Here is a 115,343-nt window from a genome sequence, read left to right as displayed (position 1 = left end):
CTAGATGGAGAAACTTGGATACCGTCTTCGGTTCAGAGGCCTTCGGATCCGCTACAACATCCTGTAGCCTCTAACGCAAGTAATGTATCCGACCAAGATGACTTCACGGTTAGGTTAAAACAACTGACTCCTCACCAACTCAAAGTGTTGCAAATGGTATCAGACGGTTTGCTCAACAAGCAGATTGCTTACGAACTTGCCATTTCTGAGTCCACCGTCAAACAGCATGTGTCTGCAGTGTTGAGAAAGCTTGGTGTTATCAACAGGACCAAGGCGGGCATAGCATTTAAAAATGCAATACATTTGAGCTAGTAAAAGCTTAACAACTTAAATTATTAAACTGCGTTACTAATATTGTAAGAATAGGCACGACTTCTCGTCAGATATGTTGAGCTAGAAGCCAACCAATTATTGACGTTTACCTTTATTTACGCAGCAATTTACCCCCTAGCATCGAACTGTATCTAAAGTTGTGCTAGCGTAAATAATTAGGAGCATAATACTAAAACAAAAGGAATATTGATGAAGCGTTTGTCACTTTTTACTTTTCTTCTACTTTCTTCTTGCCACGTTTTTGGAGCAGTCACGCAGTGGGTTGATTTCACGTTAGATAACGGTCATGTATTTCTTCCCGTTACCATTGACGGCATTGAATCGCGGGTAATGCTAGACTCAGGCGCACAAATTAATAGCATCAATCGCGCCTTTGTAAGAAAGCATGATTTAGAGTTCGATAAAGGCAGACCTGTAAACGTGAAGGGGGTTTATGGTGTTGAAAAAAGAAAAGCCTATAACAATGTTAACGTTGAAATTTTTGGAACCACATTTAATTTAGATTCGCTTGTTGAAACCAACCTTGGTCATCATTCTAACGGCATGTTACTAGGAGCCGGTTTTTTCAACAGTTTTGTTGTTCAATTAGACTACCCGCACAGAAAAATTCGCCTTGTTACCCGAGATTCGGTCAATATGAAGGGGGTGGCTAACGTGCCAGCTACCACTCAACAAGGCACGGGTATGCCCATTGCACAGGTTGAAATTAACGGCGTACCGCTGTGGCTTCGTATAGATACTGGTAATGCTGGCACAATATTAATTAACCGCCGAGCCGCATCTAAAGCAAACTTACTCGAAAAAGTAGAGGGTACAAGTACCTCATTTGGGGCCAATAGTTCAGGTGTAAACGAATTCGCCACTTCAGACATGGTAAAATTTGGACCGTTTGAAATTAGCAACGTTAAAGTAAGCTTTCCAGCAGAAGGGCAAACCACTAACTTAGAAAGTCAGTATAAAAGAACAGGAAGTCGTATCGGTGGAAAAAAAGTGGTAGGTCTTATTGGTTACGACTTGCTTAAAGATTTTGTTGTTACGTTGGATTATCGCTACGGTCGGCTCCATATCAATGTACCTCAATAGCGAGATTTAGCCTATGGCTACGCAATAGAAGCAAAACTAACAAGTAATTTTTTAACTTTTTTGAAGTAGTCATTTTAGTAGCCAAAACTAACCTAAGCGTTCCGCGTTATAATTACTCAGTCTACGGTTTTTTTTGAGTCAGCGAGAGCGACTGTTTAAGCAGTCGTTTTAGCGCCGCTGGCTTTAAGGGTTTAGGTAGGTAACTAAATTCTAACGCAGCCGCTTCTTCTCTTATCTCGTTGCTTCTATTTGCGGTGACTAATACCTTTAATGCAAAACTCACGTCTTCTTCAGATAATATCGTCGCTACGTCGAAACCTGTTTCTCCATAGTTTAGATGGTAGTCAGCAATAAGTACGTCAAAACGCTGGTTTGAAACACTGGGAGCTTCGGCGCCACTGGCTATCAAGGTTGTAGTTGCTCCCCAATCGCCAAGTAGTGCACACATTGCATTAGCCACTTGCTCATCATTTTCGACCAGTAAGAAACGTGTGTTTTCCAAAAACAGTTCTTTGTTATAACTCTCCGTTTCCGGCAGTTGTTTTGAATTAACACTAGCATGTACTATGCGTGGGGCTGTAATACTAAAACAGCTACCTTTGCCCGGTAATGAGGTTAGCCCTACTCGATGGCCGAGCAATCGACAAATCTTCTCTACAATAGTTAAGCCTAATCCAATCCCTTCACCTTTGTTTTCGTCTAATTGGTGGAATTCACTAAAAATTTCATGCTGCTGGTGGGCTGCAATGCCTAAACCGGTATCGTAAACGCAAAGCTTTATTGTTTTCTCGATATTAGCAGTTTGTATGCGCCTGACGCCCACTAAAATACTGCCTTGTGGAGTGTAACGAACCGCATTAGACAATAAGTTTTGCAGCACACGGCGCAGCAAGTTCTTATCTGAATACACCATGACACTCGTTTTTACATATCTTAGGGTAATCCCTTTTTGCTTTGCGATAACACCGAACTCTTGTACCAGCGACGACAAAACTTCATCAATTGGAAATATAGTGTTTTGAGGTGTAAGCACCCCAGCATCTAATTTTGTCATATCAAGGAGCATGGAAAGTAAGCTTTGAGCGTTATCTAGTGAGTTAACCACGCCTTCAGAGAGCGGGGCGAGTTCGCTACCCTGCGTTTTTTTACTTAGCATGCTGGCAAATAATGCAGCGGCGTTAAAAGGCTGCATGAGGTCGTGTCCCGCTGCTGCTAAGAACTTGGTTTTACTTTCGTTGGCTTTATCCGCTTGGTGTTTTGCTTCTTCTAACTCTGCAGTACGCTTAGCAACCCTTTCCTCCAAATCTTCTTTTGCACTTTCTAGTTCTTTTTGAATGGCTATGTATTCGGTGATGTCACTATAAGTGGTTACATAGCCGCCGCCTGGCAGCGGCGCCCCGTTTAACTCTATGACTTTTCCATCAGGTTGCTTGCGAATATACTTGTGGCGAGTACCTTTGAGCATGTAGCTCACTCTTTTATCAATCGTTGAGGGGTTAAACAAGCCCCGTTTTGCGTTGTAACTCAGTATGTCGGTAATTGGCATACCCGCTTTTAAAAAGCCCTTAGGGTAAGCAAAAAGCTCTACGTACCTGTCATTCCACGCCAGCAACTGCAGCTTGTCATCAAGTACACTAATTCCCTGTTCGATATTTTGTACCGATGACTGAAGTACCTCGTGATTGAACTGAAAAGACTGAGATGCTTCTTCTACCCAGTCAACTAATTCCGGTAGGGTATCATTACCCGTATCTGCTATAGCGCCTAACAATATTCGAGCACTGGGGCCTCCCACCTGAGCTGAAAGCAATTTATTGGCTCTATCGATAAGTGCTTGACTTGCGTAACCGCTGCTTGATGCACTCTCAACATCAATCGTAAGCTGTTTCACAAGCTGAGAATGGGTGGCGCTTTCTAGTACACGTTCAGTAAGCGCCATTAAGTCACGCACTTTAACGAGTAAATTTGGGGCCGCGTTACTTTGCACAATAGCGTCGGTTTTGTTTGCTTCGGGTCGCGAAGAAATGAGCGCGACAATAACAAATGTAATGCAATTAGCCAGTAACGAGAAAGCAAATCCCACCCCGAGAGCTTGGTCGGTTGGAGCAGGATTAAAATAGTAGCTAGAGAGCAGGCTGGGGTAGAGTAAAAATATCGCCCAGCACGTTGAACCCACTAATAAAGCGGATATAGCAGCTGCCTTGCTGCTGCGCCGCCAATAGATTCCGAACATTAACGCGGGCATGCATTGGGCCAGCAGGGCGATAGCAATTACACCACTTTTAACCAACGGCGCTGCCTGACTTATATTAAGGTGGTACCAGAGCGCAATACTAAGAACGACTACTACGGTAATACGGCGTATAGATAGGATTTTACCTGGTTGCATTGACTGGTTTGGAGAAGTTTTTAGGCGGGCTTTTAGCCACAGTGGTGTTACTACATTGTTTGATATCATTATGCCCAAGGCTAGCGTTGCGACAATTACCATACTTGTGGTGGCAGAAAGACCACCGATAAAAGCAAAGGACGACAGGGCAATATTTTCAGCATGTAAAGGTAGTGCAAGTACATAGGCATCTGAACTTGTGGTTGCTGGAAGCAGCATTTTACCCGCAAGTGCGATTGGTATAAGAAAAAGGGTCATACCAAATAGATAGAGTGGAAATAGCCACCTCGCGGTTCTAAGTTCACCCTCACCGTTTTGTTCGACAAAGTTCATATGAAACTGTCTTGGTAAAACAAACATAGAGCAAACGCCCAGAGCAACATGTGACACATAAACCCAAGGTGCGCTATCAGCATAAATGATTTCTCGGGCACTGGCATTAGATACGGCGTTTGATATTAAATCAATCACGCCATTAAACAAAAAAAAGCAAACAAAAATGCCCACAGCCCAAAGCGCGACCAGCTTAATAATTGACTCAAATGCTATGGTAAGCAGCAAGCCGGGGTGCTTATCAGTTAAGTTTAACGTGCGCGTACCGAAGGTTATAGCAAATATGGCGAGCAAGCCGGCTACGTAAATGCTTAACCAAGGCGTAGTGGTTTGGGCCTCGCCGGTGAGTAAATTAATAGACTTTGTAATAGCATCTAATTGAAGGGCAATGTAGGGCACAACGCCGAAAAAACACAGTAAAGTGATAAGTGCAGCAATCAAATGAGAGTGTTGGTATTTGAGCGAGATGAGGTCGGCTAAGGAACTGATATTATGCTGCTGGCATAACCTGCTAATACGAAGCACCATAGGAAACGCAAAAGCCATAGTCAGCATGATTCCAAGATATGTAGGGATGACTGCCCAACCGTATTGTGCTGCCTGAGAGGTGGTACCGAAAAATGCCCAAGATGTGCAGTGCACGCCTAATCCAAGACTGTACAGTACAGGGTGCTGTCTGTTATCGCGTAGACGCTTGTCGCCCCAAAATGCTAAAGCGAAAAGTGCGATAAGATAAAAGCCAACAATAGTCCCTACCGTCCATATACTTAGCATTGAAAGTCCGTGTAATAGCTCGTCCGTGTAGTTGCACGCATTTTTAAAACTCGCGACTGTGCAGTTTATGTAATCCTACAATAACATGATCTTTACATATGGCGCATCTCCCACGATTTTTTAAAAATCACCCACAAAAATATTGTGGATACCCTTGAACACCCTAAATCTAGCCCCATAACTAAGCGCAACAGACTCATTCCCACTAATTTAATTTGGCTGGGTAATGCCTAATTTAGAAAAACGTTTGGAGGTAGGCATGAGCGATAATCGCGACGTGCAGGCAGAACAAGAAAATTCAGTTGATGAAACTGTACAAGGCGCAGAAGAAGCGCAGGTAGAAACGTCAGAAGCAGAAGGCGTAGAACTAGATGAAAATGCACAGCGCATTTATGAGCTAGAAACCGCGCTTTCTGAAGCCCAAGCAACGATTAAAGAACAGCAAGATGGCGTGCTTCGTGCCCGTGCAGACGCTGACAACGCACGTCGTCGTGCGGAAGGTGAAGTAGAAAAGGCACGTAAATTTGCCCTTGAGCGCTTTGCGGGCGAATTGCTTCCGGTTATCGACAACCTAGAACGCGCAATCGAAATGACTGATGGCGACAATGAAGCCGTGAAGCCGCTTCTAGAAGGTGTGGAAATGACCCACAAAACTTTCTTAAGCACTATTGAGAAATTCGGATTAAGCCTTATTGATCCGCAGGGTGAAACCTTCAACCCAGATTTGCATCAGGCTATGTCTATGCAAGAAAGTGCAGACCACGAGCCAAACACAGTAATGGCTGTGATGCAGAAAGGTTATCAAATTAATGGCCGTTTGTTACGCCCTGCCATGGTTATGGTATCGCGTGCGCCAAGCGGCGGTGTGGATACGCAGGCTTAAAACGCTCTTTGCGACGAACACACAAAAATGCCAGTTTTTTTACTGGCATCTATTGAAAAGACGGGGAATAACCCCACTAAAAGTACAGTATTAAGAAAATCATTCGGAGACACGAAATGGGTAGAATCATTGGTATCGATTTAGGTACAACGAATTCATGTGTCGCAGTTCTAGACGGCGACAAACCTCGCGTAATTGAAAACGCGGAAGGCGATCGTACAACCCCTTCAATCATCGCTTATACAAACGATGGTGAAACGCTTGTAGGTCAATCAGCGAAGCGTCAGGCGGTAACGAACCCTGAGAACACGCTATTCGCTATCAAGCGTCTAATTGGTCGACGCTTCCAAGATAAAGAAGTACAACGCGACATCGACATCATGCCTTTCAAAATTGTAGGTGCTGATAACGGTGATGCATGGGTAGAAGCGAAGGGCGAGAAAATGGCGCCTCCTCAGATTTCTGCCGAAGTGCTTAAGAAAATGAAGAAGACCGCTGAAGACTATCTTGGCGAAGAAGTAACTGGTGCAGTAATTACTGTTCCTGCTTATTTTAACGATTCACAGCGTCAAGCAACTAAAGACGCGGGTCGTATTGCAGGTCTTGAAGTTAAGCGTATCATCAACGAGCCTACTGCTGCTGCTCTTGCTTACGGCATGGACAAGAAGCAAGGCGATAACGTTGTTGCGGTATACGACTTAGGTGGTGGTACCTTCGATATCTCTATCATCGAAATCGATGAAGTAGACGGCGAGCACACGTTTGAAGTACTAGCGACTAACGGTGACACACACCTTGGTGGTGAAGACTTCGATAACCGTGTTATCAACTACTTAGTTGAAGAGTTCAAGAAAGATCAAGGCATCGACCTTCGTAAAGACCCACTTGCTATGCAGCGTCTTAAAGAAGCCGGCGAAAAAGCGAAAATTGAGCTTTCTTCTTCACAACAGACAGAAGTTAACCTGCCTTACATCACAGCTGATGCAACAGGTCCTAAGCACTTAGCCATTAAGCTTACTCGTGCAAAACTTGAGTCTTTGGTTGAAGACCTAGTGAAAAACTCGCTTAACCCACTTAAGCAAGCACTAGCTGATTCAGACCTATCTGTAGGCGATATCAACGACATCATCCTTGTTGGTGGTCAAACGCGTATGCCGCTTGTGCAGAAGTATGTAACTGAGTTCTTCGGCAAAGAGCCACGTAAAGACGTTAACCCTGATGAAGCAGTAGCGGTAGGTGCGGCAATTCAAGGTGGTGTACTTTCTGGTGATGTTAAAGACGTACTACTTCTAGACGTTACGCCTCTGTCTCTAGGTATCGAGACAATGGGTGGCGTAATGACTGCGCTAATCGAGAAAAACACGACTATTCCTACTAAGAAGTCGCAAACCTTCTCGACAGCGGAAGACAACCAGTCTGCGGTTACCGTACACGTACTACAGGGTGAGCGTAAGCAATCAAGCGGCAACAAGTCTCTTGGTCAGTTCAACCTTGAAGGTATTCGCCCAGCAGCGCGTGGTGTGCCGCAAATCGAAGTAACCTTCGACCTAGATGCTGACGGTATCCTACACGTGTCTGCGAAAGATAAAGACACAGGTAAAGAGCAGAAGATCACTATCAAAGCTTCTTCAGGCCTAAGTGATGAAGAAGTAGAAAAAATGGTAGCAGACGCAGAAGCGAACAAAGAAGCTGATGCGAAGTTTGAAGAGCTAATTCAAGCGCGCAACCAAGCTGATGGTATGATCCACGCTACACGTAAGCAGCTTGAAGAAGTTGGCGACGCACTAAGTGCAGAAGACAAAGCGCCAATTGAAGAAGCCCTTACTGCGCTAGAAACAGCGTCTAAAGGCGAAGACAAAGCAGAAATCGAAGCGAAAACGCAAGAACTTATTCAAGCGTCTAGCAAGCTGATGGAAGCGGCGCAAGCTCAACAAGCAGCAGCTGGCGGCGCGGAAGGCGCTGAGCAGCAAGCTTCTTCTGGTCAAGCAAACGACGACGTTGTTGACGCAGAATTTGAAGAAGTGAAAGACGACGACAAGAAGTAAACTGTTGTGTCAGGCCCGTTAATTCAAAGTAGCGGGCCGTTTAAGCAGTTCAGGCGCATCAGGAATTTCTTGTTGCGCCTTTGTTGTGTAAATAACTTGGTGTAAATAATTTGGCGTTAATAAATGTCTAATCAGGTTATTTTCACAACAGTCAGATGTAGATTCGGCGAGCATTATATGCTGGTCGACAAAAAGTAGGATATGTAAACGATATGTCGAAACGAGACTACTACGAAGTACTCGGGGTAGATAGAAGCGCAGGCGACCGCGAAATTAAAAAAGCGTACAAAAAGCTTGCGATGAAGTATCACCCTGACCGTACGCAAGGCGATAAAGGCCTGGAAGATAAGTTTAAAGAAATCCAGGAAGCCTACGAAATTCTGTCAGATTCGCAGAAGCGTGCAGCATACGACCAATACGGCCACGCGGGTGTTGATCCAAACCGTGGTGGCGGCGGCTTCGGTGGTGGTGCCGACTTCGGCGATATCTTTGGCGACGTTTTTGGTGATATCTTTGGCGGCGGTGGCCGAGGTGGACGTCAGTCGCGTGCTCGTCAAGGGTCAGACCTACGTTACAACCTAGAGCTTAGTTTAGAAGAAGCGGTGCGCGGTAAGAGCGTTGATATTCGTGTACCTACGCTGGTTGAATGCGATGTGTGTGATGGGTCAGGTGCGAAAAAAGGTTCTTCACCTAAAACCTGTCCAACCTGTCACGGTAACGGCCAGGTTCAAATGCGCCAAGGTTTCTTTGCTGTGCAGCAAACCTGTCCGACATGTTCAGGCAAGGGTAAAATTATTGAAGATCCTTGTAACAGCTGTCACGGCCATGGTCGTAAAGAAAAGACCAAGACTCTTAACGTTAAGATTCCAGCGGGCGTAGATACAGGTGACCGTATTCGTCTTTCTGGCGAAGGCGAAGCGGGCGAGAACGGTGCGCCAGCAGGTGACTTGTACGTGCAAGTACACGTTCGCGAACACGACATCTTTAAACGTGACGGTAACAACCTTTACTGTGAAGTACCGCTAAGCTTTACTACAGCAGCACTTGGTGGCGAACTTGAAGTCCCTACTTTGGACGGCAAAGTTAAGCTAAAAATTAGTGCCGAGACACAGACTGGACGTATGTTCCGCTTACGCGGCAAAGGCGTTAAGTCAGTGCGAAGTGGTGCTATGGGCGACTTGATGTGTAAGGTTGTGGTTGAAACACCGGTAAACTTGTCATCGCGCCAAAAAGAGCTACTGCAAGAGCTAGAAGAGTCTATGGGTAAGGCGTCAAGCAAGCACAGCCCGAAAGCGCAAGGTTTCTTCGATGGCGTGAAGAAATTCTTTGACGACTTAACCAACTAGTTTTGCACTTATTTAAGTTTCAAAGCCCTCCCTGAGAGGGCTTTTTCGTATCTGAGTATATATTTGCTAAAACTGCAATTTGTTAAGACGGGTTTACTCTGTAAACAAGATAATATTGAGTGTCTGTCCGAATCTGTACTTTATGGAAGTAGGGCGGGTGTCGTTCGAACCTGTACTTTATGGAAGTAAGGCGAGTGTCTGTCCGAATCTCTACTTTGTGAGAGTAGGGCGTGTGTCTGTCCAAAACTGTACTTTGTAAAGGTATAGTAAGTGCGTGTCCCTTTTTCATTCGTTATGGAAGTAAGGCGAGTGTCTGTCCGAATCTCTACTTTGTGAGAGTAGGGCGTGTGTCTGTCCAAAACTGTACTTTGTAAAGGTATAGTAAGTGCGTGTCCCTTTTTCATTTGAATATGTATTGAAAGCAGGGTTACGCGCGGCTAATCCCTTGAAAGCGTTTGTTCACCGTTAAATTTCTTGCGCTAAAACGAACTATTCGTCACGATAGGCTTATAAGTAAAAGGTAAAATATCTACAAACTTAAAAGTAGATAACCAGTATTCAAAAAAAAGGGAACAGGCATGAGACTATTCAATAAAGCGATGATCGTAGCAGCAACCGTTGGTGCAGTAATTTCAGGCTCAGCGTTAGCTGAAGTCACTGAAGCTTCTTCTGAAAAGCACGCTAAAGCAGCAACTCAGTACCGTCAGGCTGTCTTTCAGTTAGTTCGTAGCAACATGGGTCCATTGGGCGGTATGGCAAAAGGCGCACTTCCATTTGATGAAAGCGTGATGCAAACCAATGCTGTACGTCTTGAACAACTTGCCGACATGATGGGCGACTATTTAGCTGTCGATACACGTAAATTCGACGTAGACACAGGTGCGAAAGATGAGATTTGGGAAAACTTCTCAGATGTAGAAAAAAAAGTGATGGCACTTAAAACGGCAGCACAAGGTCTACAAGCTGCAGTGGAAGCAGGTGACAAGAGCGCGTATCGCGGTGCTATCGGCAAGATAGGTGCAAGCTGTAAATCTTGTCACGATGACTACAAAAAAGACTAAATTTTAGGTGCTGTTGACGTCAGTGCTTTATCACTGTTCAACAGCACTTATCCCTTCAGTACCCATCCTTCCAGCCCCCGTTCTTTCAGTAAACTTGCTAAGGTTTAATAATATTTGAATTATCGTTTTATACAATTACGCCAGATAGCAAACGCTAATTTTCAGTCTTCTTAGTTCAGCCTCTTCGGTTTAGGCAGATTTGTGTACACATTGTGCACGGCGTGCTGGAAATTTGAACAGTTTTTGTCTATGTTTGTAGATGAAATACTGACGTATTAATAACCCATATTCACGATAACTATCTTACCTACAAATGCACCTAAAAAGCATTTTTATAAGGTAACGTGTCACTGTTGGAAAATAACGAAGCGTTAAAGCGTCGACAATGCTCCACCTGCTCAGCTATATCTATGGGGGAGGCGCTTTTGTATGCGAGTTTTATTGGTTTTGAGGACCTTATTAGATGGATTTACGCAGTGAGCGTATGCTTTCCACAATGCGGACAACGCAGAATACTATTTCTGTGTTATTGACTGAAAGTAGGAATAAAACAGAGTCGCTTTGTATATTGTTGGTTTCAGTAAACCCGAATAGTGGTCGCGCCACCATTATTGCAAGCGATAATGAACACTCGGAACTCGAGTCACACCGTATCGTTTTCCCGCCTCATATGCTACTTATGCTGCCTTTGACACCTATGAGCGCGCCTTTACCGGTAAGAGATTTTACTTTACCTCAATCGCTCGAACATTTTCGTGAACACTATGTTGTTGTTGCAACTGTGAGAGATATGCAAAATGAGATGTTGGGAGTTGTGCTCACGTTTGTGAAAAGCAGCAACTTAAATGCGCATCAGCATACCTACATGGATATTCTGCGCCAGAAGGTCGAATTAAACTACCTTTCTGAGCTTGCTAGGCATCCTTATTCAGATAAGTTATCAGAGCAGTTGTCGCTTCTTGAAGAAGTAAGCGCTATTTCAAAAGTAGGCGCGTGGCAAATAGACAGATTTACAGGCGCGTTTTCCTCTACTCAAATCATGAGAAGCTTGCTGGGACTGCTGCATTCAAAAAGCATTAGCCTACAAGATGTACTCGAAGTCATTTCTTTTGAAGATAGAGTTGCCCTTAAACAACGAATTTTTAAAGCAATAAAGAAACATAGTCATTTTGCCAAGCACATCACTATTACCGATAAACAAGGACGAACTAAAAATATAAAATTAACCGTATTTTTGCAGGTCGAGTGTCAACCTAGTCTTGGTTTAAAACTAACTCGATTATACGGTGTCGTCCAGGATGAAACGGAAACTCAGCGACTTTCTGATTCTCAACAAAATTACACAGACTATCTAACAAGTATTTTGAATGGTGTTGATAGCATTGTGCTTAGTATTGACAAAAGTGGCACCATACTATCAGCAAACGAACCTGTTGCTTCTGTATTGGGTTTTCAGCCAGAAGAATTGATAGGTCAAGACATTAAGCTACTAGCGACAAAAGTTCAAAATAGGGGTGAGACTTCCTACCTGTTAAATTTAGGCGAAGGAGTGGAGCGTTGCTCCGAGATTAAGACCATAAACGAATGCTTACGTCACAAAAACGGTAAGAGAATAGCGTGCGACGTAAGCTTAAGAGCATGTAAGGTACATAATCAAGAGTTAGTGATTGCTAGTATTCGCAGCGTTTCAAATTTGCATTTTGAAGTAGATCGCTTTAGACAGTTAGCGTTAACAGACCCTTTAACCGGCCTTTCAAACCTTTATCATTTTGAGCAATACCTTTTAGAGAAAGCTGCATTAGCATCGTCTGAGAAGGCGCTTTCTGTTTTTATGCAGGTTAGCATTGTCAATGTTAAAGAGTATGAAGACGCATTTGGAGAACCAACAGTTGACTATATCTTACGTATATTAGCCAGCCGCTTTGTTCGCGCTTTTGACGTCAGTAAGCAGCTGAACGTGAGGGTTTTTATATACGACCGTGGTAATTTTATTCTTCACTTGGAAAATTACTTTAAGGATGACCATACGGCGAAAAATGCTGCCCAGCAGTGTGCTCATTATCTCCGAGATAACGTTTTGGTTCCTATCACTTTACACAATAGTTCATTGGCTATTGAAACTAAGACGGTTAGCTGTGCCATTCCACCAAAGTACTTTTCGTTCAAAAAAATAAAAGAGCTAATGTCTAGAAAGGTCATCAATGAAGGTATTGCTTATTTGGACGAGGAGAGAGAGCACGCCTATTCGCATATCAATGGCAGCGATATTGACCGCTATAACTATATAAAACATTCTTTAAATAGAGCCATTGCCAACAATGAGTTATTTATAGAGCTTCAGCCTCAGTATTGTGGTAATGGAAATCTTATAAGCTCTGAAGTGTTACTCAGATGGCATCATCCTCACCTTGGCGTCGTTATGCCCGCAGAATTTATTCCAATTGCCGAGCAGAACGACTTTATTGCTGACATTGGGTTATGGGTTTGTAATGAAGCCTGTAAATTATTAAGCGAATGCCACACAAAAAGTATAGACACTAAGTTATCAATAAATATAAGTGCGAAGCACCTAGCACGGGCTGACTTTGTCAGCAAATTTGTTGCAATAGTGAATAGGTGGAGGGTGGCGCACAAGTGTCTGAAATTGGAACTGACAGAAGGCGCAGTGATAAAAGGTGTCAATATAATACAGCGCAGAGTACGGGACTTAGCGCAGCAAGGTTTCAGTTTATCTATTGATGACTTTGGTATTGGTGATTCAAATCTTAGTTCTCTTCAAACGCTTCCAATTAATGAACTGAAAGTTGATAAAGTTTTTATTGAAGCAATAGAAAACTCGAAAGAGAAAAACGTGCTCGTCACAAATATTTGCAATATGGCGAAGGCGCTGAAGCTTGTTACTGTAGCAGAAGGTATAGAAACCACAGGGCAATTAAACGAAGCGAAGGCGTGCGGGTGTAGCGCTTTTCAAGGCTATTACTTAGACAAGCCGATGAGCGTAGACGCGTGGCGTGAAAAGGTTGTCCAGGCGCAAAACCAGTTATGAAGAGAAGGTTAGTTAACCGTAACCTAGTTTAAATTGGTGACGGCGTTGCTTATCCACGGCGTATTATTATTCGCTTGTAAATGTTTATTTAAATTTAATATTATGTAAATCAAATTGTTATTTAACTTACGCCATAAGTCTTATAAGTATGTCTGATTAAACTGAAGTAGGGTGAATATAAACCCTACTCAGGACATGGATATGACATATAAAAATGAATACATTGCCTCTACCCAGCATCCAGATAACTTTTGGTTAGATCAAGCACGCGAAATAGCGTGGTTTCAACCTCCAGAGAAGGGATGCCAAAAAACGGAAAACGGCTATTATGACTGGTTTAGAGGAGGGCAGCTCAATACCAGTTACCTCGCGCTGGATCACCACGTCAACAATGGTCGTGGCGATAAAACCGCACTTATTTACGACTCACCAGTAACGCAAACTACCCAGCATTTTACTTACAATGAACTACTTACCGATGTTGCACAATTTGCTGGAGGTTTGTGTCGCCTAGGGGTCAATAAAGGCGATCGCGTTATTATCTATATGCCAATGATCCCTCAGGCGGCTATCGCAATGCTTGCATGTGCTCGATTAGGGGCGGTTCATTCAGTGGTATTTGGCGGTTTTGCAGCGAATGAGCTTGCTGTACGCATAGATGATGCGAAGCCAGTGGCTATTGTTACAGCGTCCTGCGGCATAGAAGGCAGTAAAGTTCTACCCTATAAGCCTCTTGTAGATGAAGCGATAAATATATCAGAGCACAAGCCTACGGCATGCATATTGTTTCAACGAGAGCAATTGACTGCTGAGTTAAATAAAGATACTGATTACGACTGGCACACTTTAGCTAACAATAGCGAGCCTGCCTCTCCCGTCGCCGTCGATGCAACTGACCCTCTTTATATTCTTTATACTTCAGGTACAACTGGAAAGCCCAAAGGCGTGGTTCGAGATAACGGCGGTCATGCAGTCGCATTACACTACTCAATGGGCGCCGTATACGATACCAGTGAAGACGACGTATTCTGGGCTGCATCGGATGTCGGCTGGGTCGTCGGCCACTCTTATATTGTCTATGCACCGCTAATAAAAGGTGCAACCACTGTATTATACGAAGGTAAGCCCGTTGGTACGCCAGATGCCGGCGCGTTTTGGCGCATGATAGAAACTCATAAGGTGAATGTACTTTTTGCTGCACCCACCGCGTTTCGAGCAATTAGAAAAGCCGACCCCGAAGGGACGTTTTTATCAAATTACGACACATCGAGTTTACGTACTTTGTTTATGGCGGGTGAACGGCTCGACCCGCCCACGTACTATTGGACAAGTGAAAAGGTGGGTGTACCCGTTATCGATCATTGGTGGCAAACCGAGACTGGCTGGCCCATTTGCTCGAATCCAATGGGGCTTGAACCAATGAAGACAAAACCGGGGTCGTCCAGTGTGCCAACACCAGGCTTTAACGTTAAGGTGTTAAAAGGGCCCGATGCACCTCAAGCAATAGGCGATAAGGGCGCTATTGCCATTCAATTACCACTTCCCCCAGGCTGCTTAACTACGATATGGCAAGATCATCAACGGTTTGTCGATGGCTACTTACGCGAATTTGAGGGGTACTATAGTACTGGAGACAACGGATATGTGGATGAAGAAGGTTACGTATTTATTATGGGGCGTACCGATGATGTTATTAATGTCGCTGGTCACCGCTTGTCGACCGGTGAAATGGAAGAAGTGCTTGCGGCGCATCCAGATATTGCCGAGTGCAGTGTGATAGGGGTTAATGATGCACTGAAAGGGCAGCTACCGGTAGGACTTGTTCTTCTAAAAGATGGTGTGAATGTGGATGAAAAAACGCTAGAGCAGGATTTAATTCAGCGAGTTCGCGATAAAATTGGCCCAGTAGCATGTTTTAAGCGAGCGATTGTAGTGAGCCGTTTACCGAAAACCCGGTCAGGTAAAATTCTTCGAAAGCTACTGCGCCAAATTGCCGCCAACGAAACTGTCGCCGTACCTTCAACTATCGATGATCCGTCAAGTGTAGAAGAGATAGAATCGATAATGCGAGACAAAGGATTAGTGCATGAACCGGCTTCCATATGACGTCACAGCAAGCCTCAAAAAGATGTAAGGGCTTAAAGAGAGAAGGTTAAGGTAAAGAATGCTAAATGCAGTTTCCAACTACATTTTCTTTAATCAATAAAGGGGCTTACGCCCCTTTATTTTTGAAATGGTGCGTCTGTTATGACGCAATCAATTGCTTAGCTTTAAGCAAGTGATAAAACCTTGTCGTGCAGCTCAATAGTAATATTCGTTTACTTGTGGAGCGGGTGGGTATACTTCAATCGCCACATAAACGACAGTCGCCGCAACAAGCGCCACAATAAGTGCGCGTAACAGTCGAGAGTCAGCGATACCTGCCGTCTTCGATTTATTTATCGAGTCTTTACTACCGTGCACCATGGCGGGGACCAATTTTTGCTTTTTATATATGCTGTAAAAAATAACTGCGCCTATATGCAATGCGATGACGTAAAGTAACACGTCAAACGCAAGGTGATGTAGGGTATTCATTAAACCCAATGTTTCTTCACTGGCTAATTGCCGATAGGGACCATCTAAGAAAATATCGTCCGTCATAAATAGCCCAGATACGGCTTGTATGGTTAACAGTACAAGCATGACAATAACAAACCAGCCGCCAAGCGGGTTATGCCCAATAGCAGGCTCCGACCGCCTGTTAAACAGCGTCTTGACATAGCTAAAAACCCTTTTAGGGCCGGTAACAAAGCTACTGAACCTGGCGTGCCGCGTGCCAACAACACCCCATATTAGACGGAAAACAATGAGAAATAAGGTAAAATACCCTATGTAGAAGTGCCACTGGACTTTGTTTTCGAGCCACTCAACCGTGGCATATTGGGCCAATAGGCTCGCGACAATCAGCCAATGAAAAAGGCGGGTGGGTAGGTCCCAAACAAGGGTTTTCTGCATCGTCATTTTATTTCACGCTTTGTGGAGGTCTGTTTAGCTTAAGTACACGTCAAAAAGTGTTTAGAAAGTTGAATAGACCTAGGTCATTAAATCTAAGTCATAGCGTCGCCTAATTTGCCGGTTAACACAAGAAAGCCCAACCACATAATATTATGTTTTATCTTAAGCCCGACCAAGTACTAGCCCGCAATAAGTTAGCTTATTACTGACTAGATGAGGTTTGAACCAATATTTTAGTACATTGTATTTCGAGTAAATTAGTTAAGCGAAAGGGGAGCGGGGGCGATTGGTTTCTAATTATGCGTATTTAATATGAATCTCACATTGCAATAGTACCTGCATTTGGCAAAATGCCTGATAGTTGAAGGTTAATAAAAGTGTAAAGCTATAAAATGAAAGTAGGATTATTTGGCGCCAACGGGCGTATGGGGCGCGTATTAGTCGAAGCGTTGGATTTAAGTGAAAACGCTGAGCTTAGCGTTGCTACAGTACGCGATGATTCACCTTGGGTTGGCCTAAACGTAGGTGAACTGGCCGGTATTGGTAAAAAAGACATCGAGTGCACTGCGCTTTCGAATTTAAGCGGCAACGACGCAGATGTGATGATTGACTTTACTTTGCCGTCGGTTATCGAAAGTAATCTCGCGTGGTGTGTAAAAAACAATATGCCTGTCGTAATCGGTACTACCGGTTTGAACGATGCCCAGTTAGCGGCATTAGATGAAGCCGCAAAGCATATTCCTATTGTATTCGCTGCTAATTACAGTGTAGGCGTAAATTTAATGCTTTCACTAGTTCGCCAAGCTGCGAGCGTGTTAGGTGAAACGGCAGATATCGAAATTACCGAAGCACACCACAGGTTTAAACAAGATGCACCTTCAGGCACAGCAATGGCTATTGGTGAAGCTATTGCCGACGAATTAGGTCGCGACCTCAAAACTTGTGCTGTATACGGCAGAGAAGGAAAAGAGCCTGAACGGGATCAAGGTACCATTGGATTTGCAACAGTGCGTGCCGGAGACATCGTCGGCGAGCACACTGCATTATTCGCGGATATTGGTGAGCGTTTAGAAATTACGCATAAAGCCTCAAGTCGCCTTACTTTTGCTAAAGGTGCTGTGCATGCTGCAAATTGGTTGTATGGAAAACAACCTGGTCTATACTCCATGGTTGACGTTCTGGATTTAAAGCTATAAGCGTTAATTAAGGTTGGTGTGAAACCGTTTGGGTTTACGTAAACTTTAAGACGTGACTAAAGTGTTAAACTAAAGTTGCACTTTTAATGAGCAATAAGCTGCACTTTCGGTGGTTCTGGCCAAAAAAGGTGGTAAAAGCGTTATTTTAGTAAATTATTACAAATAAATTTGCCATTTTCAGTCAGTGATGTATACTCGCCGGAATTTGCCAGAATTTCGTATTCTGAAGCTGCCAAAACGGCTGAAGAGTGCGGTTTTATTAGCTGCAAAGATCGTAAAACGGGATGTATTGTTATCAATAACTCCCGTTTTTTGTGGGGTTTGTGCAAAAAACTGCACAAACACATAGTTATCCTTAATCTGGAGGTTGACTTGGCTAATTCTGCCCTTTTGGTGTTAGAGGATGGTTCTGTTTTTAAAGGTACGGCGATAGGCGCTACAGGCTCCGCCGTTGGGGAAGTTGTTTTTAATACTTCCATGACCGGCTATCAAGAAATTCTCACCGACCCATCCTACGCTGAACAACTCATCACACTTACTTATCCACACATTGGCAACACCGGCACTAACGAAGAAGACGTCGAAGCAGATAAAATCTGGTCGAAAGGTCTAATCATCCGTGACCTACCTCTTGTTGCTAGTAACTTTCGTCAACAGCAAACTTTGTCTGAATACCTTAAAGCGAAAGGCGTTGTGGGTATTGCTGATATAGATACTCGCCGTTTAACGCGTATCTTGCGAGACAAAGGTGCACAAAATGGCTGCATTATTTGCTCCGATGAATTAGACGAGTCTAGCGCACTAGCGCAAGCAAAAGACTTCCCTGGCCTTAAAGGCATGGATTTGGCAAAAGTAGTGAGTATTACTGAGCCAAAAACATGGACCGAAGGCAGCTGGGTACTTGGCAAAGGCTACGTAACACCAAGTGAGTTCAAATATCATGTTGTTGCTTACGACTACGGCGTTAAAAACAACATTCTTCGCATGCTAGCTGACCGCGGTTGTAAAGTAACCCTGGTACCGGCGCAAACGCCCGCAGAAGATGTGCTGGCTATGAATCCTGACGGTGTATTTTTGTCAAATGGCCCGGGTGACCCAGAGCCATGCGATTATGCAGTAACCGCAATTAAAACTATTGTCGAAACCGGTACGCCAGTATTTGGTATTTGTCTTGGTCACCAGCTGCTTGCTATCGCAAGTGGTGCAAAGACAGTGAAGATGAAGTTTGGTCACCACGGTGCAAACCATCCGGTTAAAGACCTTAAGCGCAATGTAGTTATGATCACTAGCCAAAACCACGGTTTTGCTGTTGATGAGTCTAGCTTGCCAGATAACCTAGAAGTAACTCACATTTCGTTGTTCGACAAGTCGTTGCAGGGTATCCACCGCACCGACAAGCCTGCGTTTAGCTTCCAGGGTCACCCTGAAGCAAGTCCAGGTCCTCATGAAGCGGCACCGTTATTCGATCACTTCATCGAACTTATTGAACAACACAAGCAGTAGGAATTAGCCAACTATGCCAAAACGTACCGACATAAAAAGTATTCTTATCATTGGTGCTGGCCCTATTGTTATTGGCCAGGCTTGTGAATTCGACTATTCAGGCGCGCAAGCGTGTAAAGCTCTTCGCGAAGAAGGCTACCGTGTTATTTTGGTTAACTCTAACCCAGCAACCATCATGACCGACCCAGAAATGGCAGATGCGACTTACATCGAGCCTATCCACTGGGAAGTGGTTCGCAAGATCATCGAAAAAGAACGTCCAGATGCCATATTGCCTACAATGGGTGGACAAACTGCACTTAACTGTGCGCTTGAGCTAGATAAGCACGGCGTACTTGAAGAGTTCGGTTGTGAGCTTATCGGTGCAACGGCAGATGCTATCGATAAAGCAGAAAACCGCGAGCGCTTTGATAAAGCAATGAAAAACATCGGCCTTGAGTGTCCACGTGCGGAAATCGCGCACACCATGGACGAAGCGCACGATGTATTAAGCCGCATCGGCTTCCCTTGTATCATTCGCCCCTCTTTCACCATGGGTGGAACTGGCGGTGGTATCGCGTACAACATTGACGAGTTCAATGAAATTTGTCACCGCGGTCTTGACCTTTCTCCTACCAACGAGCTTCTTATCGACGAATCGTTGCTAGGCTGGAAAGAGTACGAAATGGAAGTGGTACGTGATAAAGCAGATAACTGCATCATCGTATGTACTATCGAAAACTTCGACCCAATGGGCGTGCATACCGGCGACTCAATCACAGTAGCCCCCGCACAAACCCTGACCGACAAAGAATTCCAGCTAATGCGTAATGCCGCTATGGCTGTACTGCGTGAGATTGGTGTTGAAACCGGTGGTTCAAACGTACAATTCGGTGTTGACCCGAAAACAGGTCGTGTAGTCATCATCGAAATGAACCCACGTGTGTCTCGTTCATCTGCGCTTGCTTCAAAAGCAACCGGTTTCCCAATTGCGAAAGTAGCCGCAAAACTTGCGGTAGGTTACACGTTAGATGAATTGGCGAACGACATTACAGGTGGCTTAACGCCAGCGTCGTTTGAACCTTCTATTGACTACGTAGTGACTAAGATCCCACGCTTCAACTTTGAAAAGTTTGCCGGTGCTAACGATCGCCTAACTACCCAAATGAAGTCGGTAGGTGAAGTGATGGCCATTGGCCGTAACCAGCAAGAGTCGCTTCAAAAAGCGCTACGTGGTCTAGAGGTAGGCGCGACAGGTCTAAATCCAATGGTTGACCTTGAAGACCCAGAATCACGTAATAAAGTGGTTTACGAGCTTCGCCAACCGGGTGCAGAGCGAATTTGGTACATTGGTGACGCATTCCGTATGGGCATGACGGTTGAAGAGGTATTCAACCTTACAAACATCGACCGCTGGTACCTCGTACAGCTTGAAGATCTTATTCTTCTTGAAGCAAAAGTAGCAGAGCTTGGTTTACCAGGTATTGATGCTGACTTAATGCGTGCGCTTAAGCGCAAAGGTTTTTCTGATGCGCGCCTTGCCGAGCTTACCAAAGTGGCAGAAAGCGACATTCGCGAAACCCGCCGCGGTTTCGGTATCTCTCCAGTCTACAAGCGTGTAGATACCTGTGCGGCAGAATTCTCTACCAGCACAGCCTACATGTACTCAACGTATGACGAAGAGTGTGAGGCAGCGCCCACTGACAAAGACAAGATCATGGTATTGGGCGGCGGTCCAAACCGTATTGGTCAAGGTATCGAATTCGATTACTGCTGCGTTCACGCAGCGCTTTCAATGCGTGAAGACGGTTACGAAACCATAATGGTTAACTGTAACCCTGAAACAGTTTCAACCGACTATGACACGTCAGATCGCTTGTACTTCGAGCCAGTAACACTGGAAGATGTACTTGAAATCGTCGCTAAAGAGCAGCCAAAAGGTGTTATCGTGCAGTACGGTGGCCAAACGCCACTTAAGCTGGCCCGCGCTCTAGAAGCAGCTGGCGTACCGGTAATCGGTACCTCACCAGAAGCTATTGACCGTGCTGAAGACCGTGAGCGCTTCCAGCAAATGGTGAACAAGCTTAACCTTAAGCAGCCTGCAAATGCTACGGTCACTAATGTCGAGCAAGCGCTAAACATGGCTGAAGAGATTGGCTTCCCGCTAGTGGTTCGTCCAAGCTACGTGCTTGGTGGTCGAGCGATGGAAATCGTGTATGACATCAAAGACCTTAAGCGTTACCTAAACGAAGCGGTTAAGGTGTCTAACGACGCGCCAGTACTGCTAGACCGCTTCCTAGACGACGCTATTGAAGTTGATATCGATGCTATCTGCGATGGCAAAGAGGTTGTAATTGGCGGCATCATGGAACACATCGAGCAGGCCGGGGTTCACTCAGGTGACTCAGCGTGTTCACTGCCTCCCCACTCGCTACCAAAAGACATTCAAGATGTTATGCGCGAGCAAGTTAAAGCCATGGCGCTTGAACTTGGTGTAGTTGGCCTAATGAATACGCAATTTGCGATTAAAGACGGTGAAGTGTACTTAATCGAGGTTAACCCTCGTGCAGCGCGTACCGTACCTTTTGTATCTAAAGCAACGGGCGTTCCACTTGCTAAAGTTGCTGCACGTGCGATGGCTGGTGTGAGCCTAGCCGAGCAGGGCGTAACAGAAGAAGTTATCCCACCTTTCTACTCAGTGAAAGAAGTCGTACTTCCTTTTGCTAAGTTTCAAGGTGTTGACCCACTACTAGGCCCAGAGATGCGTTCTACAGGGGAAGTAATGGGCGTTGGTGATACTTTTGAAGAGGCGTATGCAAAAGCTAACTTGGGTGCAGGAGCACCACTGCCTAAGCAAGGAAAAGCGCTTATTTCAGTACGTGATACCGACAAGCCTCGTATGATTGCGCTGGCAAAAGCGTTAGTAGAAGCTGGCTTTAGCATTGAAGCTACCCGCGGTACCGCTACTGAGCTTTACGATGCGGGCATTATGAGCACTGTAGTAAACAAGATGTCGGAAGGTCGTCCTAACATTGTTGATGCTATTAAGAACGGCGAATACGCTTATTTGATTAACACAACAGAAGGTCGTCAAGCCATCACAGATTCAGTATACATTCGTCGTGAAGCCTTGGTGAATAAGGTGACTTACACCACGACAATGAACGCTGCGTTTGCAACTATCCGTGCTAAGTCTGCCGATGACCGCAATAAAGTGGCATCAGTTCAAGAACTACACGCTAGACTCAAACACTAATGACATACGCTAGGATACGAGGTATCCTAGTAATATTACATTTGTGTGAATCAATAAAAAGTGCGCCTTCGCGGCGCACTTTTCTGTTTAAATTACTAGCTAAGTGAGACGGTATTCATGAGTCAGTATCCAATGACAGCGCGCGGCGCTCAAATGCTGCGTGACGAATTAAATGAGCTTAAAACAAAAACACGCCCACGTATTATCGAGTCTATTGCCGAAGCACGTGAGCACGGTGATTTGAAAGAAAACGCTGAATATCACGCTGCCCGTGAACAGCAAAGCTTCTGTGAAGGCCGCATTCAGGATATTGAAGGCAAGCTTTCAAATGCACAGATTATCGACGTAACTAAAATGGAAAATACCGGCAAGGTTATTTTCGGCACAACGGTTACCATTTTAAACGTTGATACCGATGAAGAAACAACTTACCGCATTGTTGGCGATGATGAAGCTGATATTAAGAACAACTTAATTTCAGTTAATTCGCCTATTGCTCGCGGTCTTATCGGTAAAGAGCTTGATGATACGGTAACTATTCAAACGCCAGCTGGCGCGGTTGAAGTTGAAATCATCGAAGTTGAGTATATTTAATTACTATCGGTCAGTGGCGCAATGCTACTGACCTTATTTAAACGCATATTTTAAACACTCAAAATCTTTTTCTTTCTCTTTTAATTTGTAAATTCTCAACAAGTCATTGCCCAATCTACTTACTCTAAGTATGCTTTTTCCTTTTATTTTCGAAAGGATGCATCATGGCTTATGATTTTGGTTCTCAGACGCTAGGCATAAAGAACCCATTTAAGACAGAAGGAACGCTTAGAACGCTTGGTGGTGTTTTAACGCTGCTATTGGCGGTTTACGTTGTGTTTTCGGTGCCAGCAATATTTGAAGCTAACAAGGTAAAAGGCTATACCTTGTTAGCGGTAGGCTTTATTTTAGTGGTATCGGGAATACGACACACGGCAGTTGGTATCCTTCAACTAATGCGTTTTTTCGTGGGAAGAACGGTTCCCACGTCTTTGGCGTATAACTTTTCAAAATCTGAACAAGATGCCGCCCAGGCAGAAAAAAAAGCGCTGCTTTACTCGAAAGAGTCATTGCACTCTATGCTTATGGGTAGAAGGAACACGACATTTGAGGAGCCAAAAGGTTGGCTCGCTCGGTTAGTCCACAGTATTTTCCCTAAGCTAGTTTTCTTACCTTACCCACTACGTCATTTAGCTCAAGAAATTCTCGCTATGGGAGCAACGCTTATCGTGGGTTTGGTCACCTACGCTATCGTTTATTTCCTCGTAAGTAATGGCTTTGCTGGCGAAGTAGCAAAAATCGTCGTTATGCCTATTCTTTCTTTAATCCTGCTTATTTATTTTGTTGCTAACTGGACATCCACCGCAAAAGGGATCCACAACGAAGGGAACTCTCAACTAGCTAAAGCGGGTGGTTTGTCTATTGGTGTAATCATCGGCTTAGCGTTAGTCGTTCCGCTTGGCGCAGGTGTTTTTCTTGACGGTATTGTCGGCAACAATATTAATAAGCTTCAAACCTGGTCGGAAGAGCACGCTTTTTTTAGCGCATGGCTCAATTTTGTTTATCTATTTATTAGTATTGGTGTGGTAATAGGTCTTGTATTTCCTCTGCTTAAAAAGCGCATGGATTTAGTCACCCCTCAAACCGAAGTGAGTGAATTTAGAGCAAACATGCAGGAATCTGTTCACCCCAACGAAATCTTCATCAATATTGAAAATATTGTTTTGGCCAACCGTCGCTACAAAGAAGTTCCAAACAGAATATATGCCGACTTTGTGCCTAAGCTTAAAGAGCAAGCGGAAGGGAAAGGAAGTTTCGAAGGGGAGTTATTGATTGAAACTCAGCCAACCCTAAGTGAAGGTTTGGCATTGCCGAAAAGTGCGAAAGTCGCGTTAAGTGCTATGGCGCAAGTCGCAGTTGTTGTTGCTGCAGTATTGTTTTACTCATCGGGTGTACAGCTTGCCGAGTTGCTCCATCTGATTATCAATATTGGTGTAGACAACAGCGCGTTACTTAATAATGCATTTTCGATGGTTAACAATTTGCTCATGCTTGTATTTGCATGGCTTACTTTCAGAGCAGCAGGCAGTATTTTAAATAACGCCTCTCACATGTTTTGGGGTGAGTTAAATTTTAATTCTTTACTCATGTACATGAAAACGGAAGGTACATATACCGAGTCGAGAGTATCAACAGGGATGGCCATTCACGATTCTACGCGTTCTGAAAACGTTGTAGTAAGAAGTAGTATTACGCCTTGGATTATTACTAGCCGAATTAATACATCAATATTTGCCACTAGTGGTATGAACAATCTGGAAGCTCCGCGTTTTGTTATGGGAATGAATAAAAACGACGGCGAATTGAATGAAATTGTTGATGAAATAAAAGCATTTTTACGCGGTAGAGAAACCATTGCGTCTATCACAAATGAATCAGATTTAGCGAACGCGAGCACCATTCACCAAGTCAATCAGCAGACCCGTGCATTTAATCAAAACTCAGACGAGCGTTTAACGCTTAAAGACACGGAAGAAAGCGCAGGCTTCCTTAGAAACGAGAAAGACAGCGAGTGAGGGGGAATTGTGTCAGATATTAAAACGCTAGATACAAAAGTAGTCTATGAAAACAAATGGCTTCGGGTAAGAGAAGACAAAATACGTCGTAATAGCGGAAATGAAGGTATATATGGTGTGGTGGAAAAACCAGATTTTGCCATTATTTTACCGATTGAGGGCGACACAGTGTATATGGTCGAGCAATACCGCTATACCATTAAAGAGCGACAGCTAGAACTTCCACAAGGAGCATGGGAGAGCAATCCCGACGCTGACCCTGTGGAGCTTGCCAAGGGTGAGCTTAAAGAAGAGACGGGCTTGACTGCTGAGTCAATGGAGTATGTTGGCTTTCAATATCTTGCCTATGGTTTTTGTAATCAGGGGTACCACATTTACGTAGCGAAAGGGTTGACCCAAGGCGAACAAAAACTAGATGTTGAAGAAGAAGACTTGCAGGTTGTTCCGCTTTCCTTAACTGCTTTAAAGGAAAAAATCATTAACGGAGAGATAAAGGACGCTAGTACCTGTAACGCTGTAGGCTTAGCCATGCTCAAAGGGTTTATTTAAACGCGCTGTTACAATTCTTAGGTTGTCTTTTTTCTGCATAAGAGGTTAGGGTAGGTAAATCTACTATAACGTTAATATAAAAGAGATATTCATGACAATTGAAGGAAGCTTCTCCATTACGCAATGGGACGAGGACACGCTAAGTGAAAGAGCAGAAGGAATTAAGGTATCTCAAGCTAGTATCAAACAGGTCTATTCAGGTGATATGAGTGGCGAGTCTAACGTTGAGTTTTTAATGTCTTATCAATCGCAAATGTCAGCTCAATTTACGGGATTTGAAACTTTTGTCGGTGTGATAAATGGGTTGCGTGGTACCGTTACTTTTCAACACAAAGGTAAGTTTGAAAGCGGTGTTGCTAGAAGTGATTTCGAGTCTATAAAAGATTCTGCGACGGGCGAACTCGTGGGCAAGACTTTGAGAGGCAGCTTTACGTCGGGAGAGTCAGGTAAAGCTGATTACACTCTTGAAGTAGATGATGCCTAAGCGGTGGATGATGTAGCTAACACTAAATGAGCAGGCAATAGCACTATCTACGACTTATAAAAACAAAAAAACGGCGCCGTAAGGCGCCGCTAAAAGTTGGGAAACAAACCAAGAAACTATTTATTAATTCTCAAGTAAACGAGAACCAATTTCTATTTGGCGAGGCTTCTTGGCTTCAGGTATGACTCGCTCCATATCGATGTGTAATAGGCCATTTTCCATATCTGCAGCTAACACTTTTACATGATCGCCAAGCTGGAATTTACGCTCAAAGTTACGCTCTGAGATGCCTTTATGTAAGAACTTACGTTCTTTACTTTCCTTGCTTTCCGCTTCCGTTTTCTTCGTTCCGGTAATGGTTAATGTATTCTCTTCTACCTGAATAGATACATCGTCTTTACTGAAACCAGCAATCGCCATGGTTACCCGGTACTTGTCATCGCCAAGCAACTCGATGTTATAAGGCGGATAAGTGCTCTGTTTCTCTGCACGAGAAGCTGCATCGATAAGTGACGCTAGGTGATCAGAGCCAATGAATGAACGGTAAAGTGGAGATAGATCGATAGTACGCATAGTCATATCCTCAAAATTAAGCAATATGTTTAAAATTAAAATGCCCCGACTCTGCGGCGGCGGTTTTGTCGACCTGACTGTTCAGCGCCGACAAATCATATATAGGAATGGCCGAAATATTTTTCAAGAAAGAAAGTTGATTTTTTTGCAAAATAATTCCAATAAATTCCTAAGTTGTTGAAATATATGGATTGTTAAAGTGGCAAGGTTTTCTAAACAATTGTAGGTTAGCCGTTGCTAAGCGAAAGTTTTCCATAAAACCCTATATAAAATAGGTGTATGCGATAATTTTTATAAAACATTTAGCAATTGTTTAACCCCTCTAATTGTTTAGAAATGCTACAATTGGTTAAACAGAATGTCTTACCACTTTAATTGAAATTACAAAAATGAAAAAAGAAGTTATTGTTTTAAACTGTGGCAGCTCTTCAGTAAAGTTTGCCATTATCGACGCCGATACTGGCGAAGCAGGGCTCTCTGGCATTGCAGAAGCGTTGGGAAATAGTGATGCGAGTTTATCTTTTAAGCTAAACGGTAGAAAAGAGAAGCAGGCATTGCCAGCAAAAGCAGGGCATACCGAGGCGCTTAACGCTATATCTGAAATTATTGCAAGCACAGGCGTACAGCCTATTGCCATTGGTCACCGTGTTGTACACGGGGGCGAAAAGTTTAAAGGCGCAGCTCTTGTAGATGATAGCGTGCTCGAAGCAATCGAAGATTATGCGAGCATGGCACCGCTGCACAATATGGCTAATCTAAAAGGCATTGTGACCGCTCAAGCTGCGTATCCAGATTTGCCTCATGTCGTAGTATTCGATACTTCCTTTTTCCAAACACTTCCTCAAAAAGCCTTTATCTATGCTCTACCGATGTCGCTTTATCGTGAACATGGCATTAGACGTTATGGCTTCCACGGAACTAGCCACAAGTTCATACTTGATAGCATGGCGAAAATTCTTGAAAAGCCAGTTTCAGACACCAGCATAATCAGTGCGCACTTAGGCAACGGCTGTAGCGTGTCAGCAATTGAAAAAGGTCAGGCAGTAGACACCAGCCTTGGCTTCATTCCTTTAGAAGGGCTAGTAATGGGCACGCGCTGTGGTGATTTAGATCCTAGCTTGCCCGGTACGCTTCAGAAAAAGCTTGGCAAAACCGCAGACGAAATTAGCGACCTGTTAAACAAACAGTCAGGTCTACTAGGTATTTCAGAACTAAGTAACGACTGCAGAACCCTTGAGGATGCCGCGCTAGAAGGTCATGAAGGCGCACTGTTGGCAATCGAAATTTTCTGCTACCGCTTGGCTAAATACATAGCAGGCTACATGGTAGCTGTGCCAACGTTAGATGCTATTGTCTTTACAGGCGGTATCGGAGAAAACTCATCTCTCATTCGAGAGACCACAATGGGATATTTCACTCACTTTGGTATTAGCCTTGATGAGCAGAGAAATACTGATGCGCGATTTGGGCAAGGCGGAAAAATTTCTACTGATACAGCATCAACCTCTGTTTATGTCGTACCTACTAATGAAGAGTGGGTAATTGCAGCTGAAGCTGCAACCTTCGCGTAAATTCAACTAGCAAAGCCAGCGGTCAGACGTTGGCAATAGCAGGAGTAACTATGTCTCGCAGAATTATGTTGATCCCCGTGGGCACCAGTGTGGGCCTAACTACGGTCAGCATGGGTCTTGTTCGCGCAATAGAAGAACAAGGTATAAAGCTTAATTTTTTCAAGCCAGTGGCCCAGCCAAGAAAGGGCGACAATGGGGAAGAGCGCTCTACAGCGATTATTGCCCATCATGCCAGTGTCTCGCCAATTGAACCGTTCGAACTTGAGTACGTTGAGCGTATGATCAGTACCGACAATACTGATGAGCTGTTAGAAGAAATTATAGAGCGGTTTGAAGAAAAGAGTGTTCAAGAAGCGGTAACCGTCATTGAAGGGCTAGTGACCACGCGTCATCATCCCTACGCGGAGCGTTTAAACCTTGAAATTAGCCGCGCTCTTGATGCCGATATTGTTTTTGTGGCTGTGCCTGGCAACGAGTCGACAACAGATATTAATCACCGTCTTGAAATCGTTGTAGACACCTATGGCGGTCATAAAGGTCAAAAAGTGGTTGGCTGTATCTTTAACAAGGTTAATGCGCCTTTTGATGAACATGGTCGACTTCGTGCCGATATCGGTGCAATAGAAGCGCCTGAGCATGATGAGGAGCGCACGCAGGCACTACGAGACCTGCCTATTTTCAAAAAAGGCTTGAGCCTTCTTGGTACGGTTGATTGGAGCGCAGACTTAGTGTCTCCTCGGGCTACAGATGTAGCAAAGCACCTCAACGCAACCCTGCTTAACGAAGGCGAGCTGGCAGAACGCAGATTAAGCAGCGTTACTTTCTGCGCGCGCGAAATTCACAACATGACGCATACCCTTAAACCGGGTGCGTTACTTGTGATGTCAGGCGATCGCGGCGATGTATTTGTGTCTTGCTGTTTGGCTGCGCTAAACGGGACTAAGCTGGGCGCGCTATTACTTACAGGTGGCTACCAGCCCGATGAAAATATCATGGCATTATGTAGTCAAGCCATGGAAACGGGCCTGCCGGTCATGCTTGTAAATTCGAATACATGGCAAACAGCCCAAGCACTTCACGCATTCAACCAAGAAGTACCGGTTGATGACAGCCAGCGTATTGAGAAAGTAATGGTGCATACAGCGGAAAGCTTAGATGCAAGCTGGGTGAATTCACTAACGCAAAAAGTTTCTCGCCAGAAGAAGCTGTCTCCATCGGCGTTCCGTTTCTACCTTACTAACCGTGCAAGACAGGTTAATAAGCGTGTTGTGCTCCCAGAAGGTAATGAGCCGAGAACCGTTGTAGCTGCATCAATCTGTGCCAAACGTGGTTTAGCACGACCTGTGCTTATTGGTGATGAAACAGAAATTCGTCGAGTAGCAGAGCAACAGGGTGTAGTACTAAGCGATGGCGTAGAAATTGTTTCTCCGAGTGAGATTAAGGATGACTACGTTGAAGGTTTAGTGGCTCTTCGCGGTTACAAAGGCGTTACTGAAGTGGTTGCAAAAGAGTTACTGGAAGATAACGTGACTTTAGGCACAATGATGCTTCAGCAAGACGATGTGGATGGACTAGTTTCCGGCGCGGTAAATACCACGGCTAATACAATTCGCCCAGCGTTACAGCTAATTAAAACGGCTGAAAACGCCTCATTAGTATCGTCAGTATTTTTCATGCTTCTGCCTGACCAAGTTTTGGTTTACGGTGACTGTGCCATTAACCCTGACCCCAATGCTCAGCAGCTAGCCGACATAGCAATTCAGTCTGCTGAGTCTGCGCAGATGTTTGGTATTGAACCAAGGGTAGCTATGATAAGCTACAGTACTGGCTCTTCAGGTGCAGGAAGCGATGTAGAAAAAGTGCGTGAGGCTACTAAGATTGCGCAAAAACTACGCCCTGATTTACTTATCGACGGCCCTCTTCAGTATGACGCTGCGGCCATTGAAAGTGTAGGTAAGAGCAAAGCGCCTAATAGCCCGGTAGCGGGTAAAGCAAACGTATTTGTTTTCCCAGACCTAAACACAGGTAACACCACTTATAAAGCGGTGCAGCGCAGCTTCGACTTAGTGTGTATTGGCCCAATGCTGCAAGGCATGAGAAAGCCAGTTAACGATTTAAGTCGCGGTGCGCTGGTGGATGATATTGTATTTACCATTGCACTTACTGCTATTCAGGCAGCGGGTAACGTTTAGTTAAAAACAGTGAACTACCTGTGACTTGAATGCTAGTCAAGGTTTAGCAAAAACGGCGCAGCTTCGAGCAAAGCTAGCGTCGTTTTTATTTTAAGGGGCTTTTTGACCTATACCTATAGCTAAAACAAAGCCACAGGGATTATTTCTTCTGGCGACGCTTTATCATTACCGCGGCTATTAACAGGACAAGGGTAATCAGCCAAACACCTAACTCTTGCAGGTGGTAATACGGTGTAAAGCCGCGAGTTGCAACAACTGGCGCCGATATATTACCAGCCATGAATTGAGGTAGGCGAGCTGTCACTTCGCCTTTATGGTCTATAAAAGCTGTAATGCCGTTATTTGTAGCTCTAACAACAGGGCGCCCCAACTCAAGAGCACGCATTTGCGCAATCTGCAGATGCTGCGCAGGGCCGTGAGAATGTCCAAACCACGCATCGTTACTTACTGTAATGATCATGTCGGTATCTTCATATACGTTTGCCATCACTTGGTGAGGAAACGCAATTTCAAAACAGATAGCGGGCGCTAGGTGAATGCCATTAGCTTCAAGATTCGCCTGCTGATAGTCACCGCGAGAAAATGATGACATAGGCAAATCGAATAGAGGGGCTAGGGGGCGAAGCCAGTCTTCAAAAGGTACGAATTCGCCTACAGGCAAAAGATGGTGCTTTGAAAAGCGATTATTGTGGAAATATTGGTAATCAGGGTACCTAGCATCTGGTGTACGTTTACCTAGCACAATTAGGTTGTTCCAGGCTTCATCAGTTTCCCAGTTATAATTAACTATACCTGTAATAAGTGCCGTGTTCTCTTGAAAGGCTCTTTCGTTAACTTTGGCGAGATAAGGTTGGGCTAAAGGCTCAAGCTTGGGAACGGCCGCTTCTGGCCAAATAACCAAGTCGTTATCCCATAGGCTTTCGGTTAGCTTCCAGTAGGTGTCCATAGTAGGGCCATCTTGCTCCGGCACCCATCGCAAACTTTGCTCAATATTTCCCTGCGCCATGCCAACAGAATACGTTTTGTTTGGGGTAACCCAAGTATGTTGTTTAAGCAGGTAGCCACTAGTAAATAAGCACAGTGCAACCAGTACTGCGTTGGCGAAAGTTCGCTTATTGTGAATGAGCGCAAATAGGGTAGCGCTAATAACGATCAGCGCGCTTATACCCGTTTCTCCAATAACAGGTGCAAAGCCAGACAGTGGACTATCTAGCTGGCTATAGCCTAAAGATAACCACGGGAAGCCACTTAGCATCCAGCTTCTAAGCCACTCGGCTAAAACCCAGAAAAAAGGCAGTGCCATAGGCCACAATTGGGGAGAAAAGTACTTGGCGGTGAATTTAGTGGCAAGAGCGGGGTATAACGCCAAGTAACCACAAAGTAGTGCCATTATGGCAATGGAACCGATAAGAGGTAGCCCACCAAAATCGGCAATGCTCACATGCACCCAGCTTATGCCAGCGCCAAACCAGCCTGCACCAAATAACCATCCAGCTAAAAACGGTCGATGTTTCAGCTTTATGACTTGACGTATAGCGAGTGCGAGGGCAGGTATAGTTAAAAGCCACATATTAAATGGGGCGAAAGCCAGCGTTAAACTTGCACCGCTTAACATAAGAAGAAAGTGAGGGATGAACCGTTTCAGCATATAAGTCATCTGATGGTGGTTGATAGGTTTTGTTTTACACGGGGTAAGCGCTTAAAAATTTGCGCTACCCTATGCTGAAATAAACGTTATTGTGACGACGTCTCTATTCCAATGAAGGCACTGAAACCTTAAGTTGAATAAGTCGGCGCTTATCTGAGTTAGTCACTTTAAACTGAACATCGCCAATGGTGATTTCATCATTGGTTTCAGGCATATGACCGAACGCTTTAAGCACAATACCACCAATGGTATCGGCTTCTTCTTCGCTAAACTTGGTTTCAAAAAACTCGTTAAAATCGTCCACAGGGGTTAATGCTTTAACCGAGTATGTCGATTTATTTAATGGGCGAATATCATCGGTACCGTCTTCTTCGGTATCGTACTCATCTTCAATTTCACCCACGATAATCTCGAGAATATCTTCGATAGTCACCAAGCCAGATACACCGCCGTATTCGTCTACAACAATAGCCATGTGATAGCGTTGTTGTCTGAACTCCTTTAGCAGAACGTCAACACGTTTGCTCTCTGGAACAATAACCGCAGGGCGCAAAATATCTTTTAAATTGAATTCTTTTTCTGCATTAAAAGCAAATGCAAGTAGGTCTTTAGCGAGTAAAATACCTTCAATATGGTCTTTATCTTCACTAATGACGGGAAAGCGGGAGTGAGCGGATTCGAGCATTAAAGGTAGAAATTCTTCTACCTTCTTTTCTACGTCTATCGTGGTCATTTGAGCGCGAGGGATCATGATATCCCTCACTCGCATTTCATTTACCCCAATTACCCCTTCAATCATTTCTCGGGTTTGTGGGTCTATGATATCGTTTTGTTCAGCATCGGTAATAACCGATACTAACTCTTCTTTACTTTTCGGCTCGCCAGAAATCGAATTCTTTAGTTTATCTAACCAACTCTTGCCTGATGAGCCGTTGGTAGAGTGAGGATTATCGTCGCTCATAATGTCCGTTTAATTGTTAGGTCAACGCCAACGTTAAAATGGTTCGTGTTGGTCGTCAATGTTTTATTGTCATTAAGTATTAAAGTACTTATATAACATGTGGTTATGATTGTTTATCAATCGTTGACTTCATAAGGGTTATCTATGCCAAGGCAAGCAAGAATATCAATTTCTTTGCTTTCCATTTCCTCGGCATCTGCATCGACAATATGGTCATAACCCATTAAATGCAATAGCCCATGAACCGTCATGTGCGTGTAGTGATCACTCACTCTCTTTTGCTGCTCTTCAGCTTCACGACTAATAACAGGGGCACAAATAACCAAGTCGCCCAACAAGTTGATTTCAATGCCAGGAGGCGCTTCGAAAGGAAACGATAGCACGTTTGTCGGTTTATCTTTGCCCCTGTACTCACGGTTGAGGTTTTGGCTTTCTGCTTCGTCGGTAAAGCGAATCGTAATTTCTTGCTCGCTCAACCCTTCATACTTAAGCACAGCATTAGCCCAAAGTTCGAGCTCTGAAGGTGAGGGGATGGCAGATAAGATAGCCTCGTCACCTTCAAATGCTTGTTGTACATCAATAATGGCTGTCACTATGCGTTGTCGTCTTTTGTTTGAGCTGAAGTGTTGTTTGACTGCTCATGGTTGTTGCCATCAGCTCGCTCAGGGCTGTTGTCGTTACTTCGCTCAGGGCTGTTGTCGTTACTTCGCTCAGGGCTGTTGTCGTTACTTCGCTCAGGGCTGTTGTCGTTACTTCGCTCAGGGCTGTGGGCTGACTGTTCACGCTGAAGTCGCAATGCTTCTTCTTTGCGCGCTTTACGTAGGCGCTCTTGTTCAGCGTCATGCACTTCGTAAGCTCTTACAATACGGGCAACGACAGGGTGACGAACCACGTCTTCAGCATGGAAAAAGTTGAAAGAAATGTCATTTACTTCGCTCAATACTTCAATGGCATGACGAAGGCCTGATTTTGCACCGCGCGGTAAGTCTACCTGCGTGATATCACCAGTTATCACCGCTTTTGAATTAAAGCCAATACGGGTTAAGAACATTTTCATTTGCTCAACCGTCGTGTTTTGGCTTTCATCCAAAATGATAAATGCGTCGTTTAGCGTACGCCCACGCATGTAGGCTAATGGCGCTACTTCAATAACATTGCGCTCCATAAGCTTTTCTACTTTTTCGAAGCCCAGCATTTCAAATAGGGCGTCGTAAAGTGGTCGCAAGTAAGGGTCTACTTTTTGCGATAGATCGCCAGGCAAGAAACCAAGCTTTTCACCGGCTTCAACCGCAGGACGGGTAAGCAAGATTCGGCGAATTTCTTGGCGCTCAAGTGCATCGACAGCCGCGGCTACCGCTAGGTAAGTTTTACCTGTACCGGCAGGCCCAATACCAAAGGCAATATCGTGGTTAACAATGTTTGCCACGTACTGCGCTTGGTTTGGGTTACGCGGTTTTATAACACCGCGCTTAGTTTTAATATTGATCTCTTTGCCATAACCACCCGTTGCGTCTTTTTCAATAACGCGGGCTTCTTGAATGGCAAGGTGAACTTGCTCTGCTTCTAGCTCAGGAATACGACCCTTAATAGGTTGTGTTTCTATATAAAGAAGCTTAAGTAATTCGCTAGCACTTTTTATTTGCTGCGGTTCACCCAACACCTTGAACGCGTTATTTCGGTAGGTAATTTCTACACCCAGCCTGCGCTCAATTTGTTTAATGTTGTCATCAAAGGGGCCACATAAACTCGACAAACGTTTGCTATCTGCCGGTTCTAAATCAAATTCGTTACTAACCAATGTACTCAAGCTACTCTTTTCCTCGCTATAAAATTGTTTTTAGGCTGGGTTAAATTGACCCACGCCAAGCTCATTAGGCAAATCTGCCTGATGCTTTGCCATGATAGATTGGGGCGAAACTGCAACACGCAAGCCCATTTCACTTTCTCTGCGCACAACTTCACCACGTAGTGAGTTGGTAAATACGTCTGTGATGTTTACATCAACGAATTCGCCAATCATATCTGGTGTGCCTTCAAAGTTTACTACGCGGTTGTTTTCAGTACGTCCAGAAAGCTCCATTGGGTTTTTCTTAGACGGGCCTTCAACCAAAATCCGTTGCTCTGTGCCAACCATGTGACGAGCAATACGAAGGGCTTGCTGCGTAATACGCTGCTGAAGCAGGTGAAGACGTTGCTTCTTCGTTTCTTCACTTACATCATCAACAGCGTCAGCAGCAGGTGTACCTGGGCGGGCACTGTAAATAAAGCTGAAGCTAAGGTCATAATCCACTGCCTGAATTAAATCCATGGTAGCTTCAAAGTCGGCATCGGTCTCTCCAGGGAAGCCAATGATGAAATCGCTCGACAAGCTAATGTTCGGGCGAATTTTCTTCAGCTTACGCATTTTCGACTTGTATTCAATTGCCGTATGCCCACGTTTCATTAGGTTCAAAATACGGTCAGAGCCGCTTTGAACAGGCAAGTGCAGGTGGTCAACTAACTCAGGAATAGACGCGTATGCTTCAATGATATCGTCAGTAAACTCAACCGGATGAGATGTGGTGTAACGAATACGGTCGATCCCATCGATAGCAGCTACTAGCTCTAGCAACTCAGAGAAACGACAAATTGTGCCGTCGTAATTGTCACCGCGATACGCGTTAACGTTTTGACCTAGAAGATTTACTTCACGTACGCCTTGACCTGCAAGCTGTGCAATTTCAAGCAGCACGTCGTCAACAGGGCGGCTTACTTCTTCACCACGGGTGTAAGGTACTACGCAGAACGTACAATATTTTGAACAGCCTTCCATAATTGAAACGAACGCCGTGGGGCCTTCAGCACGTGGCTCAGGCAGGCGATCAAACTTTTCAATTTCAGGGAAGCTCACGTCAATCACTGACTTTGCGCCGCCTTGAAGTTCGTTGATCATTTCAGGCAAACGGTGCAGCGTTTGAGGGCCAAATACCAAGTCTACGAACGGCGCACGCTGGCGTATGGTGTTACCTTCTTGAGAAGCCACACAGCCGCCTACACCAATAATAAGTTCAGGCTTGTCTTGCTTTAACGTCTTCCAGCGACCAAGTTGATGGAAAACCTTCTCTTGCGCCTTTTCGCGAATAGAGCAGGTGTTAAGCAAAATAACGTCGGCTTCTTCAGCACTTTGTGCAGCGCTATAGCCATGCGTTGAGTCTAGTAAGTCTGCCATTTTTTCCGAGTCGTACTCATTCATTTGGCAGCCCCAGGTTTTGATATACAGCTTTTTAGTCATAACAACTATTCGATAACCTGTTAGTGTTCCTGTAAGTGAATGCAGTATCACCTTTGTTCAGTTAAGGTGTCTGCCAGAATGTTATCCTACATAGGGCGTTGAAAGCGCCCATGCAAAATGCATCGGAAATGTCAGTTACAGGAAGATGTTCAAAATAGCCGCATATTTTACCTGTTATGCAGGCATATTCCCAGTGTCTTACGACGATTCGTGAAGAATTGATCTAAGCCAAGCCTGTTGTACGTTTTACTTCACAGCGCTTTGTGTTTTAAGACATAATGCAAGTGCGTGTTTTAAGGAGAGTAAATGGTCGATTTTTGTATAAATGGCGGTGGTATGGTAGGTGCAGCACTCGCCCTAGGTCTGGCCCAACAGCAGTTTAAAGTAGCGGTAATCGAGCCTTATTTACCTGAAACATATAAAGCTGAAGATGGCCCAGACTTACGGGTCTCAGCTATAAGCGAGGCGTCGGTTACCCTATTAAAAGCATTGGGAGCGTGGGACCATATTGCTGCCATGCGCGTGAAACCCTACACAGGTTTAAGTGTATGGGACCATCCGTCTCATCGAACAGATTTTACCGCACAAAGTATCGACATGCCTCAGCTGGGTTTCTTTGTAGAAAACCGATTGTTGCAACTAGGTTGCCACGAAGCACTAAAGCAGTATGACAATGTAGAGCTTATTAGTGGCCACACAGTGCAAGACATTCAGTTAGCTAATACTGCTACCGTTAAACTATCTAGCGGCAAAACGATAGAGGCTAAGTGGCTTATTGGTGCCGATGGTGCAAACTCTCAGGTAAGAAAGGCGGCCGGTATTGGCACCACAGGTTGGCAGTATGCCCAACAGGCAATGGGTATAACAATCAAAATGAAACAGCCTGTAGAGCCTGTGACTTGGCAGCAATTTACTTCAAGCGGCCCAAAAGCGTTTTTGCCTATGTTCGACAATTATGCCTCGCTTGTGTGGTACGACTCGCCCGACGAACTAAAACGTATAAAAAGTTTAAAAGCGAGCCAACTTGAAAGCGAAATCCTTGAAACGTTTCCTGATGAACTCACTAAAAATGACAACAGCTTTTCTGTTGTAGATAAAGCGGTTTTTCCGCTTACCCGTTCTCATGCGAATCACTATGTTAAAGGCTGCTGTGTGTTAATTGGCGATGCAGCGCACACCATTAATCCATTGGCGGGGCAGGGTGTGAACTTAGGCTTTAAAGATATAGAGGCGTTTTTATCGGTTACCGCTAAGATTAATTTCAGCCACAGTACTGGTGAACTGTCGCTTACGGATAAACGATTTTTGCAAATGCTCGCGAACGACTATGAAAGGCCACGAAAGCGAGATAACTTGGTAATGATGAGCGCAATGGATGGTTTCTATACCTTGTTTAGTAACGATATTGCCCCCATTAAATGGGTAAGAAACCAGCTGCTTTCTGTGGCGCAGCGCATGGAGCCTGCTAAACAACAAGTGCTTAAATATGCGATAGGGTTACGATAATGGAAGTATTAATTTTACTGGCTGTATTGTTTGGTGCATTGGCATTGATTATACCGCTAATAGAGCGCTCTAAAATGCGCATTAGTAATGAAGACGCGGCTAAATGGGCGAAGTGGATTTGGCCTTTAATGGGAATATTGCTTGTTGCGCAATTACTGCGTTTGCTCTTCTCCTAAAAGCTTTTGCTTAGGTTTTGAAAAGTCGCAAAATCTTGCCATTTGTTTAAGCTAACTCTATTCATAATTAAAAAGGTTCAAAGGAATGACCGTACAGTTCTCGCAAGGATTTTCTAATCAATGTCCGTTAGTTAGTTTAAAAGGCTATAGCCTTTACTATATTTGGCAAGGGCACCCATCAGTAGAAGGCGAGCAACACTTTTATCAGTTAAAAAGTAAACCTGACCCCGAAAAGGTTGAGGTGATGTCTGCCTGTTGGGATGGCTATGCAGGCTGTTATCAGCTAAGTGTTGAAGGAAGACTTATTCTTACTCAGTTTTATTATTTTCTTCCCGACGGTTTGGGGGAGTCTGATGCCTTACTTGAGGAGCTGCAAGGCGACTTTTACTTAGAGTTTAGAACCCACTTTGAAGGTGACCAGTTATACGTCCCCTTTGTCGATGGTAAAGTAATTGATGACCAAGAACAGTGGGTTGAAATAAAGGGGACCCAATTTGATTCAAAAGCTAGCGAAAATAATTTTTTCGCTTGGATAAAGAGAGTTATTCCGAGGCGTTTGTTTAATTAAGCCATATTCTATGCAACTGCTTTTAAAGCACTCATTGTGAAAATACGCTGTTTCAGCCTTTTTCAACCCCTTTCAGCCGTAATCCACATTAATGCGTTTTTTGAGGCCATTGCCCTTTTAAATCGATCATTACTTTGTCGATCATCTGAATAGTTGCTGTGTTTTCATCTTGCATAAGAGCGAACGCACGTAAACCTACGAATTGATTTTGAAGCCACTCTGCGGCCAGTTTCGTTGGCGTATGTTTAGGCAATTCACCTTTTTCGATACAGACTTCGATAATACTTCTAAAACCATTTTTAAGCGCTTCCATGCTTTCGAGTACTGCTTTTTTAGCAACATCACCAATAATATCTAATTCAGCAATAGACTTAACCAGCAAGCACTGGCGCATGTAGCGCTGCTCATCTGGGCCGGTTAATGCCGTTTCAAAAAAGCTGTAAAGCGCGTGCAAAGGCGATGCTGCTTCTGCTACTTGTCTCAAGCGGTTCGCACTGTTCTGTGCATACTGTTCAATAACAAGCTTGAATAAACCTTCTTTACTTTGAAAGCGAGCGTAGATACTGCCGGGGCGCATATCTAACGCTTGTTGAATATCGCGCATACCCGCAGCATGAAAGCCTCGTTGCCAAAAAAGCGTAGTGGCTTTTTCAATAATGTCATCGTGATCATATTTCATAGCTGCATACCTTATGCGTGAATATTTTGAACATGTGTTCAATTATCGCTTGAACGATCGTTCAAGTAAACATATTATTGATCTCACATTAAAGAGGTAAGGGTAATCAAAAGGGTTACTTTAATTTCTAGTCACATCAATAGGAGAGTGATATGAGCGATTTTAAATTACATACAAAAGACACAGCGCCAGAAGCGGCAAAGCCACTAATCGATAATTCGGTTAGCGCATTCGGCATGCTTCCTAACCTACATGCAGTAATGGCAGAAGCGCCAACGTTGCTCGAAGGTTATCAAGTACTACACAAGCTAGCCCAAGAAACGTCCTTCAATGCAGAAGAACTAACAGTAGTTTGGCAGGCAGTAAACGTAGAACACGCATGTCATTACTGCGTACCTGCGCATACAGGCATTGCTAAAAGCATGAAAGTAAGCGATGACTTGATTGAAGAGCTACGTAACGACGAAACATTGTCTGACAGCAAATTAAATACGCTGAAAGAGACCGTACTTGCCGTAACTCGCGGTCGAGGTAATGTTGATAGCGCGCAGTTAGATGCGTTCTACAGCGCTGGTTATAAGCATCAGCAACTGCTCGAAATTATTCTTATTTTGGCGCAAAAAGTGATGAGTAACTATACGAATCACTTGGCCGAAACAGCGGTTGATGAACCGTTCAAACAATTCGAATGGTCACCTAAATAAGCGCACTACGCGAACTATTAAAAACGGAAGCCTAGCTTCCGTTTTTCGTTTTTGTAATCGCTAAATACGCTAGCCAAAACGCTTAGATATCTGCGCACTTAATGATGGTTAAGCCTCAAACAGCAAATAGAAGTTTTATGTGTATCTAAAAACAATGATTTAAGATGCCAAAGGTAGCTGGGGGCTCAACTCTTCTACGGTTTCACTCGCAACAAACTCTTCATAACCTTTTTGCTGCAGCAACACTTTCAAGTCATTGCTGTTTGAACATTTGTTTTGCTTCGCAATAGCAACCGCTTCAATGAAACACGATAGGTGAGTTATCGATTGTGTTTGTGTCATGTCTACTTCACTTCTGATTTTTTTGCGTTAGTTGACGTTACTTTCATAACAGAACTATGGCCTAGCCTAAAGTCACTATTGTGACAACGTTATGACGCTTTTATGAAAAACCTAACGGAAAAGTTCAAAACCTCTTGAAATGTATATACATAGACTATACATTTTCAAGTTGAATAATGTAGTCTACTTTTAGAGCAGGTCGTAAATGTCTGAGAAAAACAATAAAAAGAAGAAAAAGAATAGTCAGATGATTATTCGTATTAACGACGAAGAGCGAGCGCAATTTATAGAATTGTGCGAAGAATTAGACACGTCTGCTGCTCGCGAAGTTAGGCATTTTATTCGAGAGTTTATCGCTAAGCACGGCGAAAAATAACGGCGTTACCAAACATGGTGCGCGTAAGGCCAACACTACAAATAATGATAAGGAACTAAATCATGGCTAAGAAAAAAGAACTTAAAAAAGAAATAAAGGTAACTAAAGCTAAAATTGCTAAGCAAGAAGGGAAGCTAAAAAAGTTAAAGAAGAAGCTTAAAAAGGCGTAACTGCCACCCCCAGAAATATGATAAAAAGCGCTCTCTACAGAGCGCTTTTTTGTATCCCTATCAGTCTGCCATCCATGGCCCGCGAGAGTTACAAACCCTTATTATTGGCTTTTTTAGTCTAAAAAAAGATAATTCCGTCCCTTCACCTTTAAAAATCTACCTGTCGTCGATATTACGCTTTTATTACTACTTTAGTATTGTGCGAGCGAATCTATTTGTGATTTACTCAGTTCGAAAGCACCTGGTGCTTTTCATCTCTAATAATAATAAGTCTAACCAGACAATCTGACGTTTAGCAGTACCCCAACAACAGAATGAAGTTATTGTATTTAAACCCAAATCAACGCGGTTAAGTACAAGACAGCACACTTCAATAAGTAAAATTTAAAAGAATTCAGGAACAACACAATGCAACAGGCAAAATTTAACGCTTCTGCTTTTAAGCTTTCCCTTATTGCTTCTGCAATAGCTGGAATGCCTTTTTCCACGTCGGTTCTTGCACAAGACCAAGCTTCTGTTGATGAGCAAGATGTTGAGCAAATTCAAATTGTAGGTTCACGACGGGTTGGCCGCACCGTCAATGACTCGCCCGTTCCTATCGACATCATCGACGCTTCTTCGATAGAAGCGACGGGCCTAACTGAAACCAACATGATTTTAAATCAGTTGCTGCCTAGCTTTAACTTTCCTCAGCCCTCTATTACCGATGGTACAGACCACGTACGACCAGCCCAACTGCGGGGCTTAGCACCTGACCATACTCTAGTATTAGTAAATGGAAAACGCCGTCATACCTCTGCTCTACTTAACTTAAACGGCTCGGTAGGGCGTGGCTCTTCAGCAGTAGATTTAAACGCTATTCCTGCTAACGCTATCAAGCGAATTGAAGTATTGCGCGACGGTGCTGCGGCGCAATACGGTTCAGACGCTATCGCTGGTGTAATTAATATTGTATTGAAAGACGCGGCCGAAGGCGGCGAAGTGTCGGCAACTTATGGCGCTAACGTAACAACAATGGACGGTGTACCTAACCTTGAAGGGGTAAGTATTGGCGCTGACGGTAATTTAGCATTTGAAGAAGGCAGTGACCGAGAGGTAACCGACGGTCAAACTTTCACCCTTCGCGGAAATGTCGGTTTTGAGTGGGGCGATGATGGTTTTGTAAATGTTTCTGCTGAATATCGTGACCGCGGTCAAGCAAATCGCGCGGACTACGATCAGCGAGAAAACTATGCGCGCGATGCAGAGGGGAATTTAGACCCTCGTGAACTTACGGTTAATCGCTACAATCACGTTTACGGAAATGGCGAGGTAGAGGACTACGCGCTGTTCGTTAATGCGGGTAAAGCGCTTACCGATAGCGTTGAGTTTTACACCACAGCTGGCTATAGCACTCGTGACTCTCTTGGCAGTGGTTTTTATCGTCGTGCACAAGATTCGCGTAACATTGTTGAGATTTATCCTGACGGGTTCTTACCCGCTATCCAAACCGATATTACCGATATATCGCTTATCGCTGGAATTAAAGGCTATGGCGACGTTTGGAACTACGACTTGTCAGTGACCCATGGCGGTAACGAGCTAGAATACGGCGTAGTAAATACATTAAATACGTCACTTGGTCCAACAAGCCAGACTGAGTTTGATGCCGGTACGCTAGAGTACGATACCACTATCATTAATGCAGATGCCTCTCGGCTAGTAGATACAGGTTTATTTTATAGCGAGATGAACTTTGCAATGGGTGCAGAGTATCGCCATGAAGGTTACGACATTACAGCCGGTGAAGAAAACTCTTACATTCAAGGTACCTTTGGCCCCGGTGGGGCGGTAACTGACCCGGTAGACGGGCCATTTGGCGCGGCTGGCGCGCAAGTATTCCCTGGCTTTACGCCAGAATCAGCGGGCGATAACAGCCGCCACAACTACAGCTTTTACGTTGATGTAGAAGCTGACGTAGTAGAAAATTGGAACGTAGCGGTGGCAGGGCGCTATGAAGATTATTCTGATTTTGGCAGTACGTTTAACTGGAAGATGTCGCACCGCGTGACGCTTAGCGATGCTTTTGCGCTTCGCGCGTCGGTATCAACAGGCTTCAGAGCGCCGTCTCTTCAGCAGCAATTCTTTACCTCTATTGCTACCGTATTTGTTGATGGTGAGCCAACCGAAACGGGCACATTTGCACCATCAAGTGATGTGGCGCAAGCGCTTGGTAGCCCAGGTCTCGATGCAGAAGAGTCGAATAACTACAGTGCTGGTTTTACCTACTCGCCTACAGCTGATTTCAATTTAACCGTAGACTTCTACCGTATCGATATCGACGACCGTATTGTGTTGTCGAACAATCTTTCGGGAGAGGCAATTGAGGCATTACTAGAGGGAACGGGCGCCAATCAAGCACGATTCTTCCTAAATGCGATAGATTCACGCACAGAGGGTGTGGATATTGTCTCTACCTATACGCTCAATACGTCAGACTACGGTGCGTTTAACTTTAATGCAGGCGCTAACTTTAACGACAATGAAGTAACCAGTGTAATCGACGCGCCTGATGTACTTCAAAACGCTGGGTTTGATCAGGATAACTTGTTTGATGATGTGGAGCTTCGCCGTTTTGAAACTGCTTCCCCTGACAGCAAGCTTAATTTAGGCGTTACGTGGAATTACGACCGTTACACTACAACGTTACGTACCACCCGTTATGGTGAAGTAGAAGATCCATCATCAGTTGAAGCAAGAAACGAAATCATTCCTTCAGAATGGATTACAGATTTAGACATCCGCATTGCGCTAACGGAAGGTTTAACCGTTTCAGTTGGTGCTAACAATGTCTTCGATGTATACCCAGAGGCAACACGTGACTTGGTAGATGATGTAACTACTTTCTCTCGCTTGTTCCCGTATTCAAGCTTTTCGCCTTACGGCTTCACCGGCCGCTATGTTTACGGAAAAGTTGCATATCGTTTTTGATTAAGTGCTTTTAATTATGCGGTTTTAACTAAGTGCTTTTAATTAAGCGCTTAGGATGTACGTAAAAATACTCGAGAAGTTAATTTGAAATGCCCCCTAAGGTTAGATATACAACCTTAAGGGGCTTTTTATTTGCGGGGCAAGACGCTATGTGAGGGCAGCGCAATACCGTTAAAATCAATAGTGTATTACAGTGCTGCTATAAGTCTTTCACCTTCAATTTTACCCTTTAATCTTCATCGTTTTGTTTTGCGGGTACATCATCCCGGTCAAAGGTAACGGTGCATCTATGCGCATCAAGAAGTGCAAAATCTTCTTTGGGAATAAAGGCGTCGTAATCGCGTTGAAGCTTCACTTGTGCTTCTTTACGGATTTTACTGCGACGGATAGCGGTTACATAATTGCGCATTTCATAGTGGGTAGAGAGTTCAAGTTCAGGAACGGCCACAGGGTTACCGTTGTCGTCTTTAGCTACCATGGTGAAGAAGCTATTGTTAGTGTGCTTAACCTCGTTTGTTTTTATGTTCTCTGTAGTTACCTTTATCCCCACAACTAACGATGTGTTCCCTACATAATGCACAGTAGCATCAAGATGAAGAAGATCACCAACCTCAACGGGCTGCAAAAACTCAACACCATCCACAGTTACCGTAACGCAGTAAGCGCCTGCGTGCTTACTTGCACACGCGTATGCGACCTTATCCATTAAAGATAAGATAACGCCTCCATGCACTTTACCGCCAAAATTTGCGAATGACGGTACCATTAATTCAGTCAGTCTTGTTCTCGAAAAAGCGACACTACGTGCAGTCATAAACAACCTTTAATCTAAAACCCTTGAAAAACACTGGGTAAGCGTTCATATCAGTAATAGTTTTACCCTACCACAAATAATAAGGAATGGTTTTGTCACAAACGCATTTTTATCAACCAAAAGAAGGTCATGGCTTAGCTCACGATCCGTTTAACGCGATTATTGCTCCTCGTCCTATAGGGTGGATTTCTACAAAATCAAAAGCGGGTGTGTTAAACCTTGCCCCTTACAGTTTTTTCAATGCTTTGAATTATACGCCGCCAATTATCGGCTTTTCTGTAGTAGGTAGTAAGAAAGACTCATTGGTAAACGTACAGGAAACAGGTGAGTTTTGCTGGAATCTCGTATCGCAAGATTTAGTTACTGCAATGAATACAACGAGCAAACCTCTAGCGCCAGAGGAAAGTGAGTTCGACCATGCAGGTCTTCAGACCATAGACAGTGAAATAGTGCGGGTTCCTCGTGTAAAGGCGAGCAAAGTGAGCATGGAATGTAAACTTACCGATGTGGTACAGCTTAAGTCAGCGACAGGGGACACAGTTGGAAGCTGGTTTGTCATGGGTGAAGTCGTAGGTGTGCATATCGATAAGTCACTCATTGAAGATGGCGTTTATAAAACCCTAAAGGGGGCTCCTATTAGCCGTGGCGGTGGACGAGGAGACTATTTTAAGGTCTCCCAAGACAACTTTTTTGAGCTGCTAAGGCCTGAGTGATTGAGGTGGCGATACTATCTAGATAGTTGGTTGAGGTCTTCTTGTAAGGCCTCTATTTGTTCTAGCACTGCTAAAAACTTTTTTCCAAACTCTGTAACCTGGTATTCGACCCGAGGCGGAAGTTCGTGATAAACCGTTTTTTTCAAAATACCAAATTCAGTATTTTTCTTCAGGCACTGATTTAATACCTTAGTGCTTAGTCCGTCTACAATGCGCACCATTTCACCGGGTCGGTTAATACCATTAGCTAAGAGTTGGTAAACGGTGAGCGACCATTTACAGCCGTAAATCGTTTCTACCATGCGCGCACTTTGTTGAGACGGGATCTTTCGCTCGATTTGTTTTTCTTTAGAATTCATAAAGATGTACCTAAAAGTACTTACTGTACCAAATTATACTTACTATTCATCGAGTTATCTAAGGCGTAAGGTTATCACGAATTGAAAACAGTGAGAGGAATTAAAATGTCACATTCGAACACTTTTTGTGAAAACGGTAGTGCGTTGATTGTCGGCGGCTCTAGTGGCATTGGTCTTGCCACCGCTAAGCTATTGGTGAGCGAAGGCGTTAACGTTACGCTTGTGGGTAGAAATAAGCACAAACTGAAAGAAGCGGTAGAAGCGCTAAGTACATTCGCAAATACTTCAACAGTTAATTTAAACGCCATTCAAGCTGACTTGTATATCACGGAAGACGTAGAAAAATTGATCAAGTATGTTGAAGAGGCCGCTATGCCTATCCATTATTTAATTAATGCCGCGGGTTATTTTAACCCTAAACCGTTTTTAGCTCATACACGTGAAGATTATGATATTTATCATGAGTTGAATAAAAGCCTATTTTTCATTACCCAAGCGGTAGCAAAAAAGATGTCACAACACCGCGCTGGTAGTATTGTTAATGTTGGTTCTATGTGGGCTAAGCAGGCTGTTAAGGCAACGCCGTCGTCTGCTTACTCCATGGCAAAAGCAGCGTTGCATTCACTTACTCAGCATCTGGCCATGGAGCTTGCCGACGATGGTATACGTGTAAATGCAGTATCGCCAGCGGTAGTTAAAACACCTATTTACAATGCATTCGTACCAGAAGAGCAAACCGATGAAGTATTAGAAGGTTTCAATGCGTTTCATCCGATAGGACGTATAGGAACTCCAGAAGACGTAGCCCATGGCATCCTTTATCTGTTATCAGAAAGAGCTAATTGGACTACCGGAACCGTATTAGATATTGATGGCGGTGTTATGGCAGGTAGAAACTAATAAATAGTACGTTTTCATTATCTTGCGTTGTCTTCACCTTGGTAATATAACGCGCGATAATGTTTGCGCCTAGTTAGTGATACCGGCTTGCACGAAACAAAATGAGATGAACAACGATGCTAAATATGAATTTTGATGAACGCTTAGTAATCAACTCTGACCTGCAAGAGTGGCAGGCGTCACCTTCGCCAACGGTATGGCGCAAGCCTTTAGAGCGTGAGGCAAAGGAATCAGGGCATACCACTAGTATCGTCAAATACGAGGCGGGTGCTAACTTCAAGCAGCATAGCCATCCGTACGGAGAAGAAATCCTTGTACTAGAGGGCGTTTTCTCCGACGAGCATGGAGACTACCCTGCCGGCACCTATCTGCGTAACCCTCCTGGCAGTAAACACAGCCCGTTTAGTAAAGAAGGCTGCGTGATTTTGGTTAAACTGAATCAATTCGATAAGCGCGATTTGGCTGAGGTTAGGGTGAACACTAATACGGCAGAATGGCTTCAAGGGCAGGGCGGTTTACAAGTGATGCCGCTACACAACTTTGAACACGAGCATGTAGCTTTAGTCAAGTGGCCCGTTGGCGAAGTGTTTAAGCCTCACAGACACTTTGGTGGTGAAGAGATTTTTGTACTGTCAGGGGCGTTCAAAGATGAGCACGGTAAATATCCCAAAGGTACGTGGATAAGAAGCCCACATATGAGTCAGCATCATCCCTACGTTGATGAAGAAACAGTGATTTGGGTTAAAACCGGGCATTTGCCTGTAGCATTGTAAATACAATAATTAAATAGATCTTGAAAAGAGGGGGATAACTGGTTAACTTTTCGGCTCTATTTTCAACAGAGAAGAACTGAGCATCTTAACAGTGTAAAGACACGGATAGTTTTAGCAGTCGCGTTTTAGAATAAGTTTACTTCTCTGAACCATTACCTCTTCTATTTTTGTTCTACGTTGTTCTTACAAAGTATGCTCTAAGCTATGAGTGTAATATGAACAAATCAGCTAAACTACTTAAATATAGTACGGTTGCAATAATTACGTTGTCGGCATTAACAGCGTGCGGTGGAGGAGGTGGTTCCTCATCCTCTTCACCTACCCCTGTAACACCTACTAACCCAACAACACCCACAACCCCTCCAAGCGGACTTTTTAGCAAGTATGAGGGGCTTAAGAATGAAGCGGTAGTAGACAGCACGTCGGCCTATGATATTGCTTATTATGTAACATCGGCTCTGGATACATCCGTCATGTTAGTGCATTCAGACGAATTCCCTTATGCCCGCTTCGATCGCGTATTAACCGACCACGAACAACCTACAGGAGAGGATTGTGAGTCTGGACAGTTAATTGTTGGTGAATTAAATAACGATACGTCTGAAGTTGAATACATTAATTGTGCTTTGGGGCCTTATACTTTTAATGGCAAGGGAAAACTGTTTGTGTCGTCTGTGTCATCTAACGGTGAGTCGTTTGAGGGAACCTTGTCATTCGATAGCTTAACCATCGACAACTCACGAATGGTTGCAAATTTTGAGGGGACGATTGAAGCATCTGTAGGTGAACAATACACCGAAGCTGCCACCTTAAACGGACTGCTCACCTATGCGTCTTCAGGTGTTGTAGTGTTTATTGATGATTTAGACATCGACACCACTATATCCGAGGACAATCCAGTGCTAGTTCCTGAAGGGAGGATGTATATCTCTCCTTATGGCTATATTGATATTACCACTATGAGTCCAGGTTCGTTTACCTCCCCGTCTATTGCTATTGCTATTACGGGGTCAAATTCACTCGTAATCAAAGAAAAGGAGGGTGGGGCCGTTTCCATTGGCCTGTTTAGTGACATAAACTCCGCTGAAGAGCCTACGCTAGTTATCCCTTTTTCATTTATTGGCGAACAAGACTACCTGCGTGATGACAATAGGGCGCCAGTTGTTAGCGTAGAATCAGCATCAATTGAAGCTGACCGCAACGTCTTTACGTTATTAGATACAAGCGAAAGCAGCGATACTGATAACGACCTTCTTACTTTTCAATGGAGTGTTCTATCGGCCCCTGACGGTGCAGACGTTACATTTCAAAATAACGGTTTTAGTAACACTAGTGTAAGCATGTCGCAGTCAGGTCAGTATCAACTTCAGGTTATCGCTTTTGATGGCAAGGTTGAATCAGCTCCTGAGACGGTTTCAGTTTATGTCAGACAAAGCCAGCCACAAATAGAGCTTGCGAGCTTAGCGTCTAACCTGCAGGTGGGTGAAGTATATTCAAACAATATAGAGATAATAAATGCAGAAGGTAACGGGCCATACGAATTCAGGTTAGTTACGTCGCCGCTAGATATGCAAATAACCGATGACGGAACCATTGAATGGGAAGCGTTTGTTCCTAATTTTGGCTACCCGCTAAATGTTAACTTTGAAATAGAAGTGAGAAATCGCGATTATGCAACAAGGCTCAAGCACACACTTACAGTAGCTACCAACAGCACAGCGGCCCCTGTTGTAGAGAATTTAACTTCAGACGCCGATGATTATGAGGTTTTGGGGAACATTGACGCTAAAAGTGATGGCTATGCAGTGGGGAGCTTAAAGGGTTTATTTAGTTTAAACGAAAACAGAAGTACTTCATTCACTAAAGTAACGACTGCAGAGTTAGAGCCTACATTCATTTCTTTATCGACTACATCTCTTGATATCTACGGTTGGGAAGTGTTTGCTTCAACATTAGTGAGAAAGAGCTTTAACAGCAATGTAGTTGCTGAATACGCGATAGACGTAAATGGCAGTCCTCCAGAATTTAAATTTTTTGAAGCGAACGGCGTTAGTTATATTCTCGTAAGGGTAAACCAGTACATCTTCATTGTTGAGCAAGACAGCATGCAGGAAGTGGCTCAATTAACCCTATGGGGCCTTGAAGGAAGCGGACGAATAAGAGGGCTTAGTAGCTATACTTGGCAGGAAGACGACTATATTGCAATGGTAGTCGACGACCATCTCGTTATTTTACAAAAGACACCTGAAAGCTTTGAAGTCGTTAGGAAAGTGAAATATCCAACGGATCGAGAGGTGTATCTTGTGTCCGATGAACCAGCTATTGTGAATACATACTTTGATGAATACCCCTTTGTATCTATCATGGTAAGAGAAGTAATAAACGTTAACAGCACCAATCCACAAGAGCTTCTTTTCAATCACATTTATAATGTTATCGATGATAGCTTCGTTTCTGTTTACTCTGATTCAAGCGTCGCGTTACCAAGAATTACATCAGCAAATCGCTTCGACTATTGTAGCGAGTTTACTGATACAAAAACTCACGGCATAACATATGTCATTACCCCAGAGTTTAATTTAGCCGATGACTTGCAATATGATTCTCGCCAAGCTAAATCAAAAGTGTATGCGTTAGATATACATTCGGGGGAGCTTGTTTGGGAGTCTGACTTCTTATTAGCAGACTCAGAAAGAGACGGCAGTTTGAACAATAATATTTACTGTGATGATGATAGTGACGGTAATGTTAGGTTAACTTTTGCTACCGGCAAGGTACTTTATCAAACCCATTAAAATTAGTTTATAGAAATAAGAAGGGGCATCACTGACGCCCCTTCTTACTTAAAGTTAAGCCTTGAGCTTAATCCCACACGCCATCTTCAGACTTACCCTGAATCTCACAATCCCCCACTTTGTATTCCATATTAGCGCCAGTGTCTTTTTTCTTAAAATAGTCTTTGCTGATAGAAACAATGGTTGGGGTCATCCATACAATAGCGATGATATTTATAACCGTCATTAAACCTAACGCCATGTCGGCCATGGCCCATACCTGAGGTAGCGCTGCTTGTGCACCCCAGTAAATCATGCCTAAATAGCCAATGGTGTAGACTAGACGCCCTATTTTGTTATCTAGCTTGAACATGTGTAGGTTACTTTCGCCATAGGCGTAATTTGCTACCACAGAAGTAAACGCAAACAAACTGATAGCGGCTGCTACAAAGTCTGTACCGCCTTCACCTAAGTGACTGCTCATAGCGTCTTGCGTTAAGCGTATGCCTTCCATCTGATCAGAACTTGAACCGCCAGCAAGTAGAATGATAAACGCAGTCGACGTACACAGTATAAGTGTATCTAGGAAAACGCCAAGCATCTGGATGTAACCTTGAGAAACCGGGTGATTAGGGTTTGGAACTGCACTTGCCGCTGCGTGTGGTACAGAGCCGCTACCCGCTTCATTTGAATAAAGGCCACGCTGAATACCATTTTTAATGGCAGCACCTAGTGCGCCAGCGCCAGCTTCCTGCAAGCCAAATGCTGATTTTATAATATCAAGCAACATAGCGGGCAGTTCGGAAATATTAATGAAGGTAATGGCAAGGGCCACTAGCACGTAGCCTATCCCCATGAAGGGCACTACGAATTCGGCAAAGCGGGCTATGCTTTTAAGGCCACCCACTACAATTAAGGCTGCCAGAGCAATAATGGCCAGTCCTACATATTCGGTGGGGAAGGAGTAAGCATTGTTTAATGCATCGGTAATCGTGTTGGCTTGAACGGCACTAAATACAAAGCCGTAGCCAAAGAACAAACACAGAGAGAATGCGACGGCTAGCCAAGTTTTGTTTAGGCCTTGCTTTATGTAGTAAGCAGGGCCGCCACGGAACTCGCCATTTTCGTCGCGCACTTTATAAAGCTGACCTAATACGCTTTCTGCAAAGCCTGTAGCCATACCTAATAGGGCAATCATCCACATCCAAAAGATAGCACCAGAGCCACCAAGTGATATAGCAACGGCAACACCTGCTAAGTTACCCGTACCCACACGGGCAGATAAACTAGTACATAAAGCTTGGAATGAACTGATCCCGTCTTTAGTAGAGGTGTTACTGCCTTTAAGCAGGCTGAACATATGACCGAAATGTCTAAGCTGCACACCGCCTAGCTTTACGGTAAACCAAATACCACATGCAAGTAGCATGATAATGAGTACCTGGCCGTCTCCCCAAAGAATATTATTAACTAATGAAACGAATTCGTTTATCACGCACTTTCCTTCGTTATTGTTTTAATTGTAGCTCGGCGTGTAAAAATGAACTGAACATGACAGGTGCGTTGTCAGAACAAACGTTTAGGCTTTAGCAAAAAAATATTTCCTAAACCTTAGAATAAGCCGATCTATATCGATAAAGAACCAATACTAGCACGACAGCTAAATGATTGGACAATGAAAACGTACTGAAACTATGACGTTTTATGCTCTCATATAGCAAATTTATTCATTTAAAGGGAAGAAGGCCAGTGTTTTGTTATACGTAGGCAAGCAGATACAAAAAAGCCGCTCGAAAGAGCGGCTTCTTCAAAAATATGGCTGGGGTAACAGGACTCGAACCTATGAATGGCGGGATCAAAACCCGCTGCCTTACCAACTTGGCTATACCCCAATTTTGGTGCGGAAGGAGAGACTTGAACTCTCACGCCGTGAAGCACTGGAACCTAAATCCAGCGTGTCTACCAATTCCACCACTTCCGCAATGTAGACTTCCAATTAAGGAATGTAAAAGTTGGTGGCTACGGCGAGATTCGAACTTGCGACCCCATCATTATGAGTGATGTGCTCTAACCAACTGAGCTACGTAGCCTAAACTTTTATCTTCAATAAAAAGCCGCTCGATGAGCGGCTTCTCAAGAATTTGGCTGGGGTAACAGGACTCGAACCTATGAATGGCGGGATCAAAACCCGCTGCCTTACCAACTTGGCTATACCCCAAATGGTGCGGAAGGAGAGACTTGAACTCTCACGCCGTGAAGCACTGGAACCTAAATCCAGCGTGTCTACCAATTCCACCACTTCCGCGTAGACGCTAGCTATAATAGTCATTCAAAAAAGAATGGCTGGGGTAACAGGACTCGAACCTATGAATGGCGGGATCAAAACCCGCTGCCTTACCAACTTGGCTATACCCCAGTCGTGGTGCGGAAGGAGAGACTTGAACTCTCACGCCGTGAAGCACTGGAACCTAAATCCAGCGTGTCTACCAATTCCACCACTTCCGCGCAGCTAGACTTTCCTAAAAGAGATAAACGAGAATTGGTGGCTACGGCGAGATTCGAACTTGCGACCCCATCATTATGAGTGATGTGCTCTAACCAACTGAGCTACGTAGCCTTGCTATTCTCTTCCCTCTCAGGAAGTGGCGCGTATTATGCGTATATGACTGGCAACCGTCAACCCCTTTTTTACTAACTTTTTTTAAATGCTCATTAAGTGTGCGTATTAGGGCGAAATACGCACAAAAAGCCGTGATTTTGAACAACTTGCAAGGGGTAATGCCCTCTTTTACCAGGCTTTAATACTGGGTTTTGTCTGGTAATAACACACGTCAATAGGGCGCGGACCATAGGTATTGTCGTGAAAAAACGGGTTATCTAAGTTTCTTCCCGTATTAGCCCGCTTTTTGTATTCTTCGTGGTCTGGCGTTTGTAAAAAGTAAGGCGTGGCGTTGTTATTATGTATAAAAGCCTGCTTAATTTTACTCTTTTGAGTTATGTCATCTAACACACCACCTGTGGCCATATTGCCTCTCGGTAATTTTTGAAGTAGCTCCATACCTTTCACTACGCGACCGACTACCGACATGTTTCTATCTAAATGTCGTGGCGCTTGACCAATTACAATATAAAACTCGGTACTGGCGGTATCTATTTCGCTATTGCGAGCAAATGCCACAACGCCAGGGCAGTGAAGCCCCCACATTTCCTTTCGGTTTTTATCAACGCCTACAGGGAATCCGTCTAAAAAGCCAGTGTGAGGTGCAAACATATCCTTAGATTCCACTATGTTTACATTGCTATTAAGTGGCTGGGTAAATTCGGCCCTGATTGGCTTAAGTAGACTTTCAGCAAACTCAGTTGCGTCGTGAGTATCATTGCTACCTGCTTGTGCAACAAAGCCGTCTACTACACGATAAAACGCTTGCTCGTTGTAAAATCCCGCCTCTATAAGGGCTTTGAACCTAGCCACGTGTTTTGGCGCAAGGGTAGGATGAAGTGCAATAACCACGTCGCCATGTGCGGTTTTGAAAGTTACCGTATTAGCTTTGGGGACTTGATACCAACTATCGGTATTACTCACCAATGTTGGCGCTATTTCACTATCGCTAATGTTAGCTTGTGTGGTTCCCGCTTTAATCTGAGTTTCACCGGCAAGAGAAAAACTAGCAAAACCCAGTAAACATAATGCTCTAACCGAGGCTTTAAATAAAAATTGTCGTTTTTTAAGTTGTGTGTATCGTAGTGACGTGACTTTCGATACTGCAAACGGGTGTAAATTACAGAGCTGTTTACAAATCATTGTAAAATTCGTTAGTTTTTTTATTAGTTATATCAGCCCTATGTATGCTTCACAATTGTTTGCGGCAAACAAAAAAGCCACCTTGCGGTGGCTTTAGTAAACAGTGCTTATTTCTACATTAGAAATTACACGTTAAAGCGGAAGTGAATAACGTCACCATCTTTAACAATGTAGTCTTTACCTTCAAGACGCCATTTACCTGCATCTTTAGCACCTTGTTCGCCGTTAAACTCGACAAAGTGGTCGTAGCTCACTATTTCAGCGCGAATAAAACCTTTCTCGAAGTCGGTGTGAATTTTACCCGCTGCTTGTGGTGCAGTTGAACCTTCAGGGAAGGTCCAAGCGCGTACTTCTTTTACACCTGCAGTAAAATAAGTTTGAAGTGTAAGCAAGTTATAGCCGGCACGAATTACGCGGTTAAGGCCAGGCTCTTCTAAGCCCATGTCCTGCATAAATTCTTCGCGCTCGTCATCTTCAAGCTCCGCGATATCAGACTCAATAGACGCACAAACAGCTACGACTGTAGCATTCTCGCCTGCAGCAATTTCTTTCACTTGGTCAAGATACGGGTTATTTTCAAAGCCGTCTTCATTCACGTTTGCAATGTACATGGTTGGCTTAAGCGTAAGCATGTTCATGTAGCTAATTGCCGCCAGTTCTTCTTTACTAAGCTCTAGTGAGCGAAGCAACAAGCCTTCATCTAGGTGGGGCTTAATCTTTTCAAGTACTTTCATTTCGTACTTGGCATCAGCGTCGCCACCTTTAGCGCGCTTCGCTACGCGGTGCAGCGCTTTTTCCGTTGTTTCTAAATCAGATAGCGCAAGCTCGGTATTAATAACGTCGATATCATCTTTCGGGCTTACGCGACCGGCAACATGAACAATATTTTCATCGTCGAAGCAGCGTACTACGTGACCGATAGCGTCGGTTTCACGGATGTTAGCTAGGAATTTATTACCTAAACCTTCACCCTTAGATGCGCCTTCTACCAAGCCCGCAATATCAACGAATTCCATGGTAGTGGGAATAACGCGCTGTGGGTTTACGATTTCAGCCAACTTGTCCAAACGAAGATCTGGCACAGGTACTACACCTGTGTTTGGCTCGATGGTACAGAAAGGGAAGTTGGCCGCTTCGATACCTGCTTTTGTTAATGCATTGAAAAGTGTTGATTTACCTACGTTTGGTAGGCCAACAATACCGCATTTAAAACCCATGGTATGGATCCTTAGTTTGGAAAAGTGATAACTGGCTAGGTTTACCCTTTGTGAGAGTGCAACCTGTTTTGTGCTTGCTTAAGGTCTTCTTTCAGCAATATTTCTGTACAGCGTACCGCTTCATCAACGGCGCTTTCAATAGCTGCCTTTTCATCTGCTGGTGGTTTACCAAGAACATGGCCGGTTACTCGGCTTTTATGACCTGGATGCCCTATACCTATGCGCAAACGCAAAAAATTCTTGTTGTTACCCATTTTAGCCACAATGTCACGTACGCCGTTTTGACTAGAACTTCCACCCACTTTGTATTTTGCTACGCCGGGGGGCAAATCTAATTCGTCAAACGCTACTAATATTTGTTCTGGTTCTATGCGGTAAAAATTAGCCAGTGCTGCTACTGCTTGTCCACTTTTATTCATAAATGTAGTGGGGTAGAGCAAACGGACATCTTTGCCTGCAATGGTAATGCGAGCAGTTTTACCGAAGAATTTGGTTTCTGGTTTTAGCGGGGCGTTGTAGGTGTCGGCAAGTTGGTTGAGAAACCATTCACCGGCATTGTGTCGGGTATTTTCATATTCGGGGCCCGGATTACCCAGGCCCACGATTAGGCGGATATCAGCCAAGAGGATTATTCCTCTGAAGCTTCTTCTTCGCCGTCTTCTTCTGCGTCAGCCGCTTTAGGAGCAGGCTTAACAGTCACAACTGCTAGGTCGTGAGCTTCGTCGTTCTTAGCAAGTTCTACAGAAGCAACGCCAGCTGGAAGTGTTAGGTCAGAAAGGTGTAGCGTTTGACCCATTTCAACAGCAGCCATGTCTACTTCGATGAACTCAGGAAGATCTTTAGGCTGACAAGTAACTTCGATTTCAGTTACGTGGTGCTCAGCAATACCGCCAGCTTTAACAGCAGCAGAAGCTTCTTCGTTTACGAAGTGAATTGGAACGTTAGTGTGAACGTCTTGACCAGCGATAACACGTTGGAAGTCAATGTGCATGATCTTTGGCTTGTACGGGTGACGTTGCATATCTTTAACTAGAACTTCAACAACTTTACCGTCTAGGTTTAGCTCAAGAACGTGTGAGTAAAACGCTTCAAAGTCAGCAGAGTTGTTTACTTTGTTGTGATCTAGTGTGATAGAAACTGGTGCTTCTTCACCACCGTAGATGATACCAGGAAGCTTTTCTTCGCGACGTAGGCGGCGGCTCGCACCTTTCCCTAGGTCTGTACGAACAGAAGCATCTAGTTTGAAATTTGCTTCAGACATTGTCTGTCTCCAAAAATGTAAATGTAATGATGTGGATTTTTGCGACCAAAACCCACTGTAATTTGATGTTTAATATGCGTGAAAATATATTTTTACGCACAATAAACCATCTGCCCAAAATTCAAGGGCGGCGAATTCTAACACCACCTACCACAACATACAATTACCAACGCAGATAAAAACAGAAGTGAGTAAGTATTAAAAGCGCGCCGAAGCGCGCTTACATTCTACCAGGGTCAATATAATAGACTGCCTTTTATCCGAGCTATTTATTGTGGTCAATCAGCTTTATATTGAGACCTTCAATGTTTTCGCTTATTTCGTCAGCACAACCCTATAATGGGCTTTACCTTCTCGAAGCCGTTCAATGGCATCATTTACATCATCAAACTTAAAGGTCTCGATAACAGGTTCAATATTATGCTGGGCCGCGAAATCAAGCATAGTTTTGATGGTTGCTGGGCTACCTACCGGTGAACCTGACACGCTTTTTTGCCCACCAATTAAATTAAATGCACCTATATCAAGAGGTTCAAGGGTAGCCCCTACAAAGTGAAGCCGACCTTTCGGTGCCAATGTAGATAAATACAGATTCCAGTCTAGCTTTACATTGACGGTTGAAATAATGAGGTCGAACCTACCGCGCGCTTTCTTTATCTCGTTTTCATCACGGCTATTGATTGTATCTGATGCACCTAACTCTAACGCTTCTTTCTTTTTTGATTCGCTTGAAGTGAACGCGACTACTTTGCATCCCCAGGCGTTTAAAAACTGTAGAGCAAGATGTCCTAGACCACCAATGCCGATAACTCCAACTTCACTTGCTGGGCTAATGCCAAACTGGACAAGGGGGTTGAATACAGTAATGCCGCCGCAAAACAAAGGCCCAGCCTTCGTGCTATCGATAGAATCGGGAAGAGCAATAACCGCCCGCGCCTGAGCGCGTATTTTATCTGCAAATCCGCCGTGTCGACCACCTATAGTCATAGTAGCGTCGGCACACAGGTTGTGATCGCCCGCTTCGCAAGTTCTACAGCTATTACAATAGGCTGAATGCCAACCTAAGCCTACGCGCTGGCCTACCTTAAGAGAAGTGACATGTTCGCCTACTTGACTAATAGTACCTACCACCTCGTGTCCCGGTACAAAAGGGTACTCCGTCATACCCCATTCATTATCAAGCATGCTTAAATCACTGTGGCAGATGCCACAGCTTTCAACGTCTATTTCAACATCATGCGAAGCAAGTTCACCGGGTTCGTATTGAAACTTTTCCAATTTTCCGCCTGCTTCTTTAGCGGCATATGCATTAATCATTAACAACCATCCTTTTATTCATAGCAGAGTATTTTTAGTGCAAGAGCAAAGGGATGTGCAGCTTAGCTCTCTGCCTTATTACAAGAACAAGTTATTTGCTACTTGTTTCGCATAGAGCGCGATCATTTTGTTTGTAGGTTATCAATGACTTTGCTGGTATCAAGCACTTTAACGCTTGATACTTGAAGTACAGTACCAAATTGAGTGAACGTCATCATATCAGGCTTAGGTGTACCTTTAACTTCAACAACAAGGCCATTCTTTTGATAGGTTTTATCTAGGCCATGAAGTGTATAGCGGTCGCCATTCTCAGCAATAAAAGCAAAAAAACCACCTTCTAAGTCTTTATATATGATGCTGCCTTTCATAGAAACTTCACCTTTTACGTTCTTCTCAACGGCTTCAGCTTGTGTTACAGGCTCGGCAACCAATTCTTTAGGCATAGATTCAGCTCCAGTATCCGTCTGCTTTTCTTTATCAACCATGGTGACGTCCTTATTCGTTTCTTCTTGAGAGCAAGCTACAAGCGAAAGTACAGAAGTAAGCATAAGTGCGAGTTTAAGGTGATGTGTTTTCATTCTTATATTCCTCTATTAAATAAGAGTAGGGTTTTATCGTTAGTGCGTATTTAGCGCCGAGTTAGTGCCTAGTGCGCAGCTGTGTATAACTTTTAGCTTCCGCTGATTAAAACGTTTCTTTGTTTTACAGTTTTCCATGGCGTTTAAGTAATTTCTACAAAAAACACAGAAACCTATACATATTTTTCACGTTACAAAAAAAGTTAGGCTTATTTTTTTGAAGAAAAAGTGTTTTGATTTTTACAAAGGCGAAGTTCTTTTTAAAAACGATGAACAATATTTTCATTCCACAGAAACTGAATGTGAAAAGGTCTTATAAATCTGCTTAAACCTTTGTTCATGGGGTGGGGGCAATAACTTTTTTATGTTGAGCGATGTAGCAAAAGCATAGCACTGTTCTTCACCAGAACAGGCAAAAAAGGCTGGGGTAAAGTTTCACGTCCCGTGCAGCCCCACTATTATAAAGTGATTGGCACAGAGCCTGCTTTATTACCATTGACTAATGTAATAACAGCGAAATGGCTCTATTTATTTAGCCCAAAATCGATGTATTACTCAGCTGGCATAACCTTTAGACTTAGTTTGGGGTTATCTAAAGCAACGTTTTTAAGGAGAGAAAATGAAGCACTTAACTAAAATTTTTGCAGTATCGAGTTTGGCACTAGCGGCAACTGCATGTGACGTGAACAAAACTGAAGATGGCGAAATGCCGGATGTTGACGTTGAATCTGGTGAACTTCCGGAGTATGAAGTAAAGAAAACCGATGAGGGACAAATGCCGGATGTTGACGTTGAAGGTGGTGAAATGCCTGAGTATGACGTTGATACTATGGACGTGGACGTAAAAACAGAGACTAAAGAAGTTGAAGTGCCTGTAGTTGACGTCGATATGCCTGAAGACGACGAAGAAGACGAAACGGGTAACTAAACAAAATTTCCCTTAGAAAAAGCGAGTGAAACGGTGCTTTTAATAACATCGTCTCACTCGTTTTTTAGTTTGAATTAATATTCAAACATCGCTGAAATGGATTCTTCGTTGCTAATGCGTCGAATGGTTTCAGCGAGCATTTCAGAAAGAGTAAGCTGTTTTACTTTTCCGATTTGCTTCATATCCGCACTTAATGGGATTGAGTCGGTAACGATAATTTCGTCGATAACAGACTCTTTAAGGTTGTTTGCAGCGTTACCTGAAAAGATAGCGTGAGTCGCATAAGCATAAACACGGCGAGCACCATGTGCTTTAAGTGCTTCCGCTGCTTTTGCAAGCGTACCGCCTGTATCAATCATGTCATCAACGATGATGCAGTCTCTGTCTTTCACGTCACCAATAATATTCATTACCTGTGCTACGTTCGCTTTAGGGCGACGTTTATCGATAATAGCAAGATCGGTGTCGTTAAGTAGTTTCGCAGTAGCACGTGCACGAACAACACCGCCAATGTCAGGAGAAACAACAACAGGGTCGGCAAAATCGCGTCTTACCATGTCAGCAAGAAGGATAGGAGTACCGAATGCGTTATCCACCGGAACATCAAAGAAGCCTTGAATTTGTTCGGCGTGTAGGTCGATAGTAAGTACGCGGTCAACACCCACGTTTGACAGGAAGTCAGCCACTACTTTCGCAGTAATTGGCACCCTAGCTGAACGAACACGACGGTCTTGGCGTGCATAACCAAAGTAAGGAATTACTGCTGTAATACGACCAGCGGATGCGCGACGTAACGCGTCGATCATCACAATAAGTTCCATAAGGTTATCGTTAGTAGGCGCACACGTAGACTGGATAATAAAAACGTCCGAGCCACGGACGTTTTCATGAATTTCTACGCTGATTTCACCGTCACTGAAACGGCCAACTTTGGCATTTCCAAGTTTGGTGTAGAGGCGATCGGCAACTTTCTGGGCAAGTTCTGGTACGGCATTACCTGCAAAGAGCTTCATATCTGGCACAAGTGGTTCCTCAGTGCGTTGATAAAAGAGGTTTGGCTGGGGTAGCAGGACTCGAACCTACGAATGGCGGGATCAAAACCCGCTGCCTTACCAACTTGGCTATACCCCAATTTTTAAGTTCTTGTCCGATGTGGCGTACACGCTATTTTTGTTGTTCTAATTTGTCTAATAGTGGTGAGCGATTCACACCTTTTGCGACAAAACTCTGCCAAGGTTTAGGCATTTTAGCCCTAACCTGCTCGGCAGAAGCGTAGTCAGAAAAGGTGGCAAATACGCAAGCACCTGTGCCCGTCATTCGCGACGGTGCGTAGTGTACCAACCACTGTAATAATTTTGCAACTTCGGGATAGCGATTCACGACTAATTGCTGACAATCATTCCAAGTTTTTTCAAATTTGTAGTCTTCCCAACGTATCGCTGGCGTATTTCTGGGCAAATCGGGTGAAGTGAATACCTCAGCCGTACTTACGTGAACGTTAGGGTTTGCCACTAAATAGTACACTTCTTTTTGAGGTGCTGGCGTTATCTCTTCTCCGATCCCCCCAGCAAATGCTGTCAAACCCCGTACGAAAATAGGTACATCCGCGCCTAAACGTAATCCTAACTCGGCAAGTTCGTCTTCACTTAGCCCTGTGTTCCATAAATGATTAAGCGCCACCAGGGTTGTTGCTGCATTCGAAGAGCCACCGCCAATGCCGCCACCCATAGGAAGGCGCTTGTCCAAAGAAATAACGGCACCTTTATTACATTTTGTTTTTGTCGCCAGCAGTCGCGCTGCTTTTATAATCAAATTCTCATCATCGGGTACACCTTTTAATGGTACTTCCATACGAATATTTGAATTATCAAAACCTTTTTTGTTCTCATTACCTATGTCAAAGGCAAGTGCATCGCCGTAATCGAGCATTTGAAAAAGGCTTTGAAGCTGATGGTATCCGTTGTCGTATCGGCCAAGAATGTGTAAGAAAAGATTCAGTTTAGCGGGGGAAGGCCACCAATTTTTTGACGTAATCACAGATGCATTCACTACAGAGTCCATTGGTAAATTTTTATTTTTAGTTGGGTTTTCGGCATATTCGGTGTTTCGTTCTGGGTAAGCGTTATGCTGTGCGGTAGCCATACAGACGTATCACCTTCTAACTCAATACTACCATAGTTGCCGTAAGTCACCTGCCAGTTACGGCACCCTTGGCAATAGCTTTCAAGGGTATTCACCAACCCTTTTTCGGTTAACGTGTATTTATCGCCTTTAAGGGGCAGGCCTTTTACCCAAGACAACAGTGGCTCTACCGGTATTACCATTCCGGTAATTCGATAAATTAGAGGTTCTGGCAGCGCATCGACATAGGTTTCTCCATCGGCCTCTAAAACCGATTGTTTCTGATCTACGCTAAGATTAACTAAACTTACTCCTAAAAAATTAGTTAATCGAAAATCAAAATCGCCGAAATCGTTTTTCCAGACTAAATTGAGACTGGCCGCGTCTTTTCCTTGGCGAAACGCAATTTTTCCGCGCATTTGCCACTGTTGGACTTCAGCCACTTTTTCGAGTTGCGCGGTAAGGTTCACCGCGTTTTCTGGGCCTTTCGGAGCGGTCGTACATGCACTTAATAGAAAGCAAATGGCGAACAAAAAAGAAAATAAGCGAATCATTAAGGCAACACACCCGTATAAAAATAAAACACATTTAGTTATGACATTATGGGAACACAGTTTCACCAACACTTTCAATCATTTTGGGTTTTTCGTACAATGCCGCTCCGACGTTGCCAGCACAGATTTTAATGACTTTACTCGCCCTCGGTATTAACCACAAAACAGCACCAGTAGCACTTCGCGAAAAAGTGGCTTTTACACCAGATTCTCTGGTGGAAGCGCTTGCGAGTTTAAAAAGGCTGGATGGCATAGATGAGTCTGTCATTGTATCCACCTGTAACCGAACTGAACTCTACGTCAATACCCAAGACGATACGGGTCAAAAGCTTCTACAATGGTTAAGTGACTTTCATCATTTAGATGTTGAAGAGATTGCCAGTAATAGCTACGTGCTCGCACAAGACGAGGCTGTAAAGCACATAATGCGAGTAGCCAGCGGCCTTGATTCACTGATTTTAGGTGAGCCTCAGATTTTAGGGCAGGTAAAGCAAGCGTTTGGCGATGCTAAGCATTCAGGTATGGTGAGCAGCGAGTTTGATAAGTTGTTCCAACATACTTTTTCAGTGGCGAAGCGAGTTCGCAGTGAAACTGATATCGGGGCAAACGCAGTTAGCGTAGCCTATGCCGCCGTACAGTTGGCCAAGCATATATTCGCTGAACTACCAAAACGTTCAGTACTATTAGTGGGAGCTGGCGAAACCATCGAACTTGTCGCTCAGCATTTGAAAGAGCAGGGCGTAAGCTGCTTGGCCGTGGCAAACAGAACGGTGGCTCGCGCAGAGGCCTTAGCCGAAACACTAGATGCGAGCGTGTTTACCTTATCTCAAGTACCAGAGCACTTAAAAGATTTTGATATCGTGATAAGCTCTACCGCGAGCCAACTGCCTTTAATTGGCAAAGGCATGGTGGAAAAAGCGCTTAAACAGCGTAGAAACATGCCAATGTTCTTGGTCGATTTGGCAGTGCCGCGAGACATAGAGTCAGAAGTAAACGAGTTAGGTGATGCCTATCTTTATACTGTCGATGACCTACAACACATTGTTCAAAAGAATTTAGAAAACCGCGAGCAAGCTGCAAAAGAAGCTGAAAAGCTTATCGACAAGCAAGCTGGCGATTATATGACATGGAAACAGTCGCAGCAATCTATAGATTTAGTAAGACAGTATCGCCAAAAAGGCATGGCGCAGCGTGACGATATTGTGGAAAAAGCCAAAGCGCAATTAGCGGAAGGTAAGAATGCCGAAACGGTATTAGAAGAAATGGCGTATAAACTAACCAATACGCTGTTGCATTCAACGACCCTAGCGTTACGCGAGGCTGCCATGCACGATGACCCGGCGTTAAGCCGTTGGATGGGACAGGCATTAGATTTATCTGACTTTTCGTCAGACAATAATAAATAAGGTAATAAGAAGCATATGAAAGAGTCGGTAGTTAGGAAACTCGAACACTTAGTCGAGCGTTTCGAAGAAGTTCAGGCGTTACTCGGTGACCCTGATGTTATCGGCGATCAGGATAAGTTTCGCAACTTGTCAAAAGAGTTCAGTCAGCTAGAAGATGTTGTTGCTGGTTTTAATGCATATCAACAAGCACAAGAAAACTTAAGTTCAGCGCAAGAAATGCTGAATGAAGACGATGCTGAAATGCGTGAAATGGCACAAGAAGAGATGAAAGAAGCAAAGGCAGAAATTGAACGTCTAGAAACTGAGCTTCAGGTTTTACTGCTGCCTAAAGATCCAAACGATGACAATAACTGCTTCTTAGAAATCCGCGCAGGTGCGGGTGGCGACGAGGCGGCAATATTTGCTGGCGACTTGTTCCGTATGTATAGCCGTTACGCAGAAAGCCGCGGATGGCGTGTTGAGTTGGTGAATGCCAATGAAAGTGAACACGGTGGCTACAAAGAGGTAGTTGCTAACGTTAGTGGCGATGGCGTTTACGGTGTGCTGAAGTTTGAGTCGGGCGGTCACCGCGTACAGCGTGTACCTGAGACCGAATCACAAGGTCGTATTCACACCTCTGCGTGTACCGTTGCAGTATTGCCTGAAATCCCTGAGTCAGAGGCTATCGAAATTAACCCGGCTGAGCTTCGTATCGATACCTTCCGCGCATCGGGTGCAGGTGGTCAGCACGTTAACAAAACTGACTCTGCTATTCGTATTACTCACTTGCCAACAGGTTTGGTTGTGGAGTGTCAGGACGAGCGCTCTCAGCATAAAAACCGCGCTAAAGCTATGTCAGTGCTTCAAGCGCGTTTAAACCAAATTGAAGAAGAAAAGCGCGCGGCAGAAGAGGCTTCTACCCGTAAGAGCTTAGTCGGTAGTGGTGATCGTTCAGAGCGAATTCGTACTTACAACTTCCCGCAAGGTCGTGTTACCGATCACCGTATTAACCTGACTATCTATCGTTTAGATGAAGTAATAGAAGGTGATCTAAAACAGCTCGTTGATCCGATTTTGCAAGAACATCAGGCTGATTTATTAGCCTCGCTCTCTGACGAATAATTTCGTCTTACGGCCAAAGTAGTTTAAAAAATAATGCGCATAGATAGCGCCCTGGCATGGGCTGTTGAGCAATTGGAGGGTGGAGAATCACCCTCTGTTGATGCCAAAATTATGTTGGCCAATATTCTCGGTAAGTCACAAACTTATCTGTTTACATGGCCAGATAAGACCTTAACCGCTGCAGAGCTCGCGCAACTTGAAGCAGCCGTGACTAAAAGAAAACGCGGTGAACCTGTTGCTTATATTATCGGCAAGCGCGATTTCTGGACCCTGTCACTATTTACCTCGCCGGATACTTTGATTCCGCGCCCTGACACTGAAGTATTGGTTGAGCAGGTGCTTAACTGGGCCAGCGAACACCCATCTCAGCCTCTATCAATCTGTGACTTAGGAACAGGGACGGGCGCTATTGCTCTGGCGTTAGCAAGCGAATTACCTGAAGCATCAGTTACTGGTGTGGACTTCCAGCAGGGAGCGGTAAAACTTGCTACTCGTAATGCACAAGCTAACAACTTAATTAATGCCCGCTTCGTGCAAAGTGACTGGTTTAGTGCACTTGACGGCCAGACCTTCGACATCATTGTTTCAAACCCGCCTTATATTGAAGAAACCAGCCCGTATCTTGATGAGGGCGACGTGCGTTTTGAACCGAAAACAGCCTTGACCTCGGGTTATGATGGTTTAGACGATATAAAACACATCATCAAGAATGCACCTGAATACCTCAAGAAAGGGGCTTTGTTAGCCTTCGAGCACGGCTTCAGCCAAGGAAGTGCGGTTAATACACTGCTCACTGATGCAGGCTTTGTTAAGGTTAAGACTGTCAAAGATTTCGGTAACAACGACCGCGTGACGCTAGGCCAGTGGCGTTAGCTCTCTAATTACCTTCATCACGCATTAAATTGGCAGTAACCATCGCTATTTAATTGCAAACTTGCTTATATCTGGTTTTGCATTAGTATTTGTGTAGCATCAAAGAAAACTAAAAAGCGCCAAGTTAAACAATCTCTTACAGGACAGGACGTACCAGATGAATGATGACTTTCTTTTCGCAGAAGACGACGATGAAAATGAAGTGGATGATCTGGGTAGCTGGAAAGTACTTATCGTTGATGATGAACCTGAAGTGCACGCCGTTACTAAGCTGGCGCTGAATGATTTTAGCTTAAATGGTAAATCCCTAGAGTTTGTTAGCGCATACAGTGGCGAAGAAGCCAAATCTATATTTAAAACCCATGACGATATAGCCGTTGTGTTACTCGACGTAGTGATGGAAGCCGATGATGCCGGCCTTCAAGTGGCTGACTACATCCGCAACGAGCTCGACAATCACTTCACTCGCATTATTTTACGTACTGGCCAGCCAGGCCAAGCACCAGAAAAAGATGTCATCATCAATTACGACATCAATGACTACAAATCAAAAACCGAGCTAACGGCGCAAAAGCTATTTACTGTTATTATCGCAGCGCTTCGCTCTTATCGCGATATTATTGTTATTGAAGAAAATAGGCGTGGTCTTGAAAAAATCATTGATGCATCTGTGGATTTATTTTCTTCACGTTCTCTCGAAAAATTCATGCAGGGTATTATCCAACAGCTGGCTTCGATTTTAGGCTGTTCGAAAGATGCCGCCTATATCACTACTGCGGTTGCCACGACATCGCGAACAATCAATACAACTAATAGTCAATTGGGCGAAGACGAACTGTATGTGTTTGCAGGAAATGGCGAATATGCCAGCAAAGAAGGCGTACCGCTAAAAGAGGCGATTAGTGCAGAAGAATATGCCTTGTGTACACAAGCAATGCGCGATAAGCAGATTGTATATGCAGAAGATCATGTGGTGGCTTACTGCAACAGCAAAACTCACGACGGTGCACTTTTGTATTTGTCTGGCTTGCCCAGAAGAATTGGTGATAATGATCGACATTTGGTGAAACGCTTTTCAGATAGTGTGCAGCTGGCGTTTGACAACGTACTAAAAACCGTTGATGTTGAAGCAACGCAGAAAGAAATTATTGAACGCTTAGGTCGCGCTTTAGAGCATGAATCAAATGCGTCAAACCACCTAACGAGAATGGTTGAGATGGCGCAACTATTGGCAGAAAAAGCAGGGCTTAGTGAACAGGAAGTTGATGCTCTGCGCCTTGCTATACCACTGCATGATATTGGTACCTCTATTGTGCCAAAAGCTATTTTACAAAAAACAACGCCTTTATCCGAAGAAGAAATTTTTAACATACGTCAGCATGCAGAGTTTGGATATCAAATTTTGCAAGACTCAAGCCGCCCAACAGTTCAGCTTGCCGCTATGTTAGCGAAGCAACACCATGAGCGCTGGGATGGAACAGGGTATCCTGAAGGGCTAAAAGGCGAAGAAATAGATATTAAAAGCCGTATCGCCACCTTAGTAGATGTGTTTGATGCCCTGATAAATTCGCGACCCTATAAGCCTGCGTGGACAATTGACAAGGTGGAAGCAGTATTAAAAGAGGAAAGTGGTAAACACTTTGACCCTCATTTGGTTGAATGTATGCTAAATGACCTTTCCGCTTTTATAGCAATACAAGCTCAATATCATGATGCGCAATGATGCATTTCCCCGTTATTTACGTACTGTAATACGTTACAATAACAGCGTTTAAATACGCGCTATAAAAATAAGGCAGGTGTAACCAAATACACCTGCCTTTAAGATTACGGCTCGTACCTTGAAACGTGATTCTCAGATAATTGTGCATTGCTAAAGCTCATATAAAAAAAGACCTTAAAGATGTCGTCCAAAATTCAACCGTCTTTAAAACGCGTCGTGATTTTCATATTAAAGATTAAGCAATGCCCATTTAGCACATGTGTTAGAGTAACGAGCAGCAGGCTCATCATCTAATAAAAACAGGAACACACTATGTACATGATGGCAAAACACCTTCATCTAACCGCCGTTGGCTTAAGCATTTTATTCTTTGTCTTTCGGTTTATTTGGAGCCAATTTGACGCTACTGCGTTAAACAAAAAATGGGTGAGAATTCTTCCTCATATTATTGATACCGTGCTATTAGCCAGCGCAATTTGGCTGTGTGTTATTCTATCTCAATACCCATTTGTTAACGCATGGCTCACATTCAAGGTCATCGGCGTAGTGCTATACATTGTGTTTGGGTTGTTTGCCCTTAAAAAGGCTAAGACAAAGTTGAGCAAGTGGGGCTTCTTCGTCGCAGCATTGGTGGTACTAATGGCAACAGCTATGGTTGCGGTAACTAAACAACCTCTTTTTTAAGATTTAATTGGAAATAAAGAATGTCTGAATCTCAACAGATTATTAATGTAGGTAACGTCGAGGTTGCCAATCATTTACCTTTCGTATTGTTTGGCGGGATGAACGTACTTGAGTCACGCGACCTTGCGATGCGTATTGCTGAGCATTATGTTGAAGTAACGCAAAAGCTCAATGTACCTTACGTTTTTAAAGCCTCATTTGATAAAGCCAACCGTTCATCGGTGACGTCGTACCGCGGTCCAGGTATGGAAGAGGGCTTACGTATATTTGAAGAAATTAAATCGACCTTTAACGTTCCGCTCATCACCGATGTACACGAACCGCACCAAGCTGCACCTGTAGCCGAAGTGGTTGACGTTATACAGTTGCCGGCTTTCCTAGCACGTCAGACTGACCTTGTTGTTGCTATGGCAAAAACGGGAGCCGTAATTAACGTTAAAAAACCTCAATTTTTAGCGCCACACGAAATGCGCCATATCATTGGCAAGCTAGGCGAAGCGGGCAATGATAAGGTGATACTTTGTGAACGCGGTAGCTGCTTTGGTTACAATAACCTAGTTGTGGATATGCTTGGTATGGACGCAATGAAAGAATATGCGCCAGTGATATTTGATGCCACGCACGCCCTTCAGATGCCAGGTGGTCGTGCAACGTCTGCAGACGGGCGACGTGCGCAAGCTGCTCAGTTAGCAAGAAGCGGTATGGCGTTGGGCTTAGCGGGCTTGTTTATTGAAGCACATCCTAACCCTGATGAAGCATTGTGTGACGGACCTTGTGCACTGCCGTTGGCGAAATTAGAGCCATATTTGCAGCAAATGAAAGCGTTAGATGAATTAGTGAAAGGTTTTGACGCGTTAGATACAAGTAATACCTAAGCTGGTGTTGATGGCGTATGCCGGTGCAAGCACCGGCATGCGTATCAGGTGTGTGAGTTGCTTATTCCGCTTCAGAAGCGGTTGCGCGCTCTTCACCTTTTGCCATTGCTAATAAGTTTTTGTGAAGCTGAACCTGAATCTCTTCAGCTAAGATTGCCTTTGATTGCTTCTTAACAACGATGTGAGCATCGTTTTCTGGCAGGACTTCAGCCATTTTTACACTGGTCATTGCAGTGTTGATTAACGATTGTAGATTGATCTTTTCCGGTTGTGCGTTAGCATTTGCGGCAGCGCTTACGAAAGCCATTACAGAAACGCTAGCTAAAAGTAGTTTTTTCATTTTCACACCTAATAAAAATAATTAAAAATTTGTTGGTTAATGTTAAAATGTTTAACATTTATGCACCATAATATACTGAAATTAAATGCTCTTTTTTAATTTCGGGTAAATTATAGTCAGTAGGTGGTGAAAAATAAAACGAGTAAAAGTATGGGCTGTCATTAGAAAAACTAATGTAACTGTCATGCTTCGTTCACACTGGATTTGAAAACGATATATGCACCGACGTTTACCCCCTCTCAATGCCTTAAAATCGTTCGAAGCGGCGGCGCGGCATTTGAGCTTTACCAAGGCAGCCGACGAACTGTTTGTTACTCAAGCAGCGGTGAGTCATCAAATAAAAGCGCTTGAAGATTACTTATCTATGAAGCTGTTTCTAAGAAGAAATAGGACTCTGCTTCTTACCGAAGAGGGGCAAGCCTATTTCCTAGAGCTAAAAGATATCTTTAAAAACTTACAGGACGCCACAGAAAGATTGCTTGCGAAGGGCAGTAAAGGTGCCATCACAGTCGCCATGCCACCGAGTTTTGCAAGCCAATGGTTGGTACCCCGTATTCATAAATTCAGTTTGGCGCACCCGGATATTGACGTGCGCATCAAAGCGGTAGACTTCGACGAAGGTTTCTTAGAAGACGATGTGGACGTTGCAATATATTATGGCAAGGGGCGTTGGGCTGGGCTGCAAGCTGATCAGCTGCACCGAGAGTTTTTAACGCCTTTGTGTTCACCCATGCTTTTCCAAGGGCCTAAACCTTTATCCAGCCTGTCTGACTTACGTCACCACGTGTTGCTTCACGATTTAAGCCGTACTGCTTGGAAAAACTGGCTAAAACATGTTGGCGTTGTGGGCGTGAATGTGAATCATGGCCCGGTTTTCAGCCATTCTATGTTGGTATTGCAAGCTGCTGCGCTAGGTCAAGGTATCGCGTTGGGTAACACCATACTCGCTAGACCAGAAATTGAAGCAGGGCGATTGGTAATGCCGTTTGAAGAACGGGTAGAGAGTAGAGACGCATTTTATTTAGTGTGCGAGGAATCACAGGCTGAATTAGGAAAAATTGCAGCGTTTAGAGACTGGATTTTAGCCCTAGTTGAATCTGAACAAGAGGACTTGTTGTAGTATGGCTAAGTTAAAAGAAGGCACTACACAAACCAATACAGAGGCGAGTACAAACGACGTGGTTTTCGATATGGAAGTGCACGCTGCCAAAGCGCCTGTCGCATGTTTAATACTTGGGCATGGCGCTGGGGCAGGTAAAGAGCATGAATTTATGCAAGACATAGCAAATGAACTTGTTGCTAAAGGCATATCTACGGTGCTTTTTAATTTTCCGTATATGCAAACCATTAAAGCTACCGGCAAGCGAAGGCCTCCTGATAAAGCCGACAAACTCATGTCACACTTCGCTGCGGTAATTGAAACTTGCAGCAAAGATAACAAAGCCCTGCATAACTTACCCGTGTTCATCGGCGGAAAGTCGATGGGCGGGCGTATGGCTACCATGGTGTATGAAAGTATAAGCAACGTAAAAGGCGCAATAGCGCTGGGCTATCCATTTCACCCACCGGGGAAGCCGGAGAAAACCCGCACAGAACACTTGCTAACAGCGGCGAAACCTCTGCTTATTATCCAAGGGGAAAGAGATACCTTTGGTAATAAAAATGAGATTGTAAGTGATGAAGAGAATTACGCACTATCATCAATTATTGAATGCGTATTTTTAGAAGACGGTGACCACAGCTTCAAACCAAGAAAGGCCAGCGGTAAAACCCAACAACAACATATTGTGAAAGCTGCTGAATTAACCGCGGTTTTCATAACCCGCAATCTGTCTAGTTGATATTCAAAACAACATTTGAAACGAAAGTGAACGATTAAATTAATGAGTAACGAAAAATTTAGGTTGGCTAGCCTTGCTAAACCTTATCTTGTCATTGGAGCGGCGTTTGCAGGCTTAGCGGTTGTGCTAGGGGCGTTTGGCGCACATGGTTTAAAAAGTGTATTGAGTGCAGAGCAACTCAGCACATTTGAAATAGGTGTGCGCTACCAAATGTATCACGCGTTAGCTTTGATACTGTTGCCTGCTCTGTCAGCTTATGTCTCATCGAAGTGGGTTAATCGTGCGGCGTTTTGTTTTGTTACCGGTACGGTATTGTTTAGCGGAAGTTTATACGCGCTCGCCATCAGCGGTATTAAATGGTTTGGTCCAGTTACCCCATTAGGCGGCCTATTCTTTATCGCTGGGTGGACTTTATTAATGATTGGTTTGCTTGTGGGGCGGTCTAAAGAGAACGAAAGCGCACAGCAAAACTTATCTGATTTAGACCGGACAAATGCTAAACACATGGCGCAAGCCGAAACAAACGATAAAAACAGAGGAGCAGGTAATGTCTAATGCTAGTATTTTAGGCTATTGCCGACCGGGGTATGAAAATGACACGGCGAACGAACTCACATCGAAATATGGTGAAGCGCAGTGCTACGGTTACCCTGTGTCTAAGAAGAATAGTGGCTTTGTGCACTACCATTTATACGATGCTTCGCAATTAGAGCAAACCATTACCCAGTTTACTGTTCACGACAGCATCTTTCCTCGCCAGTTAGTGGCTGTTTTTGCAATATTAACCGATATCGAAAAAGAAGACCGAGTAGGGCAGGTACTCGAAGCACTAAAAGAAGTAGAAAAGCCGTTTTCTATTTTTGGTGCCATCGATGTGGAATATCCCGATACTGAAGATGGGAAAACGCTCGCTAAGTTTTGCCGTAAGTTTACCGTACCTCTTCGCCAAGCGTTAAGGAAGGCAGAGTGGCTTACTGCAAAAGAAAATGTAGGTAAACCTAAACTGCATATTTTCTTTGAGTCATTTGAAATTTGTCATATTGGCTATACATTACCTAGCCACGCAAGTCGTGATCATCTCGGTATCTGCCGATTAAAATTTCCAAGCGATGCGCCTAGCCGGTCTACGCTTAAACTCGAAGATGCACTTGTAAACATGCTGAGTGACACTCAGCAAACGAAAGTACTTCGAAACGGTGGGCGTGCGGTTGACTTAGGGGCGTGTCCTGGTGGTTGGACTTATCAACTGGTGAAGCGCGGCATGTATGTGGAGGCTATCGATAATGGACTCGTAGCCGATAGTTTAATGAGTACCGGGTTGGTTGAACATCACGCAGCAGACGGGTTTACCTATCGACCACAATTTGGTCGCGTCGATCTGCTTGTTTGTGATATGATAGAACAACCCGATAGAGTAGCGAAGTTAATGGGGGATTGGCTGGTCAAGCACTGGGCAACCCACGCCATTTTTAATCTAAAGCTACCTATGAAACAGCGCTATGAAACTGTAGTTGAAGCCATGGCGTTGCTAAGTAGCCGTTTAAATGCCCTAAATGATGCATTCGCGGTTAAAGTTAGGCATCTCTACCACGACAGAGATGAAGTTACAGTAACAATTGTTCGCACTTCAGCTGATGAGGTGTGATTTTGTTATTTTTCAAAAAAGTGTCATAACTAATTAAGCTATTGATACTTATAGAAAAGAATTGATGCTGGCGCGGATTTTGGCAAGCGAATTTTAGGTTTATGCTAAAAAAGGTGTAAATCTGGTATAGAAATCCTTTATAATCCAGCCGTTTTTTTACTCTGAACCAATGAAAGTGAACTAATGTCAGACTTATCTTTATACAGAAACATTGGTATTTTCGCCCACGTAGACGCGGGTAAAACTACCACAACAGAACGTATCTTGAAGCTTACTGGTAAAATCCATAAAACTGGTGAGGTTCACGATGGTGAATCAACAACTGATTTCATGGAGCAGGAAGCTGAGCGTGGTATTACCATCCAGTCAGCGGCAACAACCTGTTTCTGGAAAGATCATCGCATGAACATCATCGATACTCCGGGACACGTTGACTTTACAGTTGAAGTATATCGTTCACTTAAAGTACTAGACGGCGGTATCGGTGTATTCTGTGGTTCTGGCGGTGTTGAGCCTCAGTCAGAAACTAACTGGCGTTATGCTAACGAATCTGGCGTTGCACGCTGTATTTTCGTTAACAAGCTAGACCGTATGGGTGCAGACTTCTACCGTGTTGTTGGCCAAGTTAAGAAAGTACTTGCTGCTAACCCGCTAGTAATGACACTTCCAATCGGTATCGAAGACGAGTTTACAGGTGTTGTAAACCTTCTAGACATGAAAGCGTACATCTGGGATGACTCAGGCCTACCTGAGAACTACGAAGTAGTAGATATCCCAGAAGATATGGTTGAGAAAGCTAACGAGTACCGTGAGCAACTAATCGAGACTGCAGTTGAGCAAGACGACGATCTAATGATGGCTTACATGGATGGCGAAGAGCCGTCTCTTGAAGACATCAAGCGTTGTATCCGTAAGGGTACTCGTGACCTAGCGTTCTTCCCGACATACTGTGGTTCTGCATTTAAGAACAAAGGTATTCAGCTAGTTCTTGACGCGGTTATCGACTTCCTACCTTCTCCAACAGAAGTAGACCCACAGCCTCTTACAGATGAAGAGACTGGTGAACCTACTGGTGAAGTAGCAACAGTATCTGTTGACGAGCCGTTCCGTGCGCTTGCGTTCAAAATCATGGACGACCGTTTCGGTGCCCTAACGTTTATCCGTATTTACTCTGGTAAGCTAAACAAAGGCGACACTATTCTTAACAGTGCGACTGGTAAGACTGAGCGTATCGGCCGTATGGTTGAAATGCACGCTGACGAACGTACTGAACTTACTTCTGCACAAGCAGGTGACATCCTAGCTGTTGTAGGTATGAAGAACGTTCAAACTGGTCACACGCTTTGTGATCCTAAAAACGCTTGTACACTAGAGCCAATGATCTTCCCTGAGCCAGTAATCTCGATTGCTGTTAAGCCAAAAGACAAAGGCGCTAACGAAAAGATGTCTATCGCTATCGGTAAGCTAGTAGCGGAAGATCCATCTTTCCAAGTTGAAACTGACGAAGATTCAGGTGAAACCATCCTTAAAGGTATGGGTGAGCTACACCTTGACATCAAAGTAGACATCTTGAAGCGTACTTACGGCGTTGAGCTAGAAGTTGGTCAGCCTCAGGTTGCATACCGTGAAACTATCACGCAAGCAGTTGAAGACAGCTACACGCACAAGAAGCAGTCTGGTGGTTCTGGTCAGTTCGGTAAAATTGATTACCGCATCAAGCCAGGCGAAACTAACTCTGGCTTTACGTTTGCTTCTACTGTTGTGGGCGGTAACGTACCTAAAGAATTCTTCCCGGCGATTGAAAAAGGCTTCAAGAGCATGATGGAAGTAGGTCCACTAGCTGGCTACCCAGTACTAGACGTTGAAGTTGAGCTATACGACGGTGGTTTCCACGCAGTTGACTCATCAGCAATCGCGTTTGAAATTGCAGCGAAAGGTGCATTCCGTCAGTCAATGCCAAAAGCCGGTCCTCAAATTCTTGAGCCTGTAATGAAAGTTGACGTATTCAGCCCAGAAGACAACGTTGGTGACGTAATCGGTGACCTTAACCGTCGTCGTGGTATGATCAAAGACCAAGAAGCTGGCGCTACTGGCGTTCGCATCAAGGCTGACGTACCTCTGTCTGAGATGTTTGGTTACATCGGTCACCTACGTACTATTACATCTGGTCGTGGTCAATTCTCTATGGAATTCAGCCACTACTCAGCATGTCCTCAGAACGTAGCTGACAAAGTAATTGAAGAAGCGAAAGCACGTAAAGACGCTAAGTAATTAGCCTTTGCGAACGTTAGCTAGCTTGCGTTAGCTAACGCTTCAAAAAAATACAAAAAAGCCGGTCATTCGACCGGCTTTTTTTATGCCTCTAGCTCAGCGTTTTAGTACATTTTATAAGGCAAAAATTTACCCGACATAACCACGCTAACGCGGTCGCCTTTCGGATCGTTCTCACGTTGTAAATCCATCGAAAAGTCGATGGCACTCATAATACCGTCGCCAAACTCTTCATGAATAAGTTCTTTTAAGGTAGTGCCATATACATTGACGAGTTCATACCAGCGGTAAATTAGCGGGTCGGTAGGCACTTCTGTTGGCAAGGAACCTTTGTAAGGTACAATTTGGAGCCAAGCAATGGCTTCGTCGGTAAGCTCAAGTAATTCGCCTACCGCTTCGGCTTGCTGTTTTGTCATTGCCATTTGACCTAAACAGGCAGCTGTACTCCATTCTTTTGATTGACCAACTACTTCAGCTATCTGACTCCATTTTACACCTTTCAAAATCTTAGCTGATTGAATCATGTCGGTAACTTGGGTTCTCGATGTAATCATTAGTATTTCCTCAATGGGTTAGTTAAATAAAATGAGCGTTATTAGATTGCTGACAATAAGGGCCAGTATTAGTGCTTTGTAGACAAAAAGTGGATGGCGTTTTACTAAGGGCTGATAAGTTGTGTGCTCAGAAGGATTTGGGTAGCGCAGCGAATGAATGAACTCTGAAAGCGAAGAGTAGCGTTTGTCGGGATTTATGTGTAAAGCACGCTTAAGCGCACTATCAACCCAAGTGGGTATTGGTCTTTTAGGATCTAACGCCGTCTCGTATTTTAGCTTTTTCTGTTCAGCAAAAGTGTGACAGTGGGCAAGCTTGGAATGGTAGGGGTAACGACCGCATAAAAGGTAGTAAGTGAGTAAGGCTAAGGAAAATAAATCAGAGCGCTCGGTGCCTACATTTCCTAAAAAGTATTCTGGTGCAGCAAAGAGCGCGGCGCCAGGAATAGGCGCATCGCTATAAAGACTGGGTGCATCTTTTAAGGCTGCTGAACCAAGATCAATAAGGGTACAGTGACCCTGTTCGCTGATAATTATATTGTCGGGGCGTATATCTCGGTGAAGCATCCCCTGGCGATGCATCGCTTGTAACCCTTTACCGACCTGTTCAATGATATTTCTAATTTGCTCTAATGAGGGCGTAGGGTTATCGATAGACCATTGCGTTAATGTTTGTCCTTGCACATAGCTACTTACGCTATAAAAGGCTGTGGGTGTGTTTTGACAACCCAAATCTGTAAAAGTAGGGCTTTTTACAATGTGGGGCGAGTTGACCCGCCTTAAAAACCAATTCTCTAATAGAAAGCCGTTTAGCATTTCAGGTGATTGAGAAAAGTCAGTGGCAGGTGTTTTAACAACCACAGTGTTATTTGTGCTTGCAACGGGCGAAGGGCTTTGCATAGCGATAAACACATGGCTTCGCGCAGAAGTATAAAGCTGACGTTCTAGTTTAAATCCATCTATTTCATCACCTATCTTTAGTTCGGCAAAAGCTAACTCGTCGATAGACTTTGATGGTAATTTACTATTGTAATGACCGACAGTATTAGATACCCGATAACTATTGCTATCTGTATCCTCAACAGCTGAGAGCACGGTTTGTTCACCGTTATGTCTAAACTCTACCTTTATAAGCAGAAGGGTGAGGTTATCAGCGCTTCCATTGTTAAACGCCTCGTGAACAACTAATGCTGCCTGATTTTCAGATAGCGTAGGTGCATTATTAATTTTATTGAGTATGCTCGGTAGCGCTACGAATTCATAAACGCCATCGGTACTTATCGCAATGGTACTTGGTGAGGTTAAAGTTAACGATGTATGGTCAATTTCGATACTTGCTTTCACGCCCAACGCATTGGCAAGATAAGTCTGTGACGGTTCACTATCTGATACTTGTCGGTGAGGGCGAGTTAGTAATATTGGGTCTTTAGCATCGTCAGTCATAACCTCGATTTGACTATCTCCAACGTGAAACACGTCTAGGTGATTGCCGGTTACGATTGCTACTGAGAGGGTACAAACATAGCCTTTTTCCGGGGTGTAGCAAAACGCGCTTTTCTGCGTTCGAGTATAAAGCAGTGCATTAATTTCTTTAATAATAGTTTCGGCGCGGGTTTTAACCGTCCATTGTTCGGGCGCTATGTTAAACAGCGTAGTAAATTGGCGAGTAGCAAAATCGCTAGCGACTTGGCTTACCGTGCTACTGCTGACACCGTCAGCAACCACAAAAATACTATTTTGATTTAGCTCGTTAGAAGATAAATGATAGGCGTAAGCATCTTGGTTTATCTCTTTAACGCCAGATGTTGAGAACGCACTTACAGAAAGTGTGCAAGGTAGCGAGTAGGTCGAGGTTTGTAGCGCTGCTTGCTCATTCATATTCAATTGCTTGTTACCTAGCTATATGGTCATTGGCTTAACGACTTAATTTAGAAATGGAAGAGGGTTGCCATCACGACTTAACATAAGGGTTATTGTCGTGACGGCGGTTTGGTTACGTAGTTTGAGCTAAATATCTTGTTTAGATAGGTAGCGTTTGAGATGCCGCAGCTTTATCAACAGGGATTGTACGCTTTGGCAATGTCTTCACGTGGGTGGTATAAAGCGTAAGGCCAGTAAATGCTAAGCCGCCTACTAAGTTCCCCAGTGCTGTTGGAATTTCATTCCAAATGAAATAATCCATTACAGAGAAATCACCGCCCATGATAAGACCAAATGGGAAAAGGAACATATTTACCACAGAGTGTTCAAAGCCCATGAAGAAGAACAGCATGATAGGCATCCACATAGCCAACACTTTACCGCTTACGTGGGTTGAGATCATCGCTCCCACTACGCCTAGCGATACCATCCAGTTACATAGCATGCCGCGGATAAAAATAGTGAACCAGCCAGCTGCACCGTGCTCTGCGTAGCCTAATGTACGGGCTTCACCAATACTGGCAACCTTAGTCGCGATCGCGCCGCCATCTACGTTATAGCCCATGGTAAAAATAAACGACATCATAAAGGCAACGGTTAATGCGCCGCCAAAGTTACCTAAGAACACTAAGCCCCAGTTCCGCAATATCTGTTTTGGCGTAACCCCTGGGCGCTGGGCAAGCCACGCTAGTGGCGTTAATACAAATACACCGGTTAAAAGGTCAAAGCCCATAAGGTAAAGCATACAAAAGCCTACGGGAAAGAGCACGGCTCCTAGAAGGAATACTCCAGTTTGAACGGCTATGGTAATTGCAAAAACGGCAGCCAGTGCCAAGATAGCACCTGCCATGTAAGCGCGTATTAAAGTATCTCGTGTAGACATATATATTTTCGCTTCGCCTGCATCGACCATTTTGGTCGCAAACTCAGCGGGGAGAAGATAAGCCATGGTTTCACCTCACATTGTCGTTATTGATAAGTTGCCAGTTGTGGTTCAAAAGTTAGCTATCTACATGCACTCTTGCAGATCAAAAAAAGGCGTCCGCAGCACTCTCGTTAGAAAGAACTGGGGACGCCTTTGTCCAAAAATTTTGCATTGTAGTAGCTATCTGATGTAATTTTTTAAAACGCTATGTGTGTGCACGTTTTTGTACACTTAAGCTCTAGAGCGGTCATACTAGGGAGCTCTTTCGTAGAACTTTTACTATTTATGGTTTTAAAGCAACTGAAGAATTGCCAAAAAAGTGCCAATAAATAAAAAATGAGCAATGGTGTTAAAAAATCCATTTAAAACATAGCATTAAGCTAAAATTTTGAGTTGGAAGTAAAAAATGGCTTCATTGAAAGTTCTGCCGCTTGCACTAAAAAGGTGGGAGTATGAGTGTTTAAGGTGCAATCCCGCTGCCAGTTTCACAGACCCAGGTGCGTTTATGCTCTGCGTTTTTATTTAAGTGCCTGTTTGAGTGTTTTTAATTGCTGCTTCATGATTCCTCGTCGGTCAGAACTTCGATTTTTCTTTGCGTAATGCTCTCGTTCAAATTGCTCACACAGTTGTCTAAACGAATTGGCTGCGTGCGGGGTCAAAAAAACGCTGGTTTCATTTCTATAGGCTGATAACGTTTTATTCTCTCTATCTACTCCGGTTTTGGTTTCAATAAGCTTTATCGCTTTTAGCAATATGCAATACGAGGGGGACAAATGAGATTTTTGTTTTTTAGGGAAAAAGTATAGCGCTAATATAAGCCCGATAAGGCCGAAGGCGGATAAAAATACCGCTTGCATTTTTTGCGGAGTTAGCGCGCCTAATAGCTCCTCTAGCATGTTTGTTTGGGCTGCATTATCAAAGCCCAGCACCCACTTGCTCCACGAATAGTCGAGTTGCTGAAACCAGCCTTGCAAGGTTGCAAAAAAAGCAGAATTACCAAATTCGCTCAGTATGGTGGTGTGACGGGATTCTCCTAATTCTTCTAATGCCTGTTCAAGGCCAAAGGATAAGCGAGATGGAGCAACCATACTGGTGGGGTCGAATCGTATCCAGTTGCCTTCTATTAAGGCTTCTACCCAGGCATGGGCATCGTACTGCCTTACTTGAAGGACATTATCGTTAAGTAAGCTTCCACCTTGATAACCGGTTACCATTCTTGCCGGTACGCCGGCTGCGCGAAGCACATAGACCATAGCACCAGCATAATGAGCGCAAAAGCCAGCGCGTTGCTCGAACAAAAAGCTGTCGATAGGATCAACAGGCATAGCGTTCGGGGAAAGGGTATAGCGGAACCCCGCTTGATTGAATTCGCGCATTATCGCATTGACCAATTCATGCGTATTGCTGTGTTGATTAGCCAATGCTTGTCCCCAAGCTCTGGCTTTAGAGTTGCCGTTTTTTGAAACTTGCAAATTTAGTTGGGCTTCAAAGTTTCCTATTCCATTAATAATGGGGGCGCTTGGAAAGTAGCGTAAATAAAACGCTTTCTTGCTTGAGATGGGCGTGTTGGCACGCAAAGTATAATCAAATAGCGTGTTGACAGTAATACTGTTCTTAAGGTTATTAGGCGATGAAGGCTCAAGACCAAATAGCCACCTTTGCTGAGTAGGCTCTACAATCAATTCATAGTCAGTTACAGCAGATAACTCTTTATCCGGCAACATGGCCAGGGGCGCTGCCTTTCCCATAAGCGCTAACTGTTGCTCAGCTTGTTTACGTTTATCACTTATAGACCAGGTTTTTCCATTAAAATGTTCTAGTGTTATTGCACGCCAGTATCTTAAAGGCGCATCTGGAACCTCATCTGCGCTATCGAAGGTGGCACTGAAAGCGAGTTTAGACGAGCTCGCAAGTGAGGCTATATCACCAGGTGTCACTTTATCGGAGAGCCCGGTTTCCGTTGATTTTGACGTGGGCATTTGCCAAAGTGGAGGAAGCTGAGGCAATAACAGGAATAAAAGTAGCGCAATAGGAAAAGCTTGAGCAATGAGTACACTTACGAACTTAAAGCTTTTCGCAATAGACACACCACCGCCATGATAAATGGCCGTCGCGACGAGCAGTAATGCTAATATAGCCGTATAGCCTATCCATGCAAACACGCTCAGTGACGAAATAAAGCCGCAGCCGATCAAGAATAAGCAGGTACATATGAGCAGGTGAAAATCTCGCTTATTCTTAACGAGCATGATTTTGAGGGCGCACGCTACCGTCAACAAATTGATCATGCTATCAAGAAGACCTACTGAGAACCCGAACCAAGACAAAGCAAATACGGCAAGTACAGCAAGCAAATTCACAGTACGTGAAGTAGGTAAGCTATGCAGTGTGCTAAGGCCTGCAACTCGCACAACCACAGCGCATCCGCCAAGCATCAATACCCATATCATTAAAGGCGAGGTAAGCGTAAGTAGTATTGATGAAAAGGCTGCGCAAAGTAGAAGAACAGCTAGAGATTGGCACTGGTAGAAAATGTTTTTAATAACCGCTAATTGTGAGAACGGGCTAGGGGTAAGGATATTCATTTTAAAGGCCTTACCGTTTTCTTTCGTTTAGAGGCTAATGAAACGGGTCTCTTTACGTTTTGAGATAGCGTCGAAGCATTAGGATTTGAATTGGCTGCTGGAGCTAAGCACGCAAGTGCGCTAAGACACTTATGACCGTGCTTAGCTCCGTGGTAAGGTGCAATATGGAGCCCTCTGTACTGTAATCCGAATACACGGTCCTCGCATGTCCATGCCTTGACGGCATCAGTAAGTGCTGAAACGGCGGTTTCTATATCCACATTCGACGGCATTGACAATATATAGCTGTCGCTTTGCAGGGAAGTAAAAGACTTAGAAACCCAGTTCCCATTTTTAGCCACATGTTTCCACGATACTCGGTTGAGTGGCTGTCCAACTTCGTAATCCTTCAATGCGTAAAAGTCTTCGCTACTGGTTAGGTTGCTTAATTCGCTGACACTTTCTGATTCATTTTTATTTGCAATCTTTTCGATAGTGATAGGGCCTTCCTGAGGCTTAGCATACACAATAACTTGCTGGTTAAAATCAAGGTGAGTCCAGCATTTATAAAGCCCAAGGGGAAAGTCACAAGAGATGGTCATTCGTCCTAAAGCAAATTGTCCCCGCATTGGTATGTGTAATGGAACCTTGAGGGTTTGTTTTTGGTCTTTTTGCGAACCTGAATATCCAGTTAATGCAAAGCTAAAGCTTTGCTGTGAATTTGCAGCTTTATCTTCATCACCTATCGTTTGAGTGTGCGTATCTCCTGTGCGTACTACATTAAGCCATTTTATCGATAATACACCGTTGCAGGCTTTCGTCGGTGTATTCCTATGGGAGATAACCTGAAGTTGAATTTCACCGTCCAGGTTGCAGTGAAACGAGTCAGGAGAAAGGGCTTTAAGGGCTAGCCGCGCAAAGTTTTGATGAGTGTAAAATAACGTGAGCAGCATAATACTTAAGCACAAATAGCTAAGCATTAACATTAAGTTGTTTTGATAGTTGGTCCCAAGTAAAAACAAGCACAGTGACAAAATAATAAACGACCAGCCAAACCCACTTGGTAGTATAAAAATACTGTTCAAGTTTAGGTGATGTTCGGGGGAAGCCGGAACACGCTTATCTAGCCACTTCAATAGTCGGTGTTTGAAGTAATTTGATAAGGAGGCAGGCACTTTACGCACGTGTAATACTCCAACAATCCATAGATACTACGCTGCTAATGGGTCGATACTACTAAGTAATTTTTGGCTCAGTATCTCTCCATCAAAAGTTTGGTTATGTTGTCCGTGAGTCCCCTGGTGGGAAGACAGGGTTAGCCGGTGTGCGGTAATGGCTACAAATACAGCCTGCACATCCTCAGGCGTCACGTAATCTCTTCCAGAAACGTATGCCCACGCTTTGGCACCTTGAAGTATCGCTCGGCTGGCTCTCGGTGAAAGCGGGTTAGGGTAGTCGCCGCTTTCTCTGCTCTCGCTCACTAGTCGCAAAATATAATGTAGAATGGCATCGCTCGTATGAATAGTAGACACATCTCTTTGCATCCCGTTTAAATTTGCTTCACTTAGAATCTGGCTAAGAGGCGTAGACGCGTCCTGCTGCATTAGCATCGCTTTTTCAGCTTCCCAAGCTGGATAGCCCAAAGAGATACGCATAAAGAAACGGTCTAACTGTGACTCTGGTAAGGGGTAGGTGCCGGATTGATAACTAGGGTTTTGCGTAGCAATCACAAAAAAAGGCGTGGGCAGTGGGTGGGTAACACCATCAATACTCACTTGCCGCTCTTCCATTGCCTCTAATAGGGCACTTTGGGTTTTGGGACTAGCTCTGTTTAATTCGTCGGCTAGTACTACTTGACTGAAAATGGGGCCGTGTTTAAAGGAGAAACGTTTTTGCTCATCTTTTTCATGGCTGTGAAAAATGTTTACGCCCAACATGTCGGAAGGAAGCAGGTCTGACGTAAATTGGATGCGTGCATAGTGAAGACCGAAAACTTGTGAGAGGGCATGAGAAAGGGTGGTTTTACCCATCCCTGGTAAGTCCTCAATTAACAAGTGACCGTTGGCCAGTAAACACGTAATGGCAAGTTTCAGCTGGTGCTCTTTACCAATAATCTTTTGACTAAGAGCTTGCTGAATACGAATAATATCTTGGCGCATAGTTTTGTCACTTTTATTTAAAAATACTCAGTCATACTAACGATGATAGCTTTAACCATACTAGCAACGATAGAGTATCGCTTTCTATTCTTATACCTTTGTAAATTTATACGTTGGTATGTAATAGGTCTGTTCAATGTTTAATATTCACGATTCCTAAAAACATCTGTTATTAAGTGCTGCGTAGTTTAACTGTGTTGTCTATAATGGTGCCTCTTAAAAAGGAAGTAGTTATGAAAAGCATTGAAATAGATGACGATTTATATGCCTTCATCGCCAGCCAGACTAAGCATATTGGTGAGAGTGCATCGCAAATTTTAAGACGTTTACTTTTACCTGAAGACGGGGCTGTATCGCAGGGCTCAGAGCCTAGTGTAGCTTCATCTACGCCTGCAAAAACAAGCGAATCAAAAAGTGCGGACGTTACAGAGTCGACAAGTAAACCAAACTCGGCGGTAGAAGCAGAAGTGGAACCTAAAGCACCATTAGCCAAGACTGCTACAAAAGCGTCTAACGCTTCGGTAAGGTCAACGGCGAATAAAGCCTTGGTAAATAGAGCTGCTGCGAAGAAAGCGCCAGCAAAGGCCACGCCTGCAAAAACTGCTGCAGCAAAAGCATCCGCCGGCACCAGAGCAGTGAAAAAGCCAGCGGCAGCTACTGAAACATCACTTTCAAACGAAGCCCACACCAAGCGAGACATTTTGGATGCCGTGTCAAAAGATGCATTAAGCACCTTCACTAAACGGGTTGATCAGTTCTTGTTTGTTTTAAGTGCAGCGCACAAGCTTAATGCAGAAAATTTTGCGCGTGTTGAAAGTATTAAGGGTAAAAACCGTACTTACTTTGCGACAAGTAAGGAAGCGTTACTTGAAAATGGCAGCAGCACTAATCCCAAAGCTATCCCAGATAGCCCATTCTGGGTAGTGACAAATAACAACACTGCTAAGAAAACGAACATGCTGGAACAAGTTTTGCGTAACCTAGGTTATCAACCTGATGTAATTGAAACCGTCGTTGCGCGTTTCTCTTCAGAAGGTAAATAGCAAGCCAAGCAACAAAACAACGAAACTTCTAAATAAGGACTTTTTTCATGGCATTACATCCGCAGGCTGGAGAGCATGCAGCAAAAGAACAACTCATTAACGTACCACAGTTAGTGAGCCAGTATTACAGCTACAAACCGGATATGAATGACCCGGGCCAAGCGGTATCCTTCGGTACTTCTGGCCACCGAGGTACGGCGTCAAACGCTACCTTTACTGATACTCATATCAGTGCAATTTGCCAAGCTCTGGTAGAATACCGCAAGCAGGAAGGTATCGACGGTCCGCTATTCGTTGGTAAAGATACCCACGCGTTATCTGAGCCGGCCATGATTACTGCCATAGAAGTTTTATGTGCCAATGGTGTAGATGTTGTGGTGCAACGTGCAGACAACGAGAGCATGGGCTACACGCCAACACCTGTTATTTCCCGCACTATCATTCGTTATAATCGTGCTGGTAATTCAGACAAGGCGGACGGGATCGTCATTACGCCTTCTCACAATCCTCCATCAGACGGAGGCTTTAAATACAACCCTCCACACGGCGGTCCTGCAGATAGTGACGTAACTAAGCAAATTCAAGATCGCGCTAACACGCTAATTGCTGATGGCAACAAAGATATCCAGCGTATCGATATCCGCCAAGCTACCGAGCGCAAACTGGTACGTGAAGAAGACTTTATGGAACCGTATATCGAAGACTTAGCAAATGTCATCGATATGGAAGCGATTGCACAAGCGAACCTAAAACTAGGCACAGACCCACTAGGTGGCGCTGGGGTAGGATATTGGTCGCGTATTTCTGAGAAATACGGGTTAAACATCACGGTGGTTAACGATGCTGTCGACCCTCAGTTCGGCTTTATGCGCCGCGACAAAGACGGCAAGCTTCGCATGGATTGTTCATCTGCTTACGCCATGGCAGGGTTAATCGAACTTAAAGACAATTTCGATTTAGCGTGGGGCAACGACCCAGATTTCGACCGCCATGGTATCGTGTGCAAAAGTGCAGGGCTTATGAACCCTAACCATTATTTGGCCGTGGCAATAAATTACCTTTATACCCACCGTCCAGACTGGCCAAGTGACTTGAATATCGGCAAGACACTAGTATCTAGCAGCATGATTGACCGCGTAGCGAATAGCTTAGGTAAGCCGCTGGCTGAAATGCCTGTAGGCTTTAAGTGGTTCGTAGACGGGCTATCTAACAGCACTATTGGTTTTGCTGGTGAAGAAAGTGCGGGTGGTATTTTTCTAGAACGTAACGGTAGCACTTGGGCTACAGATAAAGATGGCTTTATTCTTTGTTTATTAGCAGCAGAAATTCTAGCCGTTACAGGCAAAGATCCCGGCGAGCACTACAACGCGCTTACGGAAAAGTTTGCATCACCGGTATACAGTCGTGTTGACGTGGCGGCAACTCTCGAGCAAAAGCAAAAACTTTCGGCGATGGATGCCTCTGTAGTTACCAGCGATACACTAGCAGGCGAGCCTATTACTTCAGTGCAAACTCATGCGCCGGGTAATAATGCAGCCATTGGTGGCGTCAAAGTATCAACAGAAAATGGCTGGTTTGCAGCGCGCCCCTCTGGCACAGAGCAAATCTACAAAATTTACGCAGAGAGCTTTAATGGTGAAAGCCACTTACAAGAGTTAATTGGCGAGGCTGAAGCACTGGTAGGCAAAATTATCAAATAAGTTCAAAAATAAAGCGCTTTAATGCTCGACCTGTAAATAAAATGTTAAAAGCCGCATGATTGCATACGAATTCATGCGGCTTTCTTGTAATTTTAACAAAATAATTACAACATTTAGTGCGAGGCACTGCTATATTGCTGTCATATTCTGAAGTTATTCTGTAATTAAATTACGTTTTCGGTGTGTAAACACCACTTCTACTTAAGAGTGAGACGCAAAATGAACGCAAAAGCGACCAAAACGCAACCCTCTCCAGCGATCGATAAGGCTGCATTCAAAGCAGCCGTTATCAAACATTTACACTGCACGCTCGGCACCGACGAAAATAAAGCAAACAATCACGCTTGGTGGAAAGCAACCTGTGCAGCAATTCAAGAGCAAGTACTTGAAGGATTGCGCAAGACGCAAAAGAGTCACTATTTGAACGACACCCGCGCCGTTCATTACTTTTCGGCCGAATTCCTAATGGGCCGTTTACTTTCGAATAACCTGCAAAATTTTGGCTTGTTCGACGTTGCCGGTGGTGCTCTGAAAGAGCTAGGCGTTGAGATTTCAGATATTCTTGAAGAAGAGCCAGACATGGCCCTTGGTAACGGCGGTCTTGGCCGATTAGCGGCGTGTTTTATTGACTCTCTTGCTACCATGGAATTGCCTGCTATTGGTTATGGTATTCACTACGAACACGGTTTGTTCCGACAGGAAATTAAGAGCGGTGCACAAATCGAGCGGCCTGATAGTTGGCGTGATTACGGTAATCCTTGGGAAATTTGCCGCCCAGAATCTATACAAGAAGTTTCTCTTTATGGTTATGTAGAAACTAAGTATGGCGAAAATGGTCGCGTGCTTAAAGAGTGGCACCCTGGATCCATTGTAAAAGGTGTACCGTGGGATATTCCGGTTGTAGGCTATGAAGGTAAAACTGTAAACGTACTGCGTTTGTGGCAGTCTGAAGCGTCTGATTACTTCAACTGGGACGTATTTAATGCAGGTGGTTACGTTGATGCACAGCGTGAAAACGTGCAGGCAGAAACTATCTCAAAAGTGCTTTATCCAAACGATGAAACCGAAGCGGGTAAAGAGCTACGCCTTATTCAGCAATACTTCTTCTGCTCGTGCTCGCTTAAAGACATTATTCGTCGTTACAAACGCGCCCACGGTGACGATTGGAGTCGTTTTGCAGATCAGGTTGTTATTCAGCTTAACGACACACACCCAGCTATTTCAATACCAGAACTAATGCGTATTCTTGTGGATCGCGCAGAGTTAGGTTGGGATGAAGCGTGGGGTATTTGTACGAAAGTATTCGCCTATACTAACCATACCTTGCTGCCAGAGGCACTAGAAAAGTGGCCTGCGCGCATGATTGAGAAAATTCTTCCTCGTCACCTGGAAATCATTTATGAAATCAACCACCGCTTTATGGCAGAGGTTGATAAGAAGTGGCCTGGCGACAATGCTATGAAAGCTAAGCTTTCAATCATCGAGGAAGGTAACGAGAAGATGGTGCGTATGGGTCACCTTTCGGTAATTGGCTCGTTTGCGGTTAACGGCGTGGCAGAAATGCACTCTCGCCTTGTTAAATCATCGCTTTTCCCCGAATTTGACGAACTGTACCCGGGTAAGCTTACTAACGTGACCAACGGTATTACGCCACGTCGCTGGTTAAAAGCGTGTAACCCTGGGCTGTCTAAGCTTATTGATAAGAAAATTGGTGATGATTGGCCGCGGGATTTAGACAAGCTTCAGGGCTTGGCAAAATTCGCAAGCAACAAAACGTTCCAAAAGCAATTCATGAAAGTGAAGCTTGAGAACAAAGAGTTGCTCGCAGAAGAGATTCGCAAGTCACTGGATATAGAAGTAGACGTAAATGCTATTTTCGATGTGCAAATTAAGCGTTTGCACGAGTATAAGCGTCAGCACTTAGCACTACTAAATATTATGGCGTTGTACCGTCGTATTCTTGAAAATCCTGATTACGATATGCACCCACGTGTATTTGTATTCGGTGCAAAAGCAGCACCGGGCTACAAGCTTGCTAAGGACATTATTTATGCGATTAATAAAGTCGCTGACAAGATCAATAACGACCCGCGCGTAAATAACAAGATCAAAGTGGCATTTTTACCAAACTACCGCGTGTCATTGGCTGAGAAAATGATTCCTGCGGCCGACGTATCTGAGCAAATCAGTACGGCAGGTAAAGAAGCATCAGGTACAGGTAATATGAAGCTTGCACTAAATGGTGCGGTTACTATTGGTACCCTCGATGGGGCGAACGTTGAAATCGCTGAAGAAGTAGGCGATGACAACATCTTTATCTTTGGTCTTACTGTAGAAGAAGTAAACGAACTTAAAGCCAGCGGCTATAACCCGCATGATTACTACTATAAAGATCCTGAAATTAAAGCTGTGCTGGATTGGTTAGAAACCGATTATTTCACTCCGGGTAAACCAGGTGCTTTGGTATCTATTAAGCAAAGCTTGCTAGATAACGGCGACCCCTACATGGTACTAGCGGATTTCCGCGCCTATTCTGACGCGCAGATTGCCGTCGATGCCGCGTATCGCGATAAAGAACGCTGGGCAGAAATGGCGATTATTAATACAGCGAAAATGGGTAAATTTACCTCAGACCGCTCAATCCGTGACTACGTAGAGCGCGTTTGGAAACTTTCACCGTGTAAGATTGAAAGCTAATCGCAGAAGCGTATAGAAAGAACCCGGCAGTGTTAAAATTGCCGGGTTTTTTTATTACCTTTTAAAAAGCGTCTATATTGTTATATCAAGCAATATCTTACTGCATTGCCTTATTCGAAACATTCGCTTGTTATCTTATTAACCATAATTAACTAGTTACGGGCCAAGCAAGGGGACAGAATAAGAAAATGTTGTGTAAAAGCATAAGAAGGTATGCAAAATAATACGCAAGTGTCGTTGCGCCATTTGTATCGACATGGTCTTATATAAGTAGTTGTTTTTAGTACCTAGAAGCGTAAAGCTCAAGGAAAACATCATGAGCCAACATACATCACTGGCAACCATCCCCAATCGCTATGCGTTTATCGATAGCGTAGTAAAACGAGCGTCTCAAAGCACGTCTATTTCTTTGATGCTGGTTGATGTTGTGCGTTTTTCAGATGTAACAACGAGTTTAGGCATTCACGTAGGTGACCGTTTCCTTCTTGAAATTGCCAACCGTATCCAACACCTTTTTGGGCAACATGTGCTTATTGGCCGAATCAGTGGTGATGTATTTGGTATTGTTTTTCCCAATGAAAACAAAGAAGCCGTGATGCGACAAATGTTCGAGCGCCTTGTAGAGCATTTCAAAACACCTATGCATTATGATGGCACGGCATTTATCGCTGATTTTAATGTGGGTGTGGTATGCGGCGAAAAAGACGGGTTTGAGATTACAGCGTTTATTTCACGGGCAGAATCTGCGTTAAAGCAAGCCAAAGAGAATAAATACGAAAACTACTTTGCACTGACCAAGTCAGACAAATCTGATACTGGCAGAAGTTTGGCGCTAAAAGCGGACCTAAAGCGAGCACTTTCTCAAAATGAACTTGAGCTTTATTACCAACCCAAAGTTGATTTGAACACCCTTCATGTAGTGGGGGCTGAGTGCCTGTTGCGTTGGAACCACCCTCTCGATGGTGTTCTGTTTCCAGGTCCTTTAATTGAAGCGGCAGAATCATACAACATGATGAATGAGCTGGGCTATTGGACGCTGGAGCAAGCATTCAGAGCACTCGCTGAACTAGACGTGCTGAGAATGCCCATTGTACTGTCGGTAAACATTTCACCTACCCAGCTCTATGACAATCAATTAATACCTACATTGACGATGTTAAGCGATACGTACGGTTTGCCGCTGTCCCTTATCGAATTAGAGCTCACAGAAGACGTCGCGCTATCCAATTCACTAATGGTGAAAAAACAGCTAGATGAGTTAAGAAGTCTCGGAGTCGCTATTTCGGTAGATGACTTCGGCAAGGGGTATTCTAATCTTGCCTATATTCGTGACCTAGATATTGATGCTCTTAAAATAGACAAATCTTTTGTGATGGAGTTAGAAACACATCCGGTCAATAGGGCGATTATTGAAGCCGCGAAAGTAATTGGGCGTGCCAAAGGCTGTTGCGTGGTCGCTGAGGGCATTGAAACCGTAGAGCAGCTTCACATTCTGCGAGAAGTTGGGATATCCCAGGGGCAGGGATATTTGTTCTCTCGTGCTGTACCCTTTACTGAATTTGTTCAACTTACCCAGCAAGAGATCATCATAGGTAGTTCGCCAAGAAGGGCACAGGCCTGACTACTATCAGCGCCTATCAATCCTAATCAACCTAAGTCGTCTTTTAGTTTTTTGTACCTTTGCACCGGTTTTACCCCAACCTAGTAAACCGTATCAGGTCAGATCTTGTTTTTTACCCCATCATTACACAGTCGCGCATTCAACTAGGATTTCGCTGCCAGTGCGTGAAAGCGTTATTTATTAGTTACAGCCCAACGCAATAAAACCTTGAGATTAGATGATTTTGATAGACTGTCTGGGTACACTTGAGCCACTCGAGATTAGACAAAGTCAACAAAGCTCACATTTATGCAAGAACTTATCGAAAACGGCCAATTTTTAACACTTTCTCGCCGCCAACCGGCGTTATTCGAGCGCGCTCACCAATTTACGTTAGCTAATGGCACTGAGGTTAGTATCACTGCGCCTGGCATCATTAGTTTTTCCGTACAGCCTACCTCTACGCCCAATAAGCGCATTGTTTTGTCCTGTGGAGTTCACGGAAACGAAACAGCGCCTATCGAAATTTGTGATGACTTGGTTAAGGGTATTCTTACTGGGGCAATTACGCTTGCACACGATGTACTGTTTTTATTCGGTAATTTGCCGGCCATGGATATTGCTGAGCGCTTTGTCGAAGAGAACATGAATCGATTATTTAGCGGGGCGCATTCAAAAGGCGAAGGCCTAGTGAACGCTGAGCGCGTGCGCGCTAAGCAACTTGAAGAGGCGGTGGCGTCTTTCTTTGAAGCAGCTGAAGGCACCCGTTATCACTATGACCTACATACGGCGATTCGCGCCTCTAAAAATGAAAAGTTTGCGGTTTATCCTTATCTTCACGACAGAGTTCACAGCAAAGGCCAGCTAGCCTTTCTAGCAGCATGCGGCGTGAAAACTATCCTTCTTTCTGAAAGCTCAACCACCACGTTTAGCTATTTCTCTTCGTATCAATATAACGCCCATGCGTTTACCGTTGAACTTGGAAAAGTACGCCCATTCGGGCAAAACGACATGAGCCGATTTGCCGATGCTAAAAACGCACTTACGCAGCTTATAACTCAAAAAGACTTTGCGCCTTCGGTGAATATGGAAGACCTTGATATCTATCGCGTTAACCAGATTATAAATCGCAACGAAGAGCAATTTACGCTTCATTTCGACGACGATACACCAAATTTCACTGACTACGCTAAAGGCACTGTGTTGGCGTCTGAACCAAACAAAGAGTACGTAGCAGAGCAAGACGGTGAAGCCATTGTATTTCCTAATGCGAAAGTTGCCATAGGGCAACGAGCCTTATTAACCGTTGTACCTACCACATTGGATAAGTTAGATGTTTAAACTTGATAGTCGTTTACACAATGATACATTTTTTGTCTGTGATCTCTCGCTGTGTCGTGTACTGTTAATGAACGACAGCCAGTTTCCGTGGCTAATACTGGTGCCTATGAAAAACGATATCGCGGAAATTATCGACTTATCAGAAAGTGAGCAGGTGGTCTTACTAAGAGAATCTGCGCTGGCTTCAAAAGCGATGCAAGCCATATTTTCACCATTAAAACTAAATGTAGCGGCATTAGGTAACGTGGTAAGGCAGTTACATGTACACCACGTCGCCCGTTTTGAAAACGACTGTGCTTGGCCAAAACCTGTGTGGGGCAATCAGCCTACAGTGGCCTATGCCAGCGATGAAGCGCAGGCGCTTGTTGAGACCATCAAGCAATGGTTTAAAGATAACAGCTAGGGGCGTATGCCTGAATAGCGGTAAATTAACAATTCACATTAAAAGGAGTTACGCATGATTGTTTCAACTACCCCAACCTTAGAAGGTCACAAGATTGAAGCCTACTACGGTATTGTTGTGGGCGAGGCTGTAATGGGCGCAAATGTGTTTAAAGACCTCTTCGCATCTATTCGCGATATCGTGGGTGGTCGTTCAGGGTCTTATGAGGAAGAGCTTACTACTGCACGCAAGTTAGCGTTTACCGAACTAGAACATGAAGCAAGAAGCATGGGTGCAAATGCTGTGGTTGGTATCGACCTAGACTATCAAGTGATTGGTGATAAAGGCAGTATGCTAATGGTGAGTATCAGCGGTACAGCAGTAAAAACGACGCCTGTATAAGTACAAAAAGTGTATATATTTTAAATTATGCGCTTTTAAATCAAACGAAGCGAGGTCTTTAGCCAGTTGGACATCAACAGTGGCAATGCCTCGCTTTTTAGTTTTTGTTTACCCTCAAAAAAACCTGATTAAGGAAATAGAATGCTAAGAAAATGGATGTTTGTCCTATTTGCCGCATGCTCCTGCCAACTATTTGCGCAGGATGGCCTTCAGTATCAAAAACCGTCTAAAGAAATTCTAGATTTAGTAGATGTTACGCTAGCGCCGGCTACTCTTGTGGATGATGCACAGAAGAATATGGTGCTGTTGTTCCGCGATAACTATAAGTCGATAGAAGACTTATCTAAAGAAGAGCTTCGCTTAGCAGGCCTTAGAATTGACCCTGTCACCAATATTGGCAGTCGCGTCACTTACTACAATAAATTAGAGGTTCAGCGCGTAGGGAGTCAGGACGGTATTACTGTTAAAGGCATGCCTGAAACTCCGCGTTTAACTAACTTTTCGTGGTCACCGAATCAGCGCTATATGGCGTTTACTCACACTACAAATGAAGGTGTAGAGTTATGGGTGCTCGATATAAAAGCAGCGGCAGCGAGAAAGCTTTTTGACAAACCCATTAACGCGAATATGGGTGATACCTTAAATTGGAATGCAGATAGTCTTTCTCTTTTGGTTAAAGTCGTGCCTAAAAATAGAAAAGACTTAATCGACACCAGCGTAGCTGTGCCAACAGGCCCAACGATTTCAGTGAGCGACGGTAAAAAAGCACAAAACCGCACATACCAAGACTTGCTGAAAAACAAAAACGACGAGTTTAATTTTGAGCAATTAGCCCGTTCTGAAATTTATAACGTGCCATTGAAAGGAGAGCCTTCACCTTGGTTAGCGTCAGGGATGTATGGCAATATTAGCGTTTCCCCGGCCGGTGACTACGTAATGGTTGAGGAGTACAAGCCCCCGTTTTCTTATTTAGTGACCTACCGCCGCTTCCCCCACACTATTAGCTTGTATAATAAAAATGGAACGCTAGCTAAAACACTTGTCGACGTTCCGCTTATCGAAGACTTACCACAAGGCTTCATGGCTGTTCGTACCGGACCTCGCGATGTACAGTGGCGCAACGATAAACCAAATACAATTGTGTATGCTGAAGCGCTAGACGGCGGAGACCCAGACATAGAAGTAACGCACCGAGACAAGCTCATGCAGCTTGAGCCGCCATTTAGTGGCGAAGCTGAGCAAATTCTAAAAACAGAAGACAGATTTTATCGTTTTATTTGGAGCAACGACAGCCTTGCGGTAGCGATGGATTATTGGTGGAATACTCGTAATCTTAAAACCTATTTGTTCAGCCCTGATCAAAGTAAACCTGCGAAGATTATCTCAAACCGAAGCTATCAGGATAAATACAGCGATCCAGGCAGTTTTGTTACTCGCAAAAATGGATACTTCAAAGATGTCCTTGCGTTAGATGGAGAGAATGCGTTTTTGCTGGGAGATGGTTTTACGCCTGAAGGGCAGTTCCCGTTCTTAGATAAATTAAATCTTAAAACCCTTGAAACATCGCGGGTATATTCAAGTGAGTACACCGACAAATTTGAAGATTTGCGCGATTTCAATATGGAAAATGACCGCTTGCTGGTAAGAATAGAGTCTAAGCGAGACTACCCGAACTACTATTTCCGTAACTTAAAAGATAACACGCTGACTCAGCTAACCCACTTTGAAAACCCTTTCGAAAGCATTCAAAACGTCAAGAAAGAAGTGATTACGTACAAGCGTAACGACGGCTTAGATTTAACAGGTACCTTGTATTTGCCAACAGATTACGAAGAAGGCAAACGCTACCCAATGATCCTATGGGCCTACCCAGAAGAATTTAAGGATAAATCGAGCGCAGGCCAAAATACACAAAACCCTAATCGTTTTATTTATCCATGGTACGGCTCGCCTATATATTGGGTAACCAAAGGCTATGTTGTGTTAGACGATGCTTCTTTCCCTATTGTAGGGGAAGGGGATGAAGAGCCCAACGACACTTTTAGGACTCAGTTGGTTGCCAACGCAAAGGCAGCAATTGATGCGCTAGACGAAAAAGGACTTATTGACCCAGCGCGAGTCGCAGTAGGCGGTCATAGCTATGGTGCGTTCATGGTGGCAAACCTGTTGTCTCATTCAGATTTATTTGCAGCCGGAATTGCACGCTCTGGTGCCTACAATCGTACACTGACGCCATTTGGCTTCCAGTCAGAAGAACGCCATTACTGGGATGCGCCAGAAGTGTATTACACCATGTCGCCATTTATGCACGCTGAGAAAATGAAGACGCCACTTTTACTAATACATGGCGAAGCGGACAATAATTCGGGAACGTATCCTATGCAAAGTGAACGTTATTTTAACGCACTGAAAGGCTTAGGCGCAGTGACGCGATTAGTTATGTTGCCTAAGGAAAGTCATGGCTACCGTGCAAAAGAAAGCGTATTGCACACCCTGTGGGAGCAAGACCAGTGGCTTGAAAAGTATGTGAAAAACAAAGGCACTAAACAAGCACAATAATCTAGACTATATATTGTTAGCATGATTAAAAAAGGTGGCACTGTGAAGTGACCACCTTTTTCTTTTGCTGTACAACTCATTTTTATTTGGGCAGTTTTACTGCCAATAGATTAGGTATTTATCTAGCGCTTATCTGTGCCCATCTTTTCTTCTAAGGTCGCATCGCTAGTACTCGTATCAACATCACCTTTGTCAATAGCAATAGTATCAATAATTACGGCACAAGCCGCGTCACCGGTAATGTTCAGGGCGGTACGGATCATGTCAAAAATCCTGTCGAGGGCAAACAACAAAGGTAAGCCTTCAATAGGAATGCCTGCAGCGAGCAATACGGCAACGACCAGGAATGACGGCCCGGGTACACCTGCTTGCCCAACGGCGCCAAGAGTGGAAGTTAGGATAATCGCAATATAAGCACCCATTGATAAATCAATATTGAAAAGCTGCGCAAAAAACACCGCCACTAAGCCGTAATAGATGGCGTTACCGCTCATGTTGATAGTGGCACCTAACGGCAATACGAACGACGCCGTTGCATTTCTTACACCGAGTTCGTTTTCCACAGTATTCATAGTAACAGGCAGCGTTGCCATAGATGATGCAGTTGATAACGCCACTGCCTGCGGCTTTTTCATCGCAACAAGAAAAGACTTAGCCGAGGTTTTTGTGAATAACTGAACCAATAGGGGGTAGACCACAAAACCAAACACTAAAATAGCAGCAGTAAACACTAAGAAAAGTTTGAACACCACCATGAGCGCGGAAAAACCGAATGTGCCTACTGCTTCTGCCATCAAGCCAAAAACGCCGATAGGGGCAATTTTCATTACGCAGTTAATCATCCACACCATGGCATCAACAATGGTGTTTACCCCATTTAAAATAGGCTCTCGGTTCTTTTTAGGCTGCTTGGAAAGGGCAAGACCGAAGAATAAGCAAAACACTAAAATTTGTAGAATGTTAGCGTTAGTTAATGATGCAAACACATTGGTCGGGATCATGCCTGTTACGGTTGCCCAAAAAGAAGGGAGTTCACCTTTAGAGGCATATTCGCCCGAGAACATGCTCTGTACCGATGATACGTCGATACCTATACCCGGCTTAAATACTTCACCCATTATTAGCGCAAGTGCTACGGCAAGGGCCGAGGTTAAGCCAAAATAGGCCAGAGTGGATAACCCCACTTTTCCTGCGTTGGTGCTGTTACCAAGCCCCGCTGCACCAGAGATAAGTGCCACGGCCACCAGTGGAATAACCAGCATTTTTATAAGGTTGATAAAAATAGCTCCCAAAGGTGCGAACATTTCAGCGCTTGCACCCATAAAGGCGCCAACGGCAGTACCGATGAACATAGCAATGACAACTTGCACGCCTATGTTGCTAAGTAAGGATTGTTTATTAGACACGTCTAGAACCTCTTAGAGTGTGTATTTGTATTGGGAAGATAGTGAACGGTCTGTGTTATCAGTCAGACTAAACGGCTTTCCTTGCATCACAAGGTATCTAACAACACCTAATTTAAAGGAAATGAACTAGGAGTTCGCTTTAAGCGCCACTATCGGTAACAGAGCTTTAAGAAGAAGCTACTTCACGTTTTTTTGCCGTTATCGCTATTATTATTATGTGCGCTAGGCTTTTCATTGTTTGTAACTGAGTTTTTATGACTTAAGCCCTGAGCGCTAGAATCCTGAGTAACCTGTGTTTGCACTAACGGGGTATTGTCGCCGCGCTTTTCAGACTCAGCATGTAGGTGGTCAGTATCTCTTTTTGGATTGTCGTACTCGTCACCATCTTCATCATCAAAAGGCTTAGAGGGGGTAGGGAATTTAAACTTAGCACTGTATTTAAGTAACGTGATATTTCCAATAACTACGCCCAATACTAAAACAATAACGATAATGACCCAGGTAGTACTCATATAAATTCCGTAGGCTAGCGCCCTTTGTTCAAAACGTAGCGATTATACAAGTTAGGCAGCTGCGGCAAAATACATGCTTTACCTTCTATATCGCTTTGTTCAATGGCTTGTGTAAAGCCGTCTAGGTTTCTGGCATTTTCAAAGTTACTTGCTGTGCTTTTAAAGCTCAAATGCCAAGGTTCAATGGCCACACCTCCACGGTTGACTGAGAAAGGTCGGTAGAAACCGAACTGTTCCATATTATCAGCTAGCCAACAGGAAAGATTATGGCAAGGGCCGCCGCTAAGGTATTCGCTTTCTACAAGACTAAAGTCGCCGCCCCAATTATGCACAGCTGCTCTGTCATAAACGTCAATATCGGTACCCCAATGATGACGACTGCCGCCAGGTAGCGCAGACCAGGTCAAAATAGCATGAAGTTTTTCATGGTCACTTAGCGTTTCGAAAGAGAGTTCTGTACCGTTGTTATCAAGAAGTTGCGCTTTCCCCGTCCACTTGCGGTTAAAAATGGCGGTTTGTCTGTCAAAATCGCGAAAACTACTGACTAACTGTAAGTCTACACCGTCGTTATGCGCCGCATCTTGCATAGCAAGAAAGGGGGAAATGACATCCTGATGAAGCCTATGGCCATTGCCAGCATCAACAAGGTAGTCGTTGTGCTGGCCTAGCCATGCGTGTTGCGGTATCTGATTCATATAAAACAAAAAAGGCTATTTAGCCAGTAAGCGTTCTAAAATACCGAAGTACATATCGGCAAGCTGTTCTAAATCAGCCATTTTTACGCATTCGTCAATTTTATGAATAGTGGCGTTAACAGGGCCTAACTCTATAACTTGTGCACCCGTAGGCGCAATGAAGCGACCGTCAGATGTGCCACCGGCAGTAGAGAGTATTGTAGGTGTGCCTTTAACTGCTTCAATCGCACCTTGCGTCGCCTCTAATAGCGCACCGGTATCGGTCAAAAATGGCTGACCGTTAAAGGTCCAGTTTATTTCGTACTCGAAATCGTGGGCATCTAAAATAGCGGTGACACGTTCAATAAGAAGTTGGTCGGTCACTTCTGTTGAAAAACGGAAGTTGAAGCAAACGTGGAGTTCGCCCGGTATCACATTACCTGCGCCCGTACCTGCGTGAATGTTTGAAATCTGGAAGCTGGTGGGTGGGAAGAAGTCGTTACCGTTATCCCAGTGTGATTTTGCTAATTCATCAAGTGCTGCCATAGCGCTGTGCACAGGGTTGTTCGCTAAATGAGGATAGGCAACATGACCTTGCACGCCCTTTACAACTAAATCACCAGTTAATGAGCCCCTACGACCATTTTTGACAATATCACCGACTTCATCTGTTGAAGAGGGTTCACCAACAATACACCAGTCAATCTTTTCATTTCGGGCTTCTAGGGTGTCGATTACGCGAGTGGTACCGTTAATAAATGGGCCTTCTTCATCGCTCGTGATAAGGTAGGCAATACTTCCCTTATGGTTTGGGTACTTGTTAACAAATTCGCGGGTGGCGACTAGCATAGCAGCAAGGCTGCCTTTCATGTCGGCAGCGCCGCGGCCGTGCAAATAGCCATCAACTTCTGTCGCGATAAAGGGTGGTGTTTTCCACGCCGATTCTGGGCCGCTCGGTACCACATCGGTATGACCAGCAAAACAAAATACGGGGCCTTCTTTACCTCTGCGAGACCACAGGTTAGTGGTGTCTTCAAACACCATAGTTTCATTATTAAACCCTAGCGTGCCTAAAAACTCACTCATGGCCTCTTGGCAGCCTGCATCTTCTGGCGTGACAGAGCGGCGGTTTATTAATTGCTTTGCAATTTCAATAACAGAGTCGTTTAACAAAATATTTCCTCATACTGTGCAGGCTTAAACCCAATGTGAAAAGCATTGTCGTGATAAAGAATAGGGCGTTTAACCATAGCAGGGTGAAGCTCTAGCAAGGCTAATGCTTTATCTTTATCTAAGCTCGCTTTCTCTTGCTCTTCTAGCTGACGATAGGTTGTCCCACGTTTGTTCAGCATCGCTTCCCAGCCAAGCTCAGATTCAGCGCGTACAAGAAAGTCGTTGTCGATACCGTCTTTGCGGTAGTCGTGAAAGGTGAACGCGATATCGTTATCTGCTAACCATTTTTTTGCTTTTTTGATGGTGTCACAGTTTGGGATCCCATAAAGGATTGTGCTCATGGTGATTTATTCCGTACTACATTGTTGTTTATCGATAAAGACACGGCGGTAAGCGTGCCATTAAGTCTAGTCTTGATACCGGTGCATAAAAAGAAAAACGCTAAGCGCGTCTTGAGCACCAACAGGATTTCAGCTGTCGAGTTTTCTTATTTGCTACATCATACAAGCAGTTGGTACGTTGTTAAACTTACTCTCGATGGTTTTTTAAAAGTGAAAAACTGTGTACAGGTTAATGATGAAGTTATAAATAGAGTGTTAGTAGTGTATCTTCACCGGCTTCTACGAATTTTTGGTGGGTACGCAGTACACCGATGAGCGCCTGAGCATTAAGTATAGTTAACGCACAGGTGTTGCTTACACCACGCTGTTTCAGCCAGGCTGCATTTACGGTAAAAAGCACCTGTTTGGGTTTAATTTGCTCGCCACGTTTTAATGAGCTGACGAATTGTGCGCCTAGCAGATGTGTTGTATCACCGCCGTATTTAATTTTGCATTTAAGACCAGCGCTAGACTGAATATCGATGGCGTAATCTAACGGCGAAATATTAATTACTTTGCCAGCAAAGGGCGAAATTACGGTATTTGAATTAGAACTTATTGCTGCGCCTGGCCCCATAAGCCCATTTTTGTAAAAAGGGTCATCAATATCCGAAAGCGATACTACCTTCCCTGAAAACGGACTTAAGGTAGCAAATTGCTTGGCAAAACTGTCTGGCGCGTACTGTAATTGCTTAGCGTTCACGGTTTCAAGTTTCCTGGTTTACGGTATAGCCAGCGCTTTTAAGGGCGCTGATAGCATCTTTGAGTTTATTATCTTTCACCAAAAAGAAATCAGTATCAAAGGTTGAGACAACGAAAATTGCGACCTTAGCCGATGCTAATACCTCACCAATTTGTGCCATGATCCCTACCATAGACAAGTGTAAAGGCCCTAATAGCTCAAGGGCGCGCCAATCATCATCGCTATCGAGGGAGGGAACATGGATAGAATCTGGTACAACAATAGATAACTCATCTTCTGTTTTACCTAGAAAAAATAGTGGACTGTTGAGTACAGATGCTGGGATATCACTTTCTGGATCCAGGCTATGAATTGTAAACAAAGATTCTCTAACTAGCAGCGTTTGTTTTGGCATGAAAAACCGGAAAAAAGATAACTTCGAAGATATTCACATTAAACCACTAACTGTGATTAAGTGCTACGTGTTATCCACTTAATCTGTGGATAAGTTTGTTGAGTAGTTTGGGGTCTTAATGTAAGTAATTGATAATAAATAAATTAATAAACTGTACAAACATTGGTCAGTGGATAACATTCTCTAATTAACAAGCATTTTCCACAGGTCATGTCTACAACTAAAATAAAAAATGTTTGGTGATTTTGCAATTTCTTAGCTTGACAAGCGTCACTTTTTTAAAAAATTTAGAACATTAATAAGCGACGACTAACCAGGGATCTGCCACGTAAAAACTGTTGCTTGAAACTGTAAGTAGGTTAAAGCGATCTTTTATTTAACAAATATTTTGGAAAGTACTAAAGTCAGAAACAAGGTGGAGGGGTTACTCCAAAGTGCGGGAACAAGATTTGGGTCAGTATTTGGGGCAAGGCAAAGCAAAAGTAAGATGCAGCTATAGCAAAACAGTTATATTGCACGTTTATCGCACTTAAAGTGAAAAATAAAAAAGGCAGCGTGTAGCGCTACTCGCTGCCTTTCTCGATAGCAGACTAAACAATTTTGTTTGCCTAGAGCGACGGGCTCGCTTGCTTAATAAGCACTAAGTTACTTGTTTAGTACGCCACGGTTAACTTGATCCCGTTCAATAGATTCAAACAGGGCCTTGAAGTTACCCTCTCCGAAACCTTCATCCTGCTTGCGCTGAATAAATTCAAAGAACACCGGCCCAAATACGGTTTCAGAGAAAATCTGAAGTAACAAGCGCGGTTCACCATTTTCGGTAGTTCCATCAAGCAAAATACCGCGCTTTTGAAGTTCGTCTACGTTTTCACCGTGCCCAGGCAGTCGCTCTTCCAGCATTTCATAATAGGTATTTGGTGGAGGGGTCATAAACTTCATACCCCTTGCTTTGAGCTTATCTAAGCACGCTACCAAATCGTCACAAGCGAAAGCGATATGTTGAATACCTTCACCGTTATACTTCATTAAGAATTCTTCAATTTGGCCGCCACCGCCAACCGCTTCTTCGTTTAGCGGTATACGAATTTTACCGTCTGGCGCTGTCATGGCTTTCGATAGTAGGCCAGTATACTCGCCTTTAATATCGAAGTAGCGAATTTCCCTGAAGTTAAATAGTTTTTCGTAGAATCCTGCCCAGAAATCCATGCGACCGCGATACACATTATGGGTAAGGTGGTCGAGGGTATGGAATCCACATCCTTCAGGATGGCGGTCTACCCCTTCAATCCAGTTGAAGTCGATATCATAGATGGTGTTCTCGCCTTCATAACGGTCTATCATGTACAGCATAGCGCCACCTATGCCTTTTATTGCAGGAAGTTTCAATTCCATTGGGCCGGTGTGGGTGTCCATAGGTTGTGCACCACGAGAAAGTACCTCTTTATAAGCATGCTGGGAATCTTTAACGCGAAAAGCCATACCACACGCTGAAGGACCGTGCTCTTCAGCATAGTAGCCCGCATGGCAGTTTTTCTCGTAATTACTCAACAAATTAATGTCGCCCTGACGCCAAAGCTCAACGTCTTTTGATTTGTGGCGCGCAACAAGCGTAAAGCCCATCGCTTCAAAGATAGGCTCTAATACGCCTTTTTCTGGCGCTGTGAATTCTAGGAATTCAAACCCATCCAAACCAATAGGGTTTTCAAATAAATCAGCCATAGCGATACATCCTCAACGTAAATCATGTTTTATAATTGTTACTTGATTGTAAGGTCGCAGTGAAAAAACAAGCAATAGGACAGGCGTATGTGCGTTGTACTGATGGAAAGCGAGACTGTAACGTTTAGTTTTCAGCTATGTGTTTAACGCGAGGCAAGGGCAAGCTGACTTGCCCTAGATATCTGATTGTACGGGAAATTCTACAACAATGTTGGCTAATGCTTGTGTTCAGAAAACAATACAGCTAGCAAAACGAGTAAACCTTTTAATACTAGCAAGCATAAGCGAAGTAGTGCGCTTACTTCTGACCATCATAGTATTTCTTAAGACCTTTCCAGCACGCCAAATAGTCTTGCTGGCGAATGTCATTATTTAAAGCAAATTCAGTTGGTGCAATGGCATAGCGAGACTCAAACATAAACGCCAATGTGTTTTCGTAGCGTTGGGGGGTTAAGTCAGCGTTAGACGCTTTTTCAAAAACTTCAGCTTCAGGGCCGTGAGGCGTCATGCAATTGTGAAGGCTCATACCTCCAGGTACGAAGCCGTGTTCTTTTGCATCGTACGTACCTTCAATAAGCCCCATAAATTCACTCATAATATTTCTGTGGTAATACGGTGGACGAAAGGTGTTTTCCGCTACCATCCATCTTGGCGGAAAAATAACAAAGTCTACGTTCGCTGTGCCTTCTAGCTCAGATGGTGAGGTAAGAACCGTAAAAATAGACGGGTCCGGATGGTCAAAGCTCACGGTATTCATTACGTTGAAACGAGAAAGATCGTATTTATAAGGTGCAGAATTACCTACCCAAGCCACCACATCAAAAGGGGAATGATCAAGTTTGGCTTCAAACAGATTACCGCAGAATTTGTTGACCATAGTATGAGGTGTATCATTATCTTCAAACCAGGCCGTGGGGTAACAAAAATCTCTCTGGTTAGCATAGCCATTTGCGCCAACTGGGCCGCGTTCAGGTAAGACAAAAGGGTGACCGTAGTTTTCGCATATGTATCCACGAATTGGCCCATTGGTAGGGTTAACCGCAAACCGAACGCCACGAGGAATAACCGCAATTTCACCCACAGACAAAGTGAGCTTTCCGAATTCCGTGGTTATTAGCATGTCGCCAAGCTGAGGTACAATAAGCATTTCACCATCAGAAGAATAGAAAACACGGTTGTGCATATTTGCATTGGCACTATAGCAATGTATGCCCATACCAACCTGTGCTTTAGCGTCTCCATTAGTGGCAATGGTGATAAGTGAATCTACAAAGTCTATGTCTTGTTCAGGGAGAGGCACCGGGCTCCACCTCAATACATTAGGTGGGCAATGCACATCAGTCTCTGGCGCAGTTCTTACCAGACCATTATCAATTTTTTCAAAGTCACCCATGGCGATAGATGGGCGTAAGCGATACGTCCAGCTACGTCGGTTCTCAGACCTTGGAGCGGTAAATGCGGTGCTGCTAAACTGTTCAGCATAAAGCTTATAGTTCACTTTCTGTGGACTGAACTGACCTTTAGGAAGTGCGCCTGGCAGCGACTCAGTTTCATGCTCGTTGTTAAAGCCCGTCAAATAAGACAAGTTGTCCATATACCCTCCAGTAGGCGGGAGCAGTGGTGGGCTCTGCTCACTGACCAATAATAAAGTAGTTACAAATGAAACTATATGTTTTAGGCTAGAGGTAAATGAAATGCAAATCAATAATCAGTATGTGATTGGCGTGATAAAGGTAAAGCAAGCTTCGGTACGCTAGCTTTACACTCATTGTAATAGGCGTTAACAGGCCTACTTTTATAAAAGGAAATAGCACATGAAGCTAGAAGATATGCTTGCCTATAAAGTAGCCATGCTAGCAAGTGATTTAAGCGAGTCGCTGGCAAGCGAATATGCTGAGTATAAGCTTACCGTGCCAGAGTGGCGTATTCTAGCTACGTTAGGAGCGACCGGAGATAGTTCGTCAAAATCGCCGCTAACCGCAAAAGAACTCGCTGCAGCAACGCGTCTTGATAAGGTTCAAGTATCACGAGCGCTAGAGCGCCTGGTGAAACGAGACGCTATCCATAAGCGTTCCTGTGAAGATGACAAGCGCGCTACCCTCATTTCACTGTCGATGGAAGGAAAGGCAATTTACCGAGCTTTATTACCTAAAATCGTTTGCTGGCAGAATAAGCGACTGGAAAATATCACTGATGATGAGTACCAAATATTTCTAAAAGTGATAGATGCGCTCAGGCCTTAAAATTCGGGTGAAGTCGTTAGTAGCTCTGGTCTGAGCAGGCGTGTGCTTCTCGCCATAAAGGTTACTTTTACCCCCTTAACTGTTAAATTCCTCTGAACAAATCAAATGGTACAGCTTTGGCGTTTATTCACCATGCCTTGTTACCTTATAAAAATTCAACAATCGCTATTAATCATTGTTTGTACTAAAGCTTCATTTAAAAAATTAGCAAGGAAATTGAGTGGCACCCCTAGACATATACGCAGGTAAAAAAGCACGTGAAACCATAATGAAGAACGGGTTCACACCAGAGTTGTTCAGGTATTTTTTAGGGGCATCTGGCGGCCCTAAGTGGTTTTCACTTGCGGGCTTAGACCGCGTGCTATTTCCCGAATGGTTTGCCAACGTTGAGCATCAAATACATGTTATAGGTTCATCTGCAGGAGCGTTTCGTGCAATTTGCGCTGTTCAAAATGACCCATTAGCTGCCATAAACCGCTTAGCTTCATCATATTCAACCACTACTTATAGCAGTAACAAGCCAACGCCTCGAGAGATTACAGCTAAAGCCGAAGACTTGTTGACCGAAATGGTAAACGAGGCAGGCAAGCAAGAAGTGCTGTCCAACTCCCGTTTCAAGGCCCATCTTATTGTTGCGAAGTGTTTAGGGGCGACCCGTTTTGAAAGTAAATTCAGGCAGCTTTCGGGCTTAGCCATGAGCGCAGCGGCTAACACTGTAAATCGCAAAAATTTGTCGCGCTTATACACCCGCTATGTTTTTTCTACCCCGAATACGGACTTTTCCATTAACGACCCATATCAGCTTCCTACGAAATACCATGATCTAACACAGGGAAATATACACACAGCACTACTTGCATCGGGTTCTATTCCTATTGTGATTGAAGGCGTTCCGGAAATTGAAGGTGCACCTGTAGGTATGTATCGCGACGGCGGTATTATCGACTACCACTTTGACCTGTCGTTTGGACCTGATGACGGCTTAGTGCTGTATCCACATTTTTATGATAAGCCGATACCTGGCTGGTTCGATAAAGGTTTAAAGGGCAGGGTACCCCATAGTTCAAGCTACGATAATGTGGTGATGTTAGTACCTTCAGCATCCTTCGTAGCGAACTTGCCTTACAGCAAAATTCCAGACAGAAAAGATTTTGAAGTGCTCGATGCAGACACGCGCATTAAATACTGGCAAACGGTATTGAAGGAAACCGACAGGCTGGGTGAATACTTTATGCGTGCTGTAAAGGACGGAACCTTAGTGGACGCTATCAAGCCACTTCCATTTAACATGATATAAAATGGAACAGCTATTCGTTAAGTAAACGGCTAATTGCTGTCAAATTAGTCACTTGAACCTTCTTTTAATAAGTTTTTCTTGCAGGTGGCGCCTATGCTAAGTATTATACGCGCCGTTGTCCGGCATTCGCCCACCTCAAAGGTGCAACACAGTTCTACATGCGTCTATAGCTCAGTTGGTTAGAGCGCTACCTTGACATGGTAGAGGTCCCCTGTTCGAATCAGGGTAGACGCACCATCTATTTTCCATCAAAAAGATTTCAACCTTTATCGAATCCTATTCGTGCTATTTGCGCGGTATGGTGTATTTGCAATTACAGTATTCATTTATTCGTCTGTGTTCGGTATTACGTCTTATAAGACCATCTAGTTACTGCTTTTAGACTACACTGAGATAATGCTAACAATTTTTTTTTGAACGCTGAGTACTTAAATAGTAGTTACGGGAGTACGATGAGCTTGCAGAGATACGAAGAGCCCTTGTTGTTTGGACAGCATGGTGCTGCCGAGAGGCGGTTCCTTGAGCTCATTAGTGCCTTACCAAAAGTATCTGTGCAGGGGTACGACAAGTACCGTAATGTAATTTACTGGAATAAATCAAGCGAAGATATCTACGGCTACAGCGAGGTCGAAGCGCTGGGTAAAAAGCTAGAAGACCTCATTATCCCAAACTTTATGCGAAATGATGTTATCGAACTTCATCAGCGCTGGATTGAGTTTGATGAGCCTATACCTTCTGATGAATTGGTATTAAAGAAAAAGGGCGGTCAGCCCATTCACGTTTTTTCTTCTCACGTTATGTTAAAGCAGGGCACTGATTCGCCAGAGATGTATTGTGTTGATATTGACTTAAGTGAGCAGCACGAGATACGTCAAGAGCTGGAGCGAATGGCATGCACTGACTTACTCACAAATTTACCCAACCGGCGCGCTTTAGAACAATGCTTAACCTCTGTTATTGAAGATGCAAGGTCGTCCAACACAGGTTTTGGGCTGTTCTTTATCGACCTAGATATGTTTAAAGAGGTGAATGATACCCTTGGGCATACGTGGGGCGACGAGTTGCTAAAGTCGGTTGCTAAGCGCTTGTCAGGCTGCATAGATAGCGTTAACGGCGTGCTAGCCCGATTTGGCGGCGATGAGTTTGTGTACCTCGCTAACAATGTATCATGCGAAAGTAAGTGTGAGGAAATCGCGAAAACGTTGTCCGACTGTTTTCAAGAAAGTTTTGCGCTAAGTACTGAAAATGTCCATATCACCTCTAGCATTGGCATCAGTTTGTATCCCCGTGATGGTGATGTTATTGACGACCTTTTAAAGCATGCCGACGCTGCTATGTATCAAGCAAAGGCAGAAGGGCGTAATAGGTATCACTTTTTTACCAGCGCTTTAAGTCAGCGGCTTCGAGAGCAAAGAAATATTGCTGTTAATTTACGCGAATCGCTGCGCAATGATGAATTTAAGCTTGTATTTCAGCCCCAGGTCGATTGCAAAACAGGTGAGTTTACTTCATGTGAAGCACTACTTAGATGGTGTCCCGAAGATAAAACCAAAGCTGTCCCTCCTGATGTCTTTATACCTATCGCTGAGCGCGGTGAGCTTATAGGCTATATAGGAAATTGGGTGCTTAGAAAAGCATGCCAGCAGGCGCAGGCGTGGAAGCAAAAGGGGATTGAAATTCGTATCGATATAAACGTGTCAGGCAAAGAACTAGAAAAAAGCGCGTATTTCGAATGCCTTACTGCTTATCGGGCCGATTACAACTTATCGCCTAAAGATATTGGATTAGAGCTCACTGAAAACGTGCTAATTAAGTCAGACAATATTATTTTGGAAGACCTTCGCGCACAGCGGGATTTAGGCGTAGAAATCTCTATTGATGATTTTGGTACTGGCTATTCCTCGCTAAGCTATTTAAAACACTTTCCGGTAACACATCTAAAAATCGACCGTTCATTTCTAGAGGGCGCACCGGAAAATGAGTACGATAGCGCACTTATGGAAGCAATAGTTAATGTGGGCCATAAACTAAACCTGAAGATCGTTGTGGAAGGGGTGGAAACAGAAAGCCAGTCTAACTACTGCAAATCACTTAACGTAGAATTTGTACAAGGCTATCTGTATTCGAGGCCTATAAGCGCAGACGCAATAGAAATCCTGTATAGAAAACAGAATCGGTAGGTCTTAAAAAAGCGCTTGAGACGTACACTTTGTACTCTGGTTATCAACCTGAGTAGTTATTTTTAACGCACCTACGCCTTAACGCTCGGTAAGCATCTATCAAGCTTTATCAAAAATCGACGTATTAATATACATTCCACAGCGCTGGTTTTGCGAAATAGTAGCCTTGCTGATGATCTACCCCAAGCTTATTCAACGCCACCGATTCCGCTTCGTTTTCTACCATTTCCGCTATTACTTTTACGTTCAAGCCTTTTGCAATGCTAACAAGGCTTGAAATAAAGAGCTGGTTGTCTTTATTTGTATGAATGCCTTGCGTCAATCTGCCAGAAAGCTTTACAAACTGTGGTTGAATCGCCCGAAGGCCAGAAAGTGAAGCAAAATTATCACCAAAGCGCTCAATGGTAATTCCACAGCCTATGTTGATTAACTGGCGGCAAAGCGATTCTGTAACCTCTCTATACTGAATTAACGCGGCATCTTCTACTTCAAAATTCAGTCGATGGCTTAGGGTCTTGCGCTTAGCGACTTCCTTTACTAACCAGTCTCTAAACTCGGCATTCGCAATTGATGCTATGCTTAAATTTACAGCAACATGTTGAGAGGTTACCTCTAACTTTTTCAGTACGATAGTAGTGACAAGCTTGTCTACCTGTGGAATAAGATCCAGGCGCTCCGAGGCAGGGATCAACTGTGCCATCGGGATTACGTCGTTCGTATCTTTATCCTTGAATCGCCCAGATGCTTCGTAATAGGCCGGGACGTTTTGGTCGGTATTCATTACAGGCTGAATCATGATATCTGCGTACTGCTGCGACACGATATAATTCAGTCGTTCACGCCACTGCGTATTGCTGTGCACTTTTGATATTTCTGATGCTAACTGCCAGCCGTTTTGGGTTTTCATTGCAGTAATAAGTGCGCTATCCACACTTTCCATAATTTGCGGCATTGTCATAGTACCGACAAACCGCGTGATCCCCATGAAGGTTGCTTTTGTACCATCTCGAAGCGGTGAGGCGCTTGCACATTGTTTTGCAAGATTAGTAAGCATAAGTTCACGGGCTGCGCTTTCCATTGCTTCACTAATTAATGCGAAATCACCGCCCGACAATCGAAATACAAAGCGAATATTGTGGTTGTTCTTGGTTTCTTCTACCAAAATATTCGCCACCGCTTTTATGTAATTATCGCCCGGCACCATACCCATTTTCGTATTTATACTGCCTAAGTGAGCTAGTCTGACAATAATAAGCTCTTTTTCTTGCGCAGAAGCATTGTCATTTAATAGAGCGCGCATATGACGCTCAAAAGCACTTCTATTCGCAAGCATGGTAAGTGAATCTTTACTGGCTTCTTTTTTAAATAATTCAGACTGACGCTTTAGCTCATCGAATTTAGTAGATAATGTGCCTGCAAGTGAGTTAGCAGCTTCGGTTAATGGCTTAAAATCTTCACTCGACGCCGTTATTTCAGGCGACGTAAAATTATGACTGCCAATCTCGTTAAGTTTTTTAACAGTGTCATCAACGGGTCGCTTTATGCGTCGGTTGACGAGTACAACGAAAAGTGAAAGAAGCACTGCAAGGACGAGAAACGCAGCAATATTTTTGACGAGTACAGTAAAAAAACCATTAGCAAGCGTACTTTTACTTGTTGTAAGTACGAGGTTATTCTCGCTATTGTATAAAGCGACGCGCTTTACGAATGCAGGGCTAGGGTCGAGGTGTGAGTACCACGACGGCGCAGTGTTTTCACTTACGGCTTTTGCGCTCAAAATTTCTTTACCGTCTGGGTCAATAACCAATGCCGCAGAGACTAAGGGCTGTGCCGCGGCACTTTCCAGTAATGTTTCTAGTGCTAGACGCTCAGCTTGAGGGGAAAGAGGAACCTGTTGAACAACAGCCTGCTTATAAACTAACGCGCTTTTTTCAGCCTGCAGCATTACCGCCTCGGACGCGTTTGATTGTAACTCACGTAATTCGACGACAGACAATGCAGTAAATGCTAAAAACAAAAGGGCTACAATACCCAAATTAGTTTGGCTAGATAGCTTCATTACTAGCAGTTAACTCCTTCAACTGAAAAATTGATTTTCGCTATAGCGGTCGCTTAGCCTTGCAATGCAACAATATGCGAGTCACTTTCAGCAATACTTACCTAAAGCGGAAGGGACTTGACATAATTGTAGCGTACACAAGGGATGAGTGCGAATTATACAATGTAACCACAAATGTATAGTAAAACAAAATGTTAAGCGAGAAGTAATAACGCATTTACCTTGTCTATACTTTTTACCTGTTACCAAGCCACCACGTCTTATTTGGGGCTTCGCCAGCACGCTTTATAGGCACTATTTCACCAAAGATAGGAATACAGATAGGGATACCTTTCGTACCAGCAAGGTCTGTAATTTTTATTAAAGGCTCATTCCAATTATGCAGTGCTAAATCAAAGGTGCTGTTATGCACTGGCATCATAACACTGGCTTGAACATCAATATGCGCTTGCAAGCTTTCTTTAGGCAGCATATGTATGTCAGACCACAATTCGTTATATGCGCCGGTTTCAATCATCGCCAAATCAAATGGGCCATATTGATCACCAATCGCCTTAAAGCCTTCAAAATAGCCCGAGTCACCGCTGTAAAAAATGCTTGTAGTTGGAGATTTGATAACCCAGCTAGCCCACAGGGTTTCATCTTTATCAAATAAGCCTCGCCCGGAGAAATGCTGAGAAGGGGTTGCAACGATTTCAATATTGCCAATTTCGGTATTTTGCCACCAATTCAACTCTACAATCTTGTCTGTATTTACACCCCAGTTACGTAGATGATTACCTACTTTTAGCGGTGTGATAAACACGTCAACCTTGCTTTGAAGTATTTCGATACTGCTCTTATCTAAATGGTCGTAATGATCATGACTAATTATCACTGCATCGATTTCAGGTAAATCTTGAAGTGATATTGGTGCATCATGAAATCGCTTGGGTCCTATCCATTGCACAGGAGACGCTCGTTCACTAAATACCGGATCGATTAATATAAAACGCTCGGCAAGCTTCAACAGGGTAGTAGAGTGACCTAATTTTATCACGCTATCTTCTGTTACAGCGGCAAGCATTTCGGGTGTTAGTGCTGATACAGGAATATCAAATGTCGGCGTTGCTGCATCTCTATTGTCCTGAAAATACGCTTTGGTCACTTTCCACATGTCTCGCCATGTCGTCTTGTATTCAATATTAGTATTAGTGAATTTTTCAGGTTGTGACGCATTTGCAGCATGAGTATTAGAAAAGCTACAGAGAGATGCCATAAATAAAACTCCAACAAGAAAGCGTGAGCGAATAGTCAAGTGCATGACCGCCTTTTATAAAGTATACTGCACAGTGTAGTTTACCTATGATAGGCAATTTATTTTAAAAGTAAACTGAATAGTGTAGTTTAGGTGTGGTTTTAGTAAGAGGGAACGGTTGTAGGCTTTGAAAAAATAAAGCCAGCATCAGAAGCTCTCTTGACGCTGGCTGTTAGCGATATTTTATTTACACCGCAAAATTTAAGCTACAGTAGCACTTAGCACTACAAAAAAGCGTACAACTAATTTAATTAGTTGTACGAGCTTTTTACTCAGACTTAATGCCGTGGAACGTACAGTGCAGCACAGGTAAAATCAGCAATGTAAGTACGGTAGCGACGGTCAGGCCGAATACAATAACTACCGCCATTGATGCGAAGAACGCGTCAGAAAATAGGGGGATCATGCCTAATATCGTGGTAATAGCAGCCATAGAAACAGGCCGTACACGAGACACCGACGCAGCAACTACAGCATCGAATGCACCGCTATTCCCTTTCGCCTGTACATTTATTTCCTCCATTAAAACAATACCGTTTTTAAGTACCATACCGATAAGGCTTAAGCTGCCGAGTAGCGCCATAAACGTAAACGGTGCGCCAACCAGCACTAAGCCGCCAATAATACCGATAGTAGTGAGCGGTATTACGCCCCATATGGCTAATGCTTGGCGTAGCTTGCCAAACAACAATACGGTAATAATAAACATGCCTAAAATACCCATGGGCATGCTCGCAAATAAAGCGCTTTGAGCATCCGTTGAAGTTTCGTACTCGCCGCCCCATTCAATACGGTAACCATCAGGTAGTTCAAGATCATCTACAAGAGGTCTAACTCTCGCCTGTACACTAGCAGCTGTCTCACCCGATAAGGGCAGAGGTTCTGCATAAACGGCAAGCATCCGCACTCTATTGCGGCGCTTTATGATGGGATTATCAAGGGACACATCTACATTGCTAATAACGTCAGCCATGCTGATGTACTTACTTTGTTCTTGGCTCCACACGTTAAGCGAAGCAAGGTTGTCGATGTCATAACGCTGGTTTGGGTCGTTTCGCATAACAATAGGGATCAAATCACTCCCTTCGCGATAAAGGCCAACAGTTTCACCTTCGTTATTCAGTAGGAATGCGGTGTGCACGGCATCCCTAGTCACACCAATACGCCGGGCTTGTTCCTCCAGAAATACAGGTTCAACAAAAGGCACTTTGTTACTCCATGACAATCGCACGCTGTCCATGGTTTGTTCTGCTTGGAAAATGGCTTCAACGTCGCTGCTAATTTCACGTAAAACTTCAGGATCGGGCCCGTATATTCTGGCTTCGATCGCCGCTTTTGCAGAAGGGCCTACCTGAAGCGCTTGCACTTTGTATTGTACATTAGCGAAGGTTTCGCGAAGTAACTCAATAATTTCTCGCATTCTGGCATCGCGAGCTTCTACCGTATTGGTCTCTACAATAAGCTGGCCGTAACTCGCGTAGCGATCTTCAGGCGAGTAAGTTAGTGTAAGACGCTGTGCTCCTCCGCCTATTACGCTGGTGACGTTTGCGATGTCAGGCATATCCATCACTTCTTCTTCTAAACGGCGTATTGATTGTTCAGTCGTTAGAATGTCGCTCCCTTCTGGCAGGCGTAAGTCAACAAAAAAGAGGGGGGTAGATGAATTAGGAAAGAACGCGTTTTTTACAAACTTACCCGAGGCGACACTTCCGACTAAGGCAATTACGACAAGTACTATAGTGATATACCTATGGTTAATCGCAGCGGTTAGTACTCGTTTGTAAACGGTGAAGATAACACCTTTGTAAGGGTCATCGTCTTCATTGTCTGATTGACGTTCTTTATCTGTATTAAACAGTAAGTCGAAAAAGAATGGAGTAATGGTCAGCGCAGTGATCCAGCTCAAAAAGAGCGAGAAGCACAGTACCCAGAAAAGGGACCCAACAAATTCACCTGTTGCATCAGGGGAAAGCCCTATAGGTGCAAACGCGGTGATGGCTATCACAGTGGCGCCGAGAAGCGGTAAACCGTTTTGAGATACCACGTCCTTTGCCGCCTGAAGCTTGGTTTGTCCTTTTCTAACGCCAATTAGCATACCCTCGGTTACCACGATGGCGTTGTCCACCAACATACCAAGGGCAATGATAAGCGCCCCTAAAGAGATTTTTTGCAGCTCAATGCCTTTCACCGACATTAAAATAAAGGTGCCGAGAATGGTTAATACAAGAATGAGCCCCATTAGCACGCCGCTTCGCCAGCCCATGAAAAGCAGAAGCACGAAAATAACAATGGCCACTGCTTCAACAAGATTGATAAGGAAACCGGTAACAGAATCGTCGACTACCGTAGGCTGGTTGTAAACCGTATTCAGGCTCATACCAAGCGGCATGCGCTGTTCTAGCTCGGCAATTTTGGTATCAAGTCGCTTGCCCACATCAACCACGTTTACCGCTGATGCAAACGATACACCGATAGAAAGGGCAGGGGTGCCTGAGCTGTGGTACAAAATAGACGGCGTGTCATTAAGTTTTCGCTCAATCGTAGCAATATCAGTTAGGCGAATAAGCCCGCTTGCCGGTGAGCCAATCACTACTTGACCTAACGCTTCTAAGTCATCAAATTCGCCGGTGGGCTGAATGGATAAGCGTTTGCCTTGAACTTTAATTGAGCCTGCATTACCCACCACGTTTTGCGCGGTAAGAAGACCAGCAATAGAGTCGGCCGAAATGTTAAGGGTTTTCATTTTATCGTGATCTAAAGACACAATAATTTGCTCGCTAACTGTGCCTGCAATCGACACCTTTTTTACGCCTTCTACAAGCTGAATCTCGCGCTGCATTAGGTCAGCAAAATCTTCTAACTGTTTTAATGAATAGTCTTCGCTTTGTAAGGTCATTAAAAGCCCATATACATCGCCAAAGTCATCATTAACTATTGAAGTCCCGGTTCCAGGTGGCAGATATGCTTGTGCATCACCCACTTTACGGCGCAAATTGTCCCAGTATTGCTCTAGGTCCTTAGCCTGAACGCTACTTTTGAGCTCAACCGTAATCTGCGATAGCCCCACCATGTTCACAGAACTAATGCGTTTTACGTTGGGTATACGCTGAATAGCTTTTTCAAGCTGAAGGGTGACTTCTTCTTCAACTTGCTCAGGTGTCGCGCCAGGATATTGTGTCATTACCAGCGCACTTCGAATTGTAAATTCAGGAAATTCCAGTTGTCCAAGCCCCAAGAAAGACACAATGCCACCAACACCTAGAATGATGGCGACCATCCAACTAATGACTTTTTGACGAAAAAAATACTCGACCATGATTTACAGGCCTCCTTCTTTCGTCCACTCAGTAACCATCTGGCCTTCTTTCACTAAGTGAGCACCTGCGGCGACAATTCTATCGTCGTCCTGCAGCGGCCCTTCTACTAATAAGCCACTAGAAATGCCTCGTGTGATCATAACCTCTACAGCTTCAACTGTGCCTTTCTTCGCGTTGTCACTGTCAGGTTTGAAGCGCCACACAATGGCTTTATCAGGCTCTGCATTGTCAGTCACCACTGCGCCAAAGGGTACTAGCCAAAGCTTCGCATCAGACTCAATAAGCTTCGACATATCAAGTAGTACCGTGGCGCTCATGCCTGAAAGCACATTGATGTCATCGGGTTCGGGTAGGGTAATTGTCACTTCATAACTAAGTTCACCCTGGCGCGTGGTGCTTTCGTGGTCCTTGTACATGGCCGCGTAACGTTTTTCAGGCATACCAGAAAACGTGACCCACGCCATTTCTGAGCTACGATTTTTACGGGCTCGCGAGCGGTCAATCATACGCATTTTTTGCTCTGGCAACTGAAATGTAACGTCAATAGCGCCTGGCCTATGAAGCTCGGCGATGGTTTGCTGAGGCACAATCACCTGGTAGTTTTCAACAGGTACAGATGCAATAAGCCCAGCAAAAGGTGCGCGAAGCTCGGTATAGCTTAGCTGGTCCTGTGCGTTGGTAAGGCTGGCTTTAGCGGCTAAAAAGTTGGCTTTCGCTTCATCAAAGGTAGAACGGCTTACTGCACCTTTTTCAACCGATGCTTCCATACGTTCAAACATAGCGGAAGTCACATCAAACTGAGACTGGGCGGTGGCGAGTTGTGCTTTAGCGTCTCTATCGTCAAGTCTGGCGATAAGCTGGTCCTCTGTCACTTCCTCGCCTGCTTTAACCTTGAGTTCTTGCAGTTTGCCGCCAATTCGAAACGAAAGGTTTGAATACTCAGCAGCTTCCACTTGTCCTGGGAATTTTGCAATGGTCTCGTCTGAATGTTGAACTTTATAAAGCGTTACCGGTGTTGATGAGACGGCTTTAGGTGGAGTGGGGGCGTCTTCGCACGCACTTAAGCCAGCAAGTGCGGCAAATGCAACCACAGCGCGCATAGCTACACTGTTAAAGAGACTCTTTTTAGACAACATGGTAACTCTCCATTTAAATAAACCACTTTTTATCCCCATTTTGGCAATGGGTTATCTTGTAATACGCGCATACCCTTCCTTTTTTTTAGAAGAATGGTATAGAAATCTAATATACGCTTACTTCAATGTACTTAAAGGTTATAGCGTTATTTATCGTTTTCGATCAGAATTTTTGTTCGCCAGTATAGGTGTTAATCGGCGGATACCAATTAACGCCCTCAAGCCTTAGTGCAAATGCACAACACCAGCATCGCAGAGTAACAGGCAAATCACTTACTTGTTTTACCTGGTTTTTCATCGGGCGCAAGTTTCTCAGCATACCCTTTTGGTGGTGGCGTCCAACCACGCATCTTTGAATGTTTGTCGTGTAAATCTGCTTTCAGTGCATCTTCAATGAGCGATTCTAGTTCACTGAATAGTTTAAGGTAATTGTTGTCTATCCTTTCGCCACTCGCGTCATCAACCCACGCGTGATACAGCACGTCGTTTTGTTGAGATTCAATATTCTTGTAGGCCATTTTCTGTCGCTCTACATGGAAGGGGTGGATATTAAGTGAGCGTAATGCT

Annotated in this window: 93 protein-coding genes and 10 tRNA genes (2 of these 103 running past the window's edge); 51 read left to right on the top strand and 52 right to left on the bottom strand. The window is 44.1% G+C overall.

From position 1 onward, the window contains the following. Positions 1 to 312, top strand: the end of a protein-coding gene (locus D1814_RS01005; protein ID WP_118489698.1) for a response regulator. 357 nt of this gene lie to the left of the window's left edge; only the last 312 of its 669 coding nucleotides appear in the window; its start codon lies off the left edge, out of view; the stop codon is at positions 310 to 312. 210 nt (positions 313 to 522) lie between these two features. Next, positions 523 to 1,416 (top strand): aspartyl protease family protein, encoded by an 894-nt coding sequence (locus D1814_RS01000; protein ID WP_118489697.1) that lies wholly within the window; start codon positions 523 to 525, stop codon positions 1,414 to 1,416. 121 nt (positions 1,417 to 1,537) lie between these two features. Here D1814_RS01000 and D1814_RS00995 read toward each other — a convergent pair whose 3' ends face one another. Then, positions 1,538 to 4,912, bottom strand: a complete 3,375-nt coding sequence (locus tag D1814_RS00995; protein WP_118489696.1) for a hybrid sensor histidine kinase/response regulator — start codon at positions 4,910 to 4,912, stop codon at positions 1,538 to 1,540. Positions 4,913 to 5,171: 259 nt separating this feature from the next. Here D1814_RS00995 and grpE point away from each other — a divergent pair, with 259 nt between their 5' ends. The 6 genes from grpE (at position 5,172) to D1814_RS00965 (ending at position 15,399) form a co-directional block, all read left to right on the top strand. Next, entirely contained in the window at positions 5,172 to 5,795 is a 624-nt protein-coding gene (grpE, locus tag D1814_RS00990) for a nucleotide exchange factor GrpE (RefSeq protein ID WP_118489695.1), read from the top strand. Between the two features lie 116 nt (positions 5,796 to 5,911). Beyond that, entirely contained in the window at positions 5,912 to 7,840 is a 1,929-nt protein-coding gene (dnaK, locus tag D1814_RS00985) for a molecular chaperone DnaK (protein ID WP_118489694.1), read from the top strand. Between the two features lie 212 nt (positions 7,841 to 8,052). After that, a complete protein-coding gene (dnaJ, locus tag D1814_RS00980; RefSeq protein WP_118489693.1) occupies positions 8,053 to 9,186 on the top strand; it encodes a molecular chaperone DnaJ in 1,134 nt (377 codons plus the stop codon). Between the two features lie 578 nt (positions 9,187 to 9,764). After that, the gene (locus tag D1814_RS00975; RefSeq protein ID WP_118489692.1) at positions 9,765 to 10,247 is read left to right on the top strand and encodes a c-type cytochrome; all 483 of its coding nucleotides are present in this window, start codon (positions 9,765 to 9,767) and stop codon (positions 10,245 to 10,247) included. A gap of 463 nt (positions 10,248 to 10,710) precedes the next feature. Beyond that, positions 10,711 to 13,293 (top strand): GGDEF domain-containing phosphodiesterase, encoded by a 2,583-nt coding sequence (locus tag D1814_RS00970; RefSeq protein WP_118489691.1) that lies wholly within the window; start codon positions 10,711 to 10,713, stop codon positions 13,291 to 13,293. A 201-nt stretch (positions 13,294 to 13,494) separates the two neighbouring features. Next, on the top strand, positions 13,495 to 15,399 hold the full coding sequence (locus D1814_RS00965) for a propionyl-CoA synthetase (RefSeq protein WP_118489690.1): 1,905 nt from the start codon (positions 13,495 to 13,497) through the stop codon (positions 15,397 to 15,399). 195 nt (positions 15,400 to 15,594) lie between these two features. On the opposite strand, the gene D1814_RS00960 is transcribed toward D1814_RS00965, so the two are convergent. Continuing rightward, positions 15,595 to 16,290 (bottom strand): cytochrome b/b6 domain-containing protein, encoded by a 696-nt coding sequence (locus D1814_RS00960; protein WP_118495270.1) that lies wholly within the window; start codon positions 16,288 to 16,290, stop codon positions 15,595 to 15,597. A 392-nt stretch (positions 16,291 to 16,682) separates the two neighbouring features. Between D1814_RS00960 and dapB the strand changes: the two genes are divergently transcribed. The 7 genes from dapB to D1814_RS00925 all read left to right on the top strand — a co-directional run bounded on the left by dapB (position 16,683) and on the right by D1814_RS00925 (position 25,866). Then, a complete protein-coding gene (gene dapB / locus D1814_RS00955) occupies positions 16,683 to 17,486 on the top strand; it encodes a 4-hydroxy-tetrahydrodipicolinate reductase (protein ID WP_118489689.1) in 804 nt (267 codons plus the stop codon). 372 nt (positions 17,487 to 17,858) lie between these two features. Then, on the top strand, positions 17,859 to 18,989 hold the full coding sequence (gene carA, locus D1814_RS00950) for a glutamine-hydrolyzing carbamoyl-phosphate synthase small subunit (RefSeq protein WP_118495269.1): 1,131 nt from the start codon (positions 17,859 to 17,861) through the stop codon (positions 18,987 to 18,989). A 13-nt stretch (positions 18,990 to 19,002) separates the two neighbouring features. Next, positions 19,003 to 22,224, top strand: coding sequence for a carbamoyl-phosphate synthase large subunit (gene carB, locus D1814_RS00945; RefSeq protein ID WP_118489688.1), 3,222 nt, complete (start codon positions 19,003 to 19,005; stop codon positions 22,222 to 22,224). 117 nt (positions 22,225 to 22,341) lie between these two features. Then, positions 22,342 to 22,818, top strand: a complete 477-nt coding sequence (greA, locus tag D1814_RS00940; RefSeq protein WP_025254739.1) for a transcription elongation factor GreA — start codon at positions 22,342 to 22,344, stop codon at positions 22,816 to 22,818. 164 nt (positions 22,819 to 22,982) lie between these two features. After that, positions 22,983 to 24,833, top strand: coding sequence for a hypothetical protein (locus D1814_RS00935; RefSeq protein WP_118489687.1), 1,851 nt, complete (start codon positions 22,983 to 22,985; stop codon positions 24,831 to 24,833). Between the two features lie 9 nt (positions 24,834 to 24,842). Then, positions 24,843 to 25,382, top strand: a complete 540-nt coding sequence (locus D1814_RS00930) for an NUDIX domain-containing protein (RefSeq protein WP_118489686.1) — start codon at positions 24,843 to 24,845, stop codon at positions 25,380 to 25,382. Between the two features lie 91 nt (positions 25,383 to 25,473). Further along, positions 25,474 to 25,866, top strand: coding sequence for a DUF3224 domain-containing protein (locus D1814_RS00925; protein WP_118489685.1), 393 nt, complete (start codon positions 25,474 to 25,476; stop codon positions 25,864 to 25,866). 123 nt (positions 25,867 to 25,989) lie between these two features. Here the strand turns inward: D1814_RS00925 and D1814_RS00920 are convergent, their stop codons facing one another. Further along, a complete protein-coding gene (locus D1814_RS00920; RefSeq protein WP_118489684.1) occupies positions 25,990 to 26,439 on the bottom strand; it encodes an Hsp20 family protein in 450 nt (149 codons plus the stop codon). A gap of 389 nt (positions 26,440 to 26,828) precedes the next feature. Between D1814_RS00920 and D1814_RS00915 the strand changes: the two genes are divergently transcribed. Continuing rightward, entirely contained in the window at positions 26,829 to 28,010 is a 1,182-nt protein-coding gene (locus D1814_RS00915; RefSeq protein WP_118489683.1) for an acetate kinase, read from the top strand. 50 nt (positions 28,011 to 28,060) lie between these two features. Then, complete coding sequence (gene pta / locus D1814_RS00910) at positions 28,061 to 30,202, top strand: phosphate acetyltransferase (RefSeq protein WP_118489682.1); 2,142 nt, start codon at positions 28,061 to 28,063, stop codon at positions 30,200 to 30,202. 139 nt (positions 30,203 to 30,341) lie between these two features. Here the strand turns inward: pta and lnt are convergent, their stop codons facing one another. From lnt to miaB, 5 genes are all read right to left on the bottom strand, one after another. Further along, the gene (gene lnt / locus D1814_RS00905; RefSeq protein ID WP_118489681.1) at positions 30,342 to 31,850 is read right to left on the bottom strand and encodes an apolipoprotein N-acyltransferase; all 1,509 of its coding nucleotides are present in this window, start codon (positions 31,848 to 31,850) and stop codon (positions 30,342 to 30,344) included. 103 nt (positions 31,851 to 31,953) lie between these two features. After that, positions 31,954 to 32,811: a CNNM family magnesium/cobalt transport protein CorC gene (corC, locus tag D1814_RS00900; RefSeq protein WP_025254749.1), complete on the bottom strand. Its 858-nt coding sequence runs from the start codon at positions 32,809 to 32,811 to the stop codon at positions 31,954 to 31,956. A gap of 116 nt (positions 32,812 to 32,927) precedes the next feature. Further along, the gene (gene ybeY, locus D1814_RS00895) at positions 32,928 to 33,404 is read right to left on the bottom strand and encodes an rRNA maturation RNase YbeY (RefSeq protein WP_118489680.1); all 477 of its coding nucleotides are present in this window, start codon (positions 33,402 to 33,404) and stop codon (positions 32,928 to 32,930) included. Next, positions 33,404 to 34,618: a PhoH family protein gene (locus D1814_RS00890; RefSeq protein ID WP_232368948.1), complete on the bottom strand. Its 1,215-nt coding sequence runs from the start codon at positions 34,616 to 34,618 to the stop codon at positions 33,404 to 33,406. The genes ybeY and D1814_RS00890 overlap by 1 nt, the downstream gene beginning before the upstream one ends. 30 nt (positions 34,619 to 34,648) lie before the next feature. Further along, positions 34,649 to 36,082 (bottom strand): tRNA (N6-isopentenyl adenosine(37)-C2)-methylthiotransferase MiaB, encoded by a 1,434-nt coding sequence (gene miaB, locus D1814_RS00885; protein WP_118489679.1) that lies wholly within the window; start codon positions 36,080 to 36,082, stop codon positions 34,649 to 34,651. A gap of 306 nt (positions 36,083 to 36,388) precedes the next feature. On the opposite strand from miaB, the gene D1814_RS00880 reads away from it, so the two are divergent. From D1814_RS00880 to D1814_RS00875, 3 genes are all read left to right on the top strand, one after another. After that, entirely contained in the window at positions 36,389 to 37,588 is a 1,200-nt protein-coding gene (locus tag D1814_RS00880) for an FAD-dependent monooxygenase (RefSeq protein ID WP_118489678.1), read from the top strand. Continuing rightward, the gene (locus D1814_RS19365; protein WP_162889809.1) at positions 37,588 to 37,764 is read left to right on the top strand and encodes a hypothetical protein; all 177 of its coding nucleotides are present in this window, start codon (positions 37,588 to 37,590) and stop codon (positions 37,762 to 37,764) included. Before D1814_RS00880 ends, D1814_RS19365 begins: the two co-directional genes overlap by 1 nt. Before the next feature lie 85 nt (positions 37,765 to 37,849). Further along, positions 37,850 to 38,332 (top strand): hypothetical protein, encoded by a 483-nt coding sequence (locus D1814_RS00875; protein WP_118489677.1) that lies wholly within the window; start codon positions 37,850 to 37,852, stop codon positions 38,330 to 38,332. A gap of 88 nt (positions 38,333 to 38,420) precedes the next feature. Here D1814_RS00875 and D1814_RS00870 read toward each other — a convergent pair whose 3' ends face one another. Then, on the bottom strand, positions 38,421 to 39,011 hold the full coding sequence (locus tag D1814_RS00870) for a TetR/AcrR family transcriptional regulator (protein ID WP_118489676.1): 591 nt from the start codon (positions 39,009 to 39,011) through the stop codon (positions 38,421 to 38,423). Between the two features lie 152 nt (positions 39,012 to 39,163). Here D1814_RS00870 and D1814_RS00865 point away from each other — a divergent pair, with 152 nt between their 5' ends. Next, positions 39,164 to 39,715 carry a carboxymuconolactone decarboxylase family protein gene (locus D1814_RS00865; RefSeq protein ID WP_118489675.1) on the top strand — a complete coding sequence of 184 codons (552 nt, stop codon included), beginning with the start codon at positions 39,164 to 39,166 and terminating at the stop codon, positions 39,713 to 39,715. 159 nt (positions 39,716 to 39,874) lie between these two features. On the opposite strand, the gene D1814_RS00860 is transcribed toward D1814_RS00865, so the two are convergent. Continuing rightward, on the bottom strand, positions 39,875 to 40,057 hold the full coding sequence (locus D1814_RS00860) for a hypothetical protein (RefSeq protein ID WP_118489674.1): 183 nt from the start codon (positions 40,055 to 40,057) through the stop codon (positions 39,875 to 39,877). Positions 40,058 to 40,262: 205 nt separating this feature from the next. On the opposite strand from D1814_RS00860, the gene D1814_RS19360 reads away from it, so the two are divergent. After that, on the top strand, positions 40,263 to 40,433 hold the full coding sequence (locus D1814_RS19360; protein WP_162889808.1) for a hypothetical protein: 171 nt from the start codon (positions 40,263 to 40,265) through the stop codon (positions 40,431 to 40,433). A gap of 578 nt (positions 40,434 to 41,011) precedes the next feature. Next, positions 41,012 to 43,573 carry a TonB-dependent receptor plug domain-containing protein gene (locus tag D1814_RS00850; protein ID WP_118489673.1) on the top strand — a complete coding sequence of 854 codons (2,562 nt, stop codon included), beginning with the start codon at positions 41,012 to 41,014 and terminating at the stop codon, positions 43,571 to 43,573. A 229-nt stretch (positions 43,574 to 43,802) separates the two neighbouring features. Here D1814_RS00850 and D1814_RS00845 read toward each other — a convergent pair whose 3' ends face one another. Continuing rightward, positions 43,803 to 44,387 (bottom strand): acyl-CoA thioesterase, encoded by a 585-nt coding sequence (locus D1814_RS00845; RefSeq protein WP_118489672.1) that lies wholly within the window; start codon positions 44,385 to 44,387, stop codon positions 43,803 to 43,805. 92 nt (positions 44,388 to 44,479) lie between these two features. Between D1814_RS00845 and D1814_RS00840 the strand changes: the two genes are divergently transcribed. Further along, a complete protein-coding gene (locus D1814_RS00840) occupies positions 44,480 to 45,100 on the top strand; it encodes a flavin reductase family protein (RefSeq protein WP_118489671.1) in 621 nt (206 codons plus the stop codon). Between the two features lie 14 nt (positions 45,101 to 45,114). Here D1814_RS00840 and D1814_RS00835 read toward each other — a convergent pair whose 3' ends face one another. Then, the gene (locus D1814_RS00835; protein WP_118489670.1) at positions 45,115 to 45,459 is read right to left on the bottom strand and encodes a winged helix-turn-helix transcriptional regulator; all 345 of its coding nucleotides are present in this window, start codon (positions 45,457 to 45,459) and stop codon (positions 45,115 to 45,117) included. A 105-nt stretch (positions 45,460 to 45,564) separates the two neighbouring features. Here D1814_RS00835 and D1814_RS00830 point away from each other — a divergent pair, with 105 nt between their 5' ends. From D1814_RS00830 to D1814_RS00820, 3 genes are all read left to right on the top strand, one after another. Next, positions 45,565 to 46,359 carry an SDR family NAD(P)-dependent oxidoreductase gene (locus D1814_RS00830; RefSeq protein WP_118489669.1) on the top strand — a complete coding sequence of 265 codons (795 nt, stop codon included), beginning with the start codon at positions 45,565 to 45,567 and terminating at the stop codon, positions 46,357 to 46,359. A gap of 116 nt (positions 46,360 to 46,475) precedes the next feature. Next, on the top strand, positions 46,476 to 47,132 hold the full coding sequence (locus D1814_RS00825; protein ID WP_025254767.1) for a cupin domain-containing protein: 657 nt from the start codon (positions 46,476 to 46,478) through the stop codon (positions 47,130 to 47,132). A 215-nt stretch (positions 47,133 to 47,347) separates the two neighbouring features. Further along, a complete protein-coding gene (locus D1814_RS00820) occupies positions 47,348 to 49,927 on the top strand; it encodes a hypothetical protein (protein ID WP_118489668.1) in 2,580 nt (859 codons plus the stop codon). Between the two features lie 67 nt (positions 49,928 to 49,994). Here D1814_RS00820 and D1814_RS00815 read toward each other — a convergent pair whose 3' ends face one another. From D1814_RS00815 to D1814_RS00745, 15 genes are all read right to left on the bottom strand, one after another. After that, positions 49,995 to 51,401: an alanine/glycine:cation symporter family protein gene (locus D1814_RS00815; protein WP_118489667.1), complete on the bottom strand. Its 1,407-nt coding sequence runs from the start codon at positions 51,399 to 51,401 to the stop codon at positions 49,995 to 49,997. Positions 51,402 to 51,722: 321 nt separating this feature from the next. Then, positions 51,723 to 51,798: transfer RNA gene (locus D1814_RS00810), tRNA-Gln, on the bottom strand. 4 nt (positions 51,799 to 51,802) lie between these two features. Beyond that, positions 51,803 to 51,887: transfer RNA gene (locus D1814_RS00805), tRNA-Leu, on the bottom strand. Positions 51,888 to 51,919: 32 nt separating this feature from the next. Beyond that, positions 51,920 to 51,996 (bottom strand) — tRNA-Met (locus tag D1814_RS00800). Positions 51,997 to 52,048: 52 nt separating this feature from the next. Beyond that, positions 52,049 to 52,124, bottom strand: a tRNA-Gln gene (locus D1814_RS00795). A 2-nt stretch (positions 52,125 to 52,126) separates the two neighbouring features. Beyond that, positions 52,127 to 52,211 (bottom strand) — tRNA-Leu (locus D1814_RS00790). Positions 52,212 to 52,246: 35 nt separating this feature from the next. After that, positions 52,247 to 52,322: transfer RNA gene (locus D1814_RS00785), tRNA-Gln, on the bottom strand. Between the two features lie 4 nt (positions 52,323 to 52,326). Beyond that, positions 52,327 to 52,411: transfer RNA gene (locus tag D1814_RS00780), tRNA-Leu, on the bottom strand. A gap of 35 nt (positions 52,412 to 52,446) precedes the next feature. Further along, positions 52,447 to 52,523, bottom strand: a tRNA-Met gene (locus tag D1814_RS00775). A 171-nt stretch (positions 52,524 to 52,694) separates the two neighbouring features. Continuing rightward, a complete protein-coding gene (locus D1814_RS00770; protein ID WP_118489666.1) occupies positions 52,695 to 53,708 on the bottom strand; it encodes a peptidylprolyl isomerase in 1,014 nt (337 codons plus the stop codon). A 125-nt stretch (positions 53,709 to 53,833) separates the two neighbouring features. After that, complete coding sequence (gene ychF / locus D1814_RS00765) at positions 53,834 to 54,925, bottom strand: redox-regulated ATPase YchF (RefSeq protein WP_118489665.1); 1,092 nt, start codon at positions 54,923 to 54,925, stop codon at positions 53,834 to 53,836. Positions 54,926 to 54,966: 41 nt separating this feature from the next. Next, positions 54,967 to 55,548: an aminoacyl-tRNA hydrolase gene (pth, locus tag D1814_RS00760; protein ID WP_025254772.1), complete on the bottom strand. Its 582-nt coding sequence runs from the start codon at positions 55,546 to 55,548 to the stop codon at positions 54,967 to 54,969. 5 nt (positions 55,549 to 55,553) lie between these two features. Then, positions 55,554 to 56,186 carry a 50S ribosomal protein L25/general stress protein Ctc gene (locus D1814_RS00755; protein ID WP_118489664.1) on the bottom strand — a complete coding sequence of 211 codons (633 nt, stop codon included), beginning with the start codon at positions 56,184 to 56,186 and terminating at the stop codon, positions 55,554 to 55,556. A gap of 315 nt (positions 56,187 to 56,501) precedes the next feature. Further along, positions 56,502 to 57,503 carry an NADPH-dependent aldehyde reductase Ahr gene (gene ahr / locus D1814_RS00750; RefSeq protein WP_118489663.1) on the bottom strand — a complete coding sequence of 334 codons (1,002 nt, stop codon included), beginning with the start codon at positions 57,501 to 57,503 and terminating at the stop codon, positions 56,502 to 56,504. A 122-nt stretch (positions 57,504 to 57,625) separates the two neighbouring features. Continuing rightward, positions 57,626 to 58,081: a ribose-phosphate pyrophosphokinase gene (locus tag D1814_RS00745; protein WP_118489662.1), complete on the bottom strand. Its 456-nt coding sequence runs from the start codon at positions 58,079 to 58,081 to the stop codon at positions 57,626 to 57,628. Positions 58,082 to 58,700: 619 nt separating this feature from the next. On the opposite strand from D1814_RS00745, the gene D1814_RS00740 reads away from it, so the two are divergent. Further along, complete coding sequence (locus tag D1814_RS00740) at positions 58,701 to 59,009, top strand: hypothetical protein (RefSeq protein ID WP_025254776.1); 309 nt, start codon at positions 58,701 to 58,703, stop codon at positions 59,007 to 59,009. A 74-nt stretch (positions 59,010 to 59,083) separates the two neighbouring features. On the opposite strand, the gene D1814_RS00735 is transcribed toward D1814_RS00740, so the two are convergent. From D1814_RS00735 to lolB, 4 genes are all read right to left on the bottom strand, one after another. Further along, positions 59,084 to 60,031 carry a ribose-phosphate pyrophosphokinase gene (locus D1814_RS00735; RefSeq protein ID WP_012517998.1) on the bottom strand — a complete coding sequence of 316 codons (948 nt, stop codon included), beginning with the start codon at positions 60,029 to 60,031 and terminating at the stop codon, positions 59,084 to 59,086. A 33-nt stretch (positions 60,032 to 60,064) separates the two neighbouring features. Continuing rightward, positions 60,065 to 60,140: transfer RNA gene (locus D1814_RS00730), tRNA-Gln, on the bottom strand. A 33-nt stretch (positions 60,141 to 60,173) separates the two neighbouring features. Next, positions 60,174 to 61,058 (bottom strand): 4-(cytidine 5'-diphospho)-2-C-methyl-D-erythritol kinase, encoded by an 885-nt coding sequence (gene ispE, locus D1814_RS00725; RefSeq protein ID WP_118489661.1) that lies wholly within the window; start codon positions 61,056 to 61,058, stop codon positions 60,174 to 60,176. Further along, entirely contained in the window at positions 61,058 to 61,684 is a 627-nt protein-coding gene (gene lolB, locus D1814_RS00720) for a lipoprotein insertase outer membrane protein LolB (protein WP_118489660.1), read from the bottom strand. Before lolB ends, ispE begins: the two co-directional genes overlap by 1 nt. Positions 61,685 to 61,815: 131 nt before the next feature. Here lolB and hemA point away from each other — a divergent pair, with 131 nt between their 5' ends. The 6 genes from hemA (at position 61,816) to kdsA (ending at position 68,346) form a co-directional block, all read left to right on the top strand. Then, positions 61,816 to 63,090, top strand: coding sequence for a glutamyl-tRNA reductase (hemA, locus tag D1814_RS00715; RefSeq protein ID WP_118489659.1), 1,275 nt, complete (start codon positions 61,816 to 61,818; stop codon positions 63,088 to 63,090). Positions 63,091 to 63,105: 15 nt separating this feature from the next. Beyond that, positions 63,106 to 64,191, top strand: coding sequence for a peptide chain release factor 1 (gene prfA / locus D1814_RS00710; protein ID WP_118489658.1), 1,086 nt, complete (start codon positions 63,106 to 63,108; stop codon positions 64,189 to 64,191). A 33-nt stretch (positions 64,192 to 64,224) separates the two neighbouring features. Continuing rightward, positions 64,225 to 65,064: a peptide chain release factor N(5)-glutamine methyltransferase gene (prmC, locus tag D1814_RS00705; protein WP_118489657.1), complete on the top strand. Its 840-nt coding sequence runs from the start codon at positions 64,225 to 64,227 to the stop codon at positions 65,062 to 65,064. 157 nt (positions 65,065 to 65,221) lie between these two features. Next, the gene (locus D1814_RS00700; RefSeq protein ID WP_118489656.1) at positions 65,222 to 66,787 is read left to right on the top strand and encodes a response regulator; all 1,566 of its coding nucleotides are present in this window, start codon (positions 65,222 to 65,224) and stop codon (positions 66,785 to 66,787) included. Between the two features lie 312 nt (positions 66,788 to 67,099). After that, a complete protein-coding gene (locus D1814_RS00695; RefSeq protein WP_118489655.1) occupies positions 67,100 to 67,471 on the top strand; it encodes a SirB2 family protein in 372 nt (123 codons plus the stop codon). Between the two features lie 20 nt (positions 67,472 to 67,491). After that, the gene (kdsA, locus tag D1814_RS00690) at positions 67,492 to 68,346 is read left to right on the top strand and encodes a 3-deoxy-8-phosphooctulonate synthase (RefSeq protein ID WP_118489654.1); all 855 of its coding nucleotides are present in this window, start codon (positions 67,492 to 67,494) and stop codon (positions 68,344 to 68,346) included. 61 nt (positions 68,347 to 68,407) lie between these two features. Here the strand turns inward: kdsA and D1814_RS00685 are convergent, their stop codons facing one another. Then, positions 68,408 to 68,686, bottom strand: coding sequence for a hypothetical protein (locus D1814_RS00685; protein ID WP_118489653.1), 279 nt, complete (start codon positions 68,684 to 68,686; stop codon positions 68,408 to 68,410). 217 nt (positions 68,687 to 68,903) lie between these two features. On the opposite strand from D1814_RS00685, the gene D1814_RS00680 reads away from it, so the two are divergent. From D1814_RS00680 to fusA, 5 genes are all read left to right on the top strand, one after another. Then, positions 68,904 to 69,806, top strand: a complete 903-nt coding sequence (locus D1814_RS00680) for a transcriptional regulator GcvA (protein ID WP_118489652.1) — start codon at positions 68,904 to 68,906, stop codon at positions 69,804 to 69,806. 70 nt (positions 69,807 to 69,876) lie between these two features. After that, the gene (locus tag D1814_RS00675; RefSeq protein WP_232369036.1) at positions 69,877 to 70,527 is read left to right on the top strand and encodes an alpha/beta family hydrolase; all 651 of its coding nucleotides are present in this window, start codon (positions 69,877 to 69,879) and stop codon (positions 70,525 to 70,527) included. Between the two features lie 42 nt (positions 70,528 to 70,569). Beyond that, positions 70,570 to 71,082 carry a DUF423 domain-containing protein gene (locus D1814_RS00670; RefSeq protein ID WP_118489650.1) on the top strand — a complete coding sequence of 171 codons (513 nt, stop codon included), beginning with the start codon at positions 70,570 to 70,572 and terminating at the stop codon, positions 71,080 to 71,082. Then, positions 71,075 to 72,172, top strand: coding sequence for a 23S rRNA (cytidine(2498)-2'-O)-methyltransferase RlmM (gene rlmM / locus D1814_RS00665; RefSeq protein ID WP_118489649.1), 1,098 nt, complete (start codon positions 71,075 to 71,077; stop codon positions 72,170 to 72,172). Before D1814_RS00670 ends, rlmM begins: the two co-directional genes overlap by 8 nt. A gap of 183 nt (positions 72,173 to 72,355) precedes the next feature. Then, positions 72,356 to 74,443, top strand: coding sequence for an elongation factor G (fusA, locus tag D1814_RS00660; RefSeq protein ID WP_118489648.1), 2,088 nt, complete (start codon positions 72,356 to 72,358; stop codon positions 74,441 to 74,443). Positions 74,444 to 74,547: 104 nt separating this feature from the next. Here fusA and cynS read toward each other — a convergent pair whose 3' ends face one another. The 6 genes from cynS to D1814_RS00630 form a co-directional block, all read right to left on the bottom strand. Then, entirely contained in the window at positions 74,548 to 74,997 is a 450-nt protein-coding gene (cynS, locus tag D1814_RS00655; protein ID WP_118489647.1) for a cyanase, read from the bottom strand. Between the two features lie 18 nt (positions 74,998 to 75,015). Continuing rightward, positions 75,016 to 76,872, bottom strand: a complete 1,857-nt coding sequence (locus D1814_RS00650) for a protein kinase domain-containing protein (protein ID WP_118489646.1) — start codon at positions 76,870 to 76,872, stop codon at positions 75,016 to 75,018. Between the two features lie 142 nt (positions 76,873 to 77,014). Then, a complete protein-coding gene (locus D1814_RS00645; protein WP_025254794.1) occupies positions 77,015 to 77,863 on the bottom strand; it encodes a formate/nitrite transporter family protein in 849 nt (282 codons plus the stop codon). A gap of 494 nt (positions 77,864 to 78,357) precedes the next feature. Then, on the bottom strand, positions 78,358 to 80,424 hold the full coding sequence (locus D1814_RS00640; protein WP_118489645.1) for a transglutaminase family protein: 2,067 nt from the start codon (positions 80,422 to 80,424) through the stop codon (positions 78,358 to 78,360). Continuing rightward, the gene (locus tag D1814_RS00635) at positions 80,421 to 81,587 is read right to left on the bottom strand and encodes a DUF58 domain-containing protein (protein ID WP_232368947.1); all 1,167 of its coding nucleotides are present in this window, start codon (positions 81,585 to 81,587) and stop codon (positions 80,421 to 80,423) included. The genes D1814_RS00640 and D1814_RS00635 overlap by 4 nt, the downstream gene beginning before the upstream one ends. Positions 81,588 to 81,614: 27 nt before the next feature. After that, complete coding sequence (locus D1814_RS00630; RefSeq protein ID WP_118489644.1) at positions 81,615 to 82,562, bottom strand: AAA family ATPase; 948 nt, start codon at positions 82,560 to 82,562, stop codon at positions 81,615 to 81,617. A 233-nt stretch (positions 82,563 to 82,795) separates the two neighbouring features. On the opposite strand from D1814_RS00630, the gene seqA reads away from it, so the two are divergent. The 8 genes from seqA (at position 82,796) to D1814_RS00590 (ending at position 94,286) form a co-directional block, all read left to right on the top strand. Continuing rightward, on the top strand, positions 82,796 to 83,605 hold the full coding sequence (seqA, locus tag D1814_RS00625) for a replication initiation negative regulator SeqA (RefSeq protein ID WP_118489643.1): 810 nt from the start codon (positions 82,796 to 82,798) through the stop codon (positions 83,603 to 83,605). A gap of 47 nt (positions 83,606 to 83,652) precedes the next feature. Continuing rightward, the gene (gene pgm / locus D1814_RS00620; RefSeq protein WP_118489642.1) at positions 83,653 to 85,305 is read left to right on the top strand and encodes a phosphoglucomutase (alpha-D-glucose-1,6-bisphosphate-dependent); all 1,653 of its coding nucleotides are present in this window, start codon (positions 83,653 to 83,655) and stop codon (positions 85,303 to 85,305) included. A gap of 219 nt (positions 85,306 to 85,524) precedes the next feature. Beyond that, positions 85,525 to 88,002: a glycogen/starch/alpha-glucan phosphorylase gene (locus tag D1814_RS00615; protein ID WP_118489641.1), complete on the top strand. Its 2,478-nt coding sequence runs from the start codon at positions 85,525 to 85,527 to the stop codon at positions 88,000 to 88,002. Positions 88,003 to 88,318: 316 nt separating this feature from the next. Then, positions 88,319 to 89,623 carry a putative bifunctional diguanylate cyclase/phosphodiesterase gene (locus tag D1814_RS00610; RefSeq protein WP_118489640.1) on the top strand — a complete coding sequence of 435 codons (1,305 nt, stop codon included), beginning with the start codon at positions 88,319 to 88,321 and terminating at the stop codon, positions 89,621 to 89,623. A gap of 288 nt (positions 89,624 to 89,911) precedes the next feature. Then, positions 89,912 to 90,943 (top strand): succinylglutamate desuccinylase, encoded by a 1,032-nt coding sequence (gene astE, locus D1814_RS00605; protein WP_118489639.1) that lies wholly within the window; start codon positions 89,912 to 89,914, stop codon positions 90,941 to 90,943. Next, positions 90,936 to 91,346 (top strand): HIT domain-containing protein, encoded by a 411-nt coding sequence (locus D1814_RS00600; RefSeq protein WP_118489638.1) that lies wholly within the window; start codon positions 90,936 to 90,938, stop codon positions 91,344 to 91,346. The genes astE and D1814_RS00600 overlap by 8 nt, the downstream gene beginning before the upstream one ends. A 54-nt stretch (positions 91,347 to 91,400) precedes the next feature. Beyond that, positions 91,401 to 91,727, top strand: coding sequence for a heavy metal-binding domain-containing protein (locus tag D1814_RS00595; RefSeq protein ID WP_025254804.1), 327 nt, complete (start codon positions 91,401 to 91,403; stop codon positions 91,725 to 91,727). A 141-nt stretch (positions 91,728 to 91,868) separates the two neighbouring features. Then, complete coding sequence (locus D1814_RS00590; protein ID WP_118489637.1) at positions 91,869 to 94,286, top strand: S9 family peptidase; 2,418 nt, start codon at positions 91,869 to 91,871, stop codon at positions 94,284 to 94,286. Between the two features lie 122 nt (positions 94,287 to 94,408). Here D1814_RS00590 and D1814_RS00585 read toward each other — a convergent pair whose 3' ends face one another. From D1814_RS00585 to hmgA, 9 genes are all read right to left on the bottom strand, one after another. After that, a complete protein-coding gene (locus D1814_RS00585; protein ID WP_232368946.1) occupies positions 94,409 to 95,692 on the bottom strand; it encodes a dicarboxylate/amino acid:cation symporter in 1,284 nt (427 codons plus the stop codon). A gap of 182 nt (positions 95,693 to 95,874) precedes the next feature. Further along, positions 95,875 to 96,204, bottom strand: a complete 330-nt coding sequence (locus D1814_RS19505; RefSeq protein WP_232368945.1) for a DUF2897 family protein — start codon at positions 96,202 to 96,204, stop codon at positions 95,875 to 95,877. A 14-nt stretch (positions 96,205 to 96,218) separates the two neighbouring features. After that, positions 96,219 to 96,899, bottom strand: coding sequence for a M15 family metallopeptidase (locus D1814_RS00575; RefSeq protein WP_118489636.1), 681 nt, complete (start codon positions 96,897 to 96,899; stop codon positions 96,219 to 96,221). 15 nt (positions 96,900 to 96,914) lie between these two features. Then, positions 96,915 to 98,051, bottom strand: coding sequence for a succinyl-diaminopimelate desuccinylase (dapE, locus tag D1814_RS00570; RefSeq protein WP_118489635.1), 1,137 nt, complete (start codon positions 98,049 to 98,051; stop codon positions 96,915 to 96,917). Beyond that, positions 98,045 to 98,392, bottom strand: a complete 348-nt coding sequence (locus D1814_RS00565) for an ArsC family reductase (RefSeq protein ID WP_118489634.1) — start codon at positions 98,390 to 98,392, stop codon at positions 98,045 to 98,047. The genes dapE and D1814_RS00565 overlap by 7 nt, the downstream gene beginning before the upstream one ends. Before the next feature lie 241 nt (positions 98,393 to 98,633). Then, complete coding sequence (locus tag D1814_RS00560; RefSeq protein WP_118489633.1) at positions 98,634 to 99,134, bottom strand: PTS sugar transporter subunit IIA; 501 nt, start codon at positions 99,132 to 99,134, stop codon at positions 98,634 to 98,636. A 4-nt stretch (positions 99,135 to 99,138) separates the two neighbouring features. Beyond that, positions 99,139 to 99,528, bottom strand: a complete 390-nt coding sequence (locus tag D1814_RS00555) for an ACT domain-containing protein (RefSeq protein ID WP_118489632.1) — start codon at positions 99,526 to 99,528, stop codon at positions 99,139 to 99,141. A 645-nt stretch (positions 99,529 to 100,173) separates the two neighbouring features. Then, entirely contained in the window at positions 100,174 to 101,247 is a 1,074-nt protein-coding gene (gene hppD / locus D1814_RS00550; protein ID WP_118489631.1) for a 4-hydroxyphenylpyruvate dioxygenase, read from the bottom strand. A 298-nt stretch (positions 101,248 to 101,545) separates the two neighbouring features. Then, positions 101,546 to 102,841 (bottom strand): homogentisate 1,2-dioxygenase, encoded by a 1,296-nt coding sequence (gene hmgA, locus D1814_RS00545; protein ID WP_118489630.1) that lies wholly within the window; start codon positions 102,839 to 102,841, stop codon positions 101,546 to 101,548. Between the two features lie 220 nt (positions 102,842 to 103,061). On the opposite strand from hmgA, the gene D1814_RS00540 reads away from it, so the two are divergent. From D1814_RS00540 to D1814_RS00525, 4 genes are all read left to right on the top strand, one after another. After that, on the top strand, positions 103,062 to 103,490 hold the full coding sequence (locus D1814_RS00540; RefSeq protein WP_118489629.1) for a MarR family winged helix-turn-helix transcriptional regulator: 429 nt from the start codon (positions 103,062 to 103,064) through the stop codon (positions 103,488 to 103,490). 220 nt (positions 103,491 to 103,710) lie between these two features. Beyond that, positions 103,711 to 104,787 (top strand): patatin-like phospholipase family protein, encoded by a 1,077-nt coding sequence (locus D1814_RS00535; protein WP_025254816.1) that lies wholly within the window; start codon positions 103,711 to 103,713, stop codon positions 104,785 to 104,787. A 160-nt stretch (positions 104,788 to 104,947) separates the two neighbouring features. Continuing rightward, positions 104,948 to 105,024: transfer RNA gene (locus D1814_RS00530), tRNA-Val, on the top strand. A 215-nt stretch (positions 105,025 to 105,239) separates the two neighbouring features. Beyond that, a complete protein-coding gene (locus tag D1814_RS00525) occupies positions 105,240 to 106,967 on the top strand; it encodes a sensor domain-containing protein (RefSeq protein WP_118489628.1) in 1,728 nt (575 codons plus the stop codon). A gap of 124 nt (positions 106,968 to 107,091) precedes the next feature. On the opposite strand, the gene D1814_RS00520 is transcribed toward D1814_RS00525, so the two are convergent. The 5 genes from D1814_RS00520 to D1814_RS00495 all read right to left on the bottom strand — a co-directional run. Continuing rightward, entirely contained in the window at positions 107,092 to 109,026 is a 1,935-nt protein-coding gene (locus D1814_RS00520) for an EAL domain-containing protein (protein WP_118489627.1), read from the bottom strand. A 235-nt stretch (positions 109,027 to 109,261) separates the two neighbouring features. After that, entirely contained in the window at positions 109,262 to 110,284 is a 1,023-nt protein-coding gene (locus tag D1814_RS00515) for an MBL fold metallo-hydrolase (protein WP_232368944.1), read from the bottom strand. 307 nt (positions 110,285 to 110,591) lie between these two features. Continuing rightward, complete coding sequence (locus D1814_RS00510; RefSeq protein WP_118489625.1) at positions 110,592 to 113,639, bottom strand: efflux RND transporter permease subunit; 3,048 nt, start codon at positions 113,637 to 113,639, stop codon at positions 110,592 to 110,594. A 3-nt stretch (positions 113,640 to 113,642) separates the two neighbouring features. Next, on the bottom strand, positions 113,643 to 114,776 hold the full coding sequence (locus D1814_RS00505; protein ID WP_118489624.1) for an efflux RND transporter periplasmic adaptor subunit: 1,134 nt from the start codon (positions 114,774 to 114,776) through the stop codon (positions 113,643 to 113,645). Between the two features lie 269 nt (positions 114,777 to 115,045). Continuing rightward, positions 115,046 to 115,343: the 3' end of a monovalent cation:proton antiporter-2 (CPA2) family protein gene (locus D1814_RS00495; protein ID WP_118489622.1), read on the bottom strand. Its footprint extends 1,637 nt past the window's final position; 298 of the gene's 1,935 nt are visible here — the last part of the coding sequence; its start codon lies off the right edge, out of view; it ends in the stop codon at positions 115,046 to 115,048.

It is taken from the genome of Alteromonas sp. BL110, from assembly GCF_003443615.1.
Taxonomy (GTDB): Bacteria; Pseudomonadota; Gammaproteobacteria; order Enterobacterales; family Alteromonadaceae; genus Alteromonas.
Note: the sequence above shows the minus strand (reverse complement) of the source record. Positions and strands in the feature narration are given on the sequence as shown.

Coding starts and splice junctions, on each gene's coding strand:
- D1814_RS01000 (WP_118489697.1), top strand. CDS start 523: ATGAAGCGTTTGTCACTTTTTACTTTTCTTCTACTTTCTTCTTGCCAC.
- D1814_RS00995 (WP_118489696.1), bottom strand. CDS start 4,912: ATGCTAAGTATATGGACGGTAGGGACTATTGTTGGCTTTTATCTTATC.
- grpE (WP_118489695.1), top strand. CDS start 5,172: ATGAGCGATAATCGCGACGTGCAGGCAGAACAAGAAAATTCAGTTGAT.
- dnaK (WP_118489694.1), top strand. CDS start 5,912: ATGGGTAGAATCATTGGTATCGATTTAGGTACAACGAATTCATGTGTC.
- dnaJ (WP_118489693.1), top strand. CDS start 8,053: ATGTCGAAACGAGACTACTACGAAGTACTCGGGGTAGATAGAAGCGCA.
- D1814_RS00975 (WP_118489692.1), top strand. CDS start 9,765: ATGAGACTATTCAATAAAGCGATGATCGTAGCAGCAACCGTTGGTGCA.
- D1814_RS00970 (WP_118489691.1), top strand. CDS start 10,711: ATGGATTTACGCAGTGAGCGTATGCTTTCCACAATGCGGACAACGCAG.
- D1814_RS00965 (WP_118489690.1), top strand. CDS start 13,495: ATGACATATAAAAATGAATACATTGCCTCTACCCAGCATCCAGATAAC.
- D1814_RS00960 (WP_118495270.1), bottom strand. CDS start 16,290: ATGCAGAAAACCCTTGTTTGGGACCTACCCACCCGCCTTTTTCATTGG.
- dapB (WP_118489689.1), top strand. CDS start 16,683: ATGAAAGTAGGATTATTTGGCGCCAACGGGCGTATGGGGCGCGTATTA.
- carB (WP_118489688.1), top strand. CDS start 19,003: ATGCCAAAACGTACCGACATAAAAAGTATTCTTATCATTGGTGCTGGC.
- greA (WP_025254739.1), top strand. CDS start 22,342: ATGAGTCAGTATCCAATGACAGCGCGCGGCGCTCAAATGCTGCGTGAC.
- D1814_RS00935 (WP_118489687.1), top strand. CDS start 22,983: ATGGCTTATGATTTTGGTTCTCAGACGCTAGGCATAAAGAACCCATTT.
- D1814_RS00925 (WP_118489685.1), top strand. CDS start 25,474: ATGACAATTGAAGGAAGCTTCTCCATTACGCAATGGGACGAGGACACG.
- D1814_RS00920 (WP_118489684.1), bottom strand. CDS start 26,439: ATGCGTACTATCGATCTATCTCCACTTTACCGTTCATTCATTGGCTCT.
- D1814_RS00915 (WP_118489683.1), top strand. CDS start 26,829: ATGAAAAAAGAAGTTATTGTTTTAAACTGTGGCAGCTCTTCAGTAAAG.
- pta (WP_118489682.1), top strand. CDS start 28,061: ATGTCTCGCAGAATTATGTTGATCCCCGTGGGCACCAGTGTGGGCCTA.
- lnt (WP_118489681.1), bottom strand. CDS start 31,850: ATGCTGAAACGGTTCATCCCTCACTTTCTTCTTATGTTAAGCGGTGCA.
- corC (WP_025254749.1), bottom strand. CDS start 32,811: ATGAGCGACGATAATCCTCACTCTACCAACGGCTCATCAGGCAAGAGT.
- miaB (WP_118489679.1), bottom strand. CDS start 36,082: ATGACTAAAAAGCTGTATATCAAAACCTGGGGCTGCCAAATGAATGAG.
- D1814_RS00880 (WP_118489678.1), top strand. CDS start 36,389: ATGGTCGATTTTTGTATAAATGGCGGTGGTATGGTAGGTGCAGCACTC.
- D1814_RS19365 (WP_162889809.1), top strand. CDS start 37,588: ATGGAAGTATTAATTTTACTGGCTGTATTGTTTGGTGCATTGGCATTG.
- D1814_RS00875 (WP_118489677.1), top strand. CDS start 37,850: ATGACCGTACAGTTCTCGCAAGGATTTTCTAATCAATGTCCGTTAGTT.
- D1814_RS00870 (WP_118489676.1), bottom strand. CDS start 39,011: ATGAAATATGATCACGATGACATTATTGAAAAAGCCACTACGCTTTTT.
- D1814_RS00865 (WP_118489675.1), top strand. CDS start 39,164: ATGAGCGATTTTAAATTACATACAAAAGACACAGCGCCAGAAGCGGCA.
- D1814_RS00860 (WP_118489674.1), bottom strand. CDS start 40,057: ATGACACAAACACAATCGATAACTCACCTATCGTGTTTCATTGAAGCG.
- D1814_RS19360 (WP_162889808.1), top strand. CDS start 40,263: ATGTCTGAGAAAAACAATAAAAAGAAGAAAAAGAATAGTCAGATGATT.
- D1814_RS00850 (WP_118489673.1), top strand. CDS start 41,012: ATGCAACAGGCAAAATTTAACGCTTCTGCTTTTAAGCTTTCCCTTATT.
- D1814_RS00845 (WP_118489672.1), bottom strand. CDS start 44,387: ATGACTGCACGTAGTGTCGCTTTTTCGAGAACAAGACTGACTGAATTA.
- D1814_RS00835 (WP_118489670.1), bottom strand. CDS start 45,459: ATGAATTCTAAAGAAAAACAAATCGAGCGAAAGATCCCGTCTCAACAA.
- D1814_RS00830 (WP_118489669.1), top strand. CDS start 45,565: ATGTCACATTCGAACACTTTTTGTGAAAACGGTAGTGCGTTGATTGTC.
- D1814_RS00825 (WP_025254767.1), top strand. CDS start 46,476: ATGCTAAATATGAATTTTGATGAACGCTTAGTAATCAACTCTGACCTG.
- D1814_RS00820 (WP_118489668.1), top strand. CDS start 47,348: ATGAACAAATCAGCTAAACTACTTAAATATAGTACGGTTGCAATAATT.
- D1814_RS00770 (WP_118489666.1), bottom strand. CDS start 53,708: ATGATTTGTAAACAGCTCTGTAATTTACACCCGTTTGCAGTATCGAAA.
- ychF (WP_118489665.1), bottom strand. CDS start 54,925: ATGGGTTTTAAATGCGGTATTGTTGGCCTACCAAACGTAGGTAAATCA.
- D1814_RS00755 (WP_118489664.1), bottom strand. CDS start 56,186: ATGTCTGAAGCAAATTTCAAACTAGATGCTTCTGTTCGTACAGACCTA.
- ahr (WP_118489663.1), bottom strand. CDS start 57,503: ATGATTAATGCATATGCCGCTAAAGAAGCAGGCGGAAAATTGGAAAAG.
- D1814_RS00745 (WP_118489662.1), bottom strand. CDS start 58,081: ATGAAAACACATCACCTTAAACTCGCACTTATGCTTACTTCTGTACTT.
- D1814_RS00740 (WP_025254776.1), top strand. CDS start 58,701: ATGAAGCACTTAACTAAAATTTTTGCAGTATCGAGTTTGGCACTAGCG.
- lolB (WP_118489660.1), bottom strand. CDS start 61,684: ATGATTCGCTTATTTTCTTTTTTGTTCGCCATTTGCTTTCTATTAAGT.
- hemA (WP_118489659.1), top strand. CDS start 61,816: ATGACTTTACTCGCCCTCGGTATTAACCACAAAACAGCACCAGTAGCA.
- prfA (WP_118489658.1), top strand. CDS start 63,106: ATGAAAGAGTCGGTAGTTAGGAAACTCGAACACTTAGTCGAGCGTTTC.
- prmC (WP_118489657.1), top strand. CDS start 64,225: ATGCGCATAGATAGCGCCCTGGCATGGGCTGTTGAGCAATTGGAGGGT.
- D1814_RS00700 (WP_118489656.1), top strand. CDS start 65,222: ATGAATGATGACTTTCTTTTCGCAGAAGACGACGATGAAAATGAAGTG.
- D1814_RS00695 (WP_118489655.1), top strand. CDS start 67,100: ATGTACATGATGGCAAAACACCTTCATCTAACCGCCGTTGGCTTAAGC.
- kdsA (WP_118489654.1), top strand. CDS start 67,492: ATGTCTGAATCTCAACAGATTATTAATGTAGGTAACGTCGAGGTTGCC.
- D1814_RS00685 (WP_118489653.1), bottom strand. CDS start 68,686: ATGAAAAAACTACTTTTAGCTAGCGTTTCTGTAATGGCTTTCGTAAGC.
- D1814_RS00680 (WP_118489652.1), top strand. CDS start 68,904: ATGCACCGACGTTTACCCCCTCTCAATGCCTTAAAATCGTTCGAAGCG.
- D1814_RS00675 (WP_232369036.1), top strand. CDS start 69,877: ATGGAAGTGCACGCTGCCAAAGCGCCTGTCGCATGTTTAATACTTGGG.
- D1814_RS00670 (WP_118489650.1), top strand. CDS start 70,570: ATGAGTAACGAAAAATTTAGGTTGGCTAGCCTTGCTAAACCTTATCTT.
- rlmM (WP_118489649.1), top strand. CDS start 71,075: ATGTCTAATGCTAGTATTTTAGGCTATTGCCGACCGGGGTATGAAAAT.
- fusA (WP_118489648.1), top strand. CDS start 72,356: ATGTCAGACTTATCTTTATACAGAAACATTGGTATTTTCGCCCACGTA.
- cynS (WP_118489647.1), bottom strand. CDS start 74,997: ATGATTACATCGAGAACCCAAGTTACCGACATGATTCAATCAGCTAAG.
- D1814_RS00650 (WP_118489646.1), bottom strand. CDS start 76,872: ATGAATGAGCAAGCAGCGCTACAAACCTCGACCTACTCGCTACCTTGC.
- D1814_RS00645 (WP_025254794.1), bottom strand. CDS start 77,863: ATGGCTTATCTTCTCCCCGCTGAGTTTGCGACCAAAATGGTCGATGCA.
- D1814_RS00640 (WP_118489645.1), bottom strand. CDS start 80,424: ATGAATATCCTTACCCCTAGCCCGTTCTCACAATTAGCGGTTATTAAA.
- D1814_RS00630 (WP_118489644.1), bottom strand. CDS start 82,562: ATGCGCCAAGATATTATTCGTATTCAGCAAGCTCTTAGTCAAAAGATT.
- seqA (WP_118489643.1), top strand. CDS start 82,796: ATGAAAAGCATTGAAATAGATGACGATTTATATGCCTTCATCGCCAGC.
- pgm (WP_118489642.1), top strand. CDS start 83,653: ATGGCATTACATCCGCAGGCTGGAGAGCATGCAGCAAAAGAACAACTC.
- D1814_RS00615 (WP_118489641.1), top strand. CDS start 85,525: ATGAACGCAAAAGCGACCAAAACGCAACCCTCTCCAGCGATCGATAAG.
- D1814_RS00610 (WP_118489640.1), top strand. CDS start 88,319: ATGAGCCAACATACATCACTGGCAACCATCCCCAATCGCTATGCGTTT.
- astE (WP_118489639.1), top strand. CDS start 89,912: ATGCAAGAACTTATCGAAAACGGCCAATTTTTAACACTTTCTCGCCGC.
- D1814_RS00600 (WP_118489638.1), top strand. CDS start 90,936: ATGTTTAAACTTGATAGTCGTTTACACAATGATACATTTTTTGTCTGT.
- D1814_RS00595 (WP_025254804.1), top strand. CDS start 91,401: ATGATTGTTTCAACTACCCCAACCTTAGAAGGTCACAAGATTGAAGCC.
- D1814_RS00590 (WP_118489637.1), top strand. CDS start 91,869: ATGCTAAGAAAATGGATGTTTGTCCTATTTGCCGCATGCTCCTGCCAA.
- D1814_RS19505 (WP_232368945.1), bottom strand. CDS start 96,204: ATGAGTACTACCTGGGTCATTATCGTTATTGTTTTAGTATTGGGCGTA.
- D1814_RS00575 (WP_118489636.1), bottom strand. CDS start 96,899: ATGAATCAGATACCGCAACACGCATGGCTAGGCCAGCACAACGACTAC.
- D1814_RS00565 (WP_118489634.1), bottom strand. CDS start 98,392: ATGAGCACAATCCTTTATGGGATCCCAAACTGTGACACCATCAAAAAA.
- D1814_RS00555 (WP_118489632.1), bottom strand. CDS start 99,528: ATGCCAAAACAAACGCTGCTAGTTAGAGAATCTTTGTTTACAATTCAT.
- hppD (WP_118489631.1), bottom strand. CDS start 101,247: ATGGCTGATTTATTTGAAAACCCTATTGGTTTGGATGGGTTTGAATTC.
- hmgA (WP_118489630.1), bottom strand. CDS start 102,841: ATGGACAACTTGTCTTATTTGACGGGCTTTAACAACGAGCATGAAACT.
- D1814_RS00540 (WP_118489629.1), top strand. CDS start 103,062: ATGAAGCTAGAAGATATGCTTGCCTATAAAGTAGCCATGCTAGCAAGT.
- D1814_RS00525 (WP_118489628.1), top strand. CDS start 105,240: ATGAGCTTGCAGAGATACGAAGAGCCCTTGTTGTTTGGACAGCATGGT.
- D1814_RS00520 (WP_118489627.1), bottom strand. CDS start 109,026: ATGAAGCTATCTAGCCAAACTAATTTGGGTATTGTAGCCCTTTTGTTT.
- D1814_RS00515 (WP_232368944.1), bottom strand. CDS start 110,284: ATGGCATCTCTCTGTAGCTTTTCTAATACTCATGCTGCAAATGCGTCA.
- D1814_RS00510 (WP_118489625.1), bottom strand. CDS start 113,639: ATGGTCGAGTATTTTTTTCGTCAAAAAGTCATTAGTTGGATGGTCGCC.
- D1814_RS00505 (WP_118489624.1), bottom strand. CDS start 114,776: ATGTTGTCTAAAAAGAGTCTCTTTAACAGTGTAGCTATGCGCGCTGTG.